General features: G+C 68.0%; 82 protein-coding genes (1 of these 82 running past the window's edge). 62 read left to right on the top strand and 20 right to left on the bottom strand.

Annotated elements, in window-relative coordinates; genetic code table 11:
* The 11 genes from AC6CH0_RS15060 to AC6CH0_RS15010 form a co-directional block, all read left to right on the top strand.
* The coding region (locus AC6CH0_RS15060; RefSeq protein WP_498102258.1) for a fibronectin type III domain-containing protein at nt 1-858 on the top strand (858 nt) is incomplete at its 5' end.
* Nucleotides 859-901: 43 nt separating this feature from the next.
* Nucleotides 902-1,870, top strand: a complete 969-nt coding sequence (locus AC6CH0_RS15055; RefSeq protein ID WP_498102256.1) for an AAA family ATPase — start codon at nt 902-904, stop codon at nt 1,868-1,870.
* On the top strand, nt 1,867-3,183 hold the full coding sequence (locus AC6CH0_RS15050) for a DUF58 domain-containing protein (RefSeq protein ID WP_498102254.1): 1,317 nt from the start codon (nt 1,867-1,869) through the stop codon (nt 3,181-3,183). Before AC6CH0_RS15055 ends, AC6CH0_RS15050 begins: the two co-directional genes overlap by 4 nt.
* Nucleotides 3,180-5,696 carry a transglutaminase TgpA family protein gene (locus tag AC6CH0_RS15045; RefSeq protein ID WP_498102252.1) on the top strand — a complete coding sequence of 839 codons (2,517 nt, stop codon included), beginning with the start codon at nt 3,180-3,182 and terminating at the stop codon, nt 5,694-5,696. The genes AC6CH0_RS15050 and AC6CH0_RS15045 overlap by 4 nt, the downstream gene beginning before the upstream one ends.
* A 42-nt stretch (nt 5,697-5,738) precedes the next feature.
* On the top strand, nt 5,739-6,242 hold the full coding sequence (locus AC6CH0_RS15040) for an FHA domain-containing protein (protein WP_498102250.1): 504 nt from the start codon (nt 5,739-5,741) through the stop codon (nt 6,240-6,242).
* 163 nt (nt 6,243-6,405) lie between these two features.
* Nucleotides 6,406-7,899 (top strand): 3-isopropylmalate dehydratase large subunit, encoded by a 1,494-nt coding sequence (leuC, locus tag AC6CH0_RS15035; protein ID WP_498102248.1) that lies wholly within the window; start codon nt 6,406-6,408, stop codon nt 7,897-7,899.
* 2 nt (nt 7,900-7,901) lie between these two features.
* Nucleotides 7,902-8,522 carry a 3-isopropylmalate dehydratase small subunit gene (gene leuD / locus AC6CH0_RS15030; RefSeq protein ID WP_498102246.1) on the top strand — a complete coding sequence of 207 codons (621 nt, stop codon included), beginning with the start codon at nt 7,902-7,904 and terminating at the stop codon, nt 8,520-8,522.
* Nucleotides 8,519-9,889, top strand: coding sequence for a UDP-N-acetylglucosamine 1-carboxyvinyltransferase (gene murA / locus AC6CH0_RS15025; protein ID WP_498102244.1), 1,371 nt, complete (start codon nt 8,519-8,521; stop codon nt 9,887-9,889). Before leuD ends, murA begins: the two co-directional genes overlap by 4 nt.
* Before the next feature lie 7 nt (nt 9,890-9,896).
* The gene (locus AC6CH0_RS15020) at nt 9,897-10,673 is read left to right on the top strand and encodes a lysophospholipid acyltransferase family protein (RefSeq protein ID WP_498102242.1); all 777 of its coding nucleotides are present in this window, start codon (nt 9,897-9,899) and stop codon (nt 10,671-10,673) included.
* Nucleotides 10,663-11,802 carry an NAD(P)H-dependent glycerol-3-phosphate dehydrogenase gene (locus tag AC6CH0_RS15015; RefSeq protein WP_498102240.1) on the top strand — a complete coding sequence of 380 codons (1,140 nt, stop codon included), beginning with the start codon at nt 10,663-10,665 and terminating at the stop codon, nt 11,800-11,802. The genes AC6CH0_RS15020 and AC6CH0_RS15015 overlap by 11 nt, the downstream gene beginning before the upstream one ends.
* A complete protein-coding gene (locus AC6CH0_RS15010; RefSeq protein WP_498102238.1) occupies nt 11,702-12,790 on the top strand; it encodes a D-alanine--D-alanine ligase family protein in 1,089 nt (362 codons plus the stop codon). Before AC6CH0_RS15015 ends, AC6CH0_RS15010 begins: the two co-directional genes overlap by 101 nt.
* Nucleotides 12,791-12,796: 6 nt before the next feature.
* On the opposite strand, the gene AC6CH0_RS15005 is transcribed toward AC6CH0_RS15010, so the two are convergent.
* Nucleotides 12,797-13,315, bottom strand: coding sequence for a DUF3515 family protein (locus AC6CH0_RS15005; protein WP_498102236.1), 519 nt, complete (start codon nt 13,313-13,315; stop codon nt 12,797-12,799).
* A 233-nt stretch (nt 13,316-13,548) separates the two neighbouring features.
* On the opposite strand from AC6CH0_RS15005, the gene AC6CH0_RS15000 reads away from it, so the two are divergent.
* A complete protein-coding gene (locus AC6CH0_RS15000; RefSeq protein ID WP_498102234.1) occupies nt 13,549-15,288 on the top strand; it encodes a substrate-binding domain-containing protein in 1,740 nt (579 codons plus the stop codon).
* A gap of 28 nt (nt 15,289-15,316) precedes the next feature.
* The gene (gene thiL, locus AC6CH0_RS14995) at nt 15,317-16,327 is read left to right on the top strand and encodes a thiamine-phosphate kinase (protein ID WP_498102232.1); all 1,011 of its coding nucleotides are present in this window, start codon (nt 15,317-15,319) and stop codon (nt 16,325-16,327) included.
* Here the strand turns inward: thiL and AC6CH0_RS14990 are convergent.
* Nucleotides 16,297-16,890, bottom strand: a complete 594-nt coding sequence (locus AC6CH0_RS14990; RefSeq protein WP_498102230.1) for an RsmD family RNA methyltransferase — start codon at nt 16,888-16,890, stop codon at nt 16,297-16,299. The genes thiL and AC6CH0_RS14990 overlap by 31 nt on opposite strands.
* Before the next feature lie 49 nt (nt 16,891-16,939).
* Between AC6CH0_RS14990 and AC6CH0_RS14985 the strand changes: the two genes are divergently transcribed.
* The 16 genes from AC6CH0_RS14985 (at nt 16,940) to mutM (ending at nt 36,737) form a co-directional block, all read left to right on the top strand.
* On the top strand, nt 16,940-17,746 hold the full coding sequence (locus tag AC6CH0_RS14985; protein ID WP_498102228.1) for a YfgM family protein: 807 nt from the start codon (nt 16,940-16,942) through the stop codon (nt 17,744-17,746).
* The gene (locus AC6CH0_RS14980) at nt 17,743-19,980 is read left to right on the top strand and encodes an ATP-dependent DNA helicase RecG (protein ID WP_498102226.1); all 2,238 of its coding nucleotides are present in this window, start codon (nt 17,743-17,745) and stop codon (nt 19,978-19,980) included. The genes AC6CH0_RS14985 and AC6CH0_RS14980 overlap by 4 nt, the downstream gene beginning before the upstream one ends.
* A gap of 51 nt (nt 19,981-20,031) precedes the next feature.
* Nucleotides 20,032-20,523 carry a pantetheine-phosphate adenylyltransferase gene (gene coaD / locus AC6CH0_RS14975; protein ID WP_498102224.1) on the top strand — a complete coding sequence of 164 codons (492 nt, stop codon included), beginning with the start codon at nt 20,032-20,034 and terminating at the stop codon, nt 20,521-20,523.
* Nucleotides 20,524-20,549: 26 nt separating this feature from the next.
* On the top strand, nt 20,550-21,524 hold the full coding sequence (locus tag AC6CH0_RS14970) for an AAA family ATPase (protein WP_498102292.1): 975 nt from the start codon (nt 20,550-20,552) through the stop codon (nt 21,522-21,524).
* 1 nt (nt 21,525) lies between these two features.
* Nucleotides 21,526-22,932: a DUF58 domain-containing protein gene (locus AC6CH0_RS14965; protein WP_498102222.1), complete on the top strand. Its 1,407-nt coding sequence runs from the start codon at nt 21,526-21,528 to the stop codon at nt 22,930-22,932.
* Nucleotides 22,922-25,249: a transglutaminase TgpA family protein gene (locus AC6CH0_RS14960; protein ID WP_498102220.1), complete on the top strand. Its 2,328-nt coding sequence runs from the start codon at nt 22,922-22,924 to the stop codon at nt 25,247-25,249. Before AC6CH0_RS14965 ends, AC6CH0_RS14960 begins: the two co-directional genes overlap by 11 nt.
* A gap of 11 nt (nt 25,250-25,260) precedes the next feature.
* The gene (locus AC6CH0_RS14955; protein WP_498102218.1) at nt 25,261-25,827 is read left to right on the top strand and encodes a YceD family protein; all 567 of its coding nucleotides are present in this window, start codon (nt 25,261-25,263) and stop codon (nt 25,825-25,827) included.
* A 2-nt stretch (nt 25,828-25,829) separates the two neighbouring features.
* On the top strand, nt 25,830-26,033 hold the full coding sequence (gene rpmF / locus AC6CH0_RS14950; RefSeq protein ID WP_498102216.1) for a 50S ribosomal protein L32: 204 nt from the start codon (nt 25,830-25,832) through the stop codon (nt 26,031-26,033).
* 76 nt (nt 26,034-26,109) lie between these two features.
* Nucleotides 26,110-26,772 carry a ribonuclease III gene (gene rnc, locus AC6CH0_RS14945; protein ID WP_498102290.1) on the top strand — a complete coding sequence of 221 codons (663 nt, stop codon included), beginning with the start codon at nt 26,110-26,112 and terminating at the stop codon, nt 26,770-26,772.
* A gap of 67 nt (nt 26,773-26,839) precedes the next feature.
* A complete protein-coding gene (locus AC6CH0_RS14940; protein WP_498102214.1) occupies nt 26,840-28,069 on the top strand; it encodes an ROK family transcriptional regulator in 1,230 nt (409 codons plus the stop codon).
* Nucleotides 28,070-28,209: 140 nt separating this feature from the next.
* The gene (locus tag AC6CH0_RS14935; RefSeq protein ID WP_498102212.1) at nt 28,210-29,421 is read left to right on the top strand and encodes a glycoside hydrolase family 76 protein; all 1,212 of its coding nucleotides are present in this window, start codon (nt 28,210-28,212) and stop codon (nt 29,419-29,421) included.
* Nucleotides 29,422-29,523: 102 nt separating this feature from the next.
* Nucleotides 29,524-30,876 carry an extracellular solute-binding protein gene (locus AC6CH0_RS14930; RefSeq protein ID WP_498102210.1) on the top strand — a complete coding sequence of 451 codons (1,353 nt, stop codon included), beginning with the start codon at nt 29,524-29,526 and terminating at the stop codon, nt 30,874-30,876.
* Nucleotides 30,877-30,879: 3 nt separating this feature from the next.
* The gene (locus AC6CH0_RS14925) at nt 30,880-31,827 is read left to right on the top strand and encodes a carbohydrate ABC transporter permease (protein WP_498102208.1); all 948 of its coding nucleotides are present in this window, start codon (nt 30,880-30,882) and stop codon (nt 31,825-31,827) included.
* Nucleotides 31,828-31,832: 5 nt separating this feature from the next.
* Nucleotides 31,833-32,663 (top strand): carbohydrate ABC transporter permease, encoded by an 831-nt coding sequence (locus AC6CH0_RS14920; RefSeq protein WP_498102206.1) that lies wholly within the window; start codon nt 31,833-31,835, stop codon nt 32,661-32,663.
* A gap of 29 nt (nt 32,664-32,692) precedes the next feature.
* A complete protein-coding gene (locus AC6CH0_RS14915; RefSeq protein ID WP_498102204.1) occupies nt 32,693-35,737 on the top strand; it encodes an alpha-mannosidase in 3,045 nt (1,014 codons plus the stop codon).
* A 43-nt stretch (nt 35,738-35,780) separates the two neighbouring features.
* Entirely contained in the window at nt 35,781-36,737 is a 957-nt protein-coding gene (mutM, locus tag AC6CH0_RS14910; RefSeq protein ID WP_498102202.1) for a bifunctional DNA-formamidopyrimidine glycosylase/DNA-(apurinic or apyrimidinic site) lyase, read from the top strand.
* On the opposite strand, the gene AC6CH0_RS14905 is transcribed toward mutM, so the two are convergent.
* Nucleotides 36,697-37,779 carry a GNAT family N-acetyltransferase gene (locus AC6CH0_RS14905; RefSeq protein ID WP_498102200.1) on the bottom strand — a complete coding sequence of 361 codons (1,083 nt, stop codon included), beginning with the start codon at nt 37,777-37,779 and terminating at the stop codon, nt 36,697-36,699. The two genes, mutM and AC6CH0_RS14905, sit on opposite strands and share 41 nt — an antisense overlap.
* Nucleotides 37,780-37,940: 161 nt before the next feature.
* On the opposite strand from AC6CH0_RS14905, the gene smc reads away from it, so the two are divergent.
* Nucleotides 37,941-41,459: a chromosome segregation protein SMC gene (smc, locus tag AC6CH0_RS14900; protein WP_498102198.1), complete on the top strand. Its 3,519-nt coding sequence runs from the start codon at nt 37,941-37,943 to the stop codon at nt 41,457-41,459.
* A 40-nt stretch (nt 41,460-41,499) separates the two neighbouring features.
* Here the strand turns inward: smc and AC6CH0_RS14895 are convergent, their stop codons facing one another.
* On the bottom strand, nt 41,500-43,164 hold the full coding sequence (locus AC6CH0_RS14895; protein ID WP_498102196.1) for an alpha-amylase family protein: 1,665 nt from the start codon (nt 43,162-43,164) through the stop codon (nt 41,500-41,502).
* Entirely contained in the window at nt 43,161-44,129 is a 969-nt protein-coding gene (locus AC6CH0_RS14890; RefSeq protein ID WP_498102194.1) for a TIGR03885 family FMN-dependent LLM class oxidoreductase, read from the bottom strand. The genes AC6CH0_RS14895 and AC6CH0_RS14890 overlap by 4 nt, the downstream gene beginning before the upstream one ends.
* 104 nt (nt 44,130-44,233) lie before the next feature.
* Here AC6CH0_RS14890 and ftsY point away from each other — a divergent pair, with 104 nt between their 5' ends.
* The 3 genes from ftsY (at nt 44,234) to ffh (ending at nt 47,271) form a co-directional block, all read left to right on the top strand.
* Nucleotides 44,234-45,109: a signal recognition particle-docking protein FtsY gene (gene ftsY, locus AC6CH0_RS14885; protein WP_498102192.1), complete on the top strand. Its 876-nt coding sequence runs from the start codon at nt 44,234-44,236 to the stop codon at nt 45,107-45,109.
* 16 nt (nt 45,110-45,125) lie between these two features.
* The gene (locus AC6CH0_RS14880; RefSeq protein WP_498102190.1) at nt 45,126-45,608 is read left to right on the top strand and encodes a DUF2004 domain-containing protein; all 483 of its coding nucleotides are present in this window, start codon (nt 45,126-45,128) and stop codon (nt 45,606-45,608) included.
* Between the two features lie 76 nt (nt 45,609-45,684).
* Nucleotides 45,685-47,271 carry a signal recognition particle protein gene (gene ffh, locus AC6CH0_RS14875; RefSeq protein WP_498102188.1) on the top strand — a complete coding sequence of 529 codons (1,587 nt, stop codon included), beginning with the start codon at nt 45,685-45,687 and terminating at the stop codon, nt 47,269-47,271.
* Nucleotides 47,272-47,338: 67 nt separating this feature from the next.
* On the opposite strand, the gene AC6CH0_RS14870 is transcribed toward ffh, so the two are convergent.
* Nucleotides 47,339-48,160 (bottom strand): spermidine synthase, encoded by an 822-nt coding sequence (locus AC6CH0_RS14870; RefSeq protein WP_498102186.1) that lies wholly within the window; start codon nt 48,158-48,160, stop codon nt 47,339-47,341.
* 148 nt (nt 48,161-48,308) lie between these two features.
* On the opposite strand from AC6CH0_RS14870, the gene AC6CH0_RS14865 reads away from it, so the two are divergent.
* Nucleotides 48,309-49,751, top strand: a complete 1,443-nt coding sequence (locus AC6CH0_RS14865; protein WP_498102184.1) for a GH1 family beta-glucosidase — start codon at nt 48,309-48,311, stop codon at nt 49,749-49,751.
* Here the strand turns inward: AC6CH0_RS14865 and AC6CH0_RS14860 are convergent.
* Nucleotides 49,748-50,938, bottom strand: coding sequence for a glutamate--cysteine ligase (locus AC6CH0_RS14860; RefSeq protein WP_498102182.1), 1,191 nt, complete (start codon nt 50,936-50,938; stop codon nt 49,748-49,750). The genes AC6CH0_RS14865 and AC6CH0_RS14860 overlap by 4 nt on opposite strands.
* A 278-nt stretch (nt 50,939-51,216) precedes the next feature.
* Here AC6CH0_RS14860 and rpsP point away from each other — a divergent pair, with 278 nt between their 5' ends.
* From rpsP to AC6CH0_RS14820, 8 genes are all read left to right on the top strand, one after another.
* The gene (gene rpsP, locus AC6CH0_RS14855) at nt 51,217-51,624 is read left to right on the top strand and encodes a 30S ribosomal protein S16 (protein WP_498102180.1); all 408 of its coding nucleotides are present in this window, start codon (nt 51,217-51,219) and stop codon (nt 51,622-51,624) included.
* A gap of 4 nt (nt 51,625-51,628) precedes the next feature.
* Complete coding sequence (locus tag AC6CH0_RS14850) at nt 51,629-51,865, top strand: RNA-binding protein (protein ID WP_022891825.1); 237 nt, start codon at nt 51,629-51,631, stop codon at nt 51,863-51,865.
* A gap of 1 nt (nt 51,866) precedes the next feature.
* On the top strand, nt 51,867-52,517 hold the full coding sequence (gene rimM, locus AC6CH0_RS14845) for a ribosome maturation factor RimM (protein ID WP_498102178.1): 651 nt from the start codon (nt 51,867-51,869) through the stop codon (nt 52,515-52,517).
* Nucleotides 52,518-52,523: 6 nt separating this feature from the next.
* Complete coding sequence (gene trmD, locus AC6CH0_RS14840) at nt 52,524-53,213, top strand: tRNA (guanosine(37)-N1)-methyltransferase TrmD (protein ID WP_498102176.1); 690 nt, start codon at nt 52,524-52,526, stop codon at nt 53,211-53,213.
* A 135-nt stretch (nt 53,214-53,348) separates the two neighbouring features.
* Nucleotides 53,349-54,110: a sirohydrochlorin chelatase gene (locus AC6CH0_RS14835; RefSeq protein WP_498102174.1), complete on the top strand. Its 762-nt coding sequence runs from the start codon at nt 53,349-53,351 to the stop codon at nt 54,108-54,110.
* Nucleotides 54,107-54,799, top strand: coding sequence for a molybdenum cofactor guanylyltransferase (gene mobA, locus AC6CH0_RS14830; protein WP_498102172.1), 693 nt, complete (start codon nt 54,107-54,109; stop codon nt 54,797-54,799). Before AC6CH0_RS14835 ends, mobA begins: the two co-directional genes overlap by 4 nt.
* On the top strand, nt 54,783-55,019 hold the full coding sequence (locus AC6CH0_RS14825) for a DUF6457 domain-containing protein (protein ID WP_498102170.1): 237 nt from the start codon (nt 54,783-54,785) through the stop codon (nt 55,017-55,019). The genes mobA and AC6CH0_RS14825 overlap by 17 nt, the downstream gene beginning before the upstream one ends.
* Nucleotides 55,016-56,215, top strand: a complete 1,200-nt coding sequence (locus tag AC6CH0_RS14820) for a molybdopterin molybdotransferase MoeA (RefSeq protein WP_498102168.1) — start codon at nt 55,016-55,018, stop codon at nt 56,213-56,215. Before AC6CH0_RS14825 ends, AC6CH0_RS14820 begins: the two co-directional genes overlap by 4 nt.
* On the opposite strand, the gene AC6CH0_RS14815 is transcribed toward AC6CH0_RS14820, so the two are convergent.
* The 6 genes from AC6CH0_RS14815 to nirB all read right to left on the bottom strand — a co-directional run bounded on the left by AC6CH0_RS14815 (nt 56,205) and on the right by nirB (nt 66,019).
* Nucleotides 56,205-57,839: an FAD-dependent oxidoreductase gene (locus tag AC6CH0_RS14815; RefSeq protein WP_498102166.1), complete on the bottom strand. Its 1,635-nt coding sequence runs from the start codon at nt 57,837-57,839 to the stop codon at nt 56,205-56,207. The genes AC6CH0_RS14820 and AC6CH0_RS14815 overlap by 11 nt on opposite strands.
* Nucleotides 57,836-59,953, bottom strand: coding sequence for a molybdopterin oxidoreductase family protein (locus tag AC6CH0_RS14810; RefSeq protein ID WP_498102164.1), 2,118 nt, complete (start codon nt 59,951-59,953; stop codon nt 57,836-57,838). The genes AC6CH0_RS14815 and AC6CH0_RS14810 overlap by 4 nt, the downstream gene beginning before the upstream one ends.
* An 11-nt stretch (nt 59,954-59,964) precedes the next feature.
* Entirely contained in the window at nt 59,965-61,365 is a 1,401-nt protein-coding gene (locus AC6CH0_RS14805; protein ID WP_498102162.1) for an MFS transporter, read from the bottom strand.
* A 141-nt stretch (nt 61,366-61,506) separates the two neighbouring features.
* On the bottom strand, nt 61,507-62,637 hold the full coding sequence (locus tag AC6CH0_RS14800) for a uroporphyrinogen-III synthase (RefSeq protein WP_498102160.1): 1,131 nt from the start codon (nt 62,635-62,637) through the stop codon (nt 61,507-61,509).
* Nucleotides 62,634-63,410, bottom strand: a complete 777-nt coding sequence (gene cobA / locus AC6CH0_RS14795; protein ID WP_498102158.1) for a uroporphyrinogen-III C-methyltransferase — start codon at nt 63,408-63,410, stop codon at nt 62,634-62,636. Before cobA ends, AC6CH0_RS14800 begins: the two co-directional genes overlap by 4 nt.
* Nucleotides 63,407-66,019, bottom strand: a complete 2,613-nt coding sequence (nirB, locus tag AC6CH0_RS14790) for a nitrite reductase large subunit NirB (RefSeq protein ID WP_498102156.1) — start codon at nt 66,017-66,019, stop codon at nt 63,407-63,409. Before nirB ends, cobA begins: the two co-directional genes overlap by 4 nt.
* A 198-nt stretch (nt 66,020-66,217) precedes the next feature.
* Between nirB and nirD the strand changes: the two genes are divergently transcribed.
* Complete coding sequence (gene nirD / locus AC6CH0_RS14785; RefSeq protein ID WP_498102154.1) at nt 66,218-66,568, top strand: nitrite reductase small subunit NirD; 351 nt, start codon at nt 66,218-66,220, stop codon at nt 66,566-66,568.
* 75 nt (nt 66,569-66,643) lie between these two features.
* Here the strand turns inward: nirD and map are convergent, their stop codons facing one another.
* Entirely contained in the window at nt 66,644-67,411 is a 768-nt protein-coding gene (gene map, locus AC6CH0_RS14780; protein ID WP_498102152.1) for a type I methionyl aminopeptidase, read from the bottom strand.
* Between the two features lie 86 nt (nt 67,412-67,497).
* Between map and AC6CH0_RS14775 the strand changes: the two genes are divergently transcribed.
* The 11 genes from AC6CH0_RS14775 to AC6CH0_RS14725 all read left to right on the top strand — a co-directional run bounded on the left by AC6CH0_RS14775 (nt 67,498) and on the right by AC6CH0_RS14725 (nt 80,234).
* Nucleotides 67,498-68,022, top strand: coding sequence for a hypothetical protein (locus AC6CH0_RS14775; RefSeq protein WP_498102150.1), 525 nt, complete (start codon nt 67,498-67,500; stop codon nt 68,020-68,022).
* Nucleotides 68,023-68,233: 211 nt separating this feature from the next.
* Nucleotides 68,234-68,581 (top strand): 50S ribosomal protein L19, encoded by a 348-nt coding sequence (rplS, locus tag AC6CH0_RS14770; RefSeq protein WP_022891840.1) that lies wholly within the window; start codon nt 68,234-68,236, stop codon nt 68,579-68,581.
* An 81-nt stretch (nt 68,582-68,662) separates the two neighbouring features.
* On the top strand, nt 68,663-69,406 hold the full coding sequence (gene lepB / locus AC6CH0_RS14765; RefSeq protein ID WP_498102148.1) for a signal peptidase I: 744 nt from the start codon (nt 68,663-68,665) through the stop codon (nt 69,404-69,406).
* Nucleotide 69,407: 1 nt separating this feature from the next.
* Entirely contained in the window at nt 69,408-70,088 is a 681-nt protein-coding gene (gene rnhB, locus AC6CH0_RS14760; protein WP_498102146.1) for a ribonuclease HII, read from the top strand.
* Between the two features lie 5 nt (nt 70,089-70,093).
* On the top strand, nt 70,094-70,417 hold the full coding sequence (locus AC6CH0_RS14755; RefSeq protein ID WP_022891843.1) for a DUF2469 family protein: 324 nt from the start codon (nt 70,094-70,096) through the stop codon (nt 70,415-70,417).
* A 105-nt stretch (nt 70,418-70,522) separates the two neighbouring features.
* A complete protein-coding gene (locus tag AC6CH0_RS14750) occupies nt 70,523-70,879 on the top strand; it encodes a YraN family protein (RefSeq protein WP_498102144.1) in 357 nt (118 codons plus the stop codon).
* The gene (locus AC6CH0_RS14745) at nt 70,879-72,420 is read left to right on the top strand and encodes a YifB family Mg chelatase-like AAA ATPase (protein ID WP_498102142.1); all 1,542 of its coding nucleotides are present in this window, start codon (nt 70,879-70,881) and stop codon (nt 72,418-72,420) included. Before AC6CH0_RS14750 ends, AC6CH0_RS14745 begins: the two co-directional genes overlap by 1 nt.
* A complete protein-coding gene (locus tag AC6CH0_RS14740) occupies nt 72,417-73,268 on the top strand; it encodes a DNA-processing protein DprA (protein ID WP_498102140.1) in 852 nt (283 codons plus the stop codon). Before AC6CH0_RS14745 ends, AC6CH0_RS14740 begins: the two co-directional genes overlap by 4 nt.
* A complete protein-coding gene (locus AC6CH0_RS14735; protein WP_498102138.1) occupies nt 73,240-74,364 on the top strand; it encodes a tyrosine-type recombinase/integrase in 1,125 nt (374 codons plus the stop codon). Before AC6CH0_RS14740 ends, AC6CH0_RS14735 begins: the two co-directional genes overlap by 29 nt.
* A complete protein-coding gene (locus AC6CH0_RS14730) occupies nt 74,358-76,661 on the top strand; it encodes a tyrosine-type recombinase/integrase (protein WP_498102136.1) in 2,304 nt (767 codons plus the stop codon). Before AC6CH0_RS14735 ends, AC6CH0_RS14730 begins: the two co-directional genes overlap by 7 nt.
* A 135-nt stretch (nt 76,662-76,796) precedes the next feature.
* On the top strand, nt 76,797-80,234 hold the full coding sequence (locus AC6CH0_RS14725) for an NACHT domain-containing protein (RefSeq protein ID WP_498102134.1): 3,438 nt from the start codon (nt 76,797-76,799) through the stop codon (nt 80,232-80,234).
* A 181-nt stretch (nt 80,235-80,415) separates the two neighbouring features.
* On the opposite strand, the gene AC6CH0_RS14720 is transcribed toward AC6CH0_RS14725, so the two are convergent.
* Both AC6CH0_RS14720 and AC6CH0_RS14715 read right to left on the bottom strand, forming a co-directional pair.
* Complete coding sequence (locus AC6CH0_RS14720) at nt 80,416-80,919, bottom strand: HAD domain-containing protein (protein WP_498102132.1); 504 nt, start codon at nt 80,917-80,919, stop codon at nt 80,416-80,418.
* Nucleotides 80,916-81,326, bottom strand: coding sequence for a hypothetical protein (locus AC6CH0_RS14715; RefSeq protein WP_498102130.1), 411 nt, complete (start codon nt 81,324-81,326; stop codon nt 80,916-80,918). Before AC6CH0_RS14715 ends, AC6CH0_RS14720 begins: the two co-directional genes overlap by 4 nt.
* Nucleotides 81,327-82,031: 705 nt before the next feature.
* On the opposite strand from AC6CH0_RS14715, the gene AC6CH0_RS14710 reads away from it, so the two are divergent.
* Nucleotides 82,032-82,316 carry a helix-turn-helix transcriptional regulator gene (locus tag AC6CH0_RS14710; protein WP_498102128.1) on the top strand — a complete coding sequence of 95 codons (285 nt, stop codon included), beginning with the start codon at nt 82,032-82,034 and terminating at the stop codon, nt 82,314-82,316.
* Nucleotides 82,317-82,367: 51 nt separating this feature from the next.
* Here AC6CH0_RS14710 and AC6CH0_RS14705 read toward each other — a convergent pair whose 3' ends face one another.
* Nucleotides 82,368-83,108 (bottom strand): hypothetical protein, encoded by a 741-nt coding sequence (locus AC6CH0_RS14705; RefSeq protein ID WP_498102126.1) that lies wholly within the window; start codon nt 83,106-83,108, stop codon nt 82,368-82,370.
* A gap of 158 nt (nt 83,109-83,266) precedes the next feature.
* Between AC6CH0_RS14705 and AC6CH0_RS14700 the strand changes: the two genes are divergently transcribed.
* The 3 genes from AC6CH0_RS14700 to AC6CH0_RS14690 are packed head-to-tail and all read left to right on the top strand — an operon-like array spanning nt 83,267 to nt 86,972.
* Entirely contained in the window at nt 83,267-84,688 is a 1,422-nt protein-coding gene (locus AC6CH0_RS14700; RefSeq protein ID WP_498102124.1) for a 3'-5' exonuclease, read from the top strand.
* Complete coding sequence (locus AC6CH0_RS14695; RefSeq protein WP_498102122.1) at nt 84,685-85,329, top strand: DarT ssDNA thymidine ADP-ribosyltransferase family protein; 645 nt, start codon at nt 84,685-84,687, stop codon at nt 85,327-85,329. Before AC6CH0_RS14700 ends, AC6CH0_RS14695 begins: the two co-directional genes overlap by 4 nt.
* The gene (locus AC6CH0_RS14690) at nt 85,326-86,972 is read left to right on the top strand and encodes an ADP-ribosylglycohydrolase family protein (protein WP_498102120.1); all 1,647 of its coding nucleotides are present in this window, start codon (nt 85,326-85,328) and stop codon (nt 86,970-86,972) included. The genes AC6CH0_RS14695 and AC6CH0_RS14690 overlap by 4 nt, the downstream gene beginning before the upstream one ends.
* A gap of 702 nt (nt 86,973-87,674) precedes the next feature.
* On the opposite strand, the gene AC6CH0_RS14685 is transcribed toward AC6CH0_RS14690, so the two are convergent.
* A complete protein-coding gene (locus AC6CH0_RS14685; protein ID WP_498102118.1) occupies nt 87,675-88,439 on the bottom strand; it encodes a DUF3800 domain-containing protein in 765 nt (254 codons plus the stop codon).
* Nucleotides 88,440-88,492: 53 nt separating this feature from the next.
* Complete coding sequence (locus tag AC6CH0_RS14680) at nt 88,493-89,374, bottom strand: hypothetical protein (RefSeq protein WP_498102116.1); 882 nt, start codon at nt 89,372-89,374, stop codon at nt 88,493-88,495.
* Between the two features lie 79 nt (nt 89,375-89,453).
* On the opposite strand from AC6CH0_RS14680, the gene AC6CH0_RS14675 reads away from it, so the two are divergent.
* The 3 genes from AC6CH0_RS14675 (at nt 89,454) to AC6CH0_RS14665 (ending at nt 92,070) form a co-directional block, all read left to right on the top strand.
* On the top strand, nt 89,454-90,044 hold the full coding sequence (locus tag AC6CH0_RS14675) for a DNA-processing protein DprA (RefSeq protein ID WP_498102114.1): 591 nt from the start codon (nt 89,454-89,456) through the stop codon (nt 90,042-90,044).
* A gap of 63 nt (nt 90,045-90,107) precedes the next feature.
* Complete coding sequence (locus AC6CH0_RS14670; RefSeq protein ID WP_498102112.1) at nt 90,108-91,016, top strand: phosphodiesterase; 909 nt, start codon at nt 90,108-90,110, stop codon at nt 91,014-91,016.
* 67 nt (nt 91,017-91,083) lie between these two features.
* Entirely contained in the window at nt 91,084-92,070 is a 987-nt protein-coding gene (locus AC6CH0_RS14665) for a tyrosine recombinase XerC (protein ID WP_498102110.1), read from the top strand.
* A 1-nt stretch (nt 92,071) separates the two neighbouring features.
* On the opposite strand, the gene AC6CH0_RS14660 is transcribed toward AC6CH0_RS14665, so the two are convergent.
* Nucleotides 92,072-92,674 carry a murein hydrolase activator EnvC family protein gene (locus AC6CH0_RS14660; RefSeq protein WP_498102108.1) on the bottom strand — a complete coding sequence of 201 codons (603 nt, stop codon included), beginning with the start codon at nt 92,672-92,674 and terminating at the stop codon, nt 92,072-92,074.
* A 292-nt stretch (nt 92,675-92,966) separates the two neighbouring features.
* Here AC6CH0_RS14660 and rpsB point away from each other — a divergent pair, with 292 nt between their 5' ends.
* Nucleotides 92,967-93,581, top strand: partial view of a 30S ribosomal protein S2 gene (gene rpsB, locus AC6CH0_RS14655; RefSeq protein ID WP_498102106.1) — the 5' portion only. The gene runs 381 nt beyond the window's last position; only the first 615 of its 996 coding nucleotides appear in the window; the start codon lies at nt 92,967-92,969; its stop codon lies off the right edge, out of view.

Raw genomic sequence — 93,581 nt, 5'->3', positions numbered from 1 at the left:
GACGCCACCGCCGGCGACGCCACGGCCGTCGTGAGTTGGAGGGCGCCGGCCACGAACAACTCGCCGATCACCGGGTATGTCGTGCGGTGGGCCGGCGGCAGCCAGCCGTTCGGCGCCGACGATGCTGGCGCGAATCACACCATCGAGGGACTGACCAACGGTCAGGCCTACACGTTCACCGTTACCGCGCGGAATGCCATCGGAGACTCTGCAGCATCCGCCCCGAGCCGTGCCGTGACGCCGTACGGCACCCCGAGCGCGCCGCGAAACGTCTCGATCTCGAAGGGCGGCGACGCGCCCACGACGTTGCGGATGGACTGGAACGCGCCGTCCGTCACCGGCGGCGGTGCGATCCACTACCAGTGGCGTCTGAACGGGGGCAACTGGCAGAACACGAACAACACGTCGGCGTCGTCAGGCAACGCCGGCGCCGGAACGTGGACCGTCGACGTCAGGGCTGTCAACGAGGGCAGCGGCAAGCCCGGCCCGGTGAACAGCGCGTCCGTCGTCGTCAACGACCCGCCGCCGCCGCAGCCCTCGGGCTCGCTGGGCAAGGGCGCGAGCATGGGGTGCCAGAGCGGCGGCAGCGGCTGCGCCGAGGTGCGTATCACCTGGAACAACATGGATCCCGGAACCTACCGCGTCTTCGCGACGATCAACGGCGGCTCGTGCTGCAGCTACCAGCAGACGGTCGACATCGGTGCGAGCGGCCGCCTGCAGTTGCAGAACCACCTCGGCATCCGGCAGGCCGGTGAGACCATCGCGGTGCGATTCGAGAACGTCAGCGGTGGCACTTCGCGAACCCTTGGCGGAATCAGCGGAAGCCAGTGGAACAACATCGGCTACAACACGTGGTGACCACGTGGAACCAACACAGCCTGAACACATCAGAGGAGCACGCATGTCAGTGACACAAGAACAAGCCGACTGGTTCTCGGACGCCTTCGCGAAGCTCGTCGACAACGTCGACCAGGCGATTCTCGGAAAGCGCGACGTCATCCGACTCGTCGTCATGGCGCTCCTCAGTGACGGCCACGTGCTGCTCGAAGACGTGCCCGGCACCGGCAAGACGGTGCTCGCGAAGGCGCTCGCGAACACGCTCGACGGCAGCAACTCGCGCATCCAGTTCACCCCCGACCTGCTGCCCTCCGACGTCACCGGCGTGACGATCTACGACCAGGGCAAGGGCGTCTTCGAGTTCCACAAGGGGCCGATCTTCGCCTCGGTGGTGCTCGCCGACGAGATCAACCGCGCGAGCCCGAAGACCCAGTCGGCGCTCCTCGAGGTCATGGAGGAGGGGCGGGTCACCGTCGACGGCGTGAGCCACGACGTCGGCCGGCCGTTCATGGTCATCGCCACGCAGAACCCGGTCGAGCAGGCGGGCACGTACACGCTGCCCGAAGCGCAGCTCGACCGCTTCCTGATCAAGACCTCGCTCGGCTACCCCGACCACAACACTGCCGTCGCCCTGCTGCTCGACTCCTCGAATCGTGCCCGCGCATCGAAGATCACCCCGATCATCGCGCCCGACTCCGTGTCGGCGATGGCGCAACTGGCTTCAGAGGTCTACGTCGACGCATCCGTGCTCGCCTACCTGAACCACATCGTGACCGCGACGCGCAGCCACAAGGATTCGACCCTCGGTGTCAGCATGCGCGGTGCGCTCGCTCTGGCGCGTGCGGTGAAGACGTGGGCGCTGTCGCAGGGTCGCACGTACGTGACGCCCGACGACGTACGCGAACTCGCGGTGCCGGTGCTCGCACACCGCATCATGGTCGACCCCGAGTCCGACTTCGCGGGCGTGACCGCTGAAGACATCGTGAGCCGCGTGCTGGTGGACATCGAGCCGCCGGCCTACCGCGCGGCATGACCGGCACCACTCCCACCGAACGCGCCGAGCCCGCTCCGCGCACTCCCTCGCAGTCGCTGATCGCCCTGCGGGGCCTGTGGCGCGCCATCGTCGGCGGGCTGCGGAACCTCCTGCGCCTCGCAGGCCAGGCACTGACGCGCGTATTCGCATTCGCGAGCCCGGTAACCCGAGTGATCTCCCCGATCGGCTGGCTCGTCGTGTGCGGAGCGATCCTCGCCTTCGCACTCAGCCGCATCTTCGGATGGGTCGAGTTCGGCTACGTCGGTGCAACACTCGCCGCCGCGCTGCTCGTCGCCGTCGCCTTCGTGTTCGGTCGCACCAATTTCAGCGTGCACGTCGAGCTGAACCCGCACCGCGTCGTCGCCGGGGAACGTGCACTCGGTCGCATGGTGGTGACGAACATCGCGGCGAAGCCCTCGATTCCGTCACGGATGGAGTTGCCCGTCGGCAGCGGAATCGCCGAGTTCGTCATCCCCGTGCTCGCCCCGAACGCCGAGCACGACGAGCTCTTCGCCGTGCCGACGCATCGACGGGCCGTCATCGTCGCGGGTCCCGCGATCACTGTTCGCGGCGACCAGCTCGGACTGCTGCGCCGCACGGTGCGTTGGACCGACGAGGTCGAACTGTTCGTGCACCCCGTGACCGCTCGGCTCGCACCGAGCGCTTCGGGCCTCGTTCGCGATCTCGAAGGCGAGATCACGAAGACCATCACCAACGACGACATCTCGTTCCACGCGCTGCGTTCCTACGAGCCGGGCGATGCGCTCCGCAATGTGCACTGGCGCACCTCGGCGCGCACCGGCCAACTCATGGTGCGCCAGTTCGAAGAGACCCGTCGTTCGCAGCTCACGATCGTGCACACCACGGAGCGCGCGGCGTACGCCTCTGAAGAGGAGTTCGAGCTCGCCATCTCCATCACCGCATCCATCGGAGTCCAGGTCGTGCGCGACGGCACCAACATGAGCATCGTCAGCGAGCGGATGCCGCTCTCCACCGCGACACCGGTCGCACTGCTCGACGACTCGTCGCGCCTCGTGGAGACATCCGGTGACTATTCGAGCCTCAGGGACTTCGCGCGGGACTCGACGAAGCGATTGCCTGCGCCGAGCGTCGTCATGTTCGTCGGTGGTTCCGGCGTGCCGCTCGCCGACTTCCGTGCCGCCGAGAGCGTCTTCGGACTCGACACGCAGACGATCGGGTTCCGGGCGGAGTTCGGCGCGCCGTCGCGCATCGCGAAGGTCTCGGGCCTCACCGTCGTCACCATCGGCCAGATCGGCGACCTGCCGCGCGTGATGCGGAGGGTGCGCCCGTGACCGCTCCAGAACCGGCCACGCCGACGGTGACCGCCCAGCCGACGATGCGCCCATTCCCCGCGCGCGCCTGGCCGGATGTCGCCATTCTGTCGATCCTCTCGTTGCTCGGTGTCATCGGGTACGAGACCTCGTTCGGCGACCACAACTTCCTGCTCGCGGGCGTCGGCGGTCTCGTCGTCGGCACCGGCTTCGCAGTGCTCGGCTACATGCTGCGGCTCGGCGTCGTGACGAACGTGCTCGCAGCGTTGCTCGGCTACTTCCTCTTCGGCAGTGTGCTCACCATGCCCGGCCAGTCGCTGTTCGGCTTCCTGCCGAGTCTCGAGACGCTCGCCGGGCTGGCGCTCGGTGCGGTGTGGGGCTGGGCCGACATCGTGACCCTGCAGACACCCGTCGAGGCGCCCTACTACATCCCGGTCGTCCCGTACTTCGCGACGTGGCTCGTCGCGCTCGTCGGCACGATGATGGCCAGCCGCTGGCTCGTGGCGAAGCGCACGCCGCTGCGGGCGAGCACGCTGCTCGTCGGACCCGTGCTGCTGTTCCTCTCCGGCATCCTGCTCGGCACCGACGAGGCGTACTTCGCCGGGGTCCGTGGGGTCGCGTTCGCAGTGATCGCGCTGATCTGGCTCGGATGGCGACGCCGTGCGGTTCCGTCGGCGAGCGACGAGGGCTCCAGCAGGTTGCAGCGACGCAAGCTGATGGGCACCGGGATCCTGGTCACCGGCGCGGTGCTCGTCGGAGCGCTCGCCGGCACGGCGCTGGCTCCCACGCAACCTGATCGTTTCGTACTCCGTGAAGAGATCACGCCGCCGTTCGATCCGCTCGCGTTCCCGAGCCCGCTCGCGGGCTTCCGCGCGTACACGAAGGACCTCGCCGACACGCCCATCTTCACGGCGACCGGTCTCGAGCCCGGAGACGTGATCCGCCTCGCGAGCATGGACGCCTATGACGGCAAGCTCTGGAACGTCGCCGGACCCGACGACATGGCGTCGACCGACGGTGGCTTCTCGCTCGTGGGCGAGACCATTCCACTGCCCGAACTCATGCAGGCCGGCGGAGAGCGAGCGGCCGAGATCGAGGTCAGCGCCTACGACGACGTGTGGCTGCCCGGTGTCGGCTATCCGACCCGGCTGATCTTCGACGATGGCACGAGCTCCGATCGCGCCGGCGACCTCCGGTACAACGCCTCGACCGGCACAGCGGTGCTGACGAGCGGGGTGACCGAGGGCTACCGGTATTCGATCGATGCCACCACCCAGAAGGGCATCGATGACGCAGACCTCGTGGACACGCCTGCCGCGCGACTCGACCTGCCGCCCGTCGAGAACACGCCCGATGTCGTGGTCGCCAAGGCGCAGGAGCTCGCCGGCACGGCGGAGACGCCGATCGAGCAGCTTCGTGCGATCGAGAAGGCGCTGAAGACTCAGGGCTTCCTGAGTCACGGTCTCGCGTCCGACTCGGTTCCGTCGCGCGCCGGTCACGGTGCCGACCGCATGATCGAACTCTTCACGCGAAGCCAGATGATCGGCGACGAGGAGCAGTACGCCTCCGCGATGGCGCTCATGGCCAGATACCTCGGATACCCCTCGCGCGTGGTGATGGGATTCGCACCCGAGATCAGCGAGGACGACGAATCGGTGGAGGTCGTCGGTGACGACGTGACCGCGTGGGTCGAGGTCGCGTTCGAGGGAGTCGGCTGGGTCTCGTTCCAGCCCACTCCCGATGAGACCGACATCCCGCAGGACCAGACGCCGAAGCCGAAGTCCGAGCCGCAGCCCCAGGTGCGACAGCCACCGCGCAGCGACAACGAAGACGAAGACCTGTTGACCGCCGTCGAGATCGATGACAGCGACGACGAGAAGAAGGACCAGGGATTCATCATCCCGTTGTGGGCGTGGATCACCGCTGGAGCGGTGGGAGTCCCGCTCCTGCTGTTCTTCGGCACGATGTTCGTGATCGCCGCGATCAAGGCGCGTCGGCGTCGGCGTCGGCGCACCAGAGGCCCCGGTGATCGTCGCGTCGCGGGCGCGTGGGACGAGTTGACCGACGAGTTCGCCGAACTCGGCTTCGAGGTGCCACGAACCGGGAGCCGTCGACAGGTCGCCTTCTCGCTGGAGCGTCAGCTGCGAGAACAGGGCCTCGGCGACGTTCCGGCCAAGCACACCGATACCGGCCCCGTTCGGGTGGTCCGGGTGGACGCCCCTGCGAGCTCCATCCGCGTCACGCCGTTGGCCGATGCCGTGGATCGCGCCGTGTTCGGCGGGCATGAGGTCGATGAGTCCGTCGTCGAGCAGAGCTGGAGCGAGGTGATCGAATCGGTCGGGCTCGTGCGCGCGGCATCCGGTCGCCTGCGTCGCCTCTTCAGCCGTTTCCGCATCCGTTCGAAGCGCGATTGGTCGAAGGTGGACATCTCCGGAACGTCCGCCGATACCGCTCGGCCGACGCCGCCGAGCGTGCCGAAGGCGCCAGGGGCGCCGGAACCGCGCGGGCCGTTCGCCGCGCCGGCTGCGGGATGACCGGTTCGCCGCAACGGGGCGCTTGATCGCTAGAGTGGTGTCGTGGAGCACGAGGGGTTCATCGTTCCGCCTCCCGGGTTGATCCCCGACACGGTCGAGGCTGCGCCTCCGCGCGCGCGCGAAGTGGCGCCGGCGACGTTTCCGGTCTTCTCCGCTCCGGCGGCGCCGACGCCTCCGCCGGCGCCGGTCGCCCCGGTCACGGAGGCGGTGGCGCACGGTCCGTGGGTCCTGACACTCGCCGACGGACAACGGTTCCAGGTCGGCGGCTCGCTCGTACTGGGCCGCGACCCCTCGGCGGTCGCGGTTAGGCCGCACGCTGCGCTCGTGCCGCTCGTCGACCCTGCGAAATCCGTCTCCAAGACGCACGCGGTCATCGACCTCGAAGGCGCAGAGCTCTCGATCACCGACCTGCACTCGACCAACGGCGTGCTCGTCACCAGTGAGCAGGGGCTCGCGCGCGATCTCTCGCCCGGCGAGCGTGTCGTGCTGCAGCCGGGCGACCGCGTCGAGTTGGGATCGTTCGTGGTCGCCGTCGAGCGGTTGTGACGTGACGACGCGTGGCGGCACCGCCAATTCCGAGGTGTTAGCCTGAAGTGGTGCGCGCACGACGACGTCTTCTCCTTCGATGCCGCGGCGGGGCTTCGATCTGAGCCTTCCCCGCCGCGGAGTCCGTCGTCGGCTGACCCCCGGAACTGAGGAAGACGAACGCATGAACGCAGCACCATCGACGAACGCTGTCGCAACGACCGAGCGCCCGCGCACCCTGGCCGAGAAGGTCTGGAATGCCCATCTCGTGGCCGAGGGCGCAGACGGCACGCCCGACCTCATCTACATCGACCTGCACCTCGTGCACGAGGTCACGAGTCCGCAGGCCTTCGACGGCCTGCGTCTGGCCGGCCGGCCCGTGCGTCGCCCCGATCTCACGATCGCGACCGAAGACCACAACACGCCGACCATCGACATCGACAAGCCGATCGCCGACCTCACGAGCCGCACGCAGATCGAGACGCTGCGCCGCAACGCCGCGGAGTTCGGCATCCGCCTGCACTCGCTCGGCGACAAGGAGCAGGGCATCGTCCACGTGGTGGGCCCGCAACTCGGCCTGACGCAGCCCGGCATCACGGTCGTCTGCGGTGACTCCCACACGTCGACGCACGGCGCGTTCGGTGCGATGGCGTTCGGCATCGGCACGAGCGAGGTCGAGCACGTGCTCGCCACGCAGACGCTGCCGCTCAAGGCGTTCAAGACGATGGCCATCAACGTCGAGGGCACGTTGCGACCCGGCGTGACCGCGAAGGACATCATCCTCGCGGTGATCGCCAAGATCGGCACCGGCGGCGGTCAGGGCTATGTGCTCGAGTACCGCGGCAGCGCGATCCGTGCGCTCTCGATGGACGGTCGCATGACGATCTGCAACATGTCGATCGAAGCCGGCGCGCGAGCCGGAATGGTCGCGCCCGACGCCACCACCTACGAGTACCTCAGGGGCCGCGCGCACGCACCCGCCGGCGCCGACTGGGACGCCGCGGTCGAGTACTGGGAGACGCTCGCGACCGACGATGGCGCGAAGTTCGACGCCGAGGTCTTCATCGATGCCGACACGCTCGAACCCTTCGTCACGTGGGGCACGAACCCCGGGCAGGGCGTCTCGCTCTCCGAGTCCGTGCCGGATCCGGCGACGATCGCCGACCAGCACGAGCGCGCCGCCGCGGAGCGCGCGCTCGAATACATGGCGCTCGAACCGGGCACGCCGCTGAAAGACGTCAAGGTCGACGCGGTCTTCATGGGTTCATGCACCAACAGTCGCATCGAAGACCTGCGTGCGTTCGCCTCGATCGTCCGCGGCAAGCAGAAGGCCGACGGTGTGCGCGTCATGGTCGTGCCGGGTTCAGCCCGGGTTCGCCTCGAGGCCGAGGCCGAGGGACTCGACAAGGTGTTCACCGAGTTCGGCGCCGAATGGCGATTCGCGGGGTGTTCGATGTGTCTCGGCATGAATCCCGATCAGCTCGCGCCCGGTGAACGCTGCGCCTCGACCTCGAACCGCAACTTCGAGGGCAGGCAGGGCAAGGGCGGCCGCACTCACCTCGTCTCTCCGCTCGTCGCCGCCGCCACCGCCATCCGCGGCACGCTTTCGAGCCCGTGGGATCTGGGTACCGATTCGGGCCCGACGGCCCACTCGACCATCGAAGGGGAGGCGCGCTGATCATGGAGAAGATCACCACCGTCACCGGCACCGCGGCACCGCTGCGCCGATCGAACGTCGACACCGACCAGATCATCCCCGCCGTGTTCCTGAAGCGGGTCACGAAGACCGGGTTCGACGACGCGCTCTTCTACGCCTGGCGGCAGGACCCCGAGTTCGTGCTGAATCGGCCCGAGTACCAGGGCGCGAAGGTGCTCATCGCCGGGCCCGACTTCGGCACCGGATCGAGCCGTGAGCACGCCGTCTGGGCACTGCGCGACTTCGGCTTCGATGTCGTCATCAGCTCGCGGTTCGGCGACATCTTCCGCGGCAACTCAGGCAAGCAGGGACTCGTCGCCGCCCAGGTGGCCTACGAAGACGTCGAGCGGCTCTGGGAGGTCGTCGAGGCCCAGCCGGGAATAGCCGTGACGGTCGATCTCGTTGAGCGAACTGTGACCGCAGGGTCACTCAGAGTGCCGTTCGACATCGACGACTACACTCGGTGGAGGCTTCTCGAGGGACTCGACGACATCGGGCTCACCCTCAGAGACGAAGCCGCCATCACCGAGTTCGAGTCTCATCGAGAAGCGTGGCGGCCGAAAACGCTCCCCATCAGGGAGCCGGCGGAATCAGGGAGTTCGTGAACACACTCGGGCAGGATGCCAAGAACCATGGAACGGCAGTCGGGTTGAACGTCGACAAGATCACGATCAACGGCGGCAAACCGCTTCGTGGTCGCATCGAGTTGAAGGGCGCGAAGAACCTCGTCACCAAGGCGATGGTCGCGGCCATCCTCGGCGACACTCCGAGCGTGCTGAAAGACGTTCCGAACATCAGCGACGTGCGCATCGTGCGTGGCCTCCTCGAGGTGCACGGCGTCACCGTCACCGACGGCCCCGTGGAGGGCGAGCTCATCCTCGACCCGTCGGCGGTCGAGACGGCGCACATGGCCGACATCGACGCGCACGCGGGTTCCAGCCGCATTCCCATCCTGTTCTGCGGGCCGCTGCTGCACCGCCTCGGTGAGGCGTTCATCCCGGACCTCGGCGGCTGCCGCATCGGCGACCGCCCGATCGACTATCACCTCGAGGTGCTGCGCAACTTCGGCGCCATCATCGAGAAGCTGCCGAGCGGTATTCGCATGTCGGCTCCGGCCGGGTTGCACGGCGCGAAGGTGTCGTTGCCCTACCCGAGCGTCGGCGCAACCGAGCAGGTCCTCCTCACCGCGGTGCTCGCCGACGGCATCACCGAACTCTCGGGCGCGGCGATCGAGCCCGAGATCATGGATCTCATCAACATCCTGCAGAAGATGGGTGCGATCATCACGGTCGACACCGACCGGGTCATCCGCATCGAGGGCGTCGAGAAGCTCGACGGCTACACGCACCGGGCGCTCTTCGACCGGAATGAGGCCGCCAGCTGGGCCGCAGCGGCGCTGGCCACCGACGGCGACATCTTCGTCGGGGGCGCCCGCCAAGCCGAGATGCTGACCTTCCTGAACGTCTTCCGCAAGGTCGGCGGCGACTTCGAGATCCAAGAAGACGGCATCCGCTTCTTCCACCCAGGCGGAGAACTCTCGCCCGTGATCATCGAGACCGACGTGCACCCCGGCTTCATGACCGACTGGCAGCAGCCGCTCGTCGTGGCACTCGCGAAGGCGAAGGGCGTCTCGATCGTGCACGAGACCGTCTACGAGCAGCGCTTCGGCTTCGTCGACGCACTCGTCGAGATGGGTGCGTCGATCGAGGTGCACAAGGAATGCCTGGGTTCGGCTCCCTGCCGATTCGGGCAGCGCAACTTCAAGCACTCGGCCGTCATCTCGGGGCCCACGAAGCTCACGGGTGCCGACATCGAAGTGCCCGACCTGCGCGGTGGCTTCAGCCACCTCATCGCGGCGCTCACCGCCGAAGGTCGATCCACCGTCTCGAACGTCGGAATCATCGCGCGCGGCTACGAGGACTTCATCACGAAGCTCGAGCTGCTCGGGGCGGATTTCGAACTCGAAGGATAATGGGGGAGTGCCACACGACGACTCGTCTCCGAACACCTCGGTGAAGGTACGTTCGGAGACCCGCCGCCCCTCGTTCTTCTGGCTCCTCGCTGCGATCGCACTGCCGCCGCTGGGAATCGCCGCCGGTTTCCGCTTTCACCACCGCGAACGGATGCCGCAGTCGGGCGCGTTCGTGCTGGCACCCAACCACTTCAGCGAGATCGACCCGCTCGTGATCGGCGCAGCGGTGTGGAAGCTCGGCCGTGCGCCGCGCTTCCTCGCCAAGGCGTCGCTGTTCAAGAACCCGGTGCTCGGCTGGTTGCTGCGCACCTCGGGCCAGATCCCCGTCGAGCGCGCCGGCAGTCGCAGCCACGCGGCGCTGCGAGCGGCCGAGGAACTCGTCGAGAAGGGGCGCATGGTCGTCGTGTACCCCGAGGGTTCACTGACCCGCGATCCCGATCTCTGGCCGATGCGGGGCAAGACCGGCGCGGTGCGCATCGCGCTCGAGCGCGACATCCCGATCATTCCCGCGGCGCACTGGGGAACGCAGACGCTCATGCCCCGGTACGGCAAGAAGATCAGCGTGTTCCCGCGCAGCGCGATCGACGTCATCATCGGTGAGCCGCTGGACCTCAGCGCGTACCGAGGCAGGCCGCTCGACCAGCGGATGCTCCTCGCCGCCACCGATGAGCTGATGGCCGCCATCGCGGCGCTGCTCGCCGAGGTCCGCGGCGAGCAGGCTCCTGCCGAACGCTGGAATCCGGCGGCCCACGGCCAGAAGGAGACCGGTCGCCTTGAAGACTAGAACTCCTCCCAGAAAGGTGGCGGGCAAGCGCGTCGCGGTGCTCGGCGCGGGCAGCTGGGGCACGACGTTCGCGAAGATCCTCGCCGACGGCGGCGCAGACGTCGTCATCTGGGCGCGCCGACCCGAGCTTGCACGTGAGATCCAGGAGGGCAAGCGCAACAGCGACTACCTTCCGGGCGTGAACCTGCCGCTCGGCCTGCGTGCCACGAGTCGACTCGATCTCGCGCTCGCCGGAGCCGAGCAGGTCTACGTCTCGGTGCCGAGCCAATCGCTGCGCGAGAACCTCGTCACGGTTGCGCCGCACCTGCACGCCGAGGCGACCGTCGTCTCGCTCATGAAGGGCGTCGAGAAGTCGACGGGCAAGCGCATGAGCGAGGTCATCGCCGAGGTGCTGCGCCTCGATCCGGCGCAGATCGCCGTGATCTCCGGGCCGAACCTCGCGCTCGAGATCGCGAAGGAGCAGCCGACGGCGGCCGTCGTCTCCTCGGCGAGCCTCGAGACGGCCCAGGCCGTGGCATCCGTCGCCCGCAATCGCTACTTCCGCTCGTTCGTGAACACCGACGTGATCGGCACCGAGTTCGGCGGGGTGCTGAAGAACCTGATCGCCGTGGCGATCGGCATCGTCGACGGCGTCGGATACGGCGAGAACACGAAGGCCTCGATCATCACCCGAGGGCTCGTCGAGATGACGGACTTCGCGGTCGCCTACGGCGCACACCCCGAGACGCTCGCGGGTCTCGCCGGCCTCGGCGACCTCATCGCGACGAGCCAGTCGCCGCTCTCGCGCAACAACACCGCCGGCCGGCTGCTCGGTCAGGGATACCACCTGAACGATGTGGTCAACCAGATGCAGCAGACCACCGAGGGGCTCGCGTCGGTCGGGCCGATCCTCGAACTGGCCCGCGCGATGGGCGTCGACATGCCGATCGTCGAACAGGTGCGACAGGTGCTCGCGGGCACCCTCGATCCGAAGGACATCGCGCCGCACCTCACGACAGACGACGAGCCGCAAGGCGAAAGGACGATCGATGGACAAGCTCAGAGTGGTTCTGCTGTTCGGAGGGCGTTCCAGCGAGCATTCGATCAGCTGCGCAACGGCGGGCGGGGTGCTGCGGGCGATCGACCGTAGCCGGTACGAGGTGATCCCGGTCGGGATCACCCGCGACGGCGCGTTCGTGCTCGAGTCCGATGACTCCGACCGATTCGCGCTCGACCCGGCGCACCTGCCCGAGGTCGTCGACAACGGCTCGCGGGTGCGCTGGCCCGAGAGCGCATCGTCGCGTGAGCTCCGGGTGGCGGATGCTTCGGGCGAGCGCTCGCTCGGTGAGATCGATGTGGTCTTCCCGATCCTGCATGGGCGTTTCGGCGAAGACGGAACGATCCAGGGCCTGCTCGAGCTCATCGGCCTGCCCTACGTCGGCAACGGCGTGCTGGCCTCTGCGATCGGCATGGACAAGCACTTCACGAAGACGGTGCTCGAGGGCGCCGGCATCGCGGTCGCACCGTGGGTGACGTTGACCGGCCCGGCATGGCAGCACGATCGGGAGCTGTGGGAGCGCCGAACGAAGGCGCTCGGTCTCCCGGTGTTCGTCAAGCCTGCGCGCGCCGGGTCATCCGTCGGCGTCACGAAGGTCGCCGACTGGTCGGCGCTCGACGAAGCGCTCGAGGTCGCGTTCGCTGAAGACGGCACCGTGCTCGTCGAATCCGCGGTCGAAGGTCGAGAGATCGAGTGCGGCGTGCTCGGTGGCGCCGGGGCGGCGGTTCGGGTGAGCGTCGCCGGCGAAGTGATCGTGACGGGCCGCGAGTTCTACGACTTCGAGGCGAAGTATCTCGACGCCCCCGGAGTCGAGCTCATCTGCCCCGCCGAGCTCGGTGACGGCGAGCTCTTCGAGCTGCAGCGCGTGGCGCAGCGTGCGTTCGAGGCGATCGGTGCCGAGGGGCTCGCGCGGGTCGACGTCTTCTTGACGGGAGAGGGATTCGTCGTCAACGAGATCAACACGATGCCGGGATTCACCCCGATCTCGATGTTCCCCACCTGCTGGCTGCAATCGGGTCTCAGCTACCCCGACCTGATCGCCGAATTGATCGACGCGGGGCACTCACGCGGCAGCCGCTAGGAGCGGTCAGCCGGCGTCGTCGCCGAGCGTCGTGCAGGCCCCGTCTGCGGGAATCGTCGAGACGGCGTCTGCGAGCTCGGTGATCACCGTCGTACCCGAGACCACATCGTTGTCGACGAGCACCTCGACGGCCGGGGTGCGCCCGTACGTCGTGAACAGGTAGTCGGGGGCGGCTGACTCGTCGATGATCCAGTCGACGCCGTTCACGGTCACGCACCTGTCGGTGGTGGGCCCCGGCGTCTCTGCGCCGCACCGCAGCACGACCGAGGCGGGCGTGCCCCATGCGCCCGTGCCCTGTGCGTTGGTCTCGCGCTGCGCCTGCTCCGCCTCGGTGTCGTTCGCGAGGGCATCGGGCAGCCGCACCACGACGGCGGCGCACGCGGGGTCGCTCGCGGCGGCGGCCGCTTCGACGGGAACCGTCTGGCTGCACGCGGCGAGCACGAACAGGGAGGCTGCGGCGACGACCGCTGCGGCGCTGGTACGGAGCGCCAGATTCGCCCACGCGGGCTTCGGTGACTCGGACATCGTGTTCAGGCTATCGCGCGCGACGTGGCGCGGGCTGGGCGCGTCATGGGAGCCGAGTCGCGGCGTCGCCGATGCCGGAACTGGACGGGGGATGCAATCAGGACCCTCAAATGTAATGATTGCTTACCAACGAGTCGCGGAGCCTGTCGCCGAACCCATGATCGGCGCTGCGGCCTCCCCGAGCGCGGTGACCGGGACAGCTCACCGTCGAGCCGTCGAGCAATGGAGCGCGAGTGAGTCGTCGAAGCGAGCGAGAACAGAACCGGAAACGGCGGCGTCGCACGAGCACGGTCATCGCCGCGGCGGCCGCCACGGTCGCGCTCGTCGGCGGAGTCGGCGCCGTCGGCACTGCGTGGGCGACGGGCGGACTGGACGGCCTGATCGTCTCGGCTCCAGAGTGCGCGGAACCCGTCGAGCTCACGGTGGTCGCCGATCGGGCGATCGCAGCGACCGTGCAGGCGGTCGCGGCCGAGTACGACGCCAGCGAGACGGCGTGCGCTCGCACTGAAGTGCTCGCACAGGAGTCCGCCGACACGGCGGCGGTGCTCGCGTCCGGCAACGCCTCCGAGGTCGATGCCTGGATTCCCGACTCTCCGGTCTGGCTCGTGCGCATGTCGAGCATGGCGCGCTCCCTCGGTCGCCCGGTGCCCGATGTCGCTCTCGAGCGGTCGATCGCGACGAGCCCGGTCGTCTTCGCGGCGCCGGTGAGCCGGGCGGAGGAGTTCGCGGATCGTGATGTGAGCTGGAAGGCGCTTCTCTCCGGGCAGTTCTCGGCGTTGCTGCCCGACCCCGAGGCGTCCTCGGCGAGCCTGAACGCGTTGCAGTCGCTCGAGGGCCGGGCCGACATCACGCAGCCGAGGCAGTTCCAGAACGCGATGTTCGCCCTCAACGGGGAGGTGCCGGCCAATGCCGATGCGGCCTTCGCGGCGCTCAGCGTGAGCGAGCCCGGCACCGTGGCCATCGCGAGCGAGCAGCAGGTCGCGCTGCACAACCGCAAGGTCGGTGCCGATCCACTGCTCGCCCTGTACCCGGGCGACGGCAGCCTCGCGCTCAGCTATCCGTTCCTGCGCCTCCTCGACGAGACCGAGCTCGCGAAGCACCTGTCGGCCGATGGTCCGCAGGCTGTCGATGATGACGACGTCGAGGCACTCGCGCTCTCCCTCAGAGCACGCGAGCTCGGCGCGCTGAAGATCGCGCTCTGGGAGGCGAGGGATCGCTTCGCGGCCGACGGCTTCCGCGACGGCACCGGGGGCGGCGTGCTCGAGCAGGACGGCGTGATCGAGTCGCCGATCGAGGTGAGTTCCGCCGCTGCGTCCGCCCAGGTCGCGATTCTGCGCACCTGGGGTGTCGTGAGCGTGCGTTCTCGCATCCTCACGGTGATCGACCTGTCGGGGTCGATGGAGGAGCCGACCGTGTCGGGCCAGCGCCGCATCGATGTGCTCCAGCAGGCCGCCACGGCCACTCTCGCGCAGTTCTCGGGACAGGTCGACCTCGGCATCTGGGGGTTCTCGACATTGCGCGCCGGCGCCGAGGACTGGGAATCGCTCGCACCCATCGACCGCCTCTCGAACGACTCGCACAAGCAGGCCTTGAACGACGTCATCGCGTCGCTGCCGACTCGGCTCGGCGGAGCGACGGGCCTCTACGACACCACCCTGGCCGCAGTACGGAGCGTGCTCGACAGCTACGACCCCGAGAAGGTGAACTCGGTGCTGCTGCTCACCGATGGCCGCAACGAAGACGAACACGGCATCTCGGGCGAGCAGCTGCTGGCCGAGCTCGCCGCCCTGCACGACCCCGCGAAGCCCGTGCCCGTAGTGCTCGTGGGCATCGGCCCCGACACCGACCTCGATTCGATGCGCAAGATCGCCGAGGCGACCGGCGGGGCCGCCTACTCGGCAGCTCGGCCCGAAGACCTGAGCGTCGTGCTGACCGATGCACTCTCGCAGCGGTCCTGCCGTCCCAACTGCTGACGTCGTGCAGCACGCTAGCGTGAGGTGCATGCCCGACCCCCAGCGAGCGGATGCCGCGTCCCATCTCCGGTCCGTCGGCGAGCTCGGCGAAGACGCCGTGCTGGCGCTGATCCTGCCGCGCCTGTGGGCCGGCGACTCCGCCTTGCTCGGCGCCGGCGACGATGCGGCGGTCGTCGCCGCCGCAGACGGACGATTCGTCGTGACCACCGACCTGATGGTGCACGGTCCCGACTTCCGGCTGGCATGGTCGAGCCCGTTCGAGCTCGGTTGGAAGGCCGCGGCGACGAACCTCACGGATGTCGCGGCGATGGGTGCTCGACCGACCGCGCTCGTCGTGGCGATCGCCGCTCCGCCGTCGACGGATGCCTCGGTGCTCGAGGGCATCGCCGACGGCCTCCGCGAGGGACTCGCCGCGCTCGCGCCAGGGGCCGGCGTGGTCGGCGGCGATCTGTCGGCGTCACCGGTGCTGACGATCGCGGTCACGGCGTTCGGCGACCTCGAGGGTCGCGCGCCGGTGACCAGGAGCGGAGCCCGGCCCGGCGACGTCCTCGCGCATGCGGGGGTGCGCGGTGACGCCGCCCGCGGGCTCGCGCTGCTCTTCGATGAGGCGAGGGATGCGGCGGGTGAGCCTGATGCCGCACTCGCGGAGGCACTCCGGGCGCGCCATCCGCTGCTCGTCGCCGCCCAGCTCGCTCCGTCGCCCCCGGTCGTCGCCGGTGTCGCCGCTGCGGTGGCGGGTGCCACGGCCATGCTCGACGTCTCCGACGGACTCGCGCGCGATGCGAGGCGCATCGCGCTCGCGAGCGGCGTCGGCCTCGACTTCTCGTCGGCGGCGCTCGGCCCCGACGTGCGGGTCGCGCTCGCCGGTGCCGAAGACCACGGACTGCTCGCGACGTTCCCGCCGGGAACGCTGCTGCCCGCGCCCTTCGAGCGGATCGGCATCGTGACGCATGCCGCGGGTGTGCTGCTCCTCGACGGTGTCGAGATCGGCGCCGACGGTTGGGATCCCTACTCCGGCTGGGACGGTCGAACGGGCTGAACGGCGCCCGCCCACCAGAGCGTGGTCTCGCCGTAGTCGCGGCGACGCTCCGCCTCGATGCCGCCCGGCCACTGCGGTTCGGGGGAGCGCGAGCTGCGCTCGACCATGACGACGGCGTCGGGGGCGAGCAGCGGCGCGAGGAGCTCGAGGTCTCGGGCGAGGGCGGTCTCGGCGAGGTCGTACGGCGGATCGATGAACGCGACGTCGACACCCGCCGCTGCAGTTTCGAGATACGCGGCCACCGCGCGCACGACCACCCGGATGTGCGGCGCGCTCTGGCCACGCGCGGCCTTCAGGAGGGCGGCGGCGTTGGCGCGGCAGACGTCGGCCGCGGGCTTGGCGCGTTCGACGAGCACGACGTCGGTGGCGCCCCGGCTCGCCGCCTCGAGTCCGAGTGCACCGGACCCGGCGTAGAGGTCGAGCACCCGAGCCCCCTCGAGCGCATCCCGCGCCTCGAGCGCGGAGAAGATCGCCTCGCGTACCCGGTCGCTCGTCGGCCGGGTGCCGGCGCGCGGTACCCGGAGGGTCAGGGAGCCGGCGAATCCGGAAATGATACGGGTCATGCTCAGGGCAGCATAACGGTCGGCCTCCGTGCGCTGCCATGATGGACGGGTGGATGACTCGACAGACCAGGTGCCCGCCGACCCGTCCCGACACCGCGGCGCCGAACAGCAGACGATCGACCGACTCTGGGACTTCAGCGACCCTGCGGCCAGTGAGGAGCGGTTCCGGGAGGCCGCCGATGACGACGGCAACTCCGCGCACCTCCGCGCCGTGATGACGACCCAATTGGCTCGCGCACTCGGCATTCAGGGGCGCCTCGACGAGGCGCTCGCAGTGCTCGAGTCGGTCGGCGTCGGCATCCCCGCGAGCGATTCCGAGGCGGACGCCGCGGAATTGCGGGCGCGCGTGGCCATCGAGCGGGGCCGACTCGCGGCATCCGCGGGTCGACCGGCCGATGCCGTTCCAGAACTGACCCGCGGGGTGCGCGAGGCGGCCCTCGCTGCGTCGCCGTTCCTCGTGCTCGACGCCCTGCACATGCTCGCGCTGAACGATGCCGGGCACGAGGAGGAGTGGGCCGCCGAGGGGTTCGACGTGCTCGCAGGCGTGCGTGACGCCCGGCTGCTTCGCTGGGGTGTCGCCCTGCACAACAACCTCGGCTGGACGCTGCACGACGGCGGGCGAGCGCAAGCAGCCCTGTCGCACTTCGAGCAGGCCGTCGAGGCGGCCGACCGGTACGGCACGACCGAGCAGCGCCACGTTGCACGCTGGTCGGTGGCGCGATGCCTGCGAAGTCTCGACCGCACCGAAGAAGCGCTCGTGCTGCAACGCGAACTCGCCGCTGCCCGACCCGACGACCCGTACGTGCAGGCCGAGCTGGCTGCGCTGACGGAGGCGGAGCCTACGATCGACGCATGACCGAGGGTGCAGCTGAGACCTCCGGGGGCGACACGCCACCCGGTTCGTTCACCCTCGATTCGCGATTGTCGGGCGCCCTCGGCGGCCGCACGGCGCAGGCGTTCGAGCGTGGATTCGGTCATCGCACCGTCGGCGACCTGCTCGCGCACTACCCTCGGCGCTATGCGATGCGCGGTGAGCTGACGGCACTCGCCACGCTGCCGCTCGACGAGAACATCACGATCATCGCCGAGGTGATCGAGGTCGGCGAACGCTCGATGCGTGCCAGGCGCGGCTCGATCGTCGAGGCGAAGATCACCGACGGCACCGGCGTGCTCACGCTCACCTTCTTCAACCAGCGCTGGCGCGCAGCCGATCTCCGCCCCGGTCGGCGCGGCATCTTCGCCGGCAAAGTGAGCGACTACAAGGGCCAGCGCCAGCTGGCGCACCCCGACTACGAGCTCTTCGACGACGCCGCACCGCTCGAGGCCGGTGATGCTGCGGCGAAGCGCTGGGCTGAAGCGCCGATCCCCATCTATCCTGCGACGGGCACCCTCGCGAGCTGGCAGATCGCGAAGGCCGTCGAGCTCGTGCTCGACGGCCTCGCACCGCTCGACGATCCCCTTCCCGCGAACGTGCGGCAGACGCAATCGCTGCTCCCGCACCGCGATGCGCTCGAACTCGTGCACCGGCCCGAGCGCGACGGCGACTGGAAGAGCGCCCGGCGCACGCTGCGCTTCACCGAGGCGTTCGTGCTGCAGACTGCCCTGCTCGCCCGCCGCGCCGAGCTGAGAACGCATACGACCGCCTCGCGCGTCCCGGTTCCAGGCGGCATCCTCGAACGATTCGACGCTGCCACGCCGTTCACGCTCACCGGCGACCAGCACGAGGTCGGCGGCGAGATCGCGCACGACCTCGGCGAGCCGGTGCCGATGAACCGGCTGGTGCAGGGCGAGGTCGGGTCGGGCAAGACCGTCGTGGCATTGCGCGCGATGCTCGCCGTCGCCGATTCCGGCGGCCAGTCCGCACTGCTGGCCCCGACCGAGGTACTGGCCGGCCAGCACCTGCGGTCCATCGTGAAGATGCTCGGCCCCGATCTCGCGGCCGAACTCATGCCGACCCTGATCACCGGTCAACTGCAGACCGGCGAGCGCAAGAAGGCGCTGCTGCGCGCCGCCGCCGGGCAATCGCGCATCGTCGTGGGCACGCACGCGCTTCTCGGCGACACGGTCTCGTTCGCCGACCTCGGACTCGTGGTGGTCGACGAGCAGCACCGCTTCGGCGTCGAGCAGCGTGAGGCGCTGCGGTTGAAGGGCCGCAACCCGCCGCACGTGCTCGTGCTCACGGCGACTCCGATTCCGCGCACCGTCGCGATGACCGTGTTCGGCGACCTCGACGTCTCGACGATCCGCGAGTTGCCGGCCGGGCGCGCCGGCATCACTTCGCAGGTCGTGCCACTCGCGATCCGGCCGACGTGGCGGCCGCGCGTCTGGGAGCGCCTCGCCGAGGAACTCGCCCAGGGGCGACAGGCGTTCGTCGTGTGCCCGGCGATCGAGGCGAAGGTGCTCGAGGAAGGCGATTCCGGCGCGCCGACCGCTGCGGCCGCCCCGAGCGGAGAGGCGGCGACGGATGCCTCGGCGCCCCTGGCATCCGTCGTCGCCGTGCTCGCGGAGCTCCGCTCGCATCCCCGCTTCGCCGAAACCCGCATCGCACCGTTGCACGGTCGCATGCCGGCCGAGGAGAAGGACGCGACGATGCGGGCCTTCGCCGGGGGTGAACTCGACGTGCTCGTGGCCACCACCGTCATCGAGGTCGGCGTCGACGTGCCGAATGCGAGTGCCATGGTCGTCGTCGACGCCGACCGGTTCGGGGTCTCGCAGCTGCACCAGTTGCGCGGCAGGGTCGGCCGTGGAAGCGTTCCGGGCATCTGCCTCCTGGTCACGTCGGCGCCGCCGGGTTCGCTCGCGCTGCAGCGCGTCGAGGCGGTTGCGGCGACGCTCGACGGCTTCGAGCTCGCACAGGCCGACCTCGAGCTGCGGCAGGAGGGCGACGTGCTGGGGGCGACCCAGTCGGGCGGTCGATCGTCCCTGAAGCTGCTGCGGGTGGCCCGCGACGGCGACCTCATCGCCGAGGCGAGAGGGCTCGCGCAGGAGATGCTCGCGAGCGGTGACGGGCTCGCCGACCACCCGGCGCTCGCGGCGGCGGTGCGCCGCCGCCTCGACGAGGAGGCGAGCGGGTACCTGAGCAAGGGCTGAGACTGTGCGCAGCCCCTCGCACTCGGGCAGGCGCGCAGTACGCTGGTGCGTATGCAGCGGATCGCCGTCGTCCCAGGATCGTTCGACCCCGTCACGCTCGGCCATCTCGACGTCATCGGGCGGGCCGCGGGGCTCTACGACGAGCTGCACGTCGTCGTGGTGCACAACCCCGACAAGTCGGCGCTGCTGCCCATCGGCCAACGGGTATCGCTGATCGAGCGGTCGATCGCCGATGCCGGCATCACGGGGCGCATCGTCGTCGCGTCGTGGAGCATGGGCCTCCTCGTCGACTATTGCACCGATGTCGGGGCATCCGTGCTCGTGAAGGGCGTGCGATCGCAGCTCGACGTCGCCTACGAGACGCCCATGGCCATCGTCAACCGGCATCTCGCCGGTGTCGAGACGGTGTTCCTCCTGCCCGACCCCGCCAATGCCCACGTGTCGAGCTCGCTCGTACGTCAGGTCTCCGCGCTCGGCGGCGACGTGGCACCCTACGTGCCGGCGGTCGTCGCCGAATTCCTCCAATCGGCGATGACGCCATGACCGAGACGACCGCGGTGTCGGCGAAGATGAGCATCGACGAAGTCGGGGTGCGTGCGGCTGCGATCGTGCAGAACGTCGAGGCAGTCATCGCCGGCAAGCGCGACGCCGTGACGAGCGCCCTCACGGTGCTGCTCGCCGAGGGGCACCTCCTCATCGAAGACGTGCCTGGCGTCGGCAAGACGATGCTCGCCAAGACGCTCGCGCGTTCGGTCGACGCCACGGTCAGCCGCATCCAGTTCACCCCCGATCTGCTGCCGAGCGATGTCACCGGCGTCTCGGTCTTCGACCAGGCGAGCCGTCGCTTCGAGTTCAAGCACGGGCCGGTCTTCGCGAACATCGTGATCGGCGACGAGATCAATCGCGCGAGTCCGAAGACGCAATCGGCGCTCCTCGAGTGCATGGAAGAGCGCCAGGTCACCGCCGACGGAACGACGTACCGGCTCGATCCTCCCTTCACCGTGATCGCGACGCAGAATCCCGTCGAGATGGAAGGCACCTATCCGCTGCCCGAAGCCCAACGCGACCGGTTCATGGCACGCATCTCGATGGGGTACCCGTCGTCGGCCGACGAGCTGGCGATGCTCTCGACCCGCGAGACGTCGAGCCCGCTCGACGAGCTCGGCACGGTCGTGACGCTCGACGAGCTGCGCGGCATGATCGAGGCCGTGCAGCACGTGTTCACCTCGCAGCCGGTCAAGGAGTATGCGGTCGAGCTTGCACGCGCCACCCGCGACGACCGCCAGCTGCGGCTGGGAGCGAGCCCGCGGGCCACCCTCCAGCTGATACGCGCGGCCAAGGCGCACGCTGCCATGCACGGGCGCGACTTCGTGCTGCCCGACGATGTCGACGCGCTCGCCGTGCCGGTGCTCGCGCACCGGCTCGTGCCGACGAGTCGGGCGATCGGCGCGCACGACCGCGACAGCGGGCCGCTCATCGACGCCATCGTGCGCCGCATCGTGGGGGAGACGCCGGTTCCGGTCGGCAGCGCGCGAAGGAACTGACGTGTGGCGCCCCCGCTCCGTTCGAGTCGCGACCTGGCCGCGACTCACTCGGCGAGGCGCCACGCTCGTGATCGTGGGAGTGCTGCTCCTGGCGTTGTCGTTGTGGTTCGATCTGCGCGATGTACTGGTGCTCGCATTCGTCGGCATCGCGATGCCGGGTGTGGCGGCGCTCTTCGTCGCCCTGGGCAAGCCCCGCCTCGCCGTCACCCGCAGGTTCGCACCGCCGGTGGTCGCCGCCGGAGGGTCGACCCTCGTCGCGCTCGTCGTCAAGAACCGCTCGCGCCGCACGTTCGACGGCGCCCACTGGCGTGACGGCGTGCCCTCGGGGCTCAGTGCGCCGTCCGATGCGATCCTCCCGGCGATCGGACCGCACGAGTCGATGCTGCCGACGGGCGACGACACCGTGCGTCTCGAGTACCGGCTTCGAACACCGCGGCGCGGGGTCTACCAGATCGGCCCGTTGCGCGTCGGGATCTCCGACCCCTTCGGACTCGCCCGTATCGATCGCGACGTCGGCAACGGCCACGAGGTGGTGGTCACCCCACGGGTGACCCCGCTCGATGCCGCGCTCGGCTCCGCCGCGAGTGTCGATGGAGTGCTCAACGGGCTTCAGCGGCGCACGCATCCGAATTCCGACGAGCTGATCGCGCGAGAATATCGTTACGGCGACCCGCTGCGCAGGGTGAACTGGGCCGCCACCGCTCGCCGCGGCGAGCTGATGGTTCGCGAAGAGGAGCAGCGCGGCGACCCCGAGGCGCGCATCGTGCTCGACACGACCCTCGCCGGTCGGCCCAAGTCCTCGGCATCGCGTCGTGACGGTGCCGAGGCGACGCACTTCGGGTTCGAGCTCGGCGTCGAGGTCGCCGCCTCGATCGGCCTGCATCTCCTCGAGCGCGGATTCCGCGTGCGGTGCGATCGCGTCGACGACCCCGAGCGCAGCCTCCTCTCCGAGGAATCCGGTGCCGGCTACCGTTTGCCGGGCGGAGATCACCTGCTGCTCGAGGGTCTCGCTCGACTCGACGGCCCCGCATCCCACCACTCGTCGCGTGACGTGCACCAGGTGCCGGCGTACGAATCAGGGCCGCGCGGCCGCGATGCGCGCATGCCGGGATTCGCCGTGCTCGTCGATCCCGACGAACACGACGCCCGCACCCTCGTCGCGCTGCGCTCGACGTTCGAACCGGCGGTCGCCTTCGTGACCGAGAGCGTGCGCGCGGCCATCGTCGACGCGCTCGAGAAGGCCGATTGGCGCGTGGTGCGAGTGCGCCGGGCCGCCGATATCGGGCCGGCGTGGTCGGGCACGACCGTGCCGGCGTCGACGCACCCGAACCCGCGTGCGCGGTCGGGCGCCGTCACCTCGTCGCTCCGCTCGGGCGGCACGGATGCCGGAGCACCCGATGCGTCCTGACCCGGTTCCCCTGTCCCGCGCGCAGCGGCTCGCATTGACGGCCGCGTCGTTCCTCCTGCTCGTCGTCGCCGCGATGGCGTTGGGCCCCCTCATCGCCGGCAGCGGCTGGTGGTGGCTCTGCGCCTTCATCGCGGCCGGCACCCTGTTCTCCGGCGCAGGGCTGCGCGCAGTGCGCACTCCCGCCTCCCTCGTTCCGGTGCTCGAGCTCGTGGTGATGCTCCTGCTCCTCACGCTGGTGTTCGGTGGGTCGACGAGCATCGCCCTGCTCATCCCGACGCAGGGAACGTTCGAGACGTTCGGTGCGCTGTTGACCGGCGCCCAGCGCACCATCGAACAGCAGTCGGTGCCGGCGATCCCGGTGCCACCGCTGCTGTTCGCCCTCGCCCTCGGCGTCGGGGTGCTCGCGGTCATCATCGACATGCTGGTGCAGACGTTCCGTGCTCCGGCGCTCGCCGCCGCTCCGGCACTCGTGCCCATCCTCGTGCCCGGCTTCATCATCGAGTCGGGCGCCGAGGCCCCGACCCTCGTGCTCACGGCGGCCGCCTATCTGCTGCTGCTGCGCATCGATGTGCGAGTGCGGCGTCGCGCCCGGCTCCTGGCGGGCGACGACGGCGACGATGCCGCCACGATCGTGCCGCCGAAGCGCGTGCCGATCGTCTCGACGCTCGGCGCTTCGCTCGGCCTCGCAGCGGTCGGACTCGTGACGGCTTCGGTGCTGGCGGCCTCGACGCCGAGCGTGTCGACGAGCCTGCTGCTCGCCTCCCCGAGCCAGGGCACGCTCTTCGCACGCGGGGTGAGTCCGTTCATCGACCTCGGGCGCGATCTGCGCCGGCCCGAGCCGCGCCCGGCGTTCCACTATTTCGCGCGTGACGCCGACCGACCGTACTTCACGCTGCTGACCCTCGATCGATTCGAGGGCGAGGTCTGGGGGGCGACCGATGCCGCCGTCGACGGCGACAACACCGTCGACGCGATGCCGCGTCCCGATGGGCTCTCCGAAGACGTGGCGACCTCGGAGCACCCGATCGAGGTGATCGTCGACGAGGTTCGTACGACGTGGCTGCCGGTGCCGTATCCGTCGTCGCGCATCGAAGGACTCAGCGGCTCCTGGTTCTGGGACGAGGGCTCGCTCGCGGTGCGCAGTGTCGACACGAATACCGGAGGGCAGCGGTATCGCGTGACGAGGCTCGAGGTCGAGCCGACGGTGGCCCAACTGCGCGATGCGGGGCGCACCCCGCCGTCGGAGCTCGACTCGTCGCTCGACCTGCCCGACGAGATGCCGGCCGTCATCGCCGAGACCGCGGCGACCGTCACCGACGGCGCCGCCTCGCCATACGATGCCGCCGTCGCCATCCAGGCATTCCTGCGCTCGCCCGAGTTCGACTACTCGACCGAGGCGCCGGTCGCCGATGGCTATGACGGCGGCGGGTTCGACGTCATCGCGCAGTTCCTCGAGGCGAAGGCCGGATACTGCGTGCACTTCGCCTCGACCATGGCGGTCCTGGCGCGCGAGGCGGGAATTCCCTCGCGGATCTCGCTCGGCTACACCCAGGGCACTCCCACGCAGGAGCGGGTCGACGGGGTGCAGCGCGTCGAGGTCGACTCGCACGATCTGCACTCGTGGCCGGAGTTGTACTTCGAGGGCGTCGGCTGGGTGCCGTTCGAGCCCACTCCGGGCCGAGGGAGCGTGCCCGGGTACTCGCGCCCCGGCGCCGGCAATGAGACGGGCGCGACGCTGCCGAGCGCGGCGCCGTCGACGCCGGGCGCAACCGGCCGCCCCGAGCTCGATCCCGACCGAGGACTCGCCGGGCAGAGCGGGGATTCGCTCGCAACGGGCTCATGGTGGATGCGCACCGCGCCGATCGCGCTCGTCGTCGTGCTGTTGCTGCTCATCCCCGCGGCCATGCGGCTCGGCCAGCACCTGAGTCGTCGGCATCGCATCGTGAAGGGCAGGCGAGCGGCGGATGCCGCGTGGGACGAGGTCATCGCCACGTCGCGTGATCTCGGCCTCGGCGGAGGTCCTGCCGAGACGCCGCGCGCGGTCGCCGTGGCGATCGCGGAACGAGACGCGTTCCGCGAGCCTGCGCCCGCCGGTGCTCTCATCGCCTTGCGCGACGCGGTCGAGCGCGAGCGCTACGGGCCCGAGGGCGGCAGCGAGCTCGACGGAGACCTCCTGCTCGGCGAGCTCTCGCGCGTGCGTGCCGCCCTCATTGACGGGGCGAGCCCGGTTGAGCGCGTTCGCGCCGTGCTCGTGCCGCGCTCGCTCTTCGACGCCGCGCGTGGAATGCTCGGCGAACGCCCATCCGGCGACGCGTAGAATCGTCGATCGTGGCCATCAAGCATTCTCCGTTCCGTGTGAACGTGCGCGACCTCGTCAACCGTCCCGGCGAGATGCGCGAGCATCCCTTCAGCGTGCCCGTGGGTGAGCAGATGGGAGAGGGACTCGTGGCGGTTCGCGCCGGTTCCGAGCTCGACATCGAGGTGCGACTCGAGTCGGTGCACGAGGGCATACTCGTGACGGCCGAGATCGATGCAGTCGCCGAAGGGGAGTGCGGTCGCTGCCTCATCGACATCGCCCTGCCGGTCGAAGTCGAGTTCCAGGAGCTCTTCGGGTATCATTCTGGGGAAGCCATCGAGTATGAGGTTCAAGACGACCACGTGGATCTTGAACCAGTCATCCGAGATGCGGTAGTGCTGGCACTGCCGTTCCAGCCGGTGTGCCGACCGGATTGCCCCGGACTCGACCTCGAGACCGGGCTCCGATTGGCCGATCATCCGGAACTCGTCACCCTTGAGCACAGCGATCCTCGCTGGGCCGCGCTCACAGGATTCCAGGCTTCCGAAGACAACGGCACGGATGACGCATCCGGCGCCGACCAGCAGAGAGAGAGATAGTCATGGCTGTTCCGAAGCGGAAGAAGTCACGCGCCCGAACCCACATGCGCCGCGCGCAGTGGAAGGCCACTGCCCCCACGCTCGTCAAGACCGTCGAGAACGGCAAGGTCACCTACAGCCTTCCGCACCACGCGAAGGTCGTCGAGGATTCCGCGGGCACCCCGCTGTTCCTCGAGTACAAGGGCCGCAAGGTCGCCGACGTCTAGTCGGCCCCAGACACCCGAACGACCGGTCGTGACGCGAACGGAACTCGACGGGGCAACGGATCGAGCGCTCGAGGAGCTGCAGCAGCGACTGCAGATCTCGATCGATCCGGCCCTGCTTCTGCTTGCGCTCACGCACCGGTCTTTCGCGTACGAGAACGGCGGAATCCCGACCAACGAGCGCCTGGAGTTCCTCGGCGACTCGATTCTCGGGCAGGCCGTCACGGTCAAGCTGTTCCGCGATCACCCCGATCTCGACGAGGGCGAGTTGGCGAAGCGCCGGGCGAGTCTCGTCTCGAGCGTCGCGCTCGCCGAGGTCGGTCGTGCGATCGACGTCGGGCCGTTCATCCGGCTCGGTCGCGGCGAGACCATGACCGGCGGAGCAGACAAGCCATCGATTCTCGCTGACACGGTCGAAGCGATCATCGGCGCGGTCTATCTCGACGCCGGTGGCGAAGCTGCCACCGCGCTCGTGCTGCGACTCGTCGCCCCATTGTTGAAAGACCCTGCTCGCTTCGGCGCGGCCATGGATCCGAAGACGAGCCTGCAAGAGATCGCGGCGCGACGCGGCGCGACGGCACCCGTCTACACGGTGACCGAGAGCGGCCCCGACCACAGCAAGCACTTCATCGCCACCGTCACGGTCGGCGACCTCGTCGCCGCCACCGGCGAGGGCTCGAGCAAGAAGCAGGCCGAGATGGCCGCGGCACTCGAAGCCTGGGTGCGTCTGAACTCCAACTGACCCGCCCCACCGTGTCATCGCTCATCGAGCGGCATACTGGTGAGCGACGGTTCGAGGGGGTGACTGCGTGCGACGAGGCACGAACGTGCACGCCCTCGGGGGCTTCAACCAGATCGTGATCCTCGACACGATCCGGCGCACTCGTGACGGCCTCAGCAGGGTCGAGATCGCCGAACAGACCGGGCTCAGCGCGCAGACCGTGTCGAACGTCTCGCGGCGACTGCTCGACGAGGGCATCATCCGCGAGGCGGGGCAACGCATCCTCGGTGTCGGCAAGCCGCGGATCATCCTCGAACTGGACCCCAACGGGGGCTATGCCATCGGCGTGCATCTCGACCCCGCGGTCATCACCTACGTCGTGCTCGACCTCGATGGCCGGGTCGTCGCGCACGCGTCGATGACGACACCGTCGGGAGTGACGCCGGGTCGAGTCATCGACGGAATGCGCGAAGCGATCGAGGCGATCATCGCCGAAGCCGGGGTCGAGCGTTCCCGGGTGCTCGGCGTGGGCATCGCGGCGCCGGGGCCCCTCGACCTCGACCGCGGCGTCGTGCTCGACCCGCCCCTCCTCGAGGGGTGGCACGGTGTCGCATTGCGCGACGCGCTCGCGGAGTCGACGGGCCTGACGGTGCTGCTCGAGAAGGATGTCACGGCGGCGACGGTCGCCGAACTCTGGACGAGCTCCGCACACGAACGCGACGATTTCATGTTCTTCTACTACGGCACCGGAGTCGGCGTCGGCCTTGCGATCGCGCATGAGGCCGTGCGCGGTGCCACGAGCAACGCCGGCGACGCCGGGCACATCATCGTCGATCCCGACGGGCCGACGTGCAGCTGCGGACGGCGCGGTTGTCTGGGCGACGCGATCATGCCGAGGGCGCTCGTCGGCAGGGCGATCGCCGCGGGAATGATCGACGCGCCGGGGCATCGGCTCGACGGACGTGAGGTCGATGAGGGCCTGGCGAAGATCGCGGCACTCGCAGAGGCCGGTGAGCCCGCCGCATCCGCGATGCTCGACGAGATGGCCGACCGCACGGCCGTCGCAGTCGTGACGGTGGCGAACCTGCTCGACCTCGACACGGTGGTCTTCGGCGGCCCGTACTGGAATCGTGTCTCTCCGCACCTTCTCGAACGCGTCGCAGCGCAGGTGAACGCCTCCCACGCGCTCGTGACGACGCATCCGATCGCGGTGACGGTGTCGCGCATCGGCGATGACGTCGCAGCGGTGGGCGCCGCGTGCCTCGTACTCGACGACGCGCTCTCGCCGCGCCCGTCGGCGCTGCTGATCTCCGGCTGAGCGGCCGAGCGGCCGAGTTGCCCGCGCCGCGGCCGATGCGGTGAAACGGTTGACAAGAATAAGTCCATGCGTTTTAGTTATGCGAGATGGACCCCTCGGCACCGATGCCGAGGCGGGGAACAGGGAATCAAGGGAGATCCATGAAGTCCACATTCGCCGCAACCGTCGCCGTCGCCGCGACGTCGGCACTGCTGTTCACAGCATCAGCTCCCGCGCAGGCGGTCGGGCCTGAGCAGCCCGCGCGATCCGACGAGCGAGCGCAGCCCGGCAACCGGCACGAGAACTCGCTCCGCGCCCACGCCTCGTTCCTCGCGATGCAGGAGCACTTCGGTGCCGCAGACGGGAGCGGGCTCTACCGCGAGCAGATTCCAGTGCAGCCGGACGACCGGCAGTACTCGTTCGAGTGGCCGTTCTCGCAGGCGCACATCGCCATCGCCGATCTCGCGAATCAGCCGGGCGTCAGCGGTCGTCGCTACGACGCCGCGCTCGCGACCGCGGCCGCTGCCCAGGAGCACTACTGGCACGCCGATGGCGGGACGACCGGACTTCCGGGCTACGCGTCGTACCCCGTCGGCGAGTTCGGCGAGGGCGGCGACTACTTCTACGACGACAATGAGTGGGTCGGCCTGCTCGACGTGCAGCGCTACCTCACCGATCGTGACGAGGCGGCACTCGCTCGTGCCGAGGAGATCTTCGCTCTCGTCGTCTCGGGATGGGACACCGACCCGAGTCATCCGAATCCGGGCGGCGTCTTCTGGACGCAAGCGACCTGGAGCAGCGACCGCAACACGGTCTCGAACATGCCCGGCGCGCAGCTCGGCCTGCGGCTCTACCAGATCACGGGGGAGCAGAGCTATCTCGATTGGTCGTTGCGCATGTACGACTGGACGAACGAGCACCTCCAGCGCCCCGACGGACTGTACTCCGATCATGTCGACCTCGCGGGCACGATCGAGCCGACGGTGTGGTCGTACAACCAGGGCGTGCCGGTCGGGGTCAACGTGCTCCTGTACGAGGTGACCGGCGAACAGCGCTATCTCGACGAGGCCTCGCGCATCGCCGACGCGGCCTACCGGTACTACATCGACGAGGGGCGACTGGCGGATCAGCCTGCATTCTTCAACTCGATCTTCTTCAAGAACCTGCTGCTGCTCGAATCGGTGACGGGCGGATCGACGTACCGAGACGCCATGCAGCGGTACGCCGACGAGGTGTGGGCCGAGCACCGAGACCCGGCCACCGGGATCTTCTCGTTCGATGAGGGCCCGACCGAGCTCCTCGAGCAGGCCGCCGTGACGCAGATCTTCGCGGTACTCGCGTGGACGCCGCCGCAGTGGCGCGACCTGTACTAGCGCAGCGGATGCCGCGGGCATCCGTTCGATCATTCGGAGCACCGTGATGCGGCATCGTCGTCGCGGCGGGCTCCAGCCAAGAGGAAACCACAAGGAGATGCAATGAAGCACACGCTCACCGTCACCGTCGCGATCGTCGCGACCGGCCTACTCGCGCTTTCAGGATGCTCGGCCGACGGCGGAGGTTCGTCGGACACGATCAAGGTCGCCTACCAGAAGTTCGGCACGTTCACGCAGCTCGACGATCACATGAAAGACGTCAAGGCCGCGTTCGAGGCGGAGAACGAGGGTATGACCGTCGAACTCGTGCCGATCGAGGCGCAGCAGAACGACTACTTCACGAAGCTCGCGCTCATGAACCAGTCGGCCTCGACGGCGCCCGACGTGATGTACGAGGACACCTTCATGGTTGAGTCCGACGCCGACGCCGGATATCTCGCCCCACTCGACGAGTACACCGAGTCGTGGGACGACTGGGATGCCTTCTACGACAACGCGAAGAGCGCCGGGCTCGGTGGCGACGGCAAGACCTACGGGATCCCCATGGGCACCGACACCCGCGCGCTCTGGTACAACACCGAGGTGTTCGAGCAGGCCGGGGTGCCCGTGCCGTGGGAGCCGAAGACGTGGGCCGAGGTGCTCGACACCGCAGCGACCATCAAGGCGGAGCTGCCCGACGTCGTCCCGCTGAACGTGTACTCGGGCAAGGCGCAGGGCGAGGCTGCAGCCATGCAGGGCTTCGAGATGCTGTTGTACGGCACGGGTGACACGCTCTACGACACCGACGAGAAGAAGTGGGTGACCGGTTCGCAGGGCTTCGTCGACTCGCTGGGCTTCATCGAGGACCTCTACCAGGGTGGACTCGGACCGACCCCCGAGCAGGCACTCGACAAGAACGTCGGCAACCTCGTCTCGGCCGAGTGGTTCCCGCAGGGCACGCTCGCGATCGGGCTCGACGGGTCGTGGCTGAGCGGCACGTGGCTCGAGACCGGCACCGCGCCGTGGCCGGAGTGGAGCGAGGTCATGGCGCAAGCGCCGATGCCGACGCAGAACGGCGACGAGCCCGGCGCGACGAGCATGTCGGGCGGCTGGACCCTCGCCATGGGCTCGAAGTCGCAGAACAAGGACGCCGCGTGGGACTTCATCGCGCTGGCGCTCGACAAGGACAACTCGCAGGCCTACGACATCGCGGCCAGCCAGATCGCCGTTCGCAGCGACGTCTCGGAAGATCCCGACTACCAGGCGGCGAACCCGTCGTTCGGCTTCTTCTCCGAGATCGTGGCCGTCACGAACTTCCGCCCGGCCACGAGCGACTACGGGCAGATCTCCAGTGAGATCACGATCGCGATGGAAGCCGTCATGACGGGGCAGCAGAGCCCGGCCGAGGCGGCCGAAGCCTACGACGAGGCCGTCGTCGGCATCGTGGGCGAAGAGAACACCACGAGCGCGAAGTAACCCATGTCCGCGCTCCAAGAGGTGCGACCGGTAGTCGCGCCGGGCCGGGGACCAGCTCCCCGGCCCGGCCGGCCGAAGGTCGGCGTCCGCAGGTCGCTCGTGCGGAGCATCCCGCTCGTCCCGGCGATCGTTCTGCTCGTCATCTTCCTGCTCGGGCCGGTGATCAGTTCGTTCTCCGGATCGTTCACCGACGCCTCCCTCACGGGATCGGCGGCCCAGGGCGCGTCCTTCGTCGGGTTCGCGAATTACATCGAGCTCTTCGCCGACCCCGACTTCCCGAAGTCGGTGATGCTGACACTCGTGTTCCTCGTGGCGTCGGCGATCATCGGTCAGAACGTCATCGGACTCGGCCTCGCCATCCTGATGCGCTCCTCGAGCGGTTTCGCGCGGGGCGTCGTCGGGACGTTCGTCGTGAGCGCGTGGGTGCTTCCCGAAATCGTGGCATCGTTCGCGGCATACGCGTTCTTCAACGACACGGGCACGCTCAACACGATGCTCGCCTCCGTCGGCATCGAGGGGACCAACTGGCTGTACGCGACCCCGATGCTCGCGGTCATCATCGCCAACATCTGGCGAGGTACCGCGTTCTCGATGCTCGTGTACTCGGCAGCGCTGCAGGACGTACCGCCCGAGATCACCGAGTCGGCCGAGGTCGACGGGGCGCGCGGATGGCAGCGGCTCGTGTTCATCACCGTGCCGATGATCCGGCGGAGCATCTCGACCAACCTGATGCTCACCACACTGCAGACGCTCTCGGTGTTCACGCTGATCTTCGTGATGACGGGCGGTGGCCCTGGCACCGACAGTTCGACGCTGCCGGTGCTCGCCTACCAGGAGGCGTTCCAATTCGGCAAGCTCGGGTTCGGCACGGCGATCGCCACGATCCTCCTGCTCGTCGGAGCGCTGTTCTCGATCGTCTACCTGCGAGCGTTGAAGCCGGAGGTGGACTGATGGGGATGACCTCACCCAGCAGACGAAGCCTCAGGGCGGTGTCCAACGGCGTGCTGCTGCTCGTCGGCATCGCCTTCGCCCTGCCGCTCGTCTGGCTCGTGCTGGCATCGGTCGACGAACGCGCGACGCTCTCGATCAAGCTTCCCGATGCCGTCTCGCTGCAGAACTTCGTCGACGTGATGACGCCCGAGAAAGCCTTCATCCCGCTGTTGAACAGCCTGATCCTCTCGGCGGGCTGCGCGATCATCACGGTCGTCGTCGCGGTGCTGGCGGCGTATCCGCTGTCGCGCTACCGGATGCGCATCAACAAGCCGTTCCTCTACGGGGTGCTCTTCGGCACCTGCCTGCCGATCACGGCGATGATGGTGCCGGTCTACAGCCTGTTCGTCGCGTTCAACCTCATCGACTCGATGGCCGGGACCATCCTCTTCCTCGCGGCGACCAGCCTGCCGATGGCGATCTACATGACGAAGAGCTTCATGGACAGCGTGCCGGTGACGCTCGAAGAGGCGGCCTGGATGGACGGTGCGTCGATGATGTCGACGCTCACCCGAATCGTCGTGCCACTCATGCGCCCGGGGCTCGCGGTGGTGTTCATCTTCGTGTTCATCGGTGCCTGGGGCAACTTCTTCGTGCCCTTCGTGCTGCTGCTGTCGCCCGACAAGCTGCCGGCCGCGGTGAGCATCTTCGCCTTCTTCGGCCAGTACGGGTCGGTCGCGTACGGCCAGTTGGCTGCCTTCTCCCTGCTCTACTCCGTTCCCGTGATCGCCCTGTACGTGCTCGTCTCACGGGTGCTCGGCGGGTCGTCGGCGCTCGCCGGCGCCGTCAAGGGCTGATCGAATCCGACTCATAAGGAATCAATTTCATGCACGACAATTCCGTTCTCGTCCGCGCCAGGATCGCCCGCTTCGTGGAGGAGCGGCTGGCACCCGCCGCCACCTCGGCCGGTGCCCAGCTGAGCATCAGCGCCTGGGAGGTGCCGGACGAACCGGTGCCGTTCGCGGAAGCCGTGATCCAGTCGTTCGAGCCCTTCACCGTCGGCTCGCCATGGGGCAAGCCGTGGGGCACGACCTGGTTCCACGTCACGGGCGAGGTGCCGTCCGAGTGGGCGGGGCGCGCCGGCGCCATCGAGATCGTCGTGGACCTCGGCTTCCTCTCGGGCCAGGCCGGCTTCCAGGCCGAGGGGCTCGTGTTCGATCCCTCGGGGCGCATCGTGAAGGCGATCGAGCCGCTCAACGACTACATTCCGGTCGAGGTCGGGCCGGGTGGCCGCATCGACCTCTACATCGAGGCGGCGTCGAACCCCGACGTCGGCAGCGACTGGAGCTTCCGGCCGACCGTGGTCGGTGACAAGTCCACGGCAGGATCGGAGCCGATCTACCGACTTCGGAAGGTCGATGTCGTGCTCCGCGACACCGAGGTGTGGAACCTGCAGATGGACATCTGGACGCTCACGGGCCTGATGAACGAACTCAGCAGCGATCTGCCGCGCACTGCCGACATCCTGCGCGCGCTCGAAGCGGTGGTCGATCGCATGGACCCCGACGACGTACGTGGGACGGCGGCGCTCGGTCGGGAGATCCTGGCACCGGTGCTCGCGCAGCCCGCCTACGCGAGCGCTCATCGGGTGATCGCGGTCGGCCACGCCCATATCGACTCGGCGTGGCTGTGGCCGGTGCGCGAGACCATCCGAAAGTGCGCGCGCACGTTCTCCAACGTGCTCGATCTCATGGACCGCGACCCCGGATTCGTCTTCGCGGCGTCTTCGGCGCAGCAGTACGCGTGGATGAAGGAGCACTATCCAGAACTGTTCGAACGGATCCGCGCGCGCGCCGCCGAAGGCCGATTCGTGCCCGTCGGCGGCATGTGGGTCGAATCGGACACGAACATGCCGGGCGGTGAAGCGCTCGTCCGTCAGCTCCTCGCCGGGAAGGAGTTCTTCATGCGCGAGTTCGGCATCGAACCGCTCGAAGTGTGGTTGCCCGATTCGTTCGGCTACTCCGCCGCATTGCCGCAGATCGTCAAGGCCGCAGGATCGCGCTACTTCCTCACCCAGAAGACGAGCTGGAACGAGACCAATACGATGCCGCATCACACCTTCGCGTGGGAGGGCATCGACGGCTCGCGGGTGTTCACGCACTTCCCGCCGGTCGACACCTACAACTCGGTGCTCTCGGGCGAGGAGCTGGCGCGAGCGCAGCGGCAGTACTCCGAGAAGGGTGCATCGAACGTCTCGCTCGTGCCGTTCGGGTTCGGCGACGGGGGTGGTGGCCCGACGCGCGAGATGCTCGCGGCGGCGGTGCGCACCGCATCGCTCGAGGGATCGCCGACCGTGCGGGTGGCGTCACCGCGTGCCTTCTTCGAGGAGGCCGAACGCGACTACCCGAACCCGCCGGTGTGGTCGGGTGAGCTCTACCTCGAGTTCCATCGCGGCACCTACACCTCGCAGGCCAAGACCAAGGCCGGCAACCGCCGCAGTGAGCACTTGCTTCGGGAGGCCGAACTCTGGGCGACGACGGCAGCGGTGCGGGCCGGTGCCGAGTACCCCGCCGAGCGTCTCGCCGAGCTCTGGCACTCGGTGCTGCTGCTGCAGTTCCACGACATCCTGCCCGGCAGCTCGATCGCCTGGGTGCACCGCGAGGCCGAAGCCGGCTATGCGCGGATCGCCGGCGAGCTCGAGGCGATCATCGCCGAGGCGATCGCCGCGCTGGGCGCCGGCACGGCGAGCGTCGACCACGGCGACCGGCGGTCCGTCGCGTTCAATGCCTCGCCGTATGCGGTCGCGGGCGTGGCGCCGTTGTCGGCTGGGCCCATCGAGTCGCCGACGATCGTTCGTGCCGAGCGGGTCGGCGACGACCTCGTGCTCGAGAGCGACCGACTCCGCGTCGTCATCGACGGCAGCGGACTCGTCACCTCGCTCATCGACGTGACCACCGGTCGTGACGCGATTCCCGCCGGACAGCCCGGCAACCTCCTGCAGTTGTTCCGCGACACCCCGACGCAGTGGGATGCCTGGGACATCGACGAGCACTATCAGCGATCGGGCACCGATCTGCGGCAGGCCGAGGTGGTCGAACCGGTGACGGATGCCTCGGGGCGGCCGGGCGTGCGGATCGAACGTCGATTCGGGGCCTCGACGGTCGTGCAGGTTCTGAATCTCGATGTCGACGGAGCAGCACTCGAGATCGAGACGATCGTCGACTGGCACGAGAAGCAGAAGCTGTTGAAGCTCGCATTCCCCATCGACGTGCATGCCGAACGCGCGGCCTCCGAAGTGCAGTTCGGCCACGTGCACCGCTCGACTCACGTGAACACCTCGTGGGATGCCGCCCGATTCGAGACGTGCGCACACCGATGGGTGCACGTGGCGGAGCCCGGATTCGGCGTCACCGTCGCGAACGACTCGACGTACGGGCATGACATCACCCGCATCGCCGGTGCGCACGGCGCGACGACGACCCTCGTGCGGCAGTCGCTGCTGCGTGCCCCGCTCTTCCCCGATCCGCAGAGCGACCAGGGCCGTCACCGGCTGCGCACCTCGGTGTCCATCGGCACCGACGTCATCGACGCCGCGAAGGAAGGGTATCGATTGAATCTCCCGATCCGGGAGGTCGCCGGTGCGCACGCAGTGGCGCCGATCGTCCGGAGCGACGCACCGAGCATCGTGGTCGAATCGGTCAAGCTCGCGGAGGACCGCTCGGGTGACGTCGTCGTTCGGCTCTACGAGGCTCGAGGCGCACGAGCCACGGGCACCGTCACTGCGGACTTCGCGACCACGGGCGTCGCGGAGACTGACCTGCTCGAGCGAGTCGCCGACGAGCCGACTGCGCTCGTGGGAGCCGAGGGCGGGGTCGCGACACTGCACCTGCGGCCGTTCCAGCTGGTCACCCTTCGGTTCAGGCGCAGCTGAGGACCGAGGAGGGCGGGTCCGGTCTCCGCAGTAGCATCGAGGGATGCCTGAGCTTCCCGAGGTCGAGGTCGTGCGGGCCGGACTCGCTCCGGCGGTGACCGGCGCGGTCGTCTCGGCGGTCGAGGTGCTCGATCCGCGTTCGCTCAGACGCCACGATGCGGCATCCGGTGACTTCGAAGCGCTCGTCACCGGTGCCCGCATCGAGGCCGCGGTTCGGCGCGGCAAGTTCCTCTGGATGCCGCTCGGGGGCGATGCCGCGCGCGACGGGCGAGCCGTCGTCGGGCACCTCGGCATGAGCGGGCAGATGCTGCTGCGCACACCCGACCATCCCCGCGACCACGCGCACGCCCGCGTGCGGCTGCACCTCGAGCACCCCGAGGTCGGCGAACTGCGTGTGGACTTCGTCGACCAGCGCATCTTCGGCTCGCTCGCCGTCGACCGGCTCGTCGCGACCGCCGACGGCGAGGTCGGCGGCTTCTCGGGCGAGGTGTCGGGGGAATGGGCGAGGACCGTGCCCGCGCAGGTCGCGCACATCGCGCGCGATCCGCTCGACCCGGCGTTCTCGGAACGCGACTTCTTCGCCGCGCTCGCCAAACGCGGCACCGGCATCAAGCGCGTGTTGCTCGATCAGGGCGTCGTGAGCGGCATCGGCAACATCTACGCCGACGAATCGCTCTGGGCGGTGCGCCTGCACGGCGAGCAGCCGGCATCGTCATTGTCGATCCGTCGTGCCCGCGAACTGCTCGGAGCCGTGCGCTCGGTGCTCGGCAAGGCGCTCGCCGAGGGCGGCACGAGCTTCGACGCCCAGTACGTCAACGTCAACGGCGCGTCGGGGTACTTCGAACACTCCCTCAACGCCTACGGTCGTGCCGGCCTGCCGTGCGCTCGGTGCGGCACGCCGATGGTGCGAGAACCCTTCATGAACCGCTCCTCGCACCGTTGCCCGAAGTGCCAGCGAGTCAGGCGCGCTGCCACTCCGCGCTCATCCCGCGAAGGGTGAAGCCGAGCGCGATGTTGATCGCGAGCATGTGGTCGTTCTCGTCGGCGTTCCACGTGTAGATGTCGGTGCGCTCCGGCGCCGTCTCGCCGAGGCGCACGAGGTTCGCGAGCTTCAGGAGCATGCCGAGCCCGTGCCCACGATGTGCGCCGAGCACGATCGTGTCCCACTGGAAGACCGCCTCCGAGTTCGTCGGCAGCTGCAGCTCGGTGTAGCCGGCGACCGAGCCGTCGGGCGCGATCGCGGCATGCACGAGCGTCGTGCGTCCGCCGGCGCGGGCCCGCTCCTCGCCGGCGCGGACGCGTGCCGCGTCCCATGACTCCTCGTCGATCGTGATGCCTCCGGCCGGCACATCGGTCGACATCGCGGCGTGAGCCACCGCGAGGCTGTCGACGAGTTCGTCGGGTGCATGGTCGATCCAGCCGGTGAGGCGGTACCCCGCGTCATCCGGGCGCCGCGCTGCGAGACGTTCGGCCAGCATGCGCCGGAATTCCTCGAGACGCCCGGCGACCGTCAGGCCGCTCACGCGCTCGAGCTGACCGAGGCGATACCCGTGCCGCGTGGCGAAGGCGGCGCCGGCCCCCGCGGCGGGGATCGATCCGGTGCCATCGGGAGCCTCGAGGCGAGACCCGGCGACCTCGAGGTCGGCGAGCGACACGTCCGAGTAGCCGGCGAGCACCTCGCGGCCGACCGAGCGGGCATGCGTCTCCGCCGCGGCGAGCAGCGCGGTGCCCAGGCCGCGCCCGCGCTCGCCGACGGCGACGCCGACCGAGATCTCCGCGGTCCGGGCGGCATCGCCGCGTTCCCACAGCACTTCGGCACGGCCGACGCAGCGCCCGTCGTTCCACGCGGTGAATGCCTGACGCCCCGTGTAGCGGTCGTCGTGGAACTCGGGCAGCAGTTCGCCGGCTTCGTACGCGAAGCGGCGGTGCCCCCACACGGACTCGTCGATCACGGCCGTGAGTTCGGCGTACGCCTCGAACTCCTCGGATTCGGGTGCGCCGAGTCGTGCCGGCACGTGCAGTGGTCGGATGTCGATGCCCACCTCGTCCTCCTTCGCCGCCGTTCGGGCAGCCGATCAGACTATCGCTGCCGTCAGCTGCCGACAACCGCGGATCGGAACCCCGTCGGCGCGCGTGCACGGCGCCGGCTCGAACCTCGGATACCGTAGTCCCCAGCGTTCTCGCGACCAGGAGAGGGTGGGACGTGTACCTGAAGAGCCTGACGCTCAAGGGCTTCAAGTCCTTCGCACAGCCGACGACGTTCGCGTTCGAACCGGGCGTCACCTGCATCGTCGGTCCCAACGGGTCCGGCAAGTCGAACGTCGTCGATGCACTCGCATGGGTCATGGGCGAGCAGGGGGCGAAGACCCTCCGCGGCGGCAAGATGGAAGACGTCATCTTCGCCGGCACCTCGACTCGCGGGCCGCTCGGTCGCGCCGAGGTGAGTCTCACGATCGACAACAGCGACGGTGCACTGCCGATCGAATACAGCGAGGTCACGATCTCGCGAACGCTGTTCCGCAACGGAGCGAGCGAATACGCGATCAACGGCGAGAACTGCCGACTGCTCGACGTGCAAGAGCTGCTCAGCGACTCCGGTCTCGGCCGTGAGATGCACGTCATCGTGGGTCAGGGTCAACTCGACCAGGTACTGCGGGCCACCCCCGAGGACCGGCGCGGCTTCATCGAGGAGGCCGCCGGCATCCTGAAGCACCGCCGCCGCAAAGAGAAGACGCTGCGCAAGTTCGACGCGATGCAGGCGAACCTCACGCGTCTCTCCGATCTCGCCGGCGAGATCCGGCGGCAGCTGAAACCGCTCGGCCGCCAGGCAGAGGTCGCACGAGAGGCCGCGACGATCGCCGCCGTCGTGCGCGACGCCAAGGCGAGACTGCTCGCCGACGAGGTCGTCGGTCTTCGACGAGCGCTCGACGAGCACGGCAAGAGCGAGCACGAACGCCACGCGGAGCGGCTCGTGCTGCAAGACCAGCTGGAACAGCACCAGGCAAAGGTGACTCGTCTCGAGCAGGCGCAGGTCGGCGACGCGGTCGACCGGGCTCGGTCGACGACCTTCGCCCTCGAGCAGGCGCAGGGCGGCCTCCGCTCCCTCGACTCGCTCGCCCGTCAGCGCATCGCCCTGCTCGGCAGCGCGTCGGAGCAGGCGGACGCCACGCCGAGCGTGACCCGCGCGATGATCGACGAGGCCGTCTCGGAACTCACCGGCATCCGCGATGGCGTCGGCATCGCCGCCACCGTGCTCGACGATGCGCACGAGACCACGATGCGGCGCCGTGCCGAGCTCGACACCGTCGACGAGGGCATCGCACGGCAGAGCGCTCTGGTCTCCGCATATGATCTCGAGCTCTCCAAGCTCACCGGGCAGGCCGACACCGCCGCGTCCAAGCTGGCCGCGGTGCGCGGTGAGGTGCTGCGTCACGAGAACGCGCTCGCGGCGTCCGCCGAGCGCCGAGCGGCGGCCGCGACCGCGCTCGCGGCGGCGGAGGCCGATGCCGACAGCGGAGAGACCGCCGAGACCGACCTCGACGAGGCCTACGAGCTGGCCCAGGCGGCGGTCTTCGAAGCCGAGGCCGAGATCGAACGCATCCGTGAGCAACTCCACGGCCGCGAACGCGAGCACGGGGCCCTCGGAGCTCGCACACAGGCGCTCTCGCTCGCACTCGACCAGAAAGACGGCTCCTCGGCGCTCGTCACGGCCGGTGTCGCCGGTGTGCGCGGCTTGCTCGCCGAGGCGCTGCAGGTCGAACCCGGATACGAGGCCGCTATCGCTGCCGCGCTCGGCTCGCTGAGCGACGCGGTGCTCGTCGACGACCGCGCCGCGGCGTACCGCGCCCTCGAACACGCAGAACGAGGCGAACTCGGCAGGGTGGCACTCGCGCTCGCCGACGCCGGCAGCGCACCGGCGGCAGCTTCGGCGGTCGACGGGCTCACCGCGGCATCCGACGTCGTCGCCGCACCCGCCGGCGTGCTCGGCCTCCTCGCCGAGGTGCTGATCGCCGATGACCTCGCCTCCGCGCGCGCAGCCGAGGCCGCGCTCGCCGCACGCGCGACGCCGGCCACCGTCATCACGAAGGACGGCACCGTGGTCGGCCGCTACGTGCTGCGCGGCGGTTCGGGGCGAAAGCAGAGTCGTATCGAACTCATCGCCGAGCGCGATCGTGCCGCCGCCCGCCTCGAAGAGGTGCGTGCCGAGATCGAGCGGGCGCGGTTCGAGCTCACCGAGCAGCGCCAGATCGTCGAGCAGTCGAAAGATCAATCGAAGCGAGCACTCGCGGCGCTGCGTGAGTTCGACGCGCAGCTCGCCCAGCGCACCGAACGACTGAACCGAGCCCGTGTGCAGTCCGAGGCGGCTGACGCCGACTCCGAACGGCTGCGCCAGGCCGCCGCGAACGCCGAGGGGCGCGTCGCGGAAGCCGAGGAGCTCGCCGCGGCGGCGCGGAGCGCGCTCGAGGTCGCCAGAGCCGAGCCGCGACCGGTGCTCGAGACCGGCGCCCGTGATGGGGCGCTCGCCGCGCTCGAGTCGGCACGCGAGGCCGAGGTCGAGGCGAAGCTCAGGCTCGAGACCGCGAAGGAGCGAGTGCGAGCCGAGGAGGCCCGCATCCGTGCGATGGAGGCGCAGTTCGAAGCCGAACGTCAGGCCGCAGCGGATGCCGCGCGGCGGGCCGTGATCCGTCGCGCCCAGCTCGAGGCAGCCACTCGCGTCGCCGAGGTGCTGCCCGCTGCGCTCGCGTCGGTCGACGCCTCGGTCGCCGAGGCCCGAGTCGCACTCGGACGGGCGGAGGCCGAGCGGGCGAGCCGCAATGAAGAGCTGCAGGCCGTGCGACGTGACGAGGCCGGCGTGCGCGAACGCCTGCACTCGGTGACCGAAGACGTGCACGGGCTCGAACTGCGCATCTACGAGAAGAAGCTGCACGTCGGCGGGCTCGTCGAGCGTGCCGAATCCGAGCTCGGACTCACCGAAGACGTGCTCGTCGACGAGTACGGCCCCGAGCAGGAGATTCCCGCAGAAGACGAAGACGGCGAGCCCCGCCCCTTCCGGCGCGAGGAGCAGCAGCGACGACTCGCCCAGGCCGAACGCAAGATCGCCCAGCTCGGCCGGGTCAACCCGCTCGCGCTCGAGGAGTTCGCGGCGCTCGAGCAGCGGCACCAGTTCCTCACCGAGCAGCTGACCGACCTCGCGAACACGCGAAAAGACCTGCTGACGATCATCGACGAGATCGACGGCAAGATGGAGTCGATCTTCCGCAGCGCGTTCGAAGACACGAAGGCGGCGTTCGCGGAGGTCTTCCCGGTGCTGTTCCCGGGTGGCGCGGGCAGCATCACGCTCACCGACCCCGACAACATGCTCACGACCGGCATCGAGGTGAGCGTCAAGCCCGCAGGCAAGAAGATCGAGCGGCTCTCGCTGCTCTCGGGCGGTGAGCGCTCACTCGCCGCCGTGGCGCTGCTGATCGCCATCTTCAAAGCCCGTCCGAGCCCGTTCTACATCATGGACGAGGTCGAGGCAGCACTCGACGACGCGAACCTGGGCCGTTTGCTGACGACGCTCGAGTCGCTCCGCGAAGACTCGCAGCTCATCGTCATCACCCACCAGAAGCGCACGATGGAGATCGCCGACGCCCTCTACGGCGTCTCCATGCGACAAGACGGCGTCTCGGCGGTCGTCGGACAGCGCGTGCGCGAGGAGCGCGAGGCGAAGGCGAGCTGACGGATGCCGCGCCATCCGCCCGCCGCCGGTGACGTGTCGTTCAGGTGAGCCGCCGGTCGTCGGGTTCGACGACCCGGAACCAGCGATAGCCGTACGCGTCGAGGTGCACGTCCGTGCGACCGCGCTCGTCGAGTTCGAGCACTTCGGCCGCGAAGAGATCGGAGAGCACCGAGCCGGGTGGGACCGTGCCGACCTCGAGCGAGACGACGGTCGGCCGCGGAGCGAAGTTGTGGGTGGCGACGAATCGACCCACATCGGCCGTGATGCAATGCGCGAGCACGGCGTCCTGGTCGTGTTCGAGCAGTTCGAAGCGCCCCCATCCGATCTCGGGCGAATTGCGGTAGACGGCGGCGAAGCCGCGAATGACGCTGAGCAGCGAGTCGGGGTCGTGTCGCTGCGCCTCGACGTTCACGTGCTCGGGGGAGTAGCCGTCGGCGGGCGGCGTCGCCACGAGCTTGCGCTCCGGCGCGCGCGAGAAGCCGCCGTTCTGCTCCCCGTTCCACTGCATGGGCGTGCGCACCGAGAGCCGACCCGCCTGTTCCTTGTTCTCGCCCATGCCGATCTCTTCGCCGTAGAACAGCACGGGAGTGCCGGGAAGGGAGAACATCAGGCTGTAGACCATGCGGATGCGGCGTGGATCACCCTCGAGCATCGGCGGGAGCCGACGCACGATACCCCGGTCGAAGACGCGCATCCACTCCTCGGGGGCGAACGCGTCGAAGACCTCCTGGCGCTCTGATTCCGACAGCTTGTCGAGCGTCAACTCGTCGTGATTGCGAACGAAGTTCGCCCATTGCGACTCGGGTGCGATCTCGGGCCGTCGCGCGAGCGTCTCGGCGAGCGGTCGTGCGTCTTCGCGGGCGAGCGAGAGGTACAGGCGCTGCATCGCCTCGAAATCGAACTGCATGGTGAGCTCGGCCGGGGCGCCGTCCCGGCCGAAGTAGTCGAGCTGCTGCTCGTACGGCAGGTTGACCTCGCCGAGGAGCACGGCATCGCTCGACCGGCGCTGCAGGAAGCGGCGGATGTCGCGGAGGAACTCGTGCGGGTCGCCGATGTCGACGCCCTCGGGCGGCTCCAGGAGGAACGGCACCGCGTCGACCCTGAACCCGGAGACACCGAGCTGCAGCCAGAACCCGATGGTCTTCGCGATCTGGTCGCGCACCTCCGCGTTCGCGATGTTGAGGTCGGGCTGGTGGCGATAGAAGGTGTGCAGGTAGTACTGCCCGGTGCGCTCGTCGAGTTCCCAGATGCTCTCCTCCTCGCCCGGGAAGACCTGGTTCTCGGAGTTCGGGGGCTTCTCGTCGCTCCAGACGTAGTAGTCCCGGTAGGGTGCGGTGCGGCTGCGCCTGGCGGACTTGAACCACGGGTGCCGGTCCGAGGTGTGGTTCATGACGAAGTCGATGATGACGCGCATGCCGCGGTCGCGCGCGGTCCGGATGAACTCGACCACGTCCCCGAGCTCGCCGAGACGGGGGTCGACGTTCGTGAAGTCGGTGATGTCGTACCCGTCGTCGCGATCGGGCGTCGGCTGGAACGGCATGAGCCAGATGCACGTCACCCCGAGCTCCGAGAGGTGGTCGAGCCGGTGCGCGAGTCCCTCGAAGTCGCCCGAGCCGTCGTCGTTCCAGTCCATGTACGTCTCGACGTCGAGGCAGTACACGACCGCGGTCTTCCACCAGAGGTCGCTGCGATCGGTGATCTTCATGAGCGGACTTCCTTCAGGGCGGGCAGCACGTGCTCGCCGAACGTGTCGATGAAGCCGGCCTGTTCGGTGCCGACGTGGTGGAGGTAGATGCGATCGACTTCCAACGCGGCGATGCCGGTGAGGTGGTCGAGGTGCCGGGCGGTGTCGGCGGAGCACACCAGGGTCTCGGACACCTGTTCCGGTGTCACGTCGGCGGTCCGTTCGTCGAAGTCCTGCGGGCGGTCGAGCTCCCAGGCGACGTTCGCCGGCACGAGGCTCTGGCGCCACTGCTCGTGGGCGATGGCGAGCGCCTCCGCATCCGTCGGTGCCCAGCTCAGGTGCACCTGCACGGCGATCGGCCCGCGACCGCCGGCATCGCGGTAGGCGCCGATGAACTCGCGGAGCGCGTCGTCGGGCTGATCGATCGTGATCACTCCGTCGGCCCACGTCGCGACCTCTCGGGCCGTCTCGGTGCTCACCGCGGCGGCGAACAACGGCGGGGGAGTTGCCGGAAGGCTCCATACGCGCGCCCGGTCGACTCGGATCAGTCCATCGGTCGAGACCTCTTCGCCATCGAGCAGCCGGCGGATGACGTCGACGGTCGCAGCGAGCCGTGCATCACGTTCCTCCTTGCCGGGCCACGGGTCTCCGGTCACGTGCTCGTTGATGGCCTCACCGCTGCCGATGGCCGCCCAGAACCGCCCGGGGTACATCTCGGCGAGGGTGGCCAGCTTCTGCGCCGCGATCGCCGGGTGGTATCGCTGCCCGGGCGCGGTGACGACACCGAGCGAGAACCGCGTGGCCTCGAGCGCAGCGGCGAGCCAGCTCCATGCGTATCCCGAATGACCTTGTCGAACGCTCCAGGGCTCGAAGTGGTCGCTGCACATCGCGGCATCGAAGCCGGCCTGCTCAGCGCGCTTGACCGCCTCGAGGAGGCGGCTCGGCGGGAGTTGTTCGTGCGAGGCGTGGAATCCCACGATCGTCATCAGTGCTCCTTCCAACGCTTCGACCGTGCCCCCGAGCCGGCTCGGCGGCAACCCCTTGCAGGCGCGCGCAGATTCGTTGTACTCGCGCGCCGTAGGCTGGACGCATGGCAGAACGTGCATCCTGGTCGCTCGGCGCGGCCCTTCGCGGGGTCTTCAGCGCGAAGACGATCGACGACGACACGTGGGACGACCTCGAGTCCGCATTGATCCGCGCCGATTTCGGTCCGGCGATCACCGAAGACGTCGTCGCCGAGATCAGGGCGCAGGTCGAGCGCTTCAAGACGACCGACCCCAAAGACGTGCAGCGGATGCTCCGCGAGGTCGTCGAGGAACGCCTCGCGAAGTACGACCCCACGCTGAAGCTCACCGAGCGGCCGGCGGTCGTGCTCGTCGTCGGCGTCAACGGCGTCGGCAAGACGACCACGATCGGCAAGTTCGCCCGCTTCCTTCGCAGCTACGACCGCAGCGTCGTCGTCGGTGCGGCCGACACCTTCCGTGCGGCAGCGGTCGACCAGCTCGCGACGTGGGCCGAACGCGCGGGCGTCGGAATCGTGCGCCCCGAGCGCGAGGGCCAGGATCCCGCGTCAGTGGCATTCCAGACGGTCGAGCAGGCCAAGCGCGACGGCACCGAGATCGTCATCATCGACACCGCAGGGCGCCTGCACACGAAGGGCGGGCTCATGGACGAGCTCGGCAAGATCAAGCGCGTCGTCGAGAAGCTGGCGCCGATCAGCGAGGTGCTTCTCGTGCTCGATGCCACGACCGGCCAGAACGGACTCGCCCAGGCCGAGGCGTTCATCGAGCACGGCGGGGTGACCGGGCTCGTCCTGACGAAGCTCGACGGCAGTGCGAAGGGCGGCTTCGTGCTCGCCGTGCAGGAGAAGACCGGCCTGCCGATCAAGCTCATCGGACAGGGCGAGGCGATCGGCGATCTCACGGGATTCACGCCGCACGTCTTCGCGCAGAAGCTCGTCGGTTGAGAGGGAGAGACACCACATGGCGATCGAACACGACTACTTCGGCCTCATCGGCGACTACTGGGCCGAGCGCAAGGAATACGGTGACCAAGACGTCGAAGTCGTCCTCGACGCCGACTCCGACGGGGTCTCGACCGCTTCGCTCGACGCGGCCGCCACGATGGTCGGCGAGCTCGAGCTCATCGACGACGAGCTGCGCGGCGTCTTCGTCGGCCAGCTCGACTCGGGCAGCAGCGTCGTGTCGCAGTTCCTCGCGTCGGTGCTCGACGGCGATGACGCCGAGGTCGCGGCATCGGTCATCACCAGGGACTCCGGCGATCGGCACATCGATGCGCTGCGCTCGTTGAGTCTCGTCCGCGTCGACCTCAGGCCCGATGCCGACGGCGACGGCGAGACGTTCGCCGAGTTCGAATACGGACTCGCCCCCGAAGACGTCGACGCGCGGCTCGTCGCAGCCATCGACATCGGGCGCGACATGGTCGACCTCCGCTTCGACGCCTGAGCGCTCCCGCGAACGGCACCGACGTGGTGGCGGCTGCGCCGACGCGGCATCCGACCTCATTTAGACTTGGCAGACCATGGCTACCTTCGGAAACCTGTCTGACCGCCTCGCCGAGACCTTCAAGAATCTCCGCACCAAGGGCAAGCTCTCGGCGTCCGACGTCGACGGCACCGTTCGCGAGATCCGGCGCGCGCTGCTCGACGCCGACGTCTCGCTCGACGTCGTCAAGCAGTTCACCGCGCACGTGCGCGAGCGCGCGCTCGGCGACGAGGTCAACAAGGCGCTGAACCCGGCGCAGCAGGTCGTGCAGATCGTCAACGACGAACTCGTCGCGATCCTCGGTGGCGAGCAGCGACGCCTGCAGTTCTCGAAGACACCGCCGACCGTCATCATGCTCGCCGGCCTCCAGGGCGCCGGCAAGACCACGCTCGCCGGCAAGCTCGCGAAGTGGCTCGTGAAAGACGGACACACGCCGCTCCTCGTCGCGGCCGACCTCCAGCGTCCGAACGCCGTGAACCAGCTGCAGGTCGTCGGCGCGCAGGCGGGCGTGCCGGTCTACGCGCCCGAACCGGGCAACGGCACCGGCGATCCCGTGAAGGTCGCCCGAGACGCCGTGAAGCAGGCCGAGCGCGCCCAGCACGACGTCGTGATCATCGACACCGCCGGCCGGCTCGGCGTCGATGCCGAGCTCATGAAGCAGGCGTCGAACATCCGCAAGGCCACGAACCCCGACGAGGTGCTCTTCGTCATCGACGCCATGATCGGCCAAGACGCGGTCACCACTGCGAAGGCCTTCCAAGAGGGCGTCGACTTCACGGGCGTGGTGCTCTCCAAGCTCGACGGCGACGCGCGTGGCGGTGCAGCACTGAGCGTGGCCTCCGTCACCGGGCGCCCCATCATCTTCGCCTCGACCGGTGAGGGGCTCGACGACTTCGAGCCCTTCCACCCCGACCGCATGGCGAGCCGCATCCTCGACCTCGGCGACATCCTCACGCTCATCGAGCAGGCGCAGTCGGCCTTCGACGAAGAAGAGGCGATGAAGGTCGCCGAGAAGTTCGCGACCGACCAGTTCACCCTCAACGACTTCCTCGCGCAGATGCAGCAGCTGCGCGGAGCCGGCTCGATCAAGAAGATGCTCGGCATGCTGCCGGGCGCCGGCGGCATGAAGCAGCAGCTCGAGAACTTCGACGAGCGCGAGATCGTGCGCACCGAGGCGATCATCCAGTCGATGACGCCCGCCGAGCGGCAGAACACCAAGCTGCTGAACGGCTCCCGGCGTGTACGCATCGCCAAGGGCTCCGGCATGACGGTCACCGACGTGAACCAGCTCGTCTCGCGCTTCGAACAGGCCGCGAAGATGATGAAGACGGTCGCGCGCGGCGGCATGCCGCAGATCCCCGGCATGGGGCCGATGCCCGGTGGCGGTGGTCACGGCACCGGCAAGCGGCAGTCGGGCAAGGGCAAGGGCAAGAAGTCCAACGCATCTCGCTCGGGAAACCCGGCGAAGCGAGCTGCGGAGAACGCAGCCATCGGCTCCGGTGCCGCGCCCGGCGAGTCGGCGGCGCCGGCCGGTTCGGGATTCGGGCTGGGCGGCGGCGGTGGTGCGAAGGCGGCACCGAGCGAAGAGGAACTCGCCGCCCTGCAGCGGATGCTTCGCCGCTGAGCCGGTTCCGCTGAGCCTGCTGCCGGCGGGCTCGCTCACGGCGGGCATGTTGCCGGCCAGCCGTTCGTCAGCGGGGCGGCTCCTCTGACGCCGCATCGTGGCGCACCGCGCCGGCGAGCGACTCGAGCGCCGGGCCGTCGACGACCGCCGTTCCCGTCGCGAGCGACAGCGGGTCTCCGGCAAGCCACTGCGCGACCGAGGCCGTGTCGAGCGGTTGCCGCGCCGCCACGATGATCGTGTTGCCCGGCGTCATGCCGCCGAGCACCGCCTCGGAGCCGATCACGAGCAGATGGGGCAACAGCTCGAGCACGGCGGCGATCGTGTCGCCCGTCACTTCGGGCTCTGCGCCGTTCAGGCAGTTGACGATCAGCACGCCGCTCGATGAGAGCAGCGCGACGACCTCGGTGAAGAACTCGCTCGTGGTCACGTGACGTGGCACTGCACCGCCGGCGAAGACGTCGACGAGGACGAGATCCCACTCGGCGTCGCCGACTGCGGCGAGACGTCGCACTTCCGCCCTGGCATCGCCGATCGCGAGCTCGATCCGTGCGTCGACCGGCAGCGGGAGGTTCGTGGTGACGAACTCGAGCAGTTCGGGGTGCAGCTCGACGACGCGCTGTCGAGAGCCGGGGTGGAGCGCATGCAGGTATCGGGGGAGCGTGAGTCCGCCGGCACCGAGGTGCAGTACGGCCGGTATCTCGCCCGGCAGTGAGCCGAGCACCGCGGCGATGCGGCGCACGTAGGGCAGCTGCAGGTCGCGCGGATCATCGGGATTCACGTGCGACTGCGTGACGTCGTCGATGACGAGCGAGTAGCCGCCGTTCGAGCCGCGATCGGGCTGGAGCTCGGCCCGGAACGCGGTGGTCACGAGGGTGCGCTGCGTTTCCATGATCTCGTCCAGACTATGGCGTCCCGCTGGGGGCGGGCGACGCCGGCGGCGATCGCAACGATTCGACTCGAGCTGTCGGGCGTCAGGTGATCGCGCTACATTGATGCGGGCGGCAGCGGATGCCGCGACGACGACTGGAGCACTGACGATGACGATCGGCACCCCCGACTACCGCGACGACGGCCTCGAGTTCGGCGAGGACTTCCTCTTCGGTTCGGCCACTGCCTCGTACCAGATCGAGGGTGCCGTGCGCGAAGACGGCCGCGGCCCGTCGATCTGGGACACCTTCAGCCACACTCCCGGAAAGGTGTGGAACGGCGACACGGGCGACACCGCGTGCGATCACTACCACCGCCTCGACGAGGACCTCGACCTGATGGCGCGGCTCGGTCTCGAGGCGTACCGCTTCTCGATCGCGTGGCCCCGCATCCAGCCGACCGGCCGTGGCCCGGCGAATGCGGCGGGTCTCGCGTTCTACGAGCGCCTGGTCGACGGGCTCATCGCCCGCGGCATCCGGCCCATCGCGACGCTGTATCACTGGGACCTGCCGCAGGCGCTCGAAGACGAGGGCGGGTGGGCGAACCGCGCGACCGCGTACGCCTTCGCCGACTACGCCCGCATCGTCGGCGAGCGGCTCGGCGACCGCGTGTCCGTCTGGACGACGCTCAACGAACCCTGGTGCAGCGCGTACCTCGGATACGGATCCGGCGCGCACGCGCCGGGGCTCATGGACGGCGCGAAGTCGCTGGCCGCGGTGCACCACCTGAACCTCGCCCACGGGCTCGCGATCGCTGCGCTCCGCGAGGTCGCGACGAACGACCCGGGCTACTCGATCACGCTGAACCTGCACGTGATCCGTCCGTCGGGCGAGGGCGGGGCCGAGGCCGCGCGACGCATCGACGGGCTCGCGAACCGCGTGTTCCTCGGTCCGCTGCTCGGTGACGGCTACCCGGCCGATGTGATCGCCGACACCGCGGCGATCACCGACTGGTCGTTCGTCGAGCCGGGCGACACCGAACTGATCGCCCAGCCGCTCGACCTGCTCGGCGTGAACTACTACTCGACCGTGACCGTCGACATGTGGGACGGCATTTCGCCCCGGGTCAACGCCGACGGCCACAAGGACATGGGCGGCACGCCGTGGCCGGGCTCCGAGCACGTGGAGTTCCTCGAGCAGCCGGGCCCGTACACCGATATGGGCTGGAACATCGACCCTTCGGGTCTCGAAGACCTGCTCGTGTCGCTGAGCGAGCGCTACCCCGAACTGCCGCTCATGGTGACCGAGAACGGCGCTGCGTTCCCCGACGTGGTGGTCGAGGAACCCGACGGGCCCGCCGTGCACGACACCGCGCGCATCGACTACCTGCGCCGGCACTTCACCGCGGCGCACCGTGCCATCGAGCGTGGTGTCGACCTGCGCGGCTACCAGGTGTGGTCGCTCATGGACAACTTCGAGTGGGGCTACGGATACTCCAAGCGCTTCGGCATCGTCAGGGTCGACTACGACTCGTTCGAACGGCTGCCGAAAGACAGCGCGAAATGGTATGCCGAGCTCATCCGCACCAGGCGGATCCCGGCCGAGTACAGCTAGTCGCCGCTCGGCGGCACCGCAGGCCGAGCGGATGCCGGGGGCGGGCCGCTCTCGATGCCGTCGCGCAGCTCGCGGGCCAGGTGGGCGACGACCGCCGTCAGGTCGCCGCCGGCCGCCTCGGCGACCCGCAACTGCCGTGCGTAGCTCGCCCCCGAGTCGAGCATGCCGCGCACGCCCTGCAGCTCGACCGCGCACCCGAGCCGCTCCGCCGTCGGTGCGAGCGTCGTGAGGAGCTCGCGGAGGTGGTCGGCGACGGGGCGCTCGGTGCCGGCGACATCCGTGATCACCTTCGCCTCGAGTCCGTAGCGCGCCGCCCGCCACTTGTTCTCGCGGACGTACCAGGGCTGCAGCACGGTGAGCGTGCCGCCCTCGTCGAGCGTCGTGCTCATCCACTCGACGAGGCACTGCACGAGGGCGCCGATCGCCGCGATCTCGGCGGCGGTCGAGAGGCCGTCGCAGACGCGCACCTCGACCGTGCCCCACTTCGGCGACGGGCGGATGTCCCAGCGCACCTCGCTGTGGTCCTCGATGACGCCGGTGCGCACGAGATCGTCGACGTAGCGCTCATAGGCGGGCCAGTCGGCGAGCGGATAGGGGAGCCCGGCGGTCGGCAGCTGCTGGAACATGAGCGCGCGGTTCGAGGCGTAGCCGGTGTCGACGCCCGCCCAGAACGGGCTCGACGCCGAGAGCGCCTGCAGGTGCGGGAGGTAGGCGAGGAGTCCGTCGAGGATCGGCAGCGCCTTGTCGCGGTCGTCGATGCCGACGTGCACGTGCACGCCCCAGATCATCATGTTGCGACCCCACCAGCGCGTGCGCTCGATGAGCTTGTGGTACCTCGGCTTGTCGGTGAGGTGCTGGTCGTACCACTGGCTGAACGGATGCGACCCGGCGCAGACGAGTTCGTACTCGCCGAGTCCGTCGATGACGGTGCGCACCTCGGCGAGCTGCCGTTCGAGGTCGGCGACGGCGTCGGCGACCCGGGCATGCGGACTGCTCACGAGCTCGACCGTGTTCGTCAGCAATTCGGAGGTGATGAAGGGATGCGTCGCGCCCTCGCTGCCCGCATCGAGCACCTCGAGGACCCGATCGCCCACGGAGGCGAGCTCGCCGGTGGCCCGATCGACGATCGCGATCTCCCATTCGAGGCCCACACTCGACCGCGGTGAGTTCGCGAATCCGATCGTCATGGTCTCACCCCCGTTCCCGCGGCGCGGGCGCCGACGTGGAGACATCATGCCACGATGGGGGCCCGCGACCATGTGCGCCGTGTCATCGGATGTCGCAGTCGACGTCCGCCGACAACCGTGCGATTACCGTTGCGGCGCGAGATCTGCAAGAATGGTCAGTCGAGTTCCGTACCGTCCGACCCTCTATCCGACGCGCAGAACCTATTGAGCTTCCGCCGAGTGTGCACCCCACGCTCACGGCTGTCAGTTCGCCCACCTCATAACATTTCAGGAGAATTGTGGCTGTCAAGATTCGTCTCAAGCGCCTCGGCAAGATCCGTGCGCCGTACTACCGCATCGTCGTCGCAGACTCGCGCACCAAGCGCGACGGTCGTGTGATCGAGGAGATCGGCAAGTACCACCCCACCCAGAACCCCTCGTTCATCGAGGTCGACTCCGAGCGTGCCCAGTACTGGCTCTCCGTCGGCGCGCAGCCGACCGAGCAGGTCGCTGCGATCCTCAAGCTCACGGGCGACTGGGGCAAGTTCAAGGGTGACAAGAACGCCGTGTCGACCGTGCAGGTCGCCGAGCCCAAGGCCGCCTTCGTCGTCGACGAGAAGAAGAAGCCGGTGCTGAAGCCCAAGGCCGAGAAGCCCGCGGCGAAGGTCGAAGAGGCCCCCGCCGAGACCGCGACGGACGAGGCGTAAAGCCTTGCTCCAGTCCGCGCTCGAACACCTCGTCAAGGGGATCGTCGATCACCCTGACGAGGTGAAGGTCGTCTCCGCGTCGAGCGCACGTGGCGAGGTCCTCGAGGTTCATGTGAACCCCGAGGACCTCGGTCGCGTGATCGGCCGCGCCGGCCGTACCGCGAAGGCGCTCCGCACGCTCGTCACGGCGCTCGCCGACGGTCGCCGCGTGCGCGTCGACGTCGTCGACACCGACGACTGACGTGGCAGAGACCGCAGGCACGCAGCTCAGAGTCGGTCGACTCCTGAAGGCGCACGGCCTGAAAGGCGCCATCAAGGTCGAGCTCTACACCGATGACCCCGACCGGCGGTTCGTCCCGGGTGCCGAGTTCTCGCTGCAGGTGCCCGACACCTCGCCGTGGCACGGCAAGCACCTCACCCTTCGCGAGCTCCGCTGGTACAACGGTCACGCCGTCGGCTTCTTCGAGGGCGTCGACGACCGCACCGCGGCCGAGGGCCTCGCGAAGGCCATCCTCTGGGTCACGCACGTCGATGAAGAGGCTCCCGAAGACGACGCCTGGTACGACCACCAGCTCGTCGGTCTCGCGGTGATCCGCGACGGCGAGCGCGTCGGCGAGGTCGCGCACGTCGACCACCTGCCGGCGCAAGACCTCCTGATCGTGAAGACGCGAGGGCGAGAGGTCATGGTGCCGTTCGTCTCGGCGATCGTGCCAGAGGTCGATCTCGAAGCCGGCACGCTCACCGTGACGCCGCCGCCCGGGCTCTTCGAAGAGCTGCCCGACACCGAGGTCGAGGCCGCGCCGGTCGGCGACGCATCGGCCCCGTCGAGCGATTCGGCCGATGCACCGGTGACGGATGCCTCGGCGACCGCCGAGACCGAACCCGGCGAGTAGCCGTCGATGCGCGTCGACATCGTCACGATCTTTCCCGAGTTCTTCTCGGTGCTCGACCTGTCGCTGCTCGGCAAGGCCCGTCAGTCGGGACTCATCGAGGTGACGGCGCACGACCTCCGCGACGCCACGCACGACCGGCATCGCACGGTCGACGACACGCCGTACGGTGGCGGCGCAGGCATGGTCATGAAGCCCGAGCCGTGGGGCGAGGCCATCGACGGCATCGTCGGCGATGGTGCATCCGATGCACTGCTGGTCGTGCCGTCGCCCGCCGGGGAACCGTTCACGCAGCAGATCGCGCGTGAACTCGCCGCCGAAGCGCATCTCGTCTTCGCCTGCGGCCGGTACGAGGGCATCGACCAGCGCGTCGTCGACCACTACGCCACGCGCATGCGCGTGCGGCTCATCAGCCTCGGCGACTACGTGCTGAACGGCGGCGAGGTCGCCGTGATGGCGATGATCGAGGCAGCAGGGCGCCTCGTACCCGGCGTCGTCGGGAATCCCGAGAGCCTCGTCGAGGAATCGCACGAAGACGGCCTCCTCGAATACCCGAGCTACACCAAGCCGGCCGCCTGGCGCGGACTCGACGTGCCCCCAGTGCTGCTCTCGGGCAACCACGGCGCGATCGCCGCGTGGCGTCGTGAACAGCAGCTCGAGCGCACCCGTCGCGTGCGACCGGAACTGCTCGACGAGTAGGTCGTCGACGAAGCTGCGGCGACGTGAGGCAGTCTTCACCTGCCGGAAACACGTGGGTGCGGTGCGCGAAACACGCCGTCCCTAGCGTCGAAGCGGCGGGTGAGACCGGTTCCGCCGGAAAGCGCGGGTCAGCACATGGTCGGGTCCAGCGGCGCCGCAACCCCGTCGGGGCACATCGAGGCGCACCCGCTCCGGCTCGTCGCGGTCACGCATGGGGCGCCGTCCAGCGCGAATCGCGAGGCCGTGATCCGGCTCGTCGACGGCGTGGCGTCGGAACGCCCCGAACTCGATGTCTCGATCAGCTTCGTCGACGCCAGCCGCTCGGATGTCGCGGCGGCACTCGGATCGGACGCCGACGCCGAGGCGGTCATCGTGCCGCTGGTGCTCTCGGCCGGGTTCCACGTGCGCACGCGGCTCTCGCTCGGCCTCGACGACCGCGGCGGGAGCACTCGCCTCGCCGCGGAGCTCGGGCCCGACGACCGCATCGTCGAGGTGCTCGCAGCACGGCTCGGTCGGTTGCAGCTCGCCGATGGCGACGCCGTCGTGCTCGCCGCAGCGGGTTCCAACGACCCGCGAGCCGTGCGCGAGTGCTTCGAGACCGCCCGCCGCCTCGGCCAGCGCCTCGGCCGACCGGTCACCGTCGGGTTCATCGCCGCCGCGATTCCTCGCCTGCCTGACGCGATCGAGATGATCCGAGACGTGCACCCGCGTGCCCGGGTCGTGCTCGGCACCTACCTGCTGGCCCCGGGAACCTTCTACGACGCGGCCGCCGCTGCGGGCGCCGATGCCATCGCGGAGCCGCTGCTGATTCCCGGCGAGTCAGCACCCGACGGTCTCGTCGAGCTCGTGCTCGAGCGATACGCCGAAGCCGGCAGCGCTCGTCTGGAGCGCGCATGACACCCTCGGTGCCCGCGGTCAGCCGGCCGCAGCGAACGGTCGAATACGATGCGATCGTGCTCGCCGGCGGGCGAGGGTCACGACTCGGCGGCATCGACAAGACCGAGCTCACGATCGACGGCGTGAGCCTCGCAGCGCGGGCCGTCCGAGCGGTGGCCGGTGCCCGCGCCGTCGCGTACGTCTCGCACGCCGCGGCTCCGCGATGGGTCGCCGCCGATCAGCGCGTCCGGGTCGCGGCCGAAGACCCGCCGATGGGTGGTCCGGTCGCGGCGATCGCCGCCGGGCTCGCCGGCCTCGCCGACGATGCGCAGCCGTACACCGTCGTGCTCGCCGGCGACCTCATCGGCGCCGCGCCGGCGGTCGCCGCGCTGCTCGCGCGCGCGGGTGCCACGCGGGACGGCGTCGTCGGGGTCGACCCCGACGGCCGAAGCCAGCCGCTGCTCGCCGTCTATCGCACCGCTGCGCTCACCGCCGCCGTCTGCGAGGTGCTCGAGCGAGAGCGGCGCGAGTCGCCCGGCACGCCCACCGGCCGACGGGGTGCATCGATGCGGTCGGTGCTCGGCCGGCTCGAGGTGCGCGGAATCGCGCTGCCCGCCAGCTGGTGTGCCGACATCGACACCCCCGCCGACGCCGCGCGTCACGGCATCGAGCTGTCCTCGACCGAGGTGCGTCGTGTCCGGGTCGCGTGACCTCGAGGGCTGGGCGCGCGAGCTCGCCGAGGCGTTCGGACTCGACGCCGACCCTGACATCGTCGCCGTACTCGACCTGGCCCGCATCGCCGCGCACGGCGTCGCACGTCCAGCTGCACCGCTGACGACCTTCATCGCGGGGTATGCGGCAGCCCGGGGCATCCCGCTCGCCGAGGTCACCGCCGAGGTCGAACGTCGTCTGGGCGAGGGGTCGCCGTGAGCGGACTCGCATGGGATGAGGCGAGGCGGGTCGTCTGGCAGGCCGGCGCACGGCGCCCTCTCCGCGCAGAGACCGTTCCCATCGCGCGCGCCGACGGACGGCGGCTCGCCACGGCCGTGCACGCCCTCGTCGACCTGCCAACGGCCGATGTCAGCGCGATGGATGGCTGGGCGGTGGCCGGCCAGGGCCCCTGGCGCGTCGACGGCGCCGTCGTCATGGGCGCGCCGCCGGCACAGCTGCTGCCGGCCGGCATGGCGCGGGCCATCACGACCGGTGCGGCCGTGCCACCCGGTACGCTCGGCATCCTCCGATCCGAACACGGTGCGTCGCTCCCGGGCGCACCCGGCCTGCTCCACTCCGAGCAGGCGCGGCCGATCGACGAGGGCCGCGACATCCGCCGCCGCGGAGAAGAGCTGCGCCTCGGAGAGCCCCTGATCCGTGCAGGTGCTCGCTTGACGCCGCCGCGCCTGGCGCTCGCCGCGGTGGCCGGTCACGACACCGTCGAAGTGCATGCCGTGCCGCGCGTCGAACTCGTCGTGACCGGCGACGAGGTCGTGCCGGCGGGGATGCCGCGACCCGGCACGGTGCGCGACGCCTTCGGTCCCTCGCTGCCCGCCGTGCTCGACCGATTCGGGGCGATCGCGACGACGCGACGCATCCCCGACCGCCTCGACCCCTTCATCGAGCTGTTCGCCACCGGTCGACCAGAGCTGTTCATCACCACCGGCGGCACCGCCGGCGGCCGCGGCGACCTGCTGCGGCAGGCGATCGTCGCCGAGGGCGGCTCGGTCGAGTTCGCCGGAGTGGCCATGCGTCCCGGACATCCCGTGCTGCTGGCGCGCACGAGCGCCGGTGTGCCCGTGCTCGGCCTGCCCGGCAATCCACTGGCAGCGTTCGCCTGCCTGCTCAGCTTCTTTGCGCCGTGGCTCGACGGGGCTTCGGCACGCTCGGTCGGCGCGCTCGACGAGATGCCGGTCGACGGCCTCCCCGAACACCGTGGCGGGCACCTGCTGACCCCGTTCGAGTGGATCGACGGGGCACCGGTGCCGTCTCGATGGAGCGGTTCGGCGATGCTCCGCGGGCTCGCCGATGCGGACGGCCTGCTCGTCTCTGCCGCGGGCGACGGGCAGCGCACGGCCCGGATACTCCGTCTCCCGTGGTGCGTCCCTCCCGTGGCGAGTCGCCTCAGGGAGTGAGGCTCGGCGTCTCGTCGGCCTCGGCCGCGCGAGCGAGGATCTCGGCGATGCGACCCTTGCAGCCGCCGCATCCTGTTCCGGCGCGAGTGTCGCGACCGATCCCCTCGACCGTGGTGTTGCCGCATGCCGCCGACTCCTCGATGCGGCCGACGTTCACGCCGTTGCACCAGCACACCGTGGCGGCCGGGGCGAAGGCATCGGCGTCGCTACTGGGGTCGTAGTCGGGTCCGTCGAAACGCAGCAGCATCGATCGATCGGCCGGCAGCTCGCCGCGGCGTTCGAACAGCAGCGTCAGTTCGGCCGCCGTGCGCGGCATGCCGACGCACACGAACCCCGTGAGCACGCCGTCTTCGGTGACCATCTTGACGTACCGCAGGTGTTCGGGGTCCGCCCACTGCGACACGCGTCGGCGGGGATGCAGGGCGTCGTCATCCCATGGATCGGCGGCGATCTCGCCCACCGCCACGACGTCGATGTGCTCGGCCTTGAGCATCACGATCGGCTCGCGTTCGGCGGGAGCCGCGGCATCCGTCGCTTGGCCTGCTGCGCTGGCGTCGCCCATCGTGCCGGAAGCCGACGCGGTGAACGCGCCGGCGAGCCAGGATGCCTGCCGCCAGCCCGGGCCGACGAGGCCGGAGGGCGCGCCCGGCAGAGCGCGTTGGCCGGCGAGTTCGTCGGTGCGCTCGACGACCTGCGCGCAGTCGCCGATCGCGTAGACGTCGGGGTCGGTCCAGGACGCGAGGCCCGAACCGACGACGACACCGACCGCGGTGCGCAGCCCGGCGAGCGTGGCGAGCTCGTTGCGGGGGCTCACGCCGCACGAGAGCACGAGCAGGTCGCCGCGCAGTTGCTTGCCGTCGGCGGTCACGAGCAGGTCGAACCGTCGCGTGCCGTCGTCGTCGGTGCGGAACGCCACGGCTTCCGCCCGGCTGTGCGCGATCACGGTCACGCCGGAGCGCCGGAGCGCCGCCCGCAGCACCTGGCCGCCGCCGCGATCGAGGTTGCGCGGCATCGGGTGCGGGCCGTGGTGCACGACGCACACCTGGGCGCCGGCATGGGCGGCCGCGAGCGCGAGTTCGAGCCCAAGCACACCGGCGCCGAGCACGACGATGCGCTTGCGGTCCCGCACTGCCTCGAGCACGCGCTCGGCGTCGGCGAGGTCGCGGAGCGCCGTGATGCCGACGGGCAGCTCGTCGTCGCGGGCTACGAGTTGGCGCGCGTACTTCTCGAGCGAGGAGAGGTCCCTGCGGTGGCGCTCCACGCCGTCGAGGGTGGGCACGTTCGCCCGCGACCCTGTCGCGAGCACGAGCCGGTCGTAGGCGATCGTCTCACCGGTCGAGAGGTGCACGAGGTGCGCTGAGCGCTCGATCGATGTCGCCGCGACGCCGAGGAGCACGCGCGCACCGGCGGCTTCTGCGGCGTCGCGGTCGCCGACGAGCATCGATTCGAGTTCGGTGTTTCCGACGGCGTACTCGGCGACCAGCACACGGTTGTACGCCTCCACGTCTTCGCCGGCGACAACGGTGAGCTCGATGGTGCCGCGCTGCACCGCGGGAAGCAGTTCCTCGACGAAGCGGGCGCCGACGGGGCCGTAGCCGACGAGCACCACCTTCATCGCGCTCATGCCGCCGCTCCGGCGGTGGTGGTGCCTGCGCGCTCGACGCGCACCACGTTCGTCTTGAACTCCGGCATCGAGGAGATGGGGTCCACAGCATCCGATGTCACGAGATTCGCCGCCTGTTCGTCGCCGTAGTGAAAGGGGAGGAAGACCGTGTCGGGCCGGATGTCGGCCGTGAGCCGTGCCCGGCAGCGCACCGTGCCGCGAGGATTGGAGAGCTCGACGAGATCGCCGTCGGAGATGCCGAGTCGCTCGGCGGTGGCCGGATGCATCGCGGCACGCGCCTCGGGTTGGGCGCCTGCGAGTTCGGGCACGCGCCGGGTCTGCGCGCCGCTCTGGTAGTGCTCGAGGAGCCGGCCCGTGATGAGGGTGAGCTCTCCCGGCAGGGGGCGCGGATGCGCGGCCTCCCGCACGGAGACGGCAACGAGTCGTGCGAGACCGTCGGGGTGCGCGAATCGCTCGGCGAAGAGCCTGGGAGTGCCGGCGCTGCCGCGCGGGTACGGCCAGTACGCCGCCTCGCCGGCATCCAGCCGGGCGTAGTCGATGCCCGAATAGTCGGCGAGGCCACCCTCGGAGGCGAGGCGCAGCTCCTCGAAGACCCGCTCGGGGTCGGTGTCGAACGTCGCGCGGCACTCGAGGCGACGGGCGAGTTCGGCGAGGATCCAGAGCTCGTCGCGAACACCGGCCGGCGGCGTGATCGCACGCCGGCGACGGATGACGCGGCCCTCGAGCGAGGTCATCGTGCCCTCCTCCTCGGCCCACTGCGTGATGGGCAGCACGACATCGGCGAGCGCCGCCGTCTCGGAGAGGAAGAAGTCGCACACGACGAGCAGGTCGAGCGCCGCGATGCGTTCCCGCACGGCCGCGACGTTCGGCGAGGAGACCACGAGGTTCGAGCCGTGCACCAGGAGCGCGCGAACTCCGCCCTCTCGCCCGAGCGACTGCAGGAGCTCGACCGCGGGAACGCCGGGTCCGGGAATCTCCGAGGGGTCGACGCCCCAGACGCGTGCGACGTGCGCGCGTGCCTCGGGGTCGGTGATCTTGCGGTACCCGGGCAGCTGGTCGCACTTCTGGCCGTGCTCGCGCCCGCCCTGGCCGTTGCCCTGCCCCGTCAGGGTGCCGTAGCCGCTTCCGACCCGTCCGGGCAGGCCGAGGAGCAGCGCCAGGTTGATCGCGGCGGTCGCGGTGTCGGTGCCGTCGACGTGCTGCTCGACCCCGCGCCCGGTGAGAATGTACGTGTTGCCGCCCGAAGCGAGTCGACGTGCCAGTCGTCGAACGGTGAGGGCTGCGACCCCGGTCACGGACTGCACACGCTCGGGCCACCACGATGCCACGCTGCGCCGAATCGACTCGATGCCCACCGTGCGAGCTGCGACGTAGTCGAGGTCGATGAGGCCCTCGGCGATCACCACGTGGGTGAGACCGAGCAGCAGCGCGAGGTCGGTGCCGGGCATCGGCTGGACGTGCAGGCCGCGGCCCTCCTCGGTGAGACGGGCGGTCGCCGTGCGGCGCGGATCGACGACGACGAGTCCGCCGGCGGCCTGGGCACCGGTGAGGTGGCCGATGAACGGCGGCATCGTCTCGGCGACGTTGGTGCCGAGCAGCAGGATCGTAGATGCGTCGTCGAGGTCCTCGAGCGGAAACGGCAGGCCTCGATCGAGCCCGAATGCGCGGTTGCCGGCCGCAGCAGCGGACGACATGCAGTAGCGGCCGTTGTAGTCGATACGACTCGTGCCGACGGCCAGCCGCGCGAACTTGCCGAGCAGGTACGCCTTTTCGTTCGTGAGCCCGCCACCGCCGAACACGCCGATCGCATCGGGGCCGTGCTGTTGCCGGATGCCGCGGAGCGATGCCGCGATGAGATCGAGCGCCTCAGTCCAGGTCGATTCGTGGAGCGCACCGTCGGTGCCCCGCACGAGCGGGGCACCGAGGCGCGACGGAGCAGCGAGCAGTTCCGCCGAGGTCCAGCCCTTCTTGCAGAGCCCGCCGCGGTTCGTCGGGAAGTCGCGCCCGGCCACGGTCACCGGTGCGGTCGCGGCATCCGGCGACGGAACCGGGGTGAGGGTCATCGCACACTGCAGGGCGCAGTACGGGCAGTGCGTGTCGGCGGGGCTCGGCATCCGGTCTCGATTCAGATCTTGTGTTCGCGCAGGCGGCCGGAGCGCACGTACACGAAGTAGGTGAGGAGCAGCAGCGCGGCGTACCCCGCGATGAAGCCCAGGAAGGCGCCGGCGTAGCCACCGGTCGTCTGGAACGAGAGGTTCAGCACCTGGGGGATGAGGAATCCGCCATACGCGCCGATCGCCGAGATCAGGCCGAGGGCCGCGGCAGCCTTGCGCTGCGTCGACACGTCGCCGGCACCGGTTCCGGCGCGCACCGCGAAGACCACGGGAACCATGCGGTAGGTCGAGCCGTTGCCGACGCCCGCTGCAGTGAACAGCAGCAGGAACAAGCCGAGGAACAGCCAGAAGTTGCCGAGGGGGAGGGTGAGCAGCACGCCGAAGGTGATCGTGCCCATCGCCGCGAACGCGAGCATCGTGATGCGGGCGCCGCCGAAGCGGTCGGACAGCCGACCGCCGTACGGGCGGGCGAGCGAACCGACGAGCGCCCCGAGGAACGCGAGCGAGATCGAAGTGCCGCCGACGGCGATGCCGGAGAACTCGGGGAACTGGTCGGCGATGAGCTTCGGGAAGACGCTGGCGAAGCCGATGAACGAGCCGAAGGTGCCGATGTAGAGTACGGCGAGCACCCAGAGGTGGGGCTCGCGGAGTGCAGCCGCCGAGCCCGCGAAGTCGGCCTTCGCGCTCGAGAGGTTGTCCATGTAGCGGTAGGCGCCGAACATCGCGAGCAGGATGAAGGGGACCCAGATCCAGCCGGCGAGCGGAAGGTTCAGCGTGGCGCCCGCACCGATCGTGATGACGATCGGCACGACGAACTGCGCGACGGCTGCCCCGAGGTTTCCGCCCGCGGCGTTCAGGCCGAGTGCCCAGCCCTTCTCGCGTTGCGGATAGAAGAAGGTGATGTTCGACATCGAGCTCGCGAAGTTGCCGCCGCCGAAGCCGGCGAGCGCGGCGATGAGCAGCAGCACGCCGAACGGGGTGTCGGGGTTGCCGACCACGACGGCCAGCAGGATCGCCGGGGCGAGCAGCAGGCCGGCGGAGATGATCGTCCAGTTGCGACCGCCGAACTTCGGAACGAGGAACGAGTACGGAATTCGAAGGGTGGCGCCCACGAGGCTCGGAATCGAGATCAGCCAGAAGATCTCATTCGTGCCGAGGTCGAAGCCTGCGGCCGGCAGGGTCACGGCGACGATCGACCAGAGCTGCCAGACGACGAAGCCGAGGAACTCGGCGAAGATCGACCAGCGGAGATTGCGTCGGGCGATCGAGCGACCCGCCGTCTGCCATTGCTCGTCGTCTTCGGGGTTCCAGTTGTCGATCCATCGCCCTGGACGGGTCACGAGGGCCGGCGCGGCGGCATCGGTGGAAGGTGCGTCGACGTGCGGCGGTGCGGCGTTCACGGTGTCGGTCATCGGGGCCTCCGGGGAGAGTCGGTCACGGGGTCGAGCTGGTGTGCCCGACGCTATTCGGCCGGTGTTTCCGCGGGGCGTGCCGGTCGTAAACCCTGCGTCTCCAGCTGCTCACCCGGCGTGCAGCGGGGTGTGAGGTCGTCATCAGACGTCCATCCGGTAGCCGCGCTTGACGACCGTCGCGATGAGCCCCGGGACGCCGATCGTCTGGCGGAGCCGGCTCAGGGCCACCTCGAGGGCGTGCTCGTCGTTCGTGCCGGGGAGTGCGGCGGTGAGCCGGTCCCGGGACACGACCGATCCCCGCGCCTGCACGAGCGTGCGGAGGATCGTGAGGGCGACCGGGGGCAGCGCGACGTGACGCTCGTCGACGACGACGACTGCGCCGCGAAGCTCGACGGGGCCGCGGCGCGTGTCGAGCCGGACCACCCGGTTCGATTCGAGATGCTCGCAGACGAGCCGGATGAGCGCACCCATCCGATACCGCTCCGGCTGGATGGGCTCGACACCGGCGGCGATGAGCGGTGCTGCGGTGACAGGCCCGACGACGGCCGCGACGACCGGGCCGCACATGGCGTCGACGAGATCGTCGTATCGTCCCCGAACCTCGGCCGCGGCGAGCAGCGCGTGCACCGCGGGGGCGCTCGTGAACGTGATGCAGTCGAGTCCGCCGGTGCAGGCGGACTCGATCAAGCGATCGACCCGCTCGTCGGACTCGTCGGGCTCGATCCACCGGTACGGCTCGACGGTCAGCACTCGGTCGTGCGCGTCGCGCAGGCGATCGAGCTGCGACGGGTTCAGGAAGCCATGCAGCTGCACGGCGACCGTGAGCCCAGCGGGTCTCGTCGCGAGCACCTCGTCGATGAGAGATTCGGTGGTCTCCTCGGCACTCATGCCGACGTCGTTCAGGCCGGCGGCACGGATGCCTCCGCGTGCCTTCGGCCCGCGCACCAGGATCGCCGTTCGGGAGAGCGCGTCGACGAGCTCCTCGCCGAGCCCCGCGGCATCCGCGACCTCGAACCAGCGGCGCACCCCGTAGGCGGTCGTGGCGAGCAGCACGTCGGGTCGCGCCTCGATGATGGCGCGGGTGTCGGCGATCACCGGGTCGTCCGAGACGGCGTTCGCCATGCGCAATGTCGGTGCGTGCAGCACCTGTGCTCCACGCCGGGCCAGGGCATCGATGAGGTCGGCCGAGCGGCGGTCGCTGGTCACGCCGATGCGGAACCCCTCGAGTTGGTCCGCGCGGAAGCCCGGCGGGCATTCGGCGACGTCGGTCATGACGCCACCGCGGTGAATCCGGCGGCCCGCTGCATGAGTTCTGCGGCGCTGGCGTCACCGTCGTAGGCGAGCCGCACGACCTCGCCGACCACGACCACGGCGGGCGAGGTCACGTGTGCGCGGCCGGCCGCCAGCACGATGCCGCTGAGATCGCCGGTCGTGGTGCGCTGGTCCGCCTGGAAGCCGCGTTCGATGATGGCGACGGGCATCCCGGCCGGCATGCCGTGGCGCGCGAGTCCGGCGGTGAGCGACGGCAGGGAGTTCACGCCCATGAGCACGACGATGGTGCCGCCGAGGCCGGCGAGGTGGCCGAGCTCGTCGTCGGTGAGCGGTGCATGGCCGGAGACGACGGTGAAGAGGTGGCTGACTCCGCGATGGGTCAGGGGGATGCCGGCCGCGCCGGGAACGGCGACGGCGCTCGTCACGCCCGGAATGACCTCGACGGGCACTCCCGCCGCGTGACACGCGATGACCTCCTCGCTACCGCGGCCGAGCACGTACGGATCTCCGCCCTTCAGGCGCACGACGTGGCGCCCGGCGAGTGCCTGCTCGACGAGTTGGGCCTCGATCTCGGACTGCGGCACGGCGTGGTGGCCCGGCCGCTTGCCGACGTCGACGAGCTCGGCGTTCGGAGCGAGGTGGTGCAGGCGATCGTGGGGCGCGAGCCGGTCATAGAGCACCACGTCGGCTTCGCCGAGCGCTCGCAACGCGGCGAGCGTCAGCAGGTCTTCACGCCCCGGGCCGCCGCCGACGAGGGTCACCCGGCCCGTCATGCGTCGGCTCCCCGAACGGGAATGGTCGTGCCGGCGACGAGCACGGCCTCGCCCCGCTCTCGTTCTTCAGCGGTCGCCGGGCGGAACTGCTCGCGTTCGGGAACGCGAGCGATCGAAGGGTCGGGCTCGTTCGGCGCGTTCACGAAGGAGCGGAAGCGCCGCAACCGGTCGGGATCGGCGAGGGTCGCCGCCCACTCGTCTTCATACGTGTCGACGTGCTTCGTCATCGCGTGCTCGAGCTCCTCGGCGAGGCCGAGTGAGTCGTTCACGACGACATCGCGCACATGGTCGAGCCCGCCTTCGATGTCCTCGATCCAGCGGGCGGTGCGCTGCAGTCGGTCCGCAGTGCGGATGTAGTACATGATGTAGCGGTCGATGTAGCGCAGCAGCGTCTCGTCGTCGAGGTCGCTCGCGAGCAGCTGCGCGTGAGCGGGCTGGAAGCCGCCGTTGCCGCCCACGTACATGTTCCAGCCCTGGTCGGTGGCGATCACGCCGACATCCTTCGCCCGTGCCTCGGCGCATTCGCGAGCACATCCCGAGACGCCGAACTTCAACTTGTGCGGTGAACGCAGGCCCCGGTAGCGGAGTTCGAGCTGCACGGCCATCGCCACCGAGTCCTGCACGCCGTAGCGGCACCAGGTCGAGCCGACGCAGCTCTTCACGTTGCGCAGGGCCTTGCCGTACGCCTGTCCCGATTCGAATCCGGCGTCGACGAGTTGCTTCCAGATCTCGGGCAGCTGGTCGAGCCGGGCGCCGAAGAGGTCGATGCGCTGGCCGCCGGTGATCTTCGTGTAGAGGCCGAAGTCCGTCGCGACCTGGGCGATCACGGCGAGCTTCTGCGGCGTGATCTCTCCCGCGGGGATGCGCGGGACCACCGAATAGGTGCCGTCCTTCTGCATGTTGGCCATGGCGCGGTCGTTCGTGTCCTGCAGGCCGCCGCGGCCGCCGTCGAGGATGTACGAACCGTGCTGGGCGGCGAGGATCGAGCCCACGACCGGCTTGCAGACGTCGCAGCCCCTGCCGCTGCCGAGGCGGACGATGATCTCGTCGAACGAGGTCAGTTCGAGCACGCGGATCGACTCGAAGAGCTCCTGCCGCGAGAGTTCGAAGTGCTCGCACAGCGCGCGCGAGGGCGTGACGCCCGACTTCTTCAGCTCGGACTCGAGCAGTTTCTTCACGAGCGGCACGCACGAGCCGCACTGCGTGCCCGCCCGAGTGCAGGTCTTCAGGGCGCCGAGCTCGGTGCATCCCTCTGCATGACCCTCGGGTCCGCCGTTCACCGCATCGCGGATGGTGCCGGCTGCGACGTTGTTGCAGGCGCAGACGAGCGCGGCGTCGGGCAGCTCGTCGTTCGCAGGCGGCTCCATGCCCGATGCCGAGAGGTAGGCGGCGGGCTCGCTCGAGAGCTGCGTGCCGAGCAGCGGCCGCAACGATGCGTACGGGGAGGCGTCGCCGACGAAGATGCCGCCGAGCAGCGTCTTCGCATCGTCGGTCATGACGAGCTTCTGGTAGAGCCCGCGAGCGGGGTCGGCGTAGACGATCTCGAGCGCCTGCTCGGTGCGGCCGAGCGCGTCGCCGAAACTCGCCACGTCGACGCCCGAGAGCTTCAGCTTCGTCGCGTCATCGACGCTCGTGAACTCGGCCGCGCCGCCGAGCAGTCGATCGGCGACCACCTCGGCCATGGCGTTCGCTGGGGCGACGAGGCCGGTGCAGCGTCCCTCGAAGCTCGCGACCTCGCCGATCGCCCAGATGTGCGGTTCGGATGCCGCGCACGCCGTGCTGATCGCCACGCCGCCGCGCGGGCCGAGCTCGAGCCCGATTCCCCGCGCGAGTTCATCGCGCGGGCTGATGCCGATGGCGAAGACGAGGAGATCTGCCGAGATGACTCGGCCGTTCGTGAGCTCCACGCCGGTGACAGCGTCGCTCTCGATAAGGATCGCCGCCGGGCGTGTGCCGAGGTGGAGGCCGATGCCCTGCCCGGAGATGATGCGACCGAGTGCACGGCCGGCGCCTTCGTCGAGCTGGGCCGACATGAGCCAGCCGCCCGAGTGCACGACGGCTGCGTGGGCGCCGAGCTTGGCGAGCCCGCCCGCTGCTTCGAGCCCGAGCAGTCCGCCGCCGGCGACGACGACCTGCGCCGGACGCCCGTGACGTTCCGCGAGCTCGCGGGTCTCGGCGACCAGGGCGTCGACATCGTCGATCGTGCGGTACACGCGAGCGTGCTCGTGCCCGGGAATCTCGGGCACCGGGGCGCTCGATCCGGTGGCGAGCACGAGCTCATCCCAGTGCAGGGCGAGGCCACCCGAAGTGGTCGCGGTGTGCGCACCGGGGTCGATGGCGACGACGCGCTCGCCGGTGAGGAGGCGGACGTGGCCGTCGGCCCACATCGACGACGGCCGCAGGGTGAGGTCTGCCGCGCCATCCGCGAGTCTCGTGCTGAGCGCCACGCGATCGTACGGTTCGTGGATCTCCTCGCCGACGACGGTGACCCGCAGGGTGCGGTCGGCATCGCGGGCGTGCAGGCTGTCGGCGAGTCGGTGCGCTGCGGGCCCGCCGCCGACGATGACGACGTCGCGCACGCCTGATGCGGCGGTGTTGCTCTCGGTCATGGCTGCCTCCGTGGCTCGAATGAGGCGAGCGTACGACCGGCCGGTTTCCGCCCTGTTTCGGGCCGGTAACCGCAGCGGTCCTCCGCCGCACTGCCGGTGGAGAGCCATGTGAGGACGGTTTCACCCCGTCGAAACATCTGAAGGCGTCGCGGGAAACACCGTCCGCCTAGCGTCGAGGGCACGACGAGAGGAGCCGTCATGTCGTTGACGCTCGAGACGACCACCACGTGGACGAGTACCTGCGCGGTCGACGAACTGGAAGTGGGCTGGGGTGAGGTCGCCCTGCTCGGGCGCACACAGGTCGCCCTGATCCGACTCACCGGAGACGAGGTGTACGCCGTGGATCACCACGACCCCCACACGGGCGCGCCCGTGATGGCCCGGGGCATCGTCGGCTCGCGAGGCGACCGACCGACGATCGCCTCGCCCCTGCACAAGCAGGTCTACGACCTCGGCACCGGAGAGTGCTTCACCGACTCGGCGCTCGCGCTGCGGACCTATCGCACCCGCATCGTCGGCGGCATGATCGAGGTGGAACTCGAGGCGTGAGACCTCGGCGCGGGCCTTCCGCGCTCAGGAGCGCCGTGCGCTCAGGAGCGCTGCGCGCTCAGGCGCGCCGTGCGCTCAGGAACGCTGCGTGAGCACGATGGGGTCGCCCTCGGTGACCGCGATGGTGTGCTCCGAGTGCGCGCCGCGAGAGCCGTCGGCGCTGCGCAGCGTCCAGCCGTCCGGATCGGTGAAGATGCGGTCGGTCGTCTCGAGGAACCACGGCTCGATCGCGATGACGAGCCCGGGCTTGAGCGGCAGGCCTCGTCCGGGGCGCCCATTGTTCGGAATGTGCGGGTCGCCGTGCATGGTGCGCCCGACGCCGTGCCCGCCGAAGTCGGTGTTGATCGAGTAGCCCTCGGCCTTCGCGACGTCCGCGATGGCCCGCGAGATATCGCCGATGCGGTTGCCGACGCGAGCAGCGGCGATGCCGGCGTCGAGCGCCCGTCGTGTCGTGTCGATCAGCCGCAGGTCTTCGTCGCGCGCGGTGCCGACGACGACCGAGATCGCCGAGTCGGCGACCCATCCGTTCACTGACGCCGCGAAGTCCAGACTCAACAGGTCGCCGTCGCGCAGAGTGTAGTCATGGGGGAGCCCGTGCAGCACCGCGTCGTTCACCGAGGTGCAGAGCACCTTGCCGAACGGGCTCGCGCCGAACGACGGATGGTAGTCGATGTAGCAGCTCTCGGCGCCCGAGGCGCGGATCATCTCGTGCGCGAGGGCGTCGAGCTCGAGCAGGTTCACGCCGGCGGCTGCAGCAGCCGAGGTCGCCTCCAGCACGCTCGCCACGAACCGGCCGGCCGGCCGCATCTCCTCGATCTCGGCGGTGGTACGAAGTTCAATCACGCTCATCCTCTCCACCCCCATTCTGTCGGCTCCGCCCTGAGTGAACACCCGGCTCGCGTGCAGGGAGTGCCGATTACGCTGGAACCATGCTTGTGCGGCGTGCGCTCTATCGATGGCAGATGATCGCGGTCGTCGTGCTGCCCGTCTGGCTCGCGGTCGGCTGGGCCATCTTCGGGGGAGGCGGCTGGGGCACGCTCGGCCTCGTCGTCGTGGTTCCCGTCGGGTTCGTCGTGCTCGGCATCGTGGCGCTCCTCATCGGAGTGCGACCGACCGTTCGCCAGGAGCGAGCCGTGTCGTGGACCGACGCCGGTGTGCTCAGTGCCTGGCATCTCGCGATCATCGCGACCGGGTTCTACGGAGCATCCGCGACGCTCTTCGGGGTGCTCGCCATCCTGCTCGCGATCGCGGCGTTCTGGCTCGCCGTGTGGCAATTGGTCACCGACGGCGCCAACCGCGTCAAGGCGTCGATGGCCGAGTTCGAACGGCTCGCGGCCGAACAGTCGCCGTCGTCCTCGGCGCCGTCGACCGGAGCGCCGGCACCTGGAGCCCGCCGCCCGCCGTTCGACGACGGCGGCGACGACGTGATCATCATCCACGAGGTGCGCGAGTAGCACCGCACGGTCTCGCCCGATCATCGAGACGAGGCATCCGTCACCAGCTTTTGCCGGGTGAGCCTCCGGCATGGCACAATGGAGGATTGTGCCGCCGCAGGTCTCTGCCTCCGGGGAGCGCGCACGCACGAGTCGCTCGTGCGAGGCGGCACCAGAACTTCCATCCATTGATCAGCGTTCGACCGGTTGCGGGCGCAGAGAGCGAACCATCATGCACATCCTCGACCATGTCGACGCCGCGAGCCTGAGGTCGGATGTCCCCGACTTCCGCCCCGGCGACACCGTCAAGGTGCACGTCAACATCATCGAAGGCACGCGCGCCCGCATCCAGGTCTTCCAGGGTGTCGTCATCGGCCGTCAGGGCGAAGGCGTGCGCGAGACCTTCACGGTCCGCAAGGTCAGCTTCCAGGTCGGCGTGGAGCGCAAGTTCCCGGTGCACTCGCCCGTGATCGACCACATCGAGGTCGTCACGCGCGGTGACGTGCGTCGCGCGAAGCTGTACTACCTGCGCAAGCTCCGCGGCAAGAAGGCGAAGATCAAGGAGAAGCGCGACAGCTGATCCGCTCCGCGGATCGCGCCCGACGCGAACTCGTCCCCGAGCTCCTCACCCCTAGACTGGGTGAGGAGCTCGGGCGGTTTAATGACAGACGACACAGGCACGCGAACAGATCGCGCGCATTCGGCAACGCCGAACAGACAACGCAGCATCCTCCTGTTCCTTCGAGACCTGCTCGTCATCTTCGTGGTGGCAGTGCTCGTCTCGTTCCTCATCAAGACGTTCCTCATCAGGTCGTTCTTCATTCCGTCGCAGTCGATGGAACAGACCCTCGTGAAAGACGATCGCATCATCGTGAACCAACTGGTTCCCGAGGTCACGCCGCTCGAACGCGGCGACGTCGTCGTGTTCAAAGACCCGGGCGGATGGCTCCCGGCTCGTGTCGAGGAGCCGCAGCCGCCGCTCGTGGCCGCGGTCGACTGGTTCATGGCGTTCGTGGGGCTGTCGGCACCCGACTCGAACGACCACCTCGTCAAGCGCCTCATCGGCCTGCCCGGCGATCACGTCGTCTGCTGCAACGCGCTCGGCCAGATGAGCGTCAACGACGTGCCGCTCGATGAGCCGTACGTCGCCCTGCCGCCGGGTGACACGAAGGCCTCGCGCGATGACTTCGACGTGAAGGTGCCCGAGGGCTCGCTCTGGGTCATGGGCGACAACCGCAACAACTCGAAGGACTCCCGGTACAACGGCTCCACGCCGCTCAAGGGGTTCGTGCCCGTCGAGAACGTCGTCGGCCGTGCCTTCGTCGTGAGCTGGCCGCTCGACCACTGGGCGTGGCTCGACAACTACCCCCAGGTCTTCGACGGCGTCGACGAGGCCGGGCGCTGACATGGCTCCCGTCACCGTGCCGACCCTTCGCGCCGAACGCGAGTTCCTCGCCGGCGCGCCCATGATGCTCGCCTGCGACGAGGTCGGCCGCGGTGCGCTCGCCGGACCGGTCACCGTCGGCCTCGTCCTGATCGATTCGGGGGTGCGCCGCATGCCAGCCGGGCTGCGCGACTCGAAGCTCTTGAGCGAACCGCGTCGCGAGGCGATGGCGCCGAAGGCGTCAGCCTGGGTGCGCGCGTCGGCGGTCGGCGAGGCGAGCGCGGCCGAGATCGACGAGCTCGGCATCATGGCCTGCCTCGGCCTGGCCGGCGCACGGGCGTACGCAGAGCTCTCGGCTGCCACCGAATTGGCCGCCGAGGTGCCGCTGCTCCTCGACGGCAACCACGACTGGCTGAGTGTCTCGATCGAACATCGCGCGCGCGTCGTCACCCGCATCAAGGCCGACCGCGACTGTGCCTCGGTCGCCGCGGCATCCGTCATCGCGAAGGTGCACCGAGACCGCGGAATGCGCCGCGCCCACGATGAACGGCCGCTCTACTCCTGGGACGAGAACAAGGGGTACTCGAGCCGGGCGCACTTCGCTGCGATCGACGAGCACGGTCCGAGCGAGCTGCATCGCACGACGTGGTTGCACGATCGTGCGCCGGCGGCGCTGACTCTCTTCGACCTCGGCGTAGGATGAGTGCGATGGATGAGGACGAGTTCGAAGACTACGACCGCGAGGTCGAGCTGGCCCTGTATCGGGAGTACCGCGATATCGTCTCGCAGTTCAAGTACGTGGTCGAGACCGAACGACGGTTCTACCTCGCGAACGAGGTCGAACTCGTCCGGCGAGACACCGAGCACGACTTCTACTTCGAGCTGACGATGAAAGACGTCTGGGTCTGGGACGTGTATCGCGCCGACCGCTTCGTCAAGTCGGTGCGGGTGCTCACCTTCAAAGACGTCAATGTCGAAGAGCTGGCCACGCGCGAGTTCGAGTTGCCGAAAGAACTCGCACTCGACGAGTAGCACTCTGTCTCCCCAGCGGGAATCACGGGGAGTTCTGCACCGCCGAAGCGTTCCGACCCGCCCAGCGCATCGCCGACCGCGACGCTGGTCGCGGAGGTGGTGCGGATGGCGCACAATGCAGAGCTCGGCCGGCACGGCGAACAGTTGGCGGTCGAGCATCTCGAGGCTCGTGGCATGCAGGTGCTCGAGCGCAACTGGCGGTGTCGCATCGGTGAGATCGACATCGTCGCTCGTGACGGCCGCGACACGGTCTTCGTCGAGGTCAAGACGCGCACCTCGGGGGAGTACGGGCACCCGTTCGAGGCGATCACCCCGCTGAAGCTCGCCCGCATGCGACGACTTGCGATCGCGTGGTGCGAGGCGACGGATGCCGCGGTCTCTCGCATCCGCATCGACGCCGTCGCGGTGCTCGCACCCACCGAGTCGCCTGCGCTCATCGAGCACCTCGAGGGCATCAACTGATGCCCGTCGCTCGCACCCGCTCGGTGGCGCTCCTCGGCCTCGCCGGTTCGATCGTCGAGGTCGAAGCCGACCTCTCCTCGCAACTGCCTGCGTTCGTGATCATCGGACTGCCAGATGCCGCACTGGGCGAAGCGCGCGATCGCGTGCGCGCCGCCGCCGTCAATGCCGGTTGCCCGCTGCCGTCGCGACGATTGACCGTCAACCTGTCGCCTGCGGCCCTGCCGAAGCACGGCTCCGGCTTCGACCTCGCGATCGCGGTCGCCTGTCTCGCGGCGTCCGGAGAGATCTCCGCGGATTCGGTCGAGCAGGTCGTGCATCTCGGCGAGCTCGGTCTCGACGGGCGGCTCCGGCCCATCGACGGCATCCTTCCCGCCGTGCTCGCGGCAGTGCGCTCCGGGTACGACACCGTGATGGTGCCGGCGGCGAACGCCGATGAGGCCGGCCTGGTACCGGGCGTCTCCGTCATCGGCGTCGTCTCGCTGCTCGATGCGGCGATACGTCACGGCGGGGCGTTCGCCGAGCGCGACTTCGAGGTCGTGCCGGCTCCCGATCGCACCGATTCGGTCGAGGAGTCGCCCGGCGATCTCGCCGATGTGGCCGGCAACGAGTCCGCGGTCGAAGCGTTGCTCGCGGCCGCAGCCGGCGGTCATCACGTGTACCTCCTCGGGCCGCCGGGCGCAGGCAAGACGATGCTCGCCTCCCGCCTGCCGGGCATCCTGCCCGACCTCGACACCGAAGAAGCGCTCGAGGTCGCCTCGCTCCGCTCGCTCGCCGGCCGGCCGATGCGCTCTGGCTTGTCCCGCCGCCCGCCGTTCGAGGCGCCGCACCACACGGCGACCGCGGCCGCGATGGTCGGAGGCGGCAGTCGCCTGATCCGGCCGGGCGCCGCGGCTCGCGCCTCGCACGGCGTGCTCTTCCTCGACGAGGCGCCCGAGTTTCCGTCGGCGGTGCTCGATGTGCTGCGACAGCCGCTCGAGTCGGGCAGCATCGCGATCCACCGGGCGAACGCCATCGCGTCGTTCCCCGCGAGGTTCCAGCTCGTGCTCGCCGCGAACCCGTGTCCGTGCGGCAACCACGGGTCGAAGCTGGCCGAGTGCACGTGTCCTCCAGCCGCGCGCCGTCGCTACCTGGCGCGCATCTCGGGGCCGCTCCTCGATCGGCTCGATGTGCAGCTCTGGGTGCCGCGCATCACCGCAGCGGGTCTTCGGGTCGCGGCTGAACGCCCCGGAGTCTCGACCGCGGAGGCGCGCGAGCGGGTCATCGAGGCGCGCGGGCGAGCGGCGAGACGGTTGCGCGGCACGCCGTGGCGCACCAACGCACAGATGCCGGGTCCCTGGCTGCGCGGTGCGGGCGGTCTCCATCCGGGCGGCCGGGCGACCGCTGATCTCGACCGGGCACTCGAGCTCGGGGGCGTGACCATGCGCGGCTACGACCGCATCCTGAAGGTGTCGTGGACGCTCGCCGATCTCGACGGTGCGCCGGCCCCCGGGCTCGAACACGTCGGTCGGGCGCTGTTCCTGAGAAAGGGGCTCTCGATATGACCGCCGTCCGCACCGCAGCGATCGGCTTGCGTGCCGAGCTCGCTGCCGTTCGTCCGCCTGGGTTCGACGACGATCCCGCCGTGCAGACAGAACTCTTCGCACGTGCGCTCCTCGGCGCGGTCGCGGAGCCCGGTGACGGCGTCCTCGGTCGAGTGGTCGATGCCGTCGGCGCCGTCACCGCCGTCGAACTGCTGCTCGACGCGGCGAGCCCGATTCGTCTCGTCGATGAAGTGCTCCGCCGTGGCGGCACCGTCGACGAACGCGAGGCGAAGGGCGGCCTCGACCGTTGGTCGCCTCGCATCGACCACGAGGTGTTCGTACGCTCGCTCGCGCAGGCCGCCCGTGTGGGAGCTCGGCTGATGGTGCCCGGCGACGCCGGCTGGCCGCCGGGAATCGACGAGCTCGGCGTGCACGCGCCGCTCGGGCTCTGGGCACGCGGACGCCCCGACGCTCTCGTCGCTTCTCCGGCCTCGATCTCCCTCGTCGGTGCGCGTGCCGCAACCGGATATGGCGAACACGTGACCATGGAGGCCTCGGCCGGTCTCGTCGACCGCGGCTTCGCCGTCGTCTCCGGCGGGGCGTACGGCATCGACGGTATGGCCCACCGTGCCGCGCTCGCGAGCGACGGCACGACCGTCGCGTTCCTCGCGGGCGGTGTCGACCGGTTCTACCCGATGGGGCACGAGACGTTGCTCTCCCGCATCGTCGACACGGGAGCGGTCATCTCGGAATTGCCGTGCGGCGCCGCACCGACGAAGTGGCGGTGTGTTGACCGGACTACTGTCCGCAGTGGCTATAGCCCCGTGGCAGGCTCGGTGCATGCATCGATTGCCAGGGAGGGTTGTTAGGACTCCCGACCCGCCATTCTGGATCGTGCTGGGTGAGGACGGAGCTTCGCTTTCCCACGTTGAAGCGTTCCTTCTGGACTTTTGGGCGTCCGGGAATGCCGAGTTGAGCGTCAGGTCGTACGCATATGGGATGCTGCGTTGGTGTCGCCACCTAGGCGTGACCCATGTCGAGTGGGACCGAGCAGTCCGGGAGTCAGTACGGGACTTTGTGCTTGCGTGTAAGCAATCGTCATCGCTGTGCACGCAACCCCTGAGTCCACGGACGATCAACCACAATCTCGCTGTGGTATCCGAGTTCTACGGATTTCACATCGCCCAGCAACGAGGTCCCCTGATCAACCCGGTGCCCGAGCGCACACCTTCGCGAGGTGGGCGGTTCGCCGCTCATCACAACCCCGAGACATCACTCCAACATGGACGGAGGGCTGACCTCCGACAACGCGTCCCCGAGACTCTTCCGCGATCGATCTCGGAACAGCGAATCACCGAGTTGTTCCGTGTTCTGGATCATCCTCGCGATCGTGCCTTGCTGGCGTTCTACCTTTCCAGCGCCGCGCGTCCATCGGAACTTCTGGGCGTCAGGATCGAAGATGTGGATCCCGGTCGGCAGCAAATCACAGTGGTGCGGAAGGGAACCCGTGCTCGGCAACGTATACCCGCCGCACCAGCGGCATTCCTCTGGCTGCGCATCTATCAGGAGTCACTCTCCGACGAAATGACTCGGCCTGGACAGCCGGTCTTTTGGACTCTACGCCGGCCGTATCGGCCGTTGACCTACGACGCAGCCCGCGCTCTCTTACGCAAGATCGAGCCAAAGCTCGGTGCGAAGGTGAAGCTTCACGACCTACGGCACACCGCGGCAGCGCAGATGGCTCAGGATCCCGCTCTGAGCCTCGTCGACGTGCAACGCATCCTCGGTCATGCGAATCTCTCCACTACGGAGCACTACGTCCGGCAGCATGACGTTGACGTCCTCGACCGTGTTGCCGAACACCTTCGCGCACGAGAAAACCCGCAGCCAAAGCCCGCACCCTCAACGACCATGCGTTATGACCACCAGGACCTGAACGAGCTAATGGGAGACGCCGCATGGTGAAAGACCTTGCCATCCTCGAAACTCTCGAGGATGATCGCGCCACCGACGACCGCACCTCCACCGGGCTCGCAATCTATCGCGAGCCGTCGCGGCCGAACATAACTCGCGAGGAACTGCTCGAGCTCGCGCGACTCATGCGCAACGAAGAAAACAACGGAACGCGCGACTTCCGCCCGCTCATGGAATTGTTCATAGACCCGTTGCTGCGTCTACCGGGTGAGTCTTGGCAAGAGCGCTGGGCTGCGAGCGGAGCCGAGCAGTTTCCTGGCGCGATGGCGTGGGCGAACGCGTTTCCTGGTCTACGAGACCGAGCGACCGCAACCGGCGCCGGAGCGGGCATGGGCATCTCTCTCCTTATCCGCGCTGATGCCCTTCGCCCGTCCGCGCAGTTCCTCGCACGCAACGGTCGAATCCGTCTTGGCCCTTACCTGCCTTGGTCGTCAACCGGTCTTGAGGAGGCTCACACCGCTTATCACGCCAGTCGAACCAAGACTCCGGCAGATGGGCGACGCGCTCTCTGGGTGATACAAGCAGCTACGGGAAAACACCTCACGGAGGTTACCGTCGAAGACCTTGTTGCATACACGCGGGTCGTCGACGACAAGAAGGTGCGTTCTGCCGCTGGAATCGCGTGGGATCTGCTGAAACATCTAGGCATTGCCCCCGCCGATGCCCCGAGCATGCGTCAACTCGCCCATCGTGGGCGGCGTGACCCACCACAGATTGTTGCGTTCTACGGCGTCGAACCTCCAGCGGTGGCGGAGATGTTCACGCGCTACCTGCGCAACCGCGAGGCGTCCTTGGACTATTCGAGTCTCCGCAGCGTTTCGTACGAGCTCTTGCGGAACTTCTGGGTCCCGCTGCGCGAGCGAAATCCCAAACAAGATGACCTCCGCGTCGAACCCGAGCTTGGGAGGTGGTGGAAGCAATCGATCGTGGCTCGTGCAGACACCCATCGCACCCTATTCGCGGTACGGGCGCTCTATCTTGATATTTCCTCCTGGGCGACCCAGGACGCCTACTGGGCACAATGGGCGGCGCCGTCGTTCATTGCACACTCCGATACCGCTGGCGCGATGAAACAGAAACGGCGCGTCCAATCGGAGATTCATCAGCGAATACGACGGCTCACGCCGGATCTGCCTCGCCTGATTCAGAGCGTCGACCGGGATAAGGATCGACAGAAGAACCTTCTCGACAAAGCGATGAGTGTAGGACTGGGCGAGAGATTCGAGTTCGATGGTGCCGCATACACGCGCCTCCAGCGGCCCCGCAGCGGCTTTTCGCTCAGTAGTATCCCAATCCGAGCTGAGGAAACGCAGGAGGTGGTATCGCAAGCTCGACTCGAAGAACGAGCATTCTGGGCATGGGCGACAGTGCACATCCTGCACGAGACTGGCATTCGCATGGAGGAGCTCCTCGAGCTAACTGCAACAGCCCTGTTCACCTATCAGCCAGTCGGGGCTGAGCGACTCCTGCTCCTCCAGATCGTCCCGTCCAAGTCTGATCGAGAACGGGTGCTGCTCGTTTCACCAGAACTCGCCCACGTCCTTGCAGCGGTCAGACAGCGCATTCGCGGGACTGAGCACACGGTTCCTCTCGCAGTCAGATACGACGACGCAGAGAAGGTCTTCAGCCCGCCGCTACCGTTCCTATTCCAGACCCCCCTGCGCACCCATAATCGGGTTTTCTCACACAGCACGGTCCGCTCGTTTGTTACCTACGCCGTCAAGGTCGCTGGCTTCGGTGACGAGACAACAAGACTCACCCCACACGACTTCCGGCGCATCTTCGCGACCGACGCGCTGCGATCGGGACTCCCAGTCCACGTACTTTCGAAGGTCATGGGCCATCTGAGCCTCAATACCACGCAAGGATACGCAGCGGTCTTTGACGAGGACGTAGCTCGCCACTTTCGAGACTTCGTCGATCGCCGACGCTCGCTGCGCCCGACCGAGGACTATCGAGAACCTACGCACACAGAGATCGAAGAGTTCCAGGCCCACTTCGCAAAGCGGAAGGTCGAACTCGGTACCTGCTCTCGTGGCTACGGCACCCCCTGCGTCCACGAGCATGCCTGTATTCGGTGCCCAATGCTCAGACCCGACCCCGCACAACGGCAACGGCTCGAAGGCATCCGCGCGAACCTATTCGAGCGCCAAAGAGAGGCAGCCCGCATGGGCTGGCACGGGGAGCTGGAGGGCATCGAGATCAGCCTTCGGGCCGCCGATGAGAAACTCACGCAGATGTCGACGATCGTTCGTCTCACCCTCGAACGGAGAGGCCCTCGCCCGTGATCTTTTACATGCTCGCAGTCCCGCAAAGCGCCGCGTCAGGGGTCATCGAGTGGGCAAGGCCCTGGCCTTGATGAGGTTTGGTAACCACGGAAGGCCGTTCTTTGGGAAGATTGCCCGAGGCAATCCAGGGGAGCTATGACGATTACGGAGCATACGCGGAAAGCGCTCTGGAGTCGCGCGCACGATCGATGCGCCTTCCCTGGGTGTATACAAGCGCTGACGATCAACAGCCCTGACGCACAGATCTCGAGCTCGTCGATCGCGATTGTGGGTCAACAGGCGCACATTCGTTCGTCTCGACCGACGGGGCCGCGGTACGACGCCGAGTATCCGCCAGCGAAACTCGATGACTACGAGAATCTCCTCCTGTTGTGCGCAACGCATCACTCGCTGATCGACGCAAACGGTGGCGCGGGCTTTACCGTCGACACCCTTGTCGGTATGAAGCGAGACCACGAAAACCGTCAAGAGCGACGGGGAGAACTGGACGCGACGATCCGCGCCTACCTTTCGGACCGATACGGTGCCGAGAACGCAATTCAATTCCGGCAAGTCGACCTGCAGGTGCCGTCTGTCGACGCCATGTTCGTTGATGTGCCGGTCGGATGTAGACGAGACTCGCCTCTGGCTGAGTTGTTGACACGGATCGCGGATGCTCACCCTGGAGACCCAGAAACGTACGAAGACGCCGCCGGACTTGTTGTCGCCGGAGCGGCGCAGGCGTTACTCCACCCAGATTGGCGGGGCAATGCCGCGCTCATTGGTGGGCCCGGACAAGGCAAGTCCACGGTGCTGCAGTACATCTGTCAGTTCCACCGCGCCCGCCGGCTCGACCTCGACGCGTACAGCGCCGGCGATGAACGGTTAGTGCGTTCGGCCACTATGGCGCGTATCCCTATCCGGGTTGATCTCCGCAAGTACGCTCAGTGGGCAACGAGCGACGAAGCGTCGACTGCAGGTCGACGTAAACACCGACGAGGCCGAACAGGTGCATCTTGGCGCAGCCTCGAAGAGTTCATGATTGAGGACATCAGGCAGCATGTTGGGGCGAAGTCGTTCAAGCGGAACGACTTCGCTGTGCTCGTCGCAACGGAACCGCTCCTTCTTGCGTTCGACGGTCTCGACGAAGTAGCGAGTCTGCCCTTGCGGCAGCGCGTAACTGAGGAGATCGCCCGCGTTCGGGACCGCTTGAATCCGGACGCGGCGAATCTGTCTATTTTGGTGGCGACCCGTCCGGGCAGTTCATTGACGCCGCTCCACGCGTCGTTTCCATCGCTGTATTTGCGACGACTTACGCAGGGACTACGGCTTCAATACCTACAACAGTGGGTGGACGTTACTGGCCTTTCGGAAAGCGCGGCTAGCAACCTGCGGGCCACCTTTATGGACAACCAGCATGTGCCGCATATTCGCGAGCTCGCGTCGTACCCGATGCAGTTAGCGATTCTGCTGCATCTCCTCCATCGGCGGCAACTCCTCCCGCAGCAACGCACGGAATTGTATGAGGCGTATCTCCAGACATTCCTGGATCGCGAGCAGACCGAAGAAAAAGAGCCGTTGCTCGCGGATCAGCGCAAGGTCATCGAGACGACCCACGCATTCCTGGGCTGGTACCTGCAATCGAAAGCAGAGCTGGGCCATAGCTCGGGTTCGATCAGCCGAGAGGAGCTTCGGCGGCTGCTCCGAGATCATCTAGCTGGTCAACCGAATGAACAGAAGCTTGCGGACGATATCTATTCAGCGATCACGACCAGACTGCTGTGTCTCATTGAGCGGGATGGATCCCTCGAGTTCGAGGTGCAGTCGCTTCGCGAGTATTTCGCGGCTCTCCACATGTTTGACAACTTGAATCCGCGAGGCAACGGGAACTCTCGTGACGACGGCCTGAACGCGCTCATGGAGCGCCCGTACTGGTCGAACGTTTGCCGCTTCTTTGTCGGGATGTTGGCGAAGGGGGAGGTGCGCGCATTGCGTGACAACCTTCGCGCTGTTGAGAAAAAGGTTGCGCCCCACCCTCAAATCCGGTCTATGGCCGCGCTCGTCCTGAACGATCGGACATACGACGGCCAACCAGACATTCACCTCCGCGCCGTCGTCGACCAAATTCTGGAAGGCCCTGGCGTGGTCTTCGCCGAAGACGGACTGCTGGAAGTGGGCGGTTCACCGCTTCGACTTGGGGAACGCGCTGGGCGTGCCCAGGCAGTTGACCATCTCAAGCGGCGCCTCGCGGACAACGGGGCCGATGCGTTCTCGGAATCGGTAGCGACCAGTCTTGCTCGACACGCAAGCGACGCCGACGAAATACAGGAATGGTGGTGGTCCCACCACCACATCGGATCACGATGGCTCGCGATTGCCGCTTCGCTACAGTGCTTCCGAGGGATCGAACAGCGTCAGCTTCGCCCCCTTCTCGACTCGCTGAACTCGGCGTCAGGTGGCGAATGGGGCACGGGCCTCCTGGCTCGCGGCGGCTACGACGGGAATGATCATGAGCTCATTCAGTACGTCGTCAACGAACTCAACGCAGGTGCTGCAGGCGCCCTGAGCATCACGACAAATGTGACTGCCATTTCGCACCTGACGAACGCGGCTGAACTAGCGATCTCACGCGATCCGATCCAACGCACTTTGAGCGTCGTACAGCTCAACGCCGGCATTGAAGGTGTCGAGGAAGACGCGTCACCGTTGTTTGCACGGATCATGAATGCGACCAAGCAGATGGTGCGGCCAGTTCAATCCGCCGGTGCTTGGCAACTACGTCTGGTCGCAACTGCCGATGCGTGGGGCGACGGCTGGATCCTCCGACAAGCCGTTACAGCTGCGCCACAATCACTCCCGCTCGCGAACCTTGCGCGCGCATTGCGGCACACCCAACGCGCGCTGGCGGAGGTCATCGACGCGGAAGTCGAATCACGCGCGCACCACAGCGATATCGACTGGTGGCGGAGCAGTTTGAACGCCAGGCGCACCAACGTCGAGCGACAGCTCTGGTTGCTGAGCGTGCTGGCCAACGCGCGCCCGGCCGTCTTGGTCGCGCTCGCTCGGGAACTTGACCAGCTCGTGGCCGGCTTAGCTACACGCGAATATATGTCCGTCGAGAGTGCACTAACGAGATTTGCCCGGCCTCCATTCGGACGTGAAGTGGCAATGGATGAGGCTTTGCGGCTGGGACAGATTGGCGTTTCTGGTCCGACTATGTGGCTGCTGCGTGCCATCGGAACTCCGGCGACTCGCGAGCGAATCGATACGCGCCTTGAGGTACATCTCAGCGAGATCCTCCGGGCCGGAGTTCGCGACGGGGATGAAGTGCTGAGGGCTGTCCATTCCAGTCGCAAGATTCAACCGCAGGCCATGTATGGCGCTCGCGGTGTGCTCGCACCGGGTGGCGCCATTTCCGAGCTCCGCCTTGCCTCGCTCTCGGCACAGGCCGCGAAGGAGATACTGAGCGGACCCGAACATTGGCCGACCGATGTAGTCCAGTTGGCAATCGATGGCATCGGTGCCCGCAATTCAAAGCGAGTCAAAGCGCTCGCTGATGTTGCGAAGACGAACAGGTGGTTCGAGGAGACCTAGATCTAGAGCACGATGAGGGGTAACAAGCTCCGGTCATATCGACCGATCGTAGAAGACCCCAGACGTGCTAACGCTAGCGCCCAGGGGAATCCATCGAACAGCGCCTGGCGAATTCGACGATGGAGCCCGCCGTGTCGGATGCGGAATCGCGCCACAAGATAGTGGTCAGGGAAGCGTGCGATTAGCTGAGTTGGCGGCTGATGAACTCGCGAATGCGGCGCACATCGCCCGGACCGAGCCCCTCGTACTTGTCGGGCCGGAGGATAAGTCGTGGGCCGTTGAAGGTTGCACGAAGGCGGCGGCTCGCGTCGGCCGGTGCACGATCATCCGCCCAGACGAGCGCCGACGGCGCATGCAACTGCAGGTGAGCACGGATGCTGCGCATTCGCCATCCTGGATGTGGCCAGTCGACCCAAGCGACGCAATCGCCGGCGAGCCTGCCTTGGAATCCTCGTTCGACAAGTGCATCGACTTGGGCCTGATTGCGCGCCCACGAGGTGAGCCACGCTACACGGACGCCAGAGCGCCGCGCTTGCTTGTCGAGCGCGTCAATGATGCCCTCGTCATGAGCTAACCACCTCGCATGATGGTGGTCTCCGCGACGAAGCTCGCCTACACGGGGAATCGGCGCGATGGTGCCGTCCACGTCGAGCACTAGAAGGACCCATCCCACGTCGACGGTCACTCCTCTCCTGATGGCGTAGGTGCAGATGGGATCCGAGCTGCGGACCGGAGTGCCAGCTCAGCGTGCTGACGGCATAGGGTCCAAACCCAAGTTCCGATCACGTACTGGCGAGCAGGAGCGCCGCACTCCTCGCACGTCCGTATGCTCTGCCACTCGGCCGCGAGAATGGCCGCATCGAACTCGGGAACTTCGATCGCCGGGTCATCAGTTGGTCGCGCGTAGAAGCAGAGGGCGCCGAACTTGGACTTGCACTGGTGCAGTTCATAGTCGGGCGCGATGGCCTTGAGCTGACGATTTAGCCCGGCCAAGAGGCGGTACCAGCCGGGGCCCACCTCCAAGTGCGTGCCCCAGCTGGCGGGTATCCGGGCAATGACCTCCTTGATCGAGTCAGGGATTTCTTCACTCATGAGCGCTCCTGGGAGGCAGATCTTCACCGGCTCGCTCGTCGAGGGTCGAGCCTCCGATGGTCCGGCGCTCCCGGTGTTCTTCGCCAACGCAGTCAGGCTCAGCGACCTCCAGCGACGTCCGGTTCATTTGACGCTTTCGGGACTGCTCCCGGAATGCTCGCCCGACTCGAAGGCTGCGTAGAACGTCCTTGTCCCAGCTGATCAACCCCCTCCGGCGCCACTCGATCGCTGCGTGCCCACGGAAGGCGTGGAGCACTCGCCGGCGTTCCAAGTATTCGAGACCTGGAGGGAAAGGGGCAGGAAGCCCGTCTGACTCAGGGAGGAGGTGTTGGAAGAGCTCGGAGAAGGTCGGCCCTTGACTGGTTCGATGGCGTACCTGCGCGATGAAGACGGCGGCGGCGAGACCCCATTGGTCGGCCGTACTCTCATCCGTGAAATCTTCGAAGACGTACGCCCATGATGCTGGTGGGGCTACTTGTTTTGTTGGCCACCAGAGATGACTCGCGTCCGGCACCATTCCTCATTTCGCGACCGACGACGTCTCCTGTGCTCGTGCGTCGGCCGGAAGGCAACGAGCAAGCAGCACACGTGCAGAGGGCGGCGAGGATGGGCATCCAACGCGAAATCGATTGTTTCGTATGGCCTTCTGGATTATGCCATACCGACTAGGCCATACACGGCGCGATCTGTCTCCACGCTGAGGAGGTGGTGAGGCGCAGTGCGGAATCAGTGAGGAGTTGGAGCACCTATGTCCAACAGCTCGCTACCAATCTCCGCCGAGCGCGGCGAGATCGAGCGCTGAGCCAAGAAGACGTGGCGTATCGTGCCGGCCTGACCCGGTACACGTATCAGAAATACGAGCGGGGTGAGTCGAAGCCCGGGAGCCCAGCGAACCCGACGCTAAGGACACTCCTTGCGCTCTCGCAAGTGCTCGAGGTTGAGCTGACTGATCTATTGCCGTCGGAGCCGCCAGATCTGACGCTTCGCTGACCCTTTTCTCGTTGGGTGCCTCTGTCCCACACTCGGACACATCTTCACCGGTTAGAGGGTCGTGGGCGGGTTCGCGTCAACTGAATCGGGCTCATTGATGAACGCCAGGAACCGGCGACCCTTGCCCGAAGTGCGGGGACTGAAGATACCCTGCGCCGTCATCATCGTGGTCAATGGGATGGAGGCGAGGCCCGCCCGGTCAAGGTCGGCCACAGCCTGCGAGACCGGTTCGTTCCAGACCTCTTGGGGAATGTTCAAAGCAGTGCCGAGCGGCCCGTCGATCCCGCCCATGAGGATGTTCGCGTGCTGCGTGAGGAGGTCACGGGCCTGCAACCATGAAGTCGGGTCAGTGAAGTAGTGCAGCAACCAGATGTGGAGCACATCGAACTCTTCGACTAGGCGAGTGAACTGTTCGCGCTCGCTGTTCGAGAAGGGTGCCCAGTCACCACCGTTCGCGACCGCCGCAGCGAGGCGCCGACGCCTGTCCTCGCTCGCAGTCTCGGCCGCGGCCCGTTGTGCGCGCGTAATAGCAGCGATGAACTCGTCAGACGAGACGATGTCGTCAAGACTCGTCGTTGTCTCCCCACGGCCCAGGGCCTCTGCAAGGGCATGGGCGACGGCAACGTTGAAGGCGTGCTGTCGTTCTGCTTGCCGAGTTGAGAGTGCGTGAGCAAGTGTCTCAGCCGCGAGGGGCCCTGCCACAGGCACGAGGGTCAGCGCCGCCTTGGCAGCGAACGCGAAGGTGTCTTCCGCCGGTTCGTGAGGTGGAACTAAGTCTTCGAGGTCACTCATCCGCTCATCATGCATTGACCAACCGACATCGTGCGGCCGCGTCGCGAGGGACGGCATACGGACTGGTGCCTGAGGTTGTTGCTCCGCACGATGCCACGAGATATGGTTTCGGCTATGTGAGCCCGGCACACTGGGCCCCGATCCGTCAGGAGACGGCGATGAGGATTCTGCAAGCCGTCACCCCGTCGAAGGAGCAGTTGACGATTCTGCTCGAGAATCGTCCTGGCGTATTTGTGGTAAACGGCGCGGCCGGTAGTGGCAAGACCACCACCGCCTTGCTGAGGCTGACTGACCTGTGTGGGAAGTGGTTGAACCGCAAGCAGCGACTCGGGTTGGCGGCCCCGGTCCGTGTGCTCGTGCTGACGTACAACAAGACCCTCGAGGGATACATCACAGAACTCGCCAAGGCGCAGGTTTCCGCGAGCGTTACCCTCGCAGACGCCGTTGCATCCGGGGATCTGTTCCTCCAGATCAACACCTTCGGCAAATGGTCGCTCGGCCTCCTCCCCTCAGGCTCAGCCCCCGATGCTGACGAGTGCAGCCGACTGCTCGAGTCCTTGGCTGCGAGCCAAGGAATGCCGGAACGATTTGTAACCGACGAGGTTGAGTATGTTCTCGGGCGTTTCCCGAAGGATCGCCTCGACGAGTACCTCACCGCGACGCGCGACGGCCGAGGCCTTACACCTCGAATGGGTACTCGAGCACGGCGGGCCCTGCTGGACGATGTGATCAACCCATATTTGGCGGGGAAAGCGAAACGGGGAATTCGGGATTGGAGTGACGTCACTGCTGAGGCAGCGGCCGTCCCCAACTCGGCCTGGGACATCGTGATCGTCGATGAGGCCCAAGACTTCTCGGCGAATCAAATTCGCACGCTGATGGGACACGTTGCAGATCCGCACAGCGTGACGTTCGTCATGGACGCCGCTCAGCGCATCTATCCTCGATCGTTTACTTGGAAAGAGGCGGGTGTCACGGTCGCGTCCAGCCGTCGCCTGAGTACGAATTTCCGGAACACGCAGCAGATCGCGGCATTCGCGCGCTCCGTGTTGGACGGGATGGTGATCGGCGACGACGGTACACTGCCAGATTTCAGCAGCGCGACAACAACTGGCCCCAAGCCCACTTTGCTCGTGGGGAGATTCAGCGACCAACTTGACTGGGCTATCCGCAACGTCGTGCAGAAGGCAAACCTTAGAGATGAATCCGTGGCGTTCCTCCACCCTCTCGGGGGCGGTTGGTTCAGCTACTTGAAGGATGGGCTCGCGAAGGCGGGAATTCCGTACACACAGCTCACGCGGGCGAGCAGCTGGCCCGGCGGCGACGAGACAGTCGCGCTCTCCACGATCCACTCAGCCAAAGGGCTTGAGTTCGACCACGTCATCCTGCTCGGCTTGAATCAAAAGGCGACTCCGCACGGCACCGAGGAGGGCGATTCGCAGTTTGAGGCTCTGCGCCGTCTGCTCGCGATGGGGATCGGTCGCGCGAGCAAGACGGTGACCCTCGGATTCAAGCCCGGCGAGGAGTCCTCCCTCATTGGGTTGCTCGACCCCGCAACCTATGAGCGGGTGGTCCTGTGACCACCACAATTGCTGAATTTGTCACCGAACGAGGGATTACCGAGGTCCTGCATTTCACCACCAACCACGGACTCATTGGCATTTTCGCATCGGGATTCGTCCTCAGCCGAGACGACCTGAAAGCAGAAGATCTGCTCAGCAGCGTGCACCTCCTGAACTGTTCAATCCGACGCGACTCACAATGGACTGGGCACGTCAACCTCTCGATCTCTGCGGTCAACAAGGACTTCCTCAATTCTTCAAAGGGATGGCACCCGCCTCGAGATGGTGTCTGGTGGGCCGTGTTGTCCTTCTCGCCCGCGATCCTCTCCGAGCCCGATGTCGTGTTTGCTACGACGAACAACGTCTACCACGACGTCGTGCAGCGGGCTCCCGGCTTGCAAGGAATACAGGCGCTGTACGCCAGGTCTGTGCCGTACGGGTACTACGGATCAGTTGCCAGACGCTTCTCGTCAACACCGGCCCACCAACCCACCCACATCCAGGCTGAAGTTCTCTACCCGGGCCGACTACCCCTCGACTATCTGCAGGCGATCTATGTACCCGAGGATGAAAGACTGGACGAAATAGCGGGGTTGATCGCATCCTTCCCTCAGGCCCCAAAGGTCCCCGCGTACGTTCGACCGGAGGTGTTCCTGTGAATGAACATTCCGCACAAGTCCGGTCGTCCATGCTTTGGGCTGCTTGGGCGGATGCGCTTGGATTCATTTCCGAGCTGACGTCTGAAGCTAACCTTCATCGCCGCACACGCGGCCGTCCCCTAACGAATCCAATGCCTTGGTCACGAATCGTCGGCGGACGAATGGGAGTCCGGGCGGATCTTCCAGAGGGCTGTTACTCGGATGACACCCAATTGCGACTCGCGACAGCGCGAGCGATTTCCTCGAGCGGGTTCGATGTCGAGGCATTCGCCCGTGTCGAGCTCACGGTCTGGCCAAACTACGCACTCGGCGGTGGCCGAGCAACGCGAGCAGCCGCCGCATCGATGAGCAAGCAGCAGGCGAACTGGGCAACGAACTTCTTCGACGGCTGGGAGAATGCCGGCGGCAACGGTGCCGCAATGCGTATCCAACCTCACGTCTACGCTTCACCCCACCTCAGCTCCTTCGACCACCTCAATGACGTCATCCGAAACACGATCGTCACGCACGGACACCCCCGCGCGATCGTGGGGGCAGTGTTCCATGCAGTTGCGCTGACAATCACGCTCCTCGAGCGGAAGGTTCCCGGCCCGCAGCAGTTCGACAGCTTGATTGAGATCACGCGAGGCGCTGTTCAAGCCTTCGCGGCGCAACCGGAGCTCGCACTCTATTGGGTGCCGCAGTGGGAACAGGCGACGAGAATCCCGTTCGAGATTGCTTGGCACCAAACTGTCGACGAGCTCGCGGCACTTCTGGAGGCAGCCCGCGACATCTGGCCGATCCTGAAGTCGTCCGGGCGTGACCACACGCGTGCCGCGGAAGCATACGACGATCTCGTTCGCGTACTGGAACTCGACGTCGAGAGCAAGCGCGGCAGCGGTACCAATACGACTGCCGCCGCGCTCCTTTTGGCGGCAGCATTCCCCAACCATCCCGCACAATCTGCGCAGCTCGCGGCTGGTCGCCTCCATACCGATACCGACACCATTGCGACGATGGCAGCGGCGTTGGTTGGGGCTGCAACGCCGCGGGAACTGATATCGCCTGTGCAGGACGCGGAGTATCTTGAGCAAGAAGCCTCCCGTCTTGCCTCGATCGCGAACGGATCACGCGTTGCAGGCTTCCCATATCCGGACTTGCTCCATTGGCAGCCTCCCAAGTCCGCACTCGATGCGACCGGCATGGCTGATGACCGACTCGTACTTGCGGGTATCGGTCGACTCACTCCAATCGCGCCGCCAACCGAGAATCGAGACGGTGTCTGGGTCTGGGCCCGCACAGATTACGGACAATCCGTCCTGGTAAAGCACCGCCACGACGTACGTGCTCTGCCGGCCTCGCGTCTCCCGGCCCCGGAATTCTTCGGTGCCAGTGTGCAGGAAGCACGGCTTCGACCGGCCAGTCCACCCGCGCGTTCCCGCGCGACGAGTGTGGACTCACAATCGAGGGCGGATACCCAACCGTCGCTGCTGGACGAGCTTGATGGGCCTTCCCTAGAAGTGCTGCTTGATCAACTCGAATCTGCCAAGTTCCCCCCGTCGGACCTTGGAGGGGTGCTCAGGAAACTAGCGATAGAGCGCCCCGACGACGTGGAGCGGTTTGCCATCGAATTCGCGAAGCGATTTCGTTCCTCGTCCGTATAGATGCGGCGACCGCGCGGCTCGTCGAGCTTCGTGCGGCGACTCGGGGTGGGAATCGATGCTCGGCGGTGCGGAGAGACGCTGGGAAGAAGGCGCAAGGCCTACGAGCCTTGTACGACCTCGCGAAAGCGGGGTCGCCGGCAAACGCGGATAAGGACCTGGTGCAACGCTTCGGTCGCTACCTGACCGCACGCTTGACGGTCCAGATGTTGAATCGGAGGACTAGCTGAACGGATCGGCTGCGTGGGTGAGACCGTGTTCAGGGCAGACGTAGACGAGCGTGATCCCCGTGTCAGTCACGATCGGCTCGCGATTGAGTTCGGAATCACATGTCGGGCACAAGGGGCCGACAGGGAGGCCTTCGAGATCGGGCATACGTCGAGGCTAGCTCGCGGCGGCACACCACGTTGCTCGTTCAGAACTACTACTGGCGGGGTTCAGAACAGCGGTCGGCCCCACTTCGATCGGGATCCGGTGGCGGATCTCTTTCACCGGAGCGCGATCGTCGATTGCATTCTGCATTTCTTTGGAACCAGCTCGCGCCATTTGTGCAACGCCTCAGTCAAAGTAGTGATCATTCCCATCGACGCGCGAGGTACCTGACAGCTTGAAATAAACTGCCCTGCTATCGTGAAGCGCAGCACCGAACAGAGCATTGAGATTCTGCTAGGCGCTAGCCCGCCCCCGGCCTCTGTGCCGGGGGCCTTATTTTGTTGCAGCGATGCCCGGCACCAGTGAGGCATCGAACCGCCGTGCATACTGATTGACTTCCTGAACGCAGGCGCTGCCAAGGTTCCGCCACATCGATTGCGGGCACACCTTGTTTGCCCGCGCCCCACCTCGAATCATCGCTCGAGCCGCTGTGTAGGCCACAAGATCGGCGCATTGCACGAAATACGAACCGTCTGATTGCCTCGACACAGGATCATCGAGGAGGAGCTCGGCGTCGAGTCGTGTTGTCCCGCCCCGGGGTTGCCCTGCTGTGAGGAAGCGGCGAGCTCGACGGGCGTGTCGACGGATGTATGCCTCGTCACCCTCGTCGTGCATCAAGATCCACGGGACGCCCGGGTAGGTCTTTTGCATACGCTGGAAGAACATGTCCCAGAGCGTCCGTTTGATATCCGCCAACGCCACAGAGCCCGTCTTCGATACCCAAACGCTGAACGCCTTCATCCCTAGAGCGTCAATCGTGCGCAAATGATCACGGAGGATCTGTTGGCGAAGACTTGGGCGCAAGTTCATGCCCTTGAACCAGCCTTCGTTGCGTACCAGGTACGAGGCCTTGATCTCCGTTGTCACTGGCACGCCAAGTCGAGAGCGAATGCCGCGACGGAACTCGATGAATGAGTCGAGGGAGGCTCGCCAACGGTCGATCTCGATCACGACAACGCCCAACGCATACTCACGCGACCCGCCGAGCGCCGGGTCGCCACTCGGGTCGCCTGTTTCATCGACGTAGACGATAAGCACAGGGCCATACTGTCTGCAATCGCAGTGATCGACCAGACTCCTGGAGCGAATGCCTATTTTGGGCCAGTCGCGGCGCTTCTGAACTCGTCCGGCCACGGTACCCAAGGGGTCCTGATTCGCTCGCCAGAGCCGAGGGTCACTACCGCGCGAACATTCGTCAGTTTGATGCCCTTCTGCATCTCGAAGTAGTGCATCGACTCCATCGTCTGGAACCACTGGTTCGATGCGCTGTCCTCGATGCGGCGCGGGAGTGACGGATTGATCGCTGGAAGATCATTTCGTCCCGCCAAGCTGCCTATGGCTTCCTCATCGACACCGACCGTTTTCAGTGAGCCTTCGATGTCGGCGGCGACGACCGTGACGGGGAGCGTGCCTGTGTTGCGGACGGCGACGACCAGTACGCGTTGATTTCCTGCGAGATGGGGGTTGGCGTTGAGTAGCACAGGGAGGTCCTCAAGGGGCGCCGAACTGACGCCCTCAGGGAGCGTGACGATGCCTCCTCGAAGTTCAACCTCAATGTTGCGAAAAGGCCGGTGCGTCGCGGCGAAGTCTTCGAGCATTGACAGCAAGTCTCCCTCGGTGAGCCGAGGCGCGAATACCCCTAGTCCTTGGGTCGGTTCGTTACTTCGTTTCCATTCTTCGAGGACTTCTTGCGGGTGCTCGTCGCGGGCTGTGACGTCGACAAAGGTGTGATGAGGTTTGCACAGGAGGATGAGGTTCGAGATCTCTCGGCGCTCGTCGTCAGTCATCGCGGGGTCATAGCGGGCGGATGTGGGCTCGGCGCCTCGAATGTGAGCGATCTCGACGCCGACGATGGGGTGCCCTTGTACTTCGGTGAGAATCGGCGTCTCACAGTCTGGGAAGTAGCAGGTTCCGGTCGACATGCGGAACAGCGCTTTCTCTGTACCGGACGAGTAGCTGTGCGGATTAGCCATGCTCCATTGTTCCTACATCCGTGAAGATCGGTTGTCAGTGTCGCCGAGGGCGTGGTGCCGATGGGTTCGGCCGGCAGCCATGCCAGCTGTCGTGGAAGATGCCCTCTTTGCGTGGAACGCACACCATCGCTTAGTTCGGAGAAGGTTCCTCCAACGCAACCGGCTGATCGCTGCCGCGAGCGACGCCACCGTGGTGCTCGAGGCGGGACTGCGATCAGGTTCGCTGAACACCGCAGGGCATGCCGCGGCGCTCGGCCGCCCGCTGGGTGCCGTGCCCGGTCCGGTGACGAGTCCGGCATCGGCGGGCTGCCACCGCCTGCTCCGCGAATACGACGCGGTCTGCGTCGTCGACGCCGACCAGATGGCCGAACTCGTCGGCGAACGGCGCACCAGCCGGTTCCGCGACCCGGATGCGGAATCACGCGGCGAGGCGACCCTCGACGGCATCTCGGTCGACGGCGGCTCCGATCGGCGCTGGGGTACGGCAACGACTCCGGACGCCGTGCGAGTACTCGACGCTCTGAGCCCGAGCCGTGCGCGCGAACTCGCCGATGTCGCACGTCGATGCGGTATGGCACCGACGGCGGTGATGGGCGTGCTCGGCGGACTCGAGGCTGCTGGGCGCGTGCTGCGCCACCCGCAGGGGTGGCTACGGGCGAAGCGCGCGTGAGTGACGGCATACCCCCGCCCTCGTCGGCGGCACCGCATAGGCTGGCGGCGAAAGGGGGGCTCGATGCACTATCCGCAACTCGGCCGGTATCCCGCGGCCCGTCACGTCCTCGCGCAGATCAGCGACACGCACCTGCTGCACGGCGGCGCACGACTCGGCGGTGCAGCCGACACGGTGATCGCACTCAACCAGCTCTGCGACCAGCTCGAGCGACTCGGCCCCTCGATCGATGCGATCGTCGTCACGGGCGATGTGGCCGATCTCGGTGAGCCCGACGCGTATCGGCTTGCTCGGGAGGCCCTCGAGCCGCTCGCCGAGCGCAACGGGGCCCAATTGGTCTGGGTCATGGGCAACCACGACGAACGCGCGGCGTTCCGCACCGAGCTGCTTCGCGAGGCCGCTGCAGAGTTGCCAGTGCACCGCATCGTCGATGTCGACGGGCTGCGCGTCATCGCCCTCGACTCGACGGTGCCGGGCTACCATCACGGCGAACTCGACGAGATGTCGCTCGAGTGGCTCGATGCCGCGCTTGCCGAGCCTGCGGCGCACGGCACCGTCATCGCGATGCACCACGCGCCGATCCCGACACCGCTCGCACTCATGGACGTGCTCGAGCTGCGAGGCCAGGAACGGTTCGCCGAGGTGGTCCGCGATCGTGACGTCCGGCTGATCCTCGGCGGCCACCTCCATTACTCGACGAACGGGAGTTTCGCGGGCATCCCGGTATCCGTCGCGGGCGCCACCGCCTACACCATGGATCTCTCGGCGCCGCCGCGCGCGCTCGTCGGCATCGACGGCGGTCGGTCGTTCTCGCTCGTTCATCTCTTCGACGAGGGTCTCGTGACCTCGGTCGTGCCGCTCGGTCCGTTCCCGTCGGTGACGAGCTTCGGCGAGGAATTCCTCGCCGAGATCGAGGCACTGTCGGCCGACGACCGGCTCGAGCGGTTCTCCCGCAAGCGCGTCGCCGAGTGAACACGACCTCGAGCAGCCGTGGGCGTGCCGTACCTCCGCAGGCGACGCTGGAGAGCAAGCTGGGGGAGTGAGCCTCGATCGCCTCCTCGACGACTACCTGTCGCACGTGGCGATCGAGCGCGCGTACTCACCGCACACCGTTGCGGCCTACCGGAGCGACCTGTTGGACCTCATCGCCTTCGCCGAGACGCGAGGCACGACGGAGGCCGACGGTCTCGATCTCGCGCTCCTTCGCGATTGGCTCTGGGCGGCGACCGAGCGCGGGCTCGCACGCACGAGCATCGCCCGCCGTGCCGCATCCGCGCGGGGCTTCACGGCGTGGCTGCTGCGGCGCGGCACGCTCGAGAGCGATCCTGGTGCGCGACTCCGGGCACCGCGCGCCCAACGCACGCTGCCGCGCGTGGTCACGGAACAGGCAGTGGCCGAAGCGCTCGCCGATCTCGCCGCCCGCGCCGCCACCGGCGAACCGGTCGAGATACGGAACGCCGCGATCGTCGAGCTGCTCTACGCATCCGCTCTGCGCGTCTCCGAGCTCGTCGGGCTCGACATCGCGGACATCGATCGTCGCCGCCGCATCGTGCGGGTACTCGGAAAGGGTTCGAAGGAGCGCATGGTGCCGTACGGCGCGCCCGCCGCTCGTGCCATCGACCGCTACCTCGACGACGCTCGGCCGGCGATGCTCGAAGCCGCGGCACTCCGAGGTTCCGCGCGACAGGACGGATCGGCCGGCGGCCCACGAGCATCGCAACTCGGCGCCGTGCGGTCAGGTGGCGACACGCGAGCCGCCTTCCTCGGCGCCCGCGGGCGCCGTCTCGGGGTGCGCAGCGTCTACCAGCTGGTCGCCGCAGTGCTCTCGTCGATTCCGGGATCAGGGCCGAGCGGGCCGCATGCCTTCCGGCACAGCGCGGCGACGCACTTGCTCGACGGCGGTGCAGATCTGCGCGCGGTGCAGGAGTTCTTGGGTCACGCGAGCCTCGGCACCACGCAGATCTACACTCACGTGTCGTCGGAGCGCCTCAAGCAGAGCTATCGCACGGCGCACCCCAGAGCCTGATTCACGCCGCCGGAAGCAGCACCGCCCTCGGCAGACCGCCGAGGAAGAGGAACGGCGAGACGTACTCGCCGTCGACCCGCACGCCGAAATGCACGCAGCCCGACGCGCAGTGCCCGCCCGAGGCGACAGTGCCGATGACGTCGCCCGCTGCCACGGCGACTCCGACCTCGACGAGTGGAGCGACCGGCTCGATCGCGCTCACCACGCCGTCGCCGTGGTCGATCGCGACGACAGGGCGGCCGGCGACCATGCCGGCGAAGCTCACGACACCGGCCGCCGGCGCGACCACTGGAGCGCCGGGCCTCGCCTCGAGATCGATGCCACGATGACCCGCCTTGTAGGGCGACGGTGGGGCACGGAACGGGGAAACGACGCGAATGGGTGCGTCGACCGGCCAGAGCCACTGCTCGAGGAAGTCCACCGGGGCGCGCTGTTCGTCTGACGCCGCACCGGCTCCCGCGCCCAGGGCCGCAGCGATCGGCGTCGTCGTGGCGAGCGCGAGGAGCACGGCCGAGGTGATGGCGGATGCTGCGAGGCCGGACCAGCGCCGCCGGCGTCGATGCTCGCTCGAACCGGAGGTCGGAATGAGCCGGGTTGCGTTCATGACTCGATGCTCGTGCGCAACGCGGCATCCGCGGGGTGCGAGGGCGACATCGGTGAAGTGCGGCGTCTCCGCTGCGGTTGGGGAGGGGGAGTGGCGGTGATAGAGTGTCGGGAGCACTTCGGTATACCGGAGTGACTACGCGCGCCATTTCGGCCAACGCCTCCACTCAGTCCCGCTCCTCGCTTTCGAACAGCACAGCTCGCCGAACAGCAGGGAACAGGCGGAGCCGTGCCGGGCGCCAGGGCTCCAGCCGCCGGCCGGAGCGACAACTGAGAACAAAGGAGTACGGCTCATGGCCGTCGTCACCATTCGCCAGCTGCTCGACAGCGGCGTGCACTTCGGGCACCAGACCCGCCGTTGGAACCCGAAGATGAAGCGCTTCATCCTCACGGAGCGTTCGGGCAGCTACATCATCGACCTGCAGCAGTCGCTCGCCTACATCGACAAGACGTACGACTTCGTGCGCGAGACGGTCGCCCACGGTGGCACCATCCTCTTCGTCGGCACCAAGAAGCAGGCGCAGAACGCGATCGCCGAGCAGGCGACCCGCGTCGGCCAGCCGTACGTCAACCAGCGTTGGCTCGGTGGCCTCCTCACCAACTTCCAGACGGTCTCCAAGCGGCTGGCGCGCATGAAGGAGCTCGAGGAGCTCGACTTCGAAGGCACCACGAGCGGCTTCACGAAGAAGGAGCTCCTCATCAAGAAGCGGGAGCTCGACAAGTTGCACAAGTCGCTCGGCGGCATCCGCAACCTGACGAAGACCCCTTCGGCGCTCTGGGTGGTCGACACCAAGAAGGAGCACCTCGCGATCGACGAGGCCCGCAAGCTCGGCATCCCCGTGATCGGCATCCTCGACACGAACTGCGACCCCGATGAGGTGCAGTACCCGATTCCGGGCAACGACGAC

This window comes from Agromyces sp. GQ35, from assembly GCF_059758475.1.
Note: the sequence above shows the minus strand (reverse complement) of the source record. Positions and strands in the feature narration are given on the sequence as shown.

Coding starts and splice junctions, on each gene's coding strand:
- AC6CH0_RS15055 (WP_498102256.1), top strand. CDS start 902: ATGTCAGTGACACAAGAACAAGCCGACTGGTTCTCGGACGCCTTCGCG.
- AC6CH0_RS15050 (WP_498102254.1), top strand. CDS start 1,867: ATGACCGGCACCACTCCCACCGAACGCGCCGAGCCCGCTCCGCGCACT.
- leuC (WP_498102248.1), top strand. CDS start 6,406: ATGAACGCAGCACCATCGACGAACGCTGTCGCAACGACCGAGCGCCCG.
- leuD (WP_498102246.1), top strand. CDS start 7,902: ATGGAGAAGATCACCACCGTCACCGGCACCGCGGCACCGCTGCGCCGA.
- AC6CH0_RS15010 (WP_498102238.1), top strand. CDS start 11,702: ATGGACAAGCTCAGAGTGGTTCTGCTGTTCGGAGGGCGTTCCAGCGAG.
- AC6CH0_RS15005 (WP_498102236.1), bottom strand. CDS start 13,315: ATGTCCGAGTCACCGAAGCCCGCGTGGGCGAATCTGGCGCTCCGTACC.
- thiL (WP_498102232.1), top strand. CDS start 15,317: ATGCCCGACCCCCAGCGAGCGGATGCCGCGTCCCATCTCCGGTCCGTC.
- AC6CH0_RS14990 (WP_498102230.1), bottom strand. CDS start 16,890: ATGACCCGTATCATTTCCGGATTCGCCGGCTCCCTGACCCTCCGGGTA.
- AC6CH0_RS14980 (WP_498102226.1), top strand. CDS start 17,743: ATGACCGAGGGTGCAGCTGAGACCTCCGGGGGCGACACGCCACCCGGT.
- coaD (WP_498102224.1), top strand. CDS start 20,032: ATGCAGCGGATCGCCGTCGTCCCAGGATCGTTCGACCCCGTCACGCTC.
- AC6CH0_RS14970 (WP_498102292.1), top strand. CDS start 20,550: ATGAGCATCGACGAAGTCGGGGTGCGTGCGGCTGCGATCGTGCAGAAC.
- AC6CH0_RS14960 (WP_498102220.1), top strand. CDS start 22,922: ATGCGTCCTGACCCGGTTCCCCTGTCCCGCGCGCAGCGGCTCGCATTG.
- rpmF (WP_498102216.1), top strand. CDS start 25,830: ATGGCTGTTCCGAAGCGGAAGAAGTCACGCGCCCGAACCCACATGCGC.
- AC6CH0_RS14935 (WP_498102212.1), top strand. CDS start 28,210: ATGAAGTCCACATTCGCCGCAACCGTCGCCGTCGCCGCGACGTCGGCA.
- AC6CH0_RS14930 (WP_498102210.1), top strand. CDS start 29,524: ATGAAGCACACGCTCACCGTCACCGTCGCGATCGTCGCGACCGGCCTA.
- AC6CH0_RS14925 (WP_498102208.1), top strand. CDS start 30,880: ATGTCCGCGCTCCAAGAGGTGCGACCGGTAGTCGCGCCGGGCCGGGGA.
- AC6CH0_RS14920 (WP_498102206.1), top strand. CDS start 31,833: ATGACCTCACCCAGCAGACGAAGCCTCAGGGCGGTGTCCAACGGCGTG.
- AC6CH0_RS14915 (WP_498102204.1), top strand. CDS start 32,693: ATGCACGACAATTCCGTTCTCGTCCGCGCCAGGATCGCCCGCTTCGTG.
- mutM (WP_498102202.1), top strand. CDS start 35,781: ATGCCTGAGCTTCCCGAGGTCGAGGTCGTGCGGGCCGGACTCGCTCCG.
- AC6CH0_RS14895 (WP_498102196.1), bottom strand. CDS start 43,164: ATGAAGATCACCGATCGCAGCGACCTCTGGTGGAAGACCGCGGTCGTG.
- AC6CH0_RS14890 (WP_498102194.1), bottom strand. CDS start 44,129: ATGACGATCGTGGGATTCCACGCCTCGCACGAACAACTCCCGCCGAGC.
- ftsY (WP_498102192.1), top strand. CDS start 44,234: ATGGCAGAACGTGCATCCTGGTCGCTCGGCGCGGCCCTTCGCGGGGTC.
- AC6CH0_RS14880 (WP_498102190.1), top strand. CDS start 45,126: ATGGCGATCGAACACGACTACTTCGGCCTCATCGGCGACTACTGGGCC.
- ffh (WP_498102188.1), top strand. CDS start 45,685: ATGGCTACCTTCGGAAACCTGTCTGACCGCCTCGCCGAGACCTTCAAG.
- AC6CH0_RS14870 (WP_498102186.1), bottom strand. CDS start 48,160: ATGGAAACGCAGCGCACCCTCGTGACCACCGCGTTCCGGGCCGAGCTC.
- AC6CH0_RS14865 (WP_498102184.1), top strand. CDS start 48,309: ATGACGATCGGCACCCCCGACTACCGCGACGACGGCCTCGAGTTCGGC.
- AC6CH0_RS14860 (WP_498102182.1), bottom strand. CDS start 50,938: ATGACGATCGGATTCGCGAACTCACCGCGGTCGAGTGTGGGCCTCGAA.
- trmD (WP_498102176.1), top strand. CDS start 52,524: ATGCGCGTCGACATCGTCACGATCTTTCCCGAGTTCTTCTCGGTGCTC.
- AC6CH0_RS14835 (WP_498102174.1), top strand. CDS start 53,349: ATGGTCGGGTCCAGCGGCGCCGCAACCCCGTCGGGGCACATCGAGGCG.
- mobA (WP_498102172.1), top strand. CDS start 54,107: ATGACACCCTCGGTGCCCGCGGTCAGCCGGCCGCAGCGAACGGTCGAA.
- AC6CH0_RS14815 (WP_498102166.1), bottom strand. CDS start 57,839: ATGAGCGCGATGAAGGTGGTGCTCGTCGGCTACGGCCCCGTCGGCGCC.
- AC6CH0_RS14810 (WP_498102164.1), bottom strand. CDS start 59,953: ATGCCGAGCCCCGCCGACACGCACTGCCCGTACTGCGCCCTGCAGTGT.
- AC6CH0_RS14805 (WP_498102162.1), bottom strand. CDS start 61,365: ATGACCGACACCGTGAACGCCGCACCGCCGCACGTCGACGCACCTTCC.
- AC6CH0_RS14800 (WP_498102160.1), bottom strand. CDS start 62,637: ATGACCGACGTCGCCGAATGCCCGCCGGGCTTCCGCGCGGACCAACTC.
- cobA (WP_498102158.1), bottom strand. CDS start 63,410: ATGACGGGCCGGGTGACCCTCGTCGGCGGCGGCCCGGGGCGTGAAGAC.
- nirB (WP_498102156.1), bottom strand. CDS start 66,019: ATGACCGAGAGCAACACCGCCGCATCAGGCGTGCGCGACGTCGTCATC.
- nirD (WP_498102154.1), top strand. CDS start 66,218: ATGTCGTTGACGCTCGAGACGACCACCACGTGGACGAGTACCTGCGCG.
- AC6CH0_RS14775 (WP_498102150.1), top strand. CDS start 67,498: ATGCTTGTGCGGCGTGCGCTCTATCGATGGCAGATGATCGCGGTCGTC.
- rplS (WP_022891840.1), top strand. CDS start 68,234: ATGCACATCCTCGACCATGTCGACGCCGCGAGCCTGAGGTCGGATGTC.
- lepB (WP_498102148.1), top strand. CDS start 68,663: ATGACAGACGACACAGGCACGCGAACAGATCGCGCGCATTCGGCAACG.
- rnhB (WP_498102146.1), top strand. CDS start 69,408: ATGGCTCCCGTCACCGTGCCGACCCTTCGCGCCGAACGCGAGTTCCTC.
- AC6CH0_RS14755 (WP_022891843.1), top strand. CDS start 70,094: ATGGATGAGGACGAGTTCGAAGACTACGACCGCGAGGTCGAGCTGGCC.
- AC6CH0_RS14750 (WP_498102144.1), top strand. CDS start 70,523: ATGGCGCACAATGCAGAGCTCGGCCGGCACGGCGAACAGTTGGCGGTC.
- AC6CH0_RS14745 (WP_498102142.1), top strand. CDS start 70,879: ATGCCCGTCGCTCGCACCCGCTCGGTGGCGCTCCTCGGCCTCGCCGGT.
- AC6CH0_RS14740 (WP_498102140.1), top strand. CDS start 72,417: ATGACCGCCGTCCGCACCGCAGCGATCGGCTTGCGTGCCGAGCTCGCT.
- AC6CH0_RS14735 (WP_498102138.1), top strand. CDS start 73,240: ATGCATCGATTGCCAGGGAGGGTTGTTAGGACTCCCGACCCGCCATTC.
- AC6CH0_RS14730 (WP_498102136.1), top strand. CDS start 74,358: ATGGTGAAAGACCTTGCCATCCTCGAAACTCTCGAGGATGATCGCGCC.
- AC6CH0_RS14725 (WP_498102134.1), top strand. CDS start 76,797: ATGACGATTACGGAGCATACGCGGAAAGCGCTCTGGAGTCGCGCGCAC.
- AC6CH0_RS14715 (WP_498102130.1), bottom strand. CDS start 81,326: ATGAGTGAAGAAATCCCTGACTCGATCAAGGAGGTCATTGCCCGGATA.
- AC6CH0_RS14705 (WP_498102126.1), bottom strand. CDS start 83,108: ATGAGTGACCTCGAAGACTTAGTTCCACCTCACGAACCGGCGGAAGAC.
- AC6CH0_RS14700 (WP_498102124.1), top strand. CDS start 83,267: ATGAGGATTCTGCAAGCCGTCACCCCGTCGAAGGAGCAGTTGACGATT.
- AC6CH0_RS14680 (WP_498102116.1), bottom strand. CDS start 89,374: ATGGCTAATCCGCACAGCTACTCGTCCGGTACAGAGAAAGCGCTGTTC.
- AC6CH0_RS14675 (WP_498102114.1), top strand. CDS start 89,454: ATGCCAGCTGTCGTGGAAGATGCCCTCTTTGCGTGGAACGCACACCAT.
- AC6CH0_RS14670 (WP_498102112.1), top strand. CDS start 90,108: ATGCACTATCCGCAACTCGGCCGGTATCCCGCGGCCCGTCACGTCCTC.
- AC6CH0_RS14660 (WP_498102108.1), bottom strand. CDS start 92,674: ATGAACGCAACCCGGCTCATTCCGACCTCCGGTTCGAGCGAGCATCGA.